Annotated in this window: 103 protein-coding genes, 1 pseudogene and 1 riboswitch (1 of these 105 cut by a window edge); of the genes and pseudogenes, 53 read left to right on the plus strand and 51 right to left on the minus strand. The window is 63.5% G+C overall.

Annotated features, from left to right (window positions below; genetic code table 11):
* Positions 1-732, minus strand: the 5' portion of a protein-coding gene (locus DBV08_RS20955) for an Lrp/AsnC family transcriptional regulator (protein WP_166811673.1). Its footprint begins 273 nt before the window's first position; the window shows 732 of its 1,005 coding nt (coding positions 1-732); its start codon is at positions 730-732; its stop codon lies beyond the left edge, outside the window.
* A gap of 70 nt (positions 733-802) precedes the next feature.
* On the opposite strand from DBV08_RS20955, the gene DBV08_RS20960 reads away from it, so the two are divergent.
* The 3 genes from DBV08_RS20960 to DBV08_RS20970 all read left to right on the plus strand — a co-directional run bounded on the left by DBV08_RS20960 (position 803) and on the right by DBV08_RS20970 (position 4,167).
* On the plus strand, positions 803-1,960 hold the full coding sequence (locus tag DBV08_RS20960; protein WP_124568722.1) for an amidohydrolase: 1,158 nt from the start codon (positions 803-805) through the stop codon (positions 1,958-1,960).
* Positions 1,961-2,103: 143 nt separating this feature from the next.
* A complete protein-coding gene (locus DBV08_RS20965; RefSeq protein WP_124568723.1) occupies positions 2,104-2,877 on the plus strand; it encodes a VOC family protein in 774 nt (257 codons plus the stop codon).
* A gap of 135 nt (positions 2,878-3,012) precedes the next feature.
* On the plus strand, positions 3,013-4,167 hold the full coding sequence (locus DBV08_RS20970) for an alkaline phosphatase family protein (protein ID WP_124568724.1): 1,155 nt from the start codon (positions 3,013-3,015) through the stop codon (positions 4,165-4,167).
* Here DBV08_RS20970 and murJ read toward each other — a convergent pair.
* The 4 genes from murJ to DBV08_RS20990 form a co-directional block, all read right to left on the minus strand.
* Positions 4,153-5,769 carry a murein biosynthesis integral membrane protein MurJ gene (gene murJ, locus DBV08_RS20975; protein WP_260395679.1) on the minus strand — a complete coding sequence of 539 codons (1,617 nt, stop codon included), beginning with the start codon at positions 5,767-5,769 and terminating at the stop codon, positions 4,153-4,155. The genes DBV08_RS20970 and murJ overlap by 15 nt on opposite strands.
* Positions 5,770-5,884: 115 nt before the next feature.
* Positions 5,885-6,913, minus strand: a complete 1,029-nt coding sequence (locus DBV08_RS20980; protein ID WP_124568726.1) for a beta-ketoacyl-ACP synthase III — start codon at positions 6,911-6,913, stop codon at positions 5,885-5,887.
* Positions 6,914-7,074: 161 nt separating this feature from the next.
* Complete coding sequence (locus DBV08_RS20985) at positions 7,075-7,716, minus strand: response regulator transcription factor (RefSeq protein WP_050655523.1); 642 nt, start codon at positions 7,714-7,716, stop codon at positions 7,075-7,077.
* Positions 7,704-8,942, minus strand: a complete 1,239-nt coding sequence (locus DBV08_RS20990) for a sensor histidine kinase (protein WP_260395680.1) — start codon at positions 8,940-8,942, stop codon at positions 7,704-7,706. Before DBV08_RS20990 ends, DBV08_RS20985 begins: the two co-directional genes overlap by 13 nt.
* Positions 8,943-9,051: 109 nt before the next feature.
* Between DBV08_RS20990 and DBV08_RS20995 the strand changes: the two genes are divergently transcribed.
* From DBV08_RS20995 to DBV08_RS21010, 4 genes are all read left to right on the plus strand, one after another.
* Positions 9,052-9,834, plus strand: coding sequence for an ABC transporter ATP-binding protein (locus DBV08_RS20995; protein WP_124568727.1), 783 nt, complete (start codon positions 9,052-9,054; stop codon positions 9,832-9,834).
* Complete coding sequence (locus DBV08_RS21000) at positions 9,834-12,317, plus strand: FtsX-like permease family protein (protein WP_124568728.1); 2,484 nt, start codon at positions 9,834-9,836, stop codon at positions 12,315-12,317. Before DBV08_RS20995 ends, DBV08_RS21000 begins: the two co-directional genes overlap by 1 nt.
* A 21-nt stretch (positions 12,318-12,338) precedes the next feature.
* Positions 12,339-12,971: a bifunctional 2-polyprenyl-6-hydroxyphenol methylase/3-demethylubiquinol 3-O-methyltransferase UbiG gene (locus DBV08_RS21005; protein ID WP_124568729.1), complete on the plus strand. Its 633-nt coding sequence runs from the start codon at positions 12,339-12,341 to the stop codon at positions 12,969-12,971.
* Positions 12,972-13,060: 89 nt separating this feature from the next.
* Positions 13,061-14,896, plus strand: a complete 1,836-nt coding sequence (locus DBV08_RS21010; protein ID WP_007734578.1) for an acyl-CoA dehydrogenase — start codon at positions 13,061-13,063, stop codon at positions 14,894-14,896.
* 86 nt (positions 14,897-14,982) lie between these two features.
* Here the strand turns inward: DBV08_RS21010 and DBV08_RS21015 are convergent, their stop codons facing one another.
* A complete protein-coding gene (locus DBV08_RS21015; protein WP_260395681.1) occupies positions 14,983-15,615 on the minus strand; it encodes a hypothetical protein in 633 nt (210 codons plus the stop codon).
* 179 nt (positions 15,616-15,794) lie between these two features.
* Here DBV08_RS21015 and DBV08_RS21020 point away from each other — a divergent pair, with 179 nt between their 5' ends.
* Together DBV08_RS21020 and DBV08_RS21025 are read left to right on the plus strand one after the other, a co-directional pair.
* On the plus strand, positions 15,795-16,517 hold the full coding sequence (locus DBV08_RS21020; RefSeq protein ID WP_054826521.1) for an ATP-binding cassette domain-containing protein: 723 nt from the start codon (positions 15,795-15,797) through the stop codon (positions 16,515-16,517).
* A 5-nt stretch (positions 16,518-16,522) separates the two neighbouring features.
* Positions 16,523-18,535, plus strand: a complete 2,013-nt coding sequence (locus DBV08_RS21025) for a YhgE/Pip domain-containing protein (RefSeq protein ID WP_058039138.1) — start codon at positions 16,523-16,525, stop codon at positions 18,533-18,535.
* Positions 18,536-18,543: 8 nt separating this feature from the next.
* Here the strand turns inward: DBV08_RS21025 and DBV08_RS21030 are convergent, their stop codons facing one another.
* A complete protein-coding gene (locus tag DBV08_RS21030) occupies positions 18,544-19,116 on the minus strand; it encodes a nucleotidyltransferase family protein (RefSeq protein WP_124568731.1) in 573 nt (190 codons plus the stop codon).
* Between the two features lie 65 nt (positions 19,117-19,181).
* On the opposite strand from DBV08_RS21030, the gene DBV08_RS21035 reads away from it, so the two are divergent.
* The 3 genes from DBV08_RS21035 (at position 19,182) to DBV08_RS21045 (ending at position 20,981) form a co-directional block, all read left to right on the plus strand.
* Positions 19,182-19,427 (plus strand): helix-turn-helix transcriptional regulator, encoded by a 246-nt coding sequence (locus DBV08_RS21035; protein WP_007734566.1) that lies wholly within the window; start codon positions 19,182-19,184, stop codon positions 19,425-19,427.
* Positions 19,424-19,912 (plus strand): hypothetical protein, encoded by a 489-nt coding sequence (locus DBV08_RS21040; RefSeq protein WP_050655513.1) that lies wholly within the window; start codon positions 19,424-19,426, stop codon positions 19,910-19,912. Before DBV08_RS21035 ends, DBV08_RS21040 begins: the two co-directional genes overlap by 4 nt.
* An 85-nt stretch (positions 19,913-19,997) precedes the next feature.
* Positions 19,998-20,981, plus strand: coding sequence for an LLM class F420-dependent oxidoreductase (locus tag DBV08_RS21045; protein ID WP_185564792.1), 984 nt, complete (start codon positions 19,998-20,000; stop codon positions 20,979-20,981).
* 4 nt (positions 20,982-20,985) lie between these two features.
* On the opposite strand, the gene DBV08_RS21050 is transcribed toward DBV08_RS21045, so the two are convergent.
* Together DBV08_RS21050 and DBV08_RS21055 are read right to left on the minus strand one after the other, a co-directional pair.
* The gene (locus DBV08_RS21050) at positions 20,986-23,220 is read right to left on the minus strand and encodes a VanW family protein (RefSeq protein ID WP_124568732.1); all 2,235 of its coding nucleotides are present in this window, start codon (positions 23,218-23,220) and stop codon (positions 20,986-20,988) included.
* A 294-nt stretch (positions 23,221-23,514) separates the two neighbouring features.
* Complete coding sequence (locus tag DBV08_RS21055) at positions 23,515-24,870, minus strand: acetyl-CoA C-acetyltransferase (protein WP_124568733.1); 1,356 nt, start codon at positions 24,868-24,870, stop codon at positions 23,515-23,517.
* Positions 24,871-25,000: 130 nt separating this feature from the next.
* Between DBV08_RS21055 and DBV08_RS21060 the strand changes: the two genes are divergently transcribed.
* Together DBV08_RS21060 and DBV08_RS21065 are read left to right on the plus strand one after the other, a co-directional pair.
* Complete coding sequence (locus DBV08_RS21060; RefSeq protein ID WP_124568734.1) at positions 25,001-26,347, plus strand: 3-oxoacyl-ACP reductase; 1,347 nt, start codon at positions 25,001-25,003, stop codon at positions 26,345-26,347.
* Complete coding sequence (locus DBV08_RS21065; protein ID WP_124569037.1) at positions 26,347-27,210, plus strand: MaoC/PaaZ C-terminal domain-containing protein; 864 nt, start codon at positions 26,347-26,349, stop codon at positions 27,208-27,210. The genes DBV08_RS21060 and DBV08_RS21065 overlap by 1 nt, the downstream gene beginning before the upstream one ends.
* A gap of 101 nt (positions 27,211-27,311) precedes the next feature.
* Here DBV08_RS21065 and DBV08_RS21070 read toward each other — a convergent pair whose 3' ends face one another.
* Both DBV08_RS21070 and DBV08_RS21075 read right to left on the minus strand, forming a co-directional pair.
* Positions 27,312-27,911: a TetR/AcrR family transcriptional regulator gene (locus DBV08_RS21070; protein ID WP_003945885.1), complete on the minus strand. Its 600-nt coding sequence runs from the start codon at positions 27,909-27,911 to the stop codon at positions 27,312-27,314.
* 72 nt (positions 27,912-27,983) lie between these two features.
* Positions 27,984-29,162 carry a glycoside hydrolase family 3 N-terminal domain-containing protein gene (locus DBV08_RS21075; RefSeq protein ID WP_124568735.1) on the minus strand — a complete coding sequence of 393 codons (1,179 nt, stop codon included), beginning with the start codon at positions 29,160-29,162 and terminating at the stop codon, positions 27,984-27,986.
* A gap of 101 nt (positions 29,163-29,263) precedes the next feature.
* On the opposite strand from DBV08_RS21075, the gene DBV08_RS21080 reads away from it, so the two are divergent.
* The 4 genes from DBV08_RS21080 (at position 29,264) to DBV08_RS33165 (ending at position 35,546) form a co-directional block, all read left to right on the plus strand.
* Positions 29,264-29,731 carry a universal stress protein gene (locus DBV08_RS21080; RefSeq protein ID WP_003945900.1) on the plus strand — a complete coding sequence of 156 codons (468 nt, stop codon included), beginning with the start codon at positions 29,264-29,266 and terminating at the stop codon, positions 29,729-29,731.
* Between the two features lie 45 nt (positions 29,732-29,776).
* A complete protein-coding gene (locus DBV08_RS21085; protein WP_124568736.1) occupies positions 29,777-30,865 on the plus strand; it encodes an isochorismate synthase MenF in 1,089 nt (362 codons plus the stop codon).
* Positions 30,866-30,994: 129 nt separating this feature from the next.
* Positions 30,995-31,168, plus strand: coding sequence for a DUF2613 domain-containing protein (locus DBV08_RS21090; protein ID WP_003945488.1), 174 nt, complete (start codon positions 30,995-30,997; stop codon positions 31,166-31,168).
* 43 nt (positions 31,169-31,211) lie between these two features.
* Complete coding sequence (locus tag DBV08_RS33165; RefSeq protein WP_124569038.1) at positions 31,212-35,546, plus strand: alpha-(1->3)-arabinofuranosyltransferase; 4,335 nt, start codon at positions 31,212-31,214, stop codon at positions 35,544-35,546.
* A gap of 23 nt (positions 35,547-35,569) precedes the next feature.
* Here the strand turns inward: DBV08_RS33165 and DBV08_RS21100 are convergent.
* A pseudogene (locus tag DBV08_RS21100) lies at positions 35,570-36,619 on the minus strand (acyltransferase family protein); the annotation flags it as partial.
* Positions 36,620-36,835: 216 nt separating this feature from the next.
* Between DBV08_RS21100 and DBV08_RS21105 the strand changes: the two are divergent.
* Together DBV08_RS21105 and DBV08_RS21110 are read left to right on the plus strand one after the other, a co-directional pair.
* Positions 36,836-37,969, plus strand: coding sequence for a DUF3068 domain-containing protein (locus DBV08_RS21105; RefSeq protein WP_095971372.1), 1,134 nt, complete (start codon positions 36,836-36,838; stop codon positions 37,967-37,969).
* A gap of 170 nt (positions 37,970-38,139) precedes the next feature.
* Complete coding sequence (locus DBV08_RS21110) at positions 38,140-39,096, plus strand: ABC transporter substrate-binding protein (RefSeq protein WP_054827952.1); 957 nt, start codon at positions 38,140-38,142, stop codon at positions 39,094-39,096.
* On the opposite strand, the gene DBV08_RS21115 is transcribed toward DBV08_RS21110, so the two are convergent.
* Entirely contained in the window at positions 39,077-40,303 is a 1,227-nt protein-coding gene (locus DBV08_RS21115) for a lipopolysaccharide biosynthesis protein (protein WP_124568737.1), read from the minus strand. The two genes, DBV08_RS21110 and DBV08_RS21115, sit on opposite strands and share 20 nt — an antisense overlap.
* A 33-nt stretch (positions 40,304-40,336) precedes the next feature.
* On the opposite strand from DBV08_RS21115, the gene DBV08_RS21120 reads away from it, so the two are divergent.
* A complete protein-coding gene (locus DBV08_RS21120) occupies positions 40,337-42,076 on the plus strand; it encodes a hypothetical protein (RefSeq protein WP_124568738.1) in 1,740 nt (579 codons plus the stop codon).
* Here DBV08_RS21120 and DBV08_RS21125 read toward each other — a convergent pair.
* Entirely contained in the window at positions 42,023-43,237 is a 1,215-nt protein-coding gene (locus DBV08_RS21125; protein WP_019747129.1) for a glycosyltransferase family 4 protein, read from the minus strand. The genes DBV08_RS21120 and DBV08_RS21125 overlap by 54 nt on opposite strands.
* 173 nt (positions 43,238-43,410) lie before the next feature.
* Between DBV08_RS21125 and DBV08_RS21130 the strand changes: the two genes are divergently transcribed.
* From DBV08_RS21130 to DBV08_RS21150, 5 genes are all read left to right on the plus strand, one after another.
* Positions 43,411-44,181, plus strand: coding sequence for a bifunctional 2-polyprenyl-6-hydroxyphenol methylase/3-demethylubiquinol 3-O-methyltransferase UbiG (locus DBV08_RS21130; RefSeq protein ID WP_003945692.1), 771 nt, complete (start codon positions 43,411-43,413; stop codon positions 44,179-44,181).
* Positions 44,182-44,185: 4 nt separating this feature from the next.
* On the plus strand, positions 44,186-45,073 hold the full coding sequence (locus tag DBV08_RS21135) for an ROK family protein (RefSeq protein WP_124568739.1): 888 nt from the start codon (positions 44,186-44,188) through the stop codon (positions 45,071-45,073).
* A gap of 139 nt (positions 45,074-45,212) precedes the next feature.
* Positions 45,213-46,400 (plus strand): phosphotransferase family protein, encoded by a 1,188-nt coding sequence (locus DBV08_RS21140; protein WP_124568740.1) that lies wholly within the window; start codon positions 45,213-45,215, stop codon positions 46,398-46,400.
* 1 nt (position 46,401) lies between these two features.
* The gene (locus DBV08_RS21145) at positions 46,402-47,571 is read left to right on the plus strand and encodes a hypothetical protein (protein ID WP_124568741.1); all 1,170 of its coding nucleotides are present in this window, start codon (positions 46,402-46,404) and stop codon (positions 47,569-47,571) included.
* Between the two features lie 4 nt (positions 47,572-47,575).
* The gene (locus DBV08_RS21150) at positions 47,576-49,021 is read left to right on the plus strand and encodes an aldehyde dehydrogenase (protein WP_003945530.1); all 1,446 of its coding nucleotides are present in this window, start codon (positions 47,576-47,578) and stop codon (positions 49,019-49,021) included.
* A 331-nt stretch (positions 49,022-49,352) separates the two neighbouring features.
* On the opposite strand, the gene DBV08_RS21155 is transcribed toward DBV08_RS21150, so the two are convergent.
* The 5 genes from DBV08_RS21155 to DBV08_RS21175 form a co-directional block, all read right to left on the minus strand.
* Complete coding sequence (locus tag DBV08_RS21155; protein ID WP_124568742.1) at positions 49,353-50,054, minus strand: (2Fe-2S) ferredoxin domain-containing protein; 702 nt, start codon at positions 50,052-50,054, stop codon at positions 49,353-49,355.
* Positions 50,051-51,112 carry an ABC transporter substrate-binding protein gene (locus DBV08_RS21160; protein ID WP_124568743.1) on the minus strand — a complete coding sequence of 354 codons (1,062 nt, stop codon included), beginning with the start codon at positions 51,110-51,112 and terminating at the stop codon, positions 50,051-50,053. Before DBV08_RS21160 ends, DBV08_RS21155 begins: the two co-directional genes overlap by 4 nt.
* Positions 51,109-51,927: an ABC transporter ATP-binding protein gene (locus DBV08_RS21165; RefSeq protein WP_081557424.1), complete on the minus strand. Its 819-nt coding sequence runs from the start codon at positions 51,925-51,927 to the stop codon at positions 51,109-51,111. Before DBV08_RS21165 ends, DBV08_RS21160 begins: the two co-directional genes overlap by 4 nt.
* Positions 51,924-52,931, minus strand: a complete 1,008-nt coding sequence (locus tag DBV08_RS21170; protein WP_124569039.1) for an iron ABC transporter permease — start codon at positions 52,929-52,931, stop codon at positions 51,924-51,926. The genes DBV08_RS21165 and DBV08_RS21170 overlap by 4 nt, the downstream gene beginning before the upstream one ends.
* 115 nt (positions 52,932-53,046) lie before the next feature.
* Positions 53,047-53,184, minus strand: a riboswitch (cobalamin riboswitch).
* Between the two features lie 16 nt (positions 53,185-53,200).
* Positions 53,201-53,809 (minus strand): TetR/AcrR family transcriptional regulator, encoded by a 609-nt coding sequence (locus DBV08_RS21175; protein ID WP_124568744.1) that lies wholly within the window; start codon positions 53,807-53,809, stop codon positions 53,201-53,203.
* 52 nt (positions 53,810-53,861) lie between these two features.
* Here DBV08_RS21175 and DBV08_RS21180 point away from each other — a divergent pair, with 52 nt between their 5' ends.
* The 3 genes from DBV08_RS21180 to DBV08_RS21190 are packed head-to-tail and all read left to right on the plus strand — an operon-like array spanning position 53,862 to position 56,105.
* Positions 53,862-54,800, plus strand: coding sequence for an alpha/beta hydrolase (locus DBV08_RS21180; protein WP_124568745.1), 939 nt, complete (start codon positions 53,862-53,864; stop codon positions 54,798-54,800).
* Positions 54,801-54,810: 10 nt separating this feature from the next.
* Entirely contained in the window at positions 54,811-55,770 is a 960-nt protein-coding gene (locus DBV08_RS21185; protein WP_124568746.1) for a cation diffusion facilitator family transporter, read from the plus strand.
* Between the two features lie 29 nt (positions 55,771-55,799).
* Complete coding sequence (locus DBV08_RS21190) at positions 55,800-56,105, plus strand: hypothetical protein (protein WP_124568747.1); 306 nt, start codon at positions 55,800-55,802, stop codon at positions 56,103-56,105.
* Between the two features lie 58 nt (positions 56,106-56,163).
* On the opposite strand, the gene epsC is transcribed toward DBV08_RS21190, so the two are convergent.
* The 6 genes from epsC to DBV08_RS21220 all read right to left on the minus strand — a co-directional run bounded on the left by epsC (position 56,164) and on the right by DBV08_RS21220 (position 62,715).
* Complete coding sequence (epsC, locus tag DBV08_RS21195) at positions 56,164-56,742, minus strand: serine O-acetyltransferase EpsC (protein WP_003945907.1); 579 nt, start codon at positions 56,740-56,742, stop codon at positions 56,164-56,166.
* A gap of 5 nt (positions 56,743-56,747) precedes the next feature.
* The gene (cysK, locus tag DBV08_RS21200) at positions 56,748-57,683 is read right to left on the minus strand and encodes a cysteine synthase A (protein ID WP_003945916.1); all 936 of its coding nucleotides are present in this window, start codon (positions 57,681-57,683) and stop codon (positions 56,748-56,750) included.
* Between the two features lie 181 nt (positions 57,684-57,864).
* Positions 57,865-59,694 carry a phosphoenolpyruvate carboxykinase (GTP) gene (locus DBV08_RS21205; RefSeq protein ID WP_003945806.1) on the minus strand — a complete coding sequence of 610 codons (1,830 nt, stop codon included), beginning with the start codon at positions 59,692-59,694 and terminating at the stop codon, positions 57,865-57,867.
* 277 nt (positions 59,695-59,971) lie between these two features.
* Positions 59,972-60,316: a DUF6802 family protein gene (locus tag DBV08_RS21210; protein WP_124568748.1), complete on the minus strand. Its 345-nt coding sequence runs from the start codon at positions 60,314-60,316 to the stop codon at positions 59,972-59,974.
* A gap of 133 nt (positions 60,317-60,449) precedes the next feature.
* The gene (locus DBV08_RS21215; RefSeq protein WP_260395683.1) at positions 60,450-61,790 is read right to left on the minus strand and encodes a hypothetical protein; all 1,341 of its coding nucleotides are present in this window, start codon (positions 61,788-61,790) and stop codon (positions 60,450-60,452) included.
* On the minus strand, positions 61,783-62,715 hold the full coding sequence (locus tag DBV08_RS21220; protein ID WP_260395684.1) for a GTPase domain-containing protein: 933 nt from the start codon (positions 62,713-62,715) through the stop codon (positions 61,783-61,785). Before DBV08_RS21220 ends, DBV08_RS21215 begins: the two co-directional genes overlap by 8 nt.
* 163 nt (positions 62,716-62,878) lie before the next feature.
* Between DBV08_RS21220 and trmB the strand changes: the two genes are divergently transcribed.
* From trmB to DBV08_RS21235, 3 genes are read left to right on the plus strand one after another with little or no spacing between them, the layout of a single operon-like run.
* Positions 62,879-63,637 carry a tRNA (guanosine(46)-N7)-methyltransferase TrmB gene (gene trmB, locus DBV08_RS21225; RefSeq protein WP_037132323.1) on the plus strand — a complete coding sequence of 253 codons (759 nt, stop codon included), beginning with the start codon at positions 62,879-62,881 and terminating at the stop codon, positions 63,635-63,637.
* A complete protein-coding gene (locus DBV08_RS21230; RefSeq protein WP_003945733.1) occupies positions 63,634-64,341 on the plus strand; it encodes an NYN domain-containing protein in 708 nt (235 codons plus the stop codon). The genes trmB and DBV08_RS21230 overlap by 4 nt, the downstream gene beginning before the upstream one ends.
* A 10-nt stretch (positions 64,342-64,351) precedes the next feature.
* Positions 64,352-67,276, plus strand: a complete 2,925-nt coding sequence (locus DBV08_RS21235; RefSeq protein WP_124568749.1) for an MMPL family transporter — start codon at positions 64,352-64,354, stop codon at positions 67,274-67,276.
* Here the strand turns inward: DBV08_RS21235 and DBV08_RS21240 are convergent.
* A complete protein-coding gene (locus DBV08_RS21240) occupies positions 67,251-69,107 on the minus strand; it encodes a DUF2339 domain-containing protein (RefSeq protein ID WP_124568750.1) in 1,857 nt (618 codons plus the stop codon). The two genes, DBV08_RS21235 and DBV08_RS21240, sit on opposite strands and share 26 nt — an antisense overlap.
* 82 nt (positions 69,108-69,189) lie before the next feature.
* Complete coding sequence (locus tag DBV08_RS21245; RefSeq protein ID WP_124568751.1) at positions 69,190-69,762, minus strand: TetR/AcrR family transcriptional regulator; 573 nt, start codon at positions 69,760-69,762, stop codon at positions 69,190-69,192.
* A gap of 152 nt (positions 69,763-69,914) precedes the next feature.
* Here DBV08_RS21245 and DBV08_RS21250 point away from each other — a divergent pair, with 152 nt between their 5' ends.
* Complete coding sequence (locus tag DBV08_RS21250) at positions 69,915-70,442, plus strand: cupin domain-containing protein (RefSeq protein WP_095971392.1); 528 nt, start codon at positions 69,915-69,917, stop codon at positions 70,440-70,442.
* A 34-nt stretch (positions 70,443-70,476) separates the two neighbouring features.
* Entirely contained in the window at positions 70,477-70,929 is a 453-nt protein-coding gene (locus DBV08_RS21255) for a MaoC family dehydratase (protein ID WP_124568752.1), read from the plus strand.
* Positions 70,930-70,933: 4 nt separating this feature from the next.
* Here the strand turns inward: DBV08_RS21255 and DBV08_RS21260 are convergent, their stop codons facing one another.
* Genes DBV08_RS21260 through DBV08_RS21275 form a run of 4 tightly spaced genes read right to left on the minus strand, consistent with a single transcriptional unit; the run spans position 70,934 to position 74,726 of the window.
* On the minus strand, positions 70,934-71,653 hold the full coding sequence (locus DBV08_RS21260; RefSeq protein ID WP_124568753.1) for a DUF1707 domain-containing protein: 720 nt from the start codon (positions 71,651-71,653) through the stop codon (positions 70,934-70,936).
* Positions 71,654-71,670: 17 nt separating this feature from the next.
* Complete coding sequence (locus DBV08_RS21265; RefSeq protein WP_047269712.1) at positions 71,671-72,303, minus strand: response regulator transcription factor; 633 nt, start codon at positions 72,301-72,303, stop codon at positions 71,671-71,673.
* A gap of 28 nt (positions 72,304-72,331) precedes the next feature.
* The gene (gene macS, locus DBV08_RS21270) at positions 72,332-73,555 is read right to left on the minus strand and encodes a MacS family sensor histidine kinase (RefSeq protein ID WP_124568755.1); all 1,224 of its coding nucleotides are present in this window, start codon (positions 73,553-73,555) and stop codon (positions 72,332-72,334) included.
* Positions 73,548-74,726 (minus strand): AI-2E family transporter, encoded by a 1,179-nt coding sequence (locus DBV08_RS21275; protein ID WP_124569042.1) that lies wholly within the window; start codon positions 74,724-74,726, stop codon positions 73,548-73,550. The genes macS and DBV08_RS21275 overlap by 8 nt, the downstream gene beginning before the upstream one ends.
* Before the next feature lie 192 nt (positions 74,727-74,918).
* Here DBV08_RS21275 and DBV08_RS21280 point away from each other — a divergent pair, with 192 nt between their 5' ends.
* Both DBV08_RS21280 and DBV08_RS21285 read left to right on the plus strand, forming a co-directional pair.
* A complete protein-coding gene (locus tag DBV08_RS21280; protein ID WP_003945952.1) occupies positions 74,919-76,397 on the plus strand; it encodes an adenylate/guanylate cyclase domain-containing protein in 1,479 nt (492 codons plus the stop codon).
* A gap of 9 nt (positions 76,398-76,406) precedes the next feature.
* Positions 76,407-77,513 (plus strand): YbhN family protein, encoded by a 1,107-nt coding sequence (locus tag DBV08_RS21285; RefSeq protein WP_124568756.1) that lies wholly within the window; start codon positions 76,407-76,409, stop codon positions 77,511-77,513.
* On the opposite strand, the gene DBV08_RS21290 is transcribed toward DBV08_RS21285, so the two are convergent.
* Entirely contained in the window at positions 77,510-78,190 is a 681-nt protein-coding gene (locus DBV08_RS21290; RefSeq protein ID WP_007734477.1) for a FadR/GntR family transcriptional regulator, read from the minus strand. The two genes, DBV08_RS21285 and DBV08_RS21290, sit on opposite strands and share 4 nt — an antisense overlap.
* A gap of 163 nt (positions 78,191-78,353) precedes the next feature.
* Between DBV08_RS21290 and DBV08_RS21295 the strand changes: the two genes are divergently transcribed.
* The 4 genes from DBV08_RS21295 to DBV08_RS21310 all read left to right on the plus strand — a co-directional run bounded on the left by DBV08_RS21295 (position 78,354) and on the right by DBV08_RS21310 (position 82,689).
* A complete protein-coding gene (locus tag DBV08_RS21295) occupies positions 78,354-80,090 on the plus strand; it encodes a 2-isopropylmalate synthase (protein ID WP_124568757.1) in 1,737 nt (578 codons plus the stop codon).
* A gap of 78 nt (positions 80,091-80,168) precedes the next feature.
* Positions 80,169-80,717, plus strand: a complete 549-nt coding sequence (locus DBV08_RS21300; protein ID WP_124568758.1) for a YceI family protein — start codon at positions 80,169-80,171, stop codon at positions 80,715-80,717.
* Between the two features lie 64 nt (positions 80,718-80,781).
* Positions 80,782-81,159: a DUF3054 domain-containing protein gene (locus DBV08_RS21305; RefSeq protein WP_047889123.1), complete on the plus strand. Its 378-nt coding sequence runs from the start codon at positions 80,782-80,784 to the stop codon at positions 81,157-81,159.
* Positions 81,160-81,216: 57 nt separating this feature from the next.
* The gene (locus tag DBV08_RS21310) at positions 81,217-82,689 is read left to right on the plus strand and encodes a peptide MFS transporter (RefSeq protein ID WP_047889122.1); all 1,473 of its coding nucleotides are present in this window, start codon (positions 81,217-81,219) and stop codon (positions 82,687-82,689) included.
* Between the two features lie 6 nt (positions 82,690-82,695).
* Here the strand turns inward: DBV08_RS21310 and DBV08_RS21315 are convergent, their stop codons facing one another.
* From DBV08_RS21315 to DBV08_RS21325, 3 genes are all read right to left on the minus strand, one after another.
* Positions 82,696-83,433 (minus strand): sulfite exporter TauE/SafE family protein, encoded by a 738-nt coding sequence (locus DBV08_RS21315; RefSeq protein ID WP_047889121.1) that lies wholly within the window; start codon positions 83,431-83,433, stop codon positions 82,696-82,698.
* Positions 83,434-83,463: 30 nt separating this feature from the next.
* The gene (locus tag DBV08_RS21320) at positions 83,464-85,143 is read right to left on the minus strand and encodes an NTF2-like N-terminal transpeptidase domain-containing protein (RefSeq protein WP_124568759.1); all 1,680 of its coding nucleotides are present in this window, start codon (positions 85,141-85,143) and stop codon (positions 83,464-83,466) included.
* A gap of 107 nt (positions 85,144-85,250) precedes the next feature.
* The gene (locus tag DBV08_RS21325; protein ID WP_185564850.1) at positions 85,251-87,008 is read right to left on the minus strand and encodes a penicillin-binding transpeptidase domain-containing protein; all 1,758 of its coding nucleotides are present in this window, start codon (positions 87,006-87,008) and stop codon (positions 85,251-85,253) included.
* Positions 87,009-87,165: 157 nt separating this feature from the next.
* Between DBV08_RS21325 and DBV08_RS21330 the strand changes: the two genes are divergently transcribed.
* Entirely contained in the window at positions 87,166-87,720 is a 555-nt protein-coding gene (locus tag DBV08_RS21330) for a hypothetical protein (protein WP_095971400.1), read from the plus strand.
* 14 nt (positions 87,721-87,734) lie between these two features.
* On the opposite strand, the gene DBV08_RS21335 is transcribed toward DBV08_RS21330, so the two are convergent.
* Positions 87,735-88,535 carry an HpcH/HpaI aldolase/citrate lyase family protein gene (locus DBV08_RS21335; protein WP_185564798.1) on the minus strand — a complete coding sequence of 267 codons (801 nt, stop codon included), beginning with the start codon at positions 88,533-88,535 and terminating at the stop codon, positions 87,735-87,737.
* Positions 88,532-89,353, minus strand: coding sequence for a 2-oxo-hept-4-ene-1,7-dioate hydratase (gene hpaH / locus DBV08_RS21340; RefSeq protein ID WP_124568761.1), 822 nt, complete (start codon positions 89,351-89,353; stop codon positions 88,532-88,534). The genes DBV08_RS21335 and hpaH overlap by 4 nt, the downstream gene beginning before the upstream one ends.
* A gap of 107 nt (positions 89,354-89,460) precedes the next feature.
* On the opposite strand from hpaH, the gene DBV08_RS21345 reads away from it, so the two are divergent.
* Entirely contained in the window at positions 89,461-90,057 is a 597-nt protein-coding gene (locus tag DBV08_RS21345) for a MarR family winged helix-turn-helix transcriptional regulator (protein ID WP_124568762.1), read from the plus strand.
* Here the strand turns inward: DBV08_RS21345 and DBV08_RS21350 are convergent.
* On the minus strand, positions 90,024-90,638 hold the full coding sequence (locus DBV08_RS21350) for a flavin reductase family protein (protein WP_081341441.1): 615 nt from the start codon (positions 90,636-90,638) through the stop codon (positions 90,024-90,026). The genes DBV08_RS21345 and DBV08_RS21350 overlap by 34 nt on opposite strands.
* 17 nt (positions 90,639-90,655) lie before the next feature.
* On the minus strand, positions 90,656-91,111 hold the full coding sequence (locus DBV08_RS21355; RefSeq protein ID WP_124568763.1) for a VOC family protein: 456 nt from the start codon (positions 91,109-91,111) through the stop codon (positions 90,656-90,658).
* Between the two features lie 281 nt (positions 91,112-91,392).
* Between DBV08_RS21355 and DBV08_RS21360 the strand changes: the two genes are divergently transcribed.
* From DBV08_RS21360 to DBV08_RS21370, 3 genes are all read left to right on the plus strand, one after another.
* A complete protein-coding gene (locus DBV08_RS21360) occupies positions 91,393-92,994 on the plus strand; it encodes an ABC-F family ATP-binding cassette domain-containing protein (protein ID WP_124568764.1) in 1,602 nt (533 codons plus the stop codon).
* 51 nt (positions 92,995-93,045) lie between these two features.
* Positions 93,046-93,585: a hypothetical protein gene (locus DBV08_RS21365; protein ID WP_124568765.1), complete on the plus strand. Its 540-nt coding sequence runs from the start codon at positions 93,046-93,048 to the stop codon at positions 93,583-93,585.
* A gap of 143 nt (positions 93,586-93,728) precedes the next feature.
* Complete coding sequence (locus tag DBV08_RS21370) at positions 93,729-94,499, plus strand: alpha/beta fold hydrolase (protein WP_095971403.1); 771 nt, start codon at positions 93,729-93,731, stop codon at positions 94,497-94,499.
* Between the two features lie 18 nt (positions 94,500-94,517).
* Here the strand turns inward: DBV08_RS21370 and DBV08_RS21375 are convergent, their stop codons facing one another.
* Positions 94,518-96,566, minus strand: coding sequence for a heavy metal translocating P-type ATPase (locus DBV08_RS21375; protein WP_260395687.1), 2,049 nt, complete (start codon positions 96,564-96,566; stop codon positions 94,518-94,520).
* 142 nt (positions 96,567-96,708) lie between these two features.
* Positions 96,709-97,359, minus strand: a complete 651-nt coding sequence (locus tag DBV08_RS21380; RefSeq protein WP_124568767.1) for a DUF305 domain-containing protein — start codon at positions 97,357-97,359, stop codon at positions 96,709-96,711.
* Between the two features lie 216 nt (positions 97,360-97,575).
* Here DBV08_RS21380 and DBV08_RS21385 point away from each other — a divergent pair, with 216 nt between their 5' ends.
* A complete protein-coding gene (locus DBV08_RS21385) occupies positions 97,576-98,289 on the plus strand; it encodes a response regulator transcription factor (RefSeq protein WP_095971406.1) in 714 nt (237 codons plus the stop codon).
* The gene (locus tag DBV08_RS21390) at positions 98,286-99,392 is read left to right on the plus strand and encodes a cell wall metabolism sensor histidine kinase WalK (protein ID WP_124568768.1); all 1,107 of its coding nucleotides are present in this window, start codon (positions 98,286-98,288) and stop codon (positions 99,390-99,392) included. Before DBV08_RS21385 ends, DBV08_RS21390 begins: the two co-directional genes overlap by 4 nt.
* On the opposite strand, the gene DBV08_RS21395 is transcribed toward DBV08_RS21390, so the two are convergent.
* Positions 99,376-99,666 carry a YiaA/YiaB family inner membrane protein gene (locus tag DBV08_RS21395; RefSeq protein ID WP_003945505.1) on the minus strand — a complete coding sequence of 97 codons (291 nt, stop codon included), beginning with the start codon at positions 99,664-99,666 and terminating at the stop codon, positions 99,376-99,378. The two genes, DBV08_RS21390 and DBV08_RS21395, sit on opposite strands and share 17 nt — an antisense overlap.
* A 181-nt stretch (positions 99,667-99,847) precedes the next feature.
* Between DBV08_RS21395 and DBV08_RS21400 the strand changes: the two genes are divergently transcribed.
* Complete coding sequence (locus DBV08_RS21400) at positions 99,848-101,056, plus strand: macrolide family glycosyltransferase (protein WP_124568769.1); 1,209 nt, start codon at positions 99,848-99,850, stop codon at positions 101,054-101,056.
* A 6-nt stretch (positions 101,057-101,062) separates the two neighbouring features.
* Here the strand turns inward: DBV08_RS21400 and DBV08_RS21405 are convergent, their stop codons facing one another.
* Both DBV08_RS21405 and DBV08_RS21410 read right to left on the minus strand, forming a co-directional pair.
* Positions 101,063-101,509 carry a MarR family winged helix-turn-helix transcriptional regulator gene (locus tag DBV08_RS21405; RefSeq protein ID WP_124568770.1) on the minus strand — a complete coding sequence of 149 codons (447 nt, stop codon included), beginning with the start codon at positions 101,507-101,509 and terminating at the stop codon, positions 101,063-101,065.
* Between the two features lie 57 nt (positions 101,510-101,566).
* Complete coding sequence (locus tag DBV08_RS21410) at positions 101,567-102,973, minus strand: PLP-dependent aminotransferase family protein (protein ID WP_124568771.1); 1,407 nt, start codon at positions 102,971-102,973, stop codon at positions 101,567-101,569.
* Positions 102,974-103,113: 140 nt separating this feature from the next.
* Here DBV08_RS21410 and DBV08_RS21415 point away from each other — a divergent pair, with 140 nt between their 5' ends.
* Positions 103,114-104,334 (plus strand): pyridoxal phosphate-dependent aminotransferase, encoded by a 1,221-nt coding sequence (locus DBV08_RS21415; protein ID WP_095971411.1) that lies wholly within the window; start codon positions 103,114-103,116, stop codon positions 104,332-104,334.
* Between the two features lie 79 nt (positions 104,335-104,413).
* Here DBV08_RS21415 and purQ read toward each other — a convergent pair whose 3' ends face one another.
* Both purQ and purS read right to left on the minus strand, forming a co-directional pair.
* Positions 104,414-105,091, minus strand: a complete 678-nt coding sequence (gene purQ / locus DBV08_RS21420) for a phosphoribosylformylglycinamidine synthase subunit PurQ (RefSeq protein WP_003945887.1) — start codon at positions 105,089-105,091, stop codon at positions 104,414-104,416.
* Positions 105,088-105,327 carry a phosphoribosylformylglycinamidine synthase subunit PurS gene (purS, locus tag DBV08_RS21425; protein WP_003945817.1) on the minus strand — a complete coding sequence of 80 codons (240 nt, stop codon included), beginning with the start codon at positions 105,325-105,327 and terminating at the stop codon, positions 105,088-105,090. Before purS ends, purQ begins: the two co-directional genes overlap by 4 nt.
* Before the next feature lie 165 nt (positions 105,328-105,492).
* On the opposite strand from purS, the gene DBV08_RS21430 reads away from it, so the two are divergent.
* Positions 105,493-106,140: an MBL fold metallo-hydrolase gene (locus tag DBV08_RS21430; protein ID WP_095971412.1), complete on the plus strand. Its 648-nt coding sequence runs from the start codon at positions 105,493-105,495 to the stop codon at positions 106,138-106,140.
* A gap of 8 nt (positions 106,141-106,148) precedes the next feature.
* Here DBV08_RS21430 and DBV08_RS21435 read toward each other — a convergent pair whose 3' ends face one another.
* The 4 genes from DBV08_RS21435 to DBV08_RS21450 all read right to left on the minus strand — a co-directional run bounded on the left by DBV08_RS21435 (position 106,149) and on the right by DBV08_RS21450 (position 110,054).
* Positions 106,149-107,510, minus strand: a complete 1,362-nt coding sequence (locus tag DBV08_RS21435) for an Ig-like domain-containing protein (protein WP_124568772.1) — start codon at positions 107,508-107,510, stop codon at positions 106,149-106,151.
* A 226-nt stretch (positions 107,511-107,736) separates the two neighbouring features.
* A complete protein-coding gene (locus tag DBV08_RS21440; protein ID WP_124568773.1) occupies positions 107,737-108,441 on the minus strand; it encodes a DUF2334 domain-containing protein in 705 nt (234 codons plus the stop codon).
* A 146-nt stretch (positions 108,442-108,587) separates the two neighbouring features.
* A complete protein-coding gene (locus tag DBV08_RS21445) occupies positions 108,588-109,085 on the minus strand; it encodes a glutathione peroxidase (RefSeq protein WP_124568774.1) in 498 nt (165 codons plus the stop codon).
* 30 nt (positions 109,086-109,115) lie between these two features.
* Entirely contained in the window at positions 109,116-110,054 is a 939-nt protein-coding gene (locus DBV08_RS21450) for an iron-siderophore ABC transporter substrate-binding protein (RefSeq protein WP_124568775.1), read from the minus strand.
* 260 nt (positions 110,055-110,314) lie between these two features.
* Here DBV08_RS21450 and DBV08_RS21455 point away from each other — a divergent pair, with 260 nt between their 5' ends.
* The 3 genes from DBV08_RS21455 (at position 110,315) to DBV08_RS21465 (ending at position 113,780) form a co-directional block, all read left to right on the plus strand.
* Entirely contained in the window at positions 110,315-111,157 is an 843-nt protein-coding gene (locus tag DBV08_RS21455; RefSeq protein ID WP_260395691.1) for a sucrase ferredoxin, read from the plus strand.
* Between the two features lie 125 nt (positions 111,158-111,282).
* On the plus strand, positions 111,283-112,560 hold the full coding sequence (locus DBV08_RS21460; protein WP_095971417.1) for an acyl-CoA dehydrogenase family protein: 1,278 nt from the start codon (positions 111,283-111,285) through the stop codon (positions 112,558-112,560).
* A complete protein-coding gene (locus DBV08_RS21465) occupies positions 112,557-113,780 on the plus strand; it encodes an acyl-CoA dehydrogenase family protein (protein WP_124568776.1) in 1,224 nt (407 codons plus the stop codon). The genes DBV08_RS21460 and DBV08_RS21465 overlap by 4 nt, the downstream gene beginning before the upstream one ends.
* Before the next feature lie 131 nt (positions 113,781-113,911).
* Here the strand turns inward: DBV08_RS21465 and DBV08_RS21470 are convergent, their stop codons facing one another.
* On the minus strand, positions 113,912-115,324 hold the full coding sequence (locus DBV08_RS21470) for a C4-dicarboxylate transporter DctA (RefSeq protein WP_007734438.1): 1,413 nt from the start codon (positions 115,322-115,324) through the stop codon (positions 113,912-113,914).
* Between the last annotated feature and the right edge of the window lie 19 nt (positions 115,325-115,343).

Raw genomic sequence — 115,343 nt, forward strand, 5'->3', positions numbered from 1 at the left:
ACGCGCGAAGTAGAGGGCATGAACCGGCCGACCACTCGCGAATCGTGCGACCTCGCAACGCAGAAGAGTGTGCTGCGACAGCGCGGTATTCAGGCGTCGACGAGCGGATGTCGCGCTGATTCCCAAGGCAGCGGCCAACTCGGTGATGGAAATACGAGGCTGCGCACTCAAGACGTCGACGACTTCGGCGGTGCTCGCTTCGAGTGTGTACCGGCGTCCCAATTGCGGTGGCGTGATCCCGGATTCACGCAAACGTCGTACTCCGTCGGGTTCGAGAGCGCCGAGACGCCACCGACTCCCCTCGGTGAAAACGCGTGTCACAGGTAGGACGATGACGTCTGTGACGCCGGCCAGAGAGTGGAGGTCGTCGAGCACGTAGTGGGCCAGCGAATCGTGATCGGCGAAGAGAGCTTCCAGCATCACGTTGCATCTGCCCGAATGCACGTTGACGCTCAGGACGTGTGCGTGGGTGATCACCTCCGAGACGATCGCGGAGAGCCGGCCCGGTTCACACCGAAGTTCGACGAACGCAAGTACCGAGCTGGGATCGGCCGCCGGATAAGCCGCTATCCACGCTGTGCCCGATTCGGTCAGTGCAGTCCATCGCCTCGCTGCCGTCACAGGGTCTATGCCGACCACCGACCCGATCAACGCCCACGGTGCCCGAGGTTGAACCTGCATGGCATGAATGATTCGCAGATCAATTTCGTCCAAGAGCGTCGAATCGTGCATGAGATAGCACGATAGTTGACTGATCCTGCAAACAGGACTGCAATTCCCAGTGCCGCCGCAGTCTCGAAAAATGACGACGAGCACACCTTTCAAAGAGCGCGCAGCCAAGCACCTCGACACCATCACAGACGCGGCGCTGGGCCTCAGCCACGTGATTCACGACCATCCCGAGCTTGCCTTCGCCGAGTACAACGCGTCGGCGGCCGTGGCAACGATCCTCGAGGATGCCGGCTTCACCGTCGAACGCGGTCCGGCCGGACTGCCGACGGCAGTGTCCTCCACCTACGGAAGCGGCGAGCTGGTGATCGGACTCTTCGCCGAGTACGACGCCTTGCCGGGAATCGGGCATGCCTGTGGGCACAACATCATCGCATCGTCCGCGGTGACCGCGGGATTGTTGCTCGCGCCTCTGGCTGATGAACTGGGCATCACCGTGGCAGTATTCGGAACCCCGGCCGAAGAGGGCGGCGGCGGAAAAGTAGTGATGCTCGAGCATGGAACTTTCGATTTCCTGCACTGCGCGATGATGGTTCACCCCGGTGCCGCAGATCTGCGAGCACCGAACATGCTTGCCATCTCCCACCTGGACGTCACCTACACCGGGATCTCCGCTCACGCGTCGTTCGCAGTGGGCGCCGTCAACGCCGCCGACGCGTTCACGGTCGCCCAGGTCGGGATCGGCCTACTGCGGCAACATCTTCCGAAGGACGTGCAGGTACACGGATATGTCAGCGACGCGGGCGTAGCACCCAACGTCATCCCGGGCAGTTCACACGGGGCCTACGCGGTTCGAGCCGACACACTCGACGGCGTAGTAGCCGTCAAGCCCAAGGTGGAACGCTGCTTCACCGCCGGAGCGACCGCAACCGGCTGCGAAGTGACCATCACGGAACCTTCACCGGCGTACGGCGAATCCCGGTGGGACGCGGACATGAGCGCGCTCTACCAGAGGAACAGCGAAGCACTCGGGCGCGTTTTCTTCGAGTACGACGGTCCCGCAGCGGGATCCACCGACATGGGCAACGTCTCGCATCGTATTCCGACGATCCACCCGATCATCGGGATCGAATGCAACGGCGCAAGCAACCATCAGGCAGAGTTCACCCCCTACTGCCGCGCGGAAACCGGCGACAAGGCAGTGCTGGACGGCGCCCTCGCGCTCGCGTGGACTGCAATCGACTGCGCGAGCGATCCCGCGCTCCGCGCACGGTTGCTGAACCACAGGTGAACGCGAAACGGTCACATACTGCAAAGTTCTCGGACCCTGGGAATGTGTCGGAGTACACGCGTAGCGTGAGATTCGTGCCTTCCTCGGCCAAGCATTTCCGCGTCCCTTGCTTGTGTATCCGTTTCGGTTAAGGAGAGTTTCAGATGCCCGCACGCACAGCGCTCGACGGAACACCCTGTTGGATCGACCTCACCAGTTCCGACACCGAGATTGCCAAATCCTTCTACACCAACGTGTTCGGTTGGCAGGCCGACTCCAACGACGACCCGCAGTACGGCGGTTACGCGATCTTCAGCAAAGACGGGCAGCCCATCGCCGGGCTCGGGCCCCAGCAGGAGGGAAACCCGTACGGCAACGTCTGGACCACCTACATCTCCTCTACTGATGCGGCGGCGTCGGCGTCCAAAGCCGAAGCTGCCGGCGGAATGATCATGATGCCGTCGATGCAGGTCGGCCCCCAGGGCAGCATGGCGATCGTGGGCGATCCGGCCGGTGCCGTCGTCGGTATCTGGCAGGCAGATCAGCACAATGGCTTCGGTCTGGTGGGCGAGGCCGGAGCGCCGGTCTGGCACGAGACTTTGTCCAAGAACTACGCCGCGGTCCTGCCGTTCTACACCGACGTGTTCGGCTGGACTTACGAGTCCATCGGCGACAGCGACGAATTCCGATATTCACAAGCCAAGCAGGGCGACACCGTCGTCGCCGGTCTGATGGATGCCAGCTCGTTCCTCCCGGCAGAGGTCCCGTCGTTCTGGCAGGTGTACTTCGGGGCGGACGACACCGATGCTGCCGTCGCCAAGGTCGTCGAATTCGGCGGCAGCGTATTGCGTGATCCCGAGGACACGCCCTTCGGCCGTCTCGCGTCGGTTGCCGATCCACTCGGTGCCAACTTCCAGATCTCCACGATCATGGAATGAATCTCCGCGCAGAGGCCGCCCCGGTCCGCGGTCTCTGCGCGCCGATCATCTGGAATGTCCGGATCTGACCGCACAGATTTGAACACTCGCCCAGAAGGTATGCAGTTTTCTCTGTCCAACGCCTAATCTCATGGGATGCCCGCCCCCGCACCTCTCCTCGATGTGTACTCCCAGCCGACTCTGTCGACGCTTGCGCCGTCGGTACTCGCTTCTCTCGGAGTAGGCGGCGAAGCAAACCGTCTCGATCTGAATCCCAGCAAGAAGACCGTAATTCTGCTGGTAGACGGGATGGGCGCGAACTTGCTCGCTCGCAACGCCGAACACGCACCATTCCTGAACTCACTCGTCGGAACGCCGATACGGGCAGGTTTCCCCACGACGACGGCCACCAGCATCGTCTCGCTGGGGACCGGGCTGCCCTCGGGAGCACACGGAATCACCGGCTACCAGTCCTACGTCGAAGAAGCCGATTCGGTGTTCAACTGGCTGGGTTGGCACAGCGCCGGCAAGAAGGAATCTCAGACCGACTCCATCGTTCCGGAGACCCTGCAGCCGCAGGCCACGACCTTCGATCGCGCCGCGGCCGCCGGAATCACCGTCACCACCGTCGTTCCGTCCAAGTTCGACGGCAGCGGCCTCACTCGGGCGGGGATGCGCGGTGCCCAGTTTGCCGGAATCCATGCATACGGAGACCTCCTCGCTCGCACCGTGGCGGCGTCGAAATCTGCCGAACGGACGTTCACGTACTGCTACATCAGCGAGATCGACGCACTCGGCCACGTCTACGGACCCGAGTCCGAGCCGTGGATCTTCCAACTGATGCTTGTCGATCGACTGGTCGAACAACTCGCAGCCGCTCTCGGTCCGGACGTGAGATTGCTGGTGACGGCAGACCACGGAATGGTCGACGTGCTGGACGAGAACAAGATCGACTTCGACAACACCCCGATGCTGTCCAAAGACGTACTCGCCCTTGCCGGCGAGCCCCGGTGCCGGCACATCCACACCCGAGAAGGCGCTGCACAAGATGTTGCGGACCGCTGGCGCGCCGAACTGGGTGACCGCATGTGGATCGGGACCAGATCCGAGGGCATCGTCGCGGGATTGTTCGGGCCCGCAGTACATTCCGAGTATCACGGCCGGATCGGCGATGTCATCGCCATTGCTTCCGGAGACGTGGCGGTCGTTCGTCGATCGGTCGAATCGGGACTGTCCGGTCTCCGTGGACAGCACGGCGCCCTGACCCCGGACGAACTGCTGGTACCGCTCCTGTCCTCAGGACAGCAGTAGGGCTCGCGCCCGGCGAATCTCGGGAACGCCGACGACCTTGCATGCGCCCAACAGGACGACGACACCTACGGCCGCACCCGCCGACAATGAAATAGCAGCAGCAAGCCTGGGCTCGGGGATTCGGTTCTGAACCGCCACCACCAAAGTGAGCGCACAACCTCCTGCCAGAACTGCCGCTGTCGAAATTCTCCCGACGGTCGCCTGCACCTGACGGAATCCCAACAGCCCGTATCGCTTTCGAAGCAGGACGTGACCGAGCACCGCTCCGCACACGTAGGAGAACGAGCCGGCCGCACAGACGGCCAGGATCAGCGTTTCGTCACTCGCCGACAATGACGCAAGAAGAACGAGCGCCGTCTTTCCAACTACCATCACCACGGCTATCACCGCGGGAGTGCGGGTATTGTTGTCGGCGTAGAACACTCGTAGCTGAAGCATGACCATCGCAAAGGGCACCAACCCGAATGCACTGACTGCCACGGCCGTCCCGATCAACCGGGCGCTACTGCCGTCGACCCGGCCGAAAAAGATCAGGGTGGTCAACGAGGGGCCGAACACCATGAGAGCCACCGTGACCGGAATCAACGCCACCACCGAATACCTGGCTCCCCGGCCGAGATCGGATACGACACCGACGTCGTCACCCGCAGCGACCGACCTGGCGATTCGCGGCATCAGCACCGTCAACAGCGACACTCCGAGGATGCCGTACGCCACTTGAAACAGCAGATCCGCATGCGTGTACATCGAGTACACGTGACGGGAGAGAGTGACCTTCATCGTCACCCACACACCGACCTGACCGGCTACGACGTACACCAGTACCCAACCGAGCAACGGCGCCCCGACGCGCACCGGGCGCCACGTGTGCGGCACGACCCGCACGCGAAGGCGCCACCGAAAACCGTTGCGGTGCAGCGCCCGAGCAACGACAGCGGTTTGCGCCACTATCCCGAGCAAAGTGCCGATACCGATCACCAGAACCTGCGCGGTGGTCATCGACTCGGGAGTCAGAGCCACCGGCCCCGGAATGCACAGGAAGACCGCGACCGTCACCAGAAGGACGACGTTGTTGATCACCGGCGCCCAGGCCGGCGCGCCGAACACCGATCGAACGCTGAGCACAGCCGTCATCATCGCCGTGACGCCGTAGAAGAAGATCTCCGGCAGAAGCAAGTACGCGAAGAGCGTCGTGAGCTCGCGTTGAGCCGGATCATCGATCACGGCCGAGACCAGAGGCGGCGCGCACACCACCGCCACAACGGTCACGAGCGCAAGAGCAAGCGCTCCCACAGTGAGAACGCGCTGCGTCTGCTCTCGTTCGAGCGTCCGCCCACGGCTTCGCTGCCGTGTCAGATACGGAAGCAGGACACTGGCGAGAATCCCGCCGAGGAGAAGCTGATAGACCATGTTCGGAAAGCTGTTGGCCGCGTTGTACGCATCACTGACCAGGGCGATCCCGAGGACTGCGGCAAGCGCAAGGGTGCGGACGAAACCGGTGATCCGGCTGACCGTGCTGGCGAGCGCCACGTGCCCGCCCATCTTCGCCAAGCTGCCGCCCGTCTCACCCGTACGTTCGGACTCCCCCACACTCTCGACCATCTCGCCAGAGTGCCACATCGCAGAGGTTCGACGAGCCGGACCGGAAACGACTGCCCTCCTGGAAACGACCGAGCGCCCCGAACCGTGGGTTCGAGGCGCTCGGCGCAAGAGAAGATCAGGCTGATTCCGCTCCAGCCAACGGCGGCATGACGACAACCTGACCGGCGAAGGACAGACCTGCACCGAAGGCGAGAAGCAGTGCCTTGTCGCCCGGCTTGCACTGGCCGTCGCGCAGCATCTGCTCCATGGCGAGCGGGATCGAGGCCGCGGACGTGTTGCCCGTCTCGGCGATGTCGTTGGAGACGGGGAAGCCCTCGGGCAGCTTCATGCTGCGAGCGATGACCTCGTTGATGCGCTGGTTTGCCTGGTGCGGCACAAAAGCGTCGATGTCCTCGATACCGAGCCCCGACTTCTCCAGGGTTCGAGTGGCGACCTTGCCCATCTCGAAGGCCGCCCAGCGGAACACCGCGGTACCGGCCATCTTGATCCACGGCCGAGGTCCGGTCGGGTTCTTGGTGTAGTCGAGCCAGCTGGGCTCCTGAACGATGGCGTCGGACTGGCTGCCGTCCGAACCCCACTCGACCGGGCCGATTCCGACGGTATCGCTCGGGCCGACGACAACTGCGCCTGCGCCGTCACCGAAGATGAAGCGAACGCTGCGATCGGTGGGCTCGGTGGCCTCGCTCATCAACTCGACGCCGACGACGAGTACGTGATCAACCGTTCCGCTGCGAACGAGGTCGCTGGCCACCGCAAGGGCGGTACAGAAACCGGCGCAGCCTGCCGCGACGTCGAACGCCGCCGGGCCCTTGATACCGAGTTCGTGGGCGACGATGGATGCGGCCTGGGGAGTCTGCAGGTCCCACGTCGACGTCGCGATGATCACGGCGCCGATCTGCTCGGGTGCAATGCCGCTGACGTCCAGTGCTTTACGGGCCGCGCTGATCGACATCGCGAGGATGCCTTCACCCTCGCCGGAGAACCGGCGCGACTTGATACCCGATCGCGTCTGGATCCACTCGTCGGTGGAATCGATCAGCTCGCAGATCTCGTCGTTGGTCACGACTCGCTCCGGGCGGTGAACGCCGAGCCCGAGAAGGACGGACTGCCGACCTCCGGCCACACTGGCAATCGGCTTACCCATTGATCGATCTCCTCGTTGGTTTCTGGTGATGACGCGCATTCGACATCACACGTTACGTACAGGACATAAGCCCCTGCCTCTCAGGTCACCGTTCGATCACGGCAACAACATGAGGCTGGCTCACATTACGCTTCGGTCAGGTATGTAGTCCAGGTCCACGATCAGGCGCGCAAATGAGCTAGAACTGCCAAAACACGACGATGCCCGCTTTCGGAAGCCGACAGGCCGAGTTTTGCGAAGATATTTCCTATGTGCTTGCTCACAGCAGTGTCGCTGACGACCAGTTTCCTGGCGATTTCCTGATTTCCCAGCCCCTCCGCCATCAATCCGAGAACCTCGGACTCGCGTGGGGTCAGCGATCTGATCGGGTCGTCGGCGCGTCGACGGCTCATCAGTTGGGATACGACCTCGGGATCCATCACGGTTCCGCCGTCGACGACCCGGTTCAAGGCGTCGACGAACTCGGCCACCTTGCCGACGCGTTCCTTGAGCAGGTACCCGACCCCGCCGGCACCTCCTGCCAACAATTCACCGGCGTAGCGATCCTCGACATACGCGGAAAGGACCAGGACGGGAAAGCCCGGGCGAAGCTTGCGCACCTCGATCGCCGCTCGAAGTCCCTCGTTGGTGAAAGTAGGAGGCATCCGGACGTCGAGCACCGCGGCGTCAGGAGCGGTCTCCTCGAACACCGTGAGGAACTGTTCGGCGTCGGAGACGGCAGACACCTCGAAGCCCTCTCCGCGGAGCAACAGTGCCAGCCCCTCTCGCAGGAGAGCGTCGTCCTCGGCAATCAGAATCCGCACGGTAGTTCCACCCTCATCGTTGTCGGTCCACCCTCCGGGCTCTCCAATACTGCGGTTCCTTCGAAAGCCTCGACCCGGCGTCGGATACCCGCCACGCCGCCGCCCGGCCGTTCGTTCGCGCCGCCGTGACCGTCGTCGATCACGTCGATGAGCATCGTCTCACCCAACGAGTCGGTGGACGCCTCCGTCCTTGCCGTGACGGTGACGCTGCGCGCTCCGCTGTGCTTTGCGACGTTGGTCAAAGCCTCGGCGACGACGAAGTACGCAGCAGCCTCGACGGCGGCCGGGGCACGGCGGAGCTCCTCGATCTCGAGTACGCAGGGCACGGTGGAGCGCCCAGCAAGCGCCGAGATCGCACCCTCGAGGCCGAGTTCGTCGAGGATCGGCGGATAGATGTCGTGCACCAACGTCCGGAGTTCGCTCAACGCCTCGGTGGCCGCATCTTGGGCCCGATGCAGTTGTGGCAGAGCCTGGTCCGGGTTGATCTGCAACGATCGCTCGGCCATACCCAGCATCATCACCACGGCGACCAGTCGGTTCTGCGCGCCGTCGTGCAGATCGCGCTCGATCCGCTTGAGTTCGGCCGAATGCGCGTCGAGGGCCGCAGCGCGGCTGGCAGTCAGGGCGGTGACGCGCTTCGAGAGGTCCGAACGTGTGTCCGGTGCAAGCAAAGTCGTGGTCGACCAGCTGATCCACTTCGCCATCGCGGGGATCAACCACCACGCGATCAGGAAGTACAGGATGCCGATCAACGGCATTCCGGCAGCGCCCAGCCACGACGTCACGGGGTACGGATTGTTGACGGGTTCGCCCGCGGGCATCTGCTGCCAGTACAGCGGGACGGCAATCGCATTGAGTGCACCGAGTGGAAGAGCAATGGTCAGCATCGCCGCGACGAAAGCCCCCAGACCGTGAATCGACAACCAGGCCGCGTCGCGCCTCGTCGACTGATCGGTGAGGAATCGGCGCCAGTCCCCGAATGTCGGATTGCTTGGCATCGGTGGGTATCGCTGCAGAACAGGGCGTCCGGTGTACGCAGCAGTTCTCTTGCGGGCCAGACCCGCCCACCACCGGAGTACCCGCACGTACGACGGCAACAGCAACCAGCCGACGATCAGAATCGAGAGCGACAGCAGAATGAGACCGACCATCAGCAAGAACAGGGAGACCACGGCTGCCACACCCTCGACGAGCACGTACACCGCAGCCCTGGTTCTCTTCTTCACTGCCCCAGCATGCCGCACCTGATGCCGCGATCCACTACAGCTGGCTACACCATTGATTCGGGACCCTGCTGGATGTCGACGAATGCCGAATCTCCATAGCGTTCATCCCATGAAGAATCGACACTCGGTCCTCGCCCCGCCGGCCCCTGGTGCCACGGCCGCCCGAACATCCGCCGTGCGACTCGAAGGCGTCAGCAAGGTCTACGGCAACGGCCGCGGCGCCGTGACCGCCCTCGACAACATCAGCCTCACCTTGCCGCGCAGCACCTTCACCGCCGTGATGGGCCCGTCCGGATCGGGCAAGAGCACTTTCCTGCACTGCGCGGCGGGCCTGGACCGGCCGAGCAGCGGATCGGTGTGGCTGGGCGACACCGAGATCTCACAGCTGAAGCCGAAGGACCGCAGCATCTTCCGTCGCGATCACATAGGTTTCGTCTTCCAGGCATACAACCTGCTCGGTGCTCTCGACGTCGAGCAGAACGTCACGCTCCCGCTACTGCTCGCCGGACGACGAGCCGACAAGCAGTACCTGACCTTCGTCCTCGAATCCGTCGGACTCGGATCGCACCGCAAGCGCAAACCCTCCGAACTGTCCGGTGGTCAGCAGCAACGCGTCGCCATCGCGCGCGCCCTCGTCACCCACCCCGACGCACTCTTTGCCGACGAGCCGACGGGCGCCCTCGACTCCCGCAGCGCCAAGCAGGTTCTGGAGTTGTTGCGCCGGACAGCCGCCGAGTTCGATCAGACCATCGTCATGGTCACGCACGACCCGGTGGCCGCGTCGTACGCCGATCGTGTGCTGTTCCTCGCCGACGGGAAACTGGTCGGGCACATCGACCGCCCGACGCCGCAGCAGATTGCCGAGCGCATGACACACCTCGGGGACTGGTGATGATGAAGGCGCACACTTTTGCGCATCTCAAAGCGCATCGCTCCGGATTCATCGCCGTGTTCGTCTCCGTATTCTGCGCGGCTCTCCTCACGTGCGGTTTGGGTGTCCTGCTGGAATCAGGAGTGCGAGGCGGAGTCTCACCACATCTCTACGCCGGTGCAGACGCCGTGGTCAGCGCGCCACAGGCACTCGAGGTCAAGGAGGACGCCGATCAGCCTTTTGCCGAGCGAGTTCTCCTCGACGGCGATACTGTCCGCAAACTCGATGCCCTCGATGTCACGGTGGTTCCCGACATCTCTGTCCCCGTCAGCACCGCCGAGGGCGTCGTACTCGACGCACATCCTTGGAACACAGCACAATTGGCGCCGTATTCGCTGACCGATGGTCGCGCTCCGCAGAGCCGAGACGAGGTGGTCGCGACTACGGGCGCCGCGCTCGGCGAGCGAATCACGCTGGCTCACGGCGCGATAGCGGACGAGTACACCGTCGTCGGCACAGCTGATTCGGCCTCGGTGCCGTCACCCGACCGTCCGGCACTCGTCTTCCTCGACCACGCAGAGGCCGAACGGTTGTGGCCGCACCAGAACTCTGTCACCGCAGTCGGATTGATCGCTCCAGAAGGCGTGAATGCTGCCGCTCTCGCCCGCGACGCACTCGCCGGAACCGGTGCGGAGGTCTCGACCGGCACCGCACGCGGAGGCATCGAGTTCCTCGACGCCGGAGCTGCGCGGACTCAGTTGATCGTGCTCTGTGCCACGTTTGCGGGTCTTGCATTGATGGTCAGCATGTTCGTCGTTTCCAGCACGTTGTCGCTCTCGATCAACGCCAGGCGCCGAGAGTTCGCTCTGTTGCGGGCAATCGGGGCCACCACGCGACAAGTCCACGTCATGATCGGGCGTGAAGTGCTGCTCGTGGCGGCGGCTGCGGCTGCGCTCGGCGCGGTGCCCGGATTCCTACTCGCCCGATTCCTCGGTGCACAGTTTGCCGATGCAGGGGTCATGCCCACCGATTTCGCGCTGGCGTACAGCCCGCTTCCGGCGATCGCGGCTTTCCTGATCTGCGTACTCACTGCCCGCGCGGCAGCGGCGATCGCGGCACGACGACCGGCAAAGCTCGACCCCGTCGAAGCGCTTCGCGAATCCGAAAGCGGCCCGGCGAAACTGAGCCGCGGACGCATCGTCACCGGGCTGATCTTCGGTGCCGCCGGTCTCGGCGCGTGCATCCTCCCCGCATTCCTGCCCGGCAGCGTGGCAGCCGCTGGAGCCGGTTCGAGCGCACTGTTGTTGATCTTCTCGGTCGCGCTGCTCGGCCCGTTGTTGGTGCGCGGCATCATCAAGGTGATCGGCGGTCCACTGCGCCGTAGTGGGTCGGCGTCCAAAGTTCTCGCTGCCGCCAACGCCGAATCCAATTCGAGGCGGCTCTCGTCGGCGGTTGTTCCGTTGGCTCTCGCCATCGCCCTGGGCTCGGTGCAGTTCTTCAGCCAGAGCACCGTCGCCGCCGAGGCGACCAACCAGTCGATCAAGGGCGTCACCGCCGACCTGATCGTCGGCGCGCCGGCCGGTATCGCTCCCGCGCTCCTCGACTCGATCGCATCGGTGCCCGGAGTGAGTGCGGCAAACCCGGTAGTCCGCAGTCAAGTCCTGCCGGTACCCAGCGGTGAGGAAGGCGGCTCAGCCGACAGCGCGATCGCGGCCCAGGGAATCGACGCCACCGGCGCCGACGCAACCCTCGATCTCGCGGTGACCGAGGGCGACCTCAGCGCTCTGACCGGCGATACCGTTGCCGTCAGCGAAGACGGGGCCTTCACACTCGGAGCCAAGGTCGGCCAGCGCGTCGACCTCTATCTGGGAGACGGAACACTGGTACATCCGATGGTCGTCGCGAAATATGGTCGCGGCCTCGGATTCGGGGACGTGACCATGCCGATCGAGACTTTGCGTCGGCACTCCACCGACGCTCTGATCGACACCGTTCTGGTTGCTGCCGAACCCGGACGGTCGGCCGAAGTCCAGCAGTCGTTGCTCTCGTTCCCCTCGATCGCCGCGCTGAACCAGGACCAGTTCGGGGCCGCAGGCGAAGATCAGCGTCGCATGCAGTCGTGGGTCAGCATCCTCGCCGTCCTGGTCCTGCTCGGTTATCTGGCAGTCGCCGTCGTGAATACCTTGGTCGCCGCCACTGCGGAGCGTTCCCGCGAGTTCGCGCTCCTTCAACTGGTGGGCTCGCGGACGAGGCAGGTCCGAGCGATGATGCGTATCGAGTCGTTGATGGTGGTGGGAATCGCCGTCGTGGTCGGATCACTGATCGCCCTGCCGCCTCTGATGGGTATCGCCGTAGCGGTGTCCGGGCAGCCGATCCCGGCGATTTCACCGGCGATCTACGGTGCCATCGTCGCCGTGACCGCTGTTCTGGGATTCGTCTCCATCGCGATCCCGACGCGCGCCGCCCTGCGCAAGAACCCGATGGACGGCGTCCGTAACAACTGAGTGGCACTACCGTCGTCATCTATGGATGTGGCCGCCTGGGACAAGAACTACGAAGAAACCGAGCTCGTCTGGGGCGCTCCACCCAACGAGCTGCTGGTGGAATACGCGACGGCCCTCCCCCACGGCCAGGCACTGGACCTGGCGTGCGGGGAGGGCCGTAACGCGTTGTGGCTCGCGACCCGCGGTTGGGAGGTCACCGGGATCGACTACTCGGCCGTCGCGATCGAGAAAGCCCGCACGATCGCGGCCCGCTCGCCCCGATCGGTTCTCGACCGGCTCGACTACCGGTGCGGCGACGTCACCGTCGCGGAGTACGCCTCCAGGAACGGGCAGGGATACGACTTGGCCCTGCTTCTTTACCTTCATCTGCCCGCACCACAACGCACCCTGGTTGTGAACCGTGCCATAAATTCTCTGAAACCTGATGGAATCCTCATGATTTTGGGTCACGACCGAAGCAACATCGACTACGGCGTCGGCGGCCCGAAAGATCCCGAAATCCTTTACACACCAGAGGAATTGATGCAGGAGTTCCAAGGAAGGCTCGAGTTCGAGATCGCCGGAAATCCGCACAGACACACCGAAACGGGAATCGCGGTCGACGCGCTTGTCATCGGACGCAAATCCGGTGTTGGCAATGCAAAGAACGGCTAGTAACATGTATTAAGTTACCGACGAGTAATAAACTTCGGGCGGTACTAGGAGTGCTGGACCGCACCACCTCACTGGGAGAAGCAGAAGACATGGGCCATTACAAGAGCAACGTTCGGGACCTGGAGTTCAACCTCTTCGAGGTTCTCGGACTGGAGAAGCCACTGAGCGAAGGCGCTTGGGGCGACCTGGATGCCGACACTGTCCGCAACATGCTGGCAGAGGTCGCACGCCTGGCCGAGGGACCGCTTGGCGAATCTTTCGCCGATGCGGACCGCAACCCCCCTGTCTTCGATCCCGAGACGCACACCGTTGCACTTCCGGAATCCTTCAAGAAGTCGTTCAAGGCTCTGTGGGATGCCGAGTGGTACCGCATGGGACTGAGCGAAGAGGTCGGCGGCGTGCCGGTCCCCCGCTCCGTCGTGTGGGCCATCGGTGAGCTGATCCTGGGCGCACAGCCTGCAGCACACATGTACCAGGCCGGACCCGCCTTCGCGGACGTGCTGTTCAACAACGGCACCGAAGAGCAGAAGAAGTGGGCAGCCACCATCGTCGAACGCGGATGGGGCGCCACCATGGTCCTCACCGAGCCCGACGCCGGCTCCGACGTCGGTGCCGGACGCACCAAGGCAATCAAGCAGGACGACGGCTCCTGGCACATCGAGGGCGTCAAGCGCTTCATCACCTCGGCAGACTCGGACGACCTGTTCGAGAACATCTTCCACCTCGTTCTCGCTCGCCCCGAAGGCGCCGGACCCGGCACCAAGGGCCTGAGCCTGTTCTTCGTCCCGAAGACACACTTCAACTTCGAGACCGAAGAGTTCGGCGAGCGTAACGGCGTCTTCGTCACCAACGTCGAACACAAGATGGGCCTGAAGGTCTCCGCCACATGTGAGGTCACCTTCGGCGGCCACGGCATCCCCGCACAGGGCTGGCTGGTCGGCGAGGTCCACAACGGCATCGCCCAGATGTTCGACGTCATCGAGCACGCTCGAATGATGGTCGGCACCAAGGCAATCGCCACCCTCTCGACCGGTTACCTCAACGCTCTCGACTACGCCAAGCAGCGTGTTCAGGGCGCAGACCTGACCCAGATGACCAACAAGGCAGCACCGCGCGTGACCATCACGCACCACCCCGACGTGCGTCGTAGCCTGGCAATGCAGAAGGCATACGCCGAGGGCCTGCGCGCGGTGTACCTCTACACCGCAGCACACCAGGACGAGGTTGTCGCCCAGCTCGTCTCGGGCGCAGACAAGGACACCGCGTTCCGCGTCAACGACCTGCTGCTCCCGATCGTCAAGGGCGTCGGCTCCGAGCGTGCGTACCAGTACCTGACGGACAGCCTGCAGACCCTCGGTGGCTCCGGCTTCCTGCAGGACTACCCGATCGAGCAGTACATCCGCGACTCCAAGATCGACTCGCTGTACGAAGGCACGACGGCCATCCAGGCTCAGGACTTCTTCTTCCGCAAGATCGCTCGTGACCGCGGCGTCGCGCTCGCTCACGTTGCGGGACAGATCAAGACCTTCATCGACAGCGAAGCCGGCAACGGTCGTCTGAAGGCGGAGCGCGCACTGCTCGCCACCGCACTCGAAGACGTCCAGGCCATGGCTGCCACGCTCACCGGCTTCCTCATGGGAGCTCAGGAGCAGCCCACCGAGCTGTACAAGGTCGGCCTCGGCTCCGTCCGCTTCCTGATGTCCGTCGGCGACCTGCTCATCGGCTGGCAGCTGCTCCGCCAGTCCGAGATTGCTCTCGCAGCACTCGACAACGGCGCTTCCGACAAGGACAAGGGCTTCTACGAGGGCAAGGTCGCCATCGCGTCCTTCTTCGCCAAGAACGTCCTGCCCGAGCTCACCGCTTCACGCGAGATCATCGCGAACACCGAGAACGACATCATGGAGATCGACGAAGCAGCATTCTGATTCGTTCCTGATTCATGAAGAGTGCCGGTCCCGAGAACGTTTCGGGGCCGGCATTTTCGGCTGTCGGCACTCGGTGGTGACTGGTGTCATCTGCGCTCGATGGTCGGGCAACTGATCTGCGCGGACAGTACCGACGTCGTCGGTTGCTCGCCCGGTCGTGCCGCCGTACCCGCCAGGGAAAGCGCCACGCGCCTGCGGTCCGGAGAACTGACTATTTCGACGGACTTGTCGTCGCCACCGCCGAAGGACACGAACTGTCCGCTCTGATCCGAGAACTTCATGATCGCGGACCCGTGCTGACCTGGTTCGGGATTCTCGTTCACGTAGACCTGCAACTGGAAATCACGTCCCGGATATTCGCCGCCGCCGTCGTACTCGTAGAAGGAACTGGTGTGCACCTCGTAGGCCCACTGACGGTGACCGGCGGGCAGCGAATCCGCCCAGTTGTGCTCGAAACACGTGACGGATCCGGGCAGCGAGACATTGGCTGCGCCGCTCCACCCACCGGACAGGGTGATGGCTCCGTATGGCGCTGCTTCGGACTCGTGCCGATCGGAGGGCAAGGGCGGAACCGTCAAGGGTCCGACATTGCGACCGGTGAACTCGAAAAGCCTTTCGCTCGACACGAACGGGGGCGACTCGCGCTCACCGGCACAGGAGACAACCGACAGGGTGGCCATGACCAGCACCGCGCACATCCCGCGTCTACGAACCGGCACCTCGACTCCCCCGTTCCGTTTCCAACAGAATACATACCGTTCGGTCTCCAAGTTGCCGGACGTGTCCGACACATCCCATTCATGGGACAGCTCGCCCGCTACCGATGTGATTGGGTGAGCACGAACGTCCACTGAACCAGCACTCGGTTCTTTCGAAGGCCGAGTAGATCAACAGACAGGTGATCATCGTGGTCGCACCAGAGCACGCACAACCCGATTACGCCCCTGACCTGGCATTGACCGCCACGGACTTGGCGCTCGACGGCCCATGGGGGCCGGTGTTCGGACCCGTCAATCTCGAGATTCGTGCGGGCGGTGTGACCATCCTCGAAGGCTCGGCCGGTTCAGGACGTACGTCCTTACTTCTGACACTCAGCGGGCGAATGAAAGCCAGTTCCGGATCACTGTCCGTCTTCGGTCGAACGCGTCCCCGAGAGATCTTCGAGATCGCCGGGATCGCCGGGTTCGAGGACATCGACGAGCTTGCCGAGTCCGTCACCGTCCGCGATCTGATCACCGAACAAATTCGCTGGGATGCTCCCTGGTACAAACTCGTCGGACGCGCCGGAGACCGCGAACTCGAAGCGGTGTGCGCTCCCGTCTTCGGCGATCATCCGTTGCCTGCGCTCGGCCGATACGTCAGCGATCTCGGGGAACTCGAGGCGACCCTGCTGCGTATCGCCGTCGCGAACACGAAGAAGCCGGCCTTGCTGGTCGTCGACGATCTCGAACAGGTGCGGCGTGACTCCGAGCGCGCATATCTCGTCGAGCGACTGGTCGAGATGGGGAGCTACCAGACCATCATCGCGTCGACCGTCAACCCGCTGCCCGACGGATCACCCATCGATGCCGTCACCCTGCTCCAAGAAGTCACCAATCCCGACCAAGAAGGGGCGAGGTAACCGCGATGCTCGCTGGAATGTCTCTCGGAACCGAACTCAAGCGGTTCTCCCGCGGCGCGATGCCCAGGATCGCACTCGTCACCATCATCTTGATGCCACTGCTGTACGGCGCGATGTACCTGTGGGCCTTCTGGAATCCGTTCGGTGAGGTCAACAAGGTCCCCGTCGCGCTGGTCAACACAGACCGCGGTGCGATGGTGCAGGGTCAGGAACTCAACGCGGGCGACGAGGTAAGCCAAGCGCTGCTCGATTCCGGTGAGCTCGATCTCCACCTGGTCTCACAGCAGGAAGCCGCTCAGGGAGTCTCGGACGGCACGTACTACTTCTCTCTCACCTTGCCTGAGAATTTCAGCGAGGCCGTGGCCTCCCCGACGACCAAGGACCCCCACAAAGCTCAGTTGCAGTTCACCTTCAACGACGTCAACAACTACCTCGGCACCATCATCGGCCAAAACGCCGCCCAGCAGGTCCTCAGTCAAGTCAGCGACAAGATCGGCGCGCAGTCCGTCGAGACGGTCCTGGTCGGATTGACCGACGCGGGTGCAGGTTTGAAGCAGGCCGCCGACGGAGCACTCCAGCTCTCGGCCGGAGTGAACACTGCCAACGCCGGAGCCGGCGAATTGGCGTCGGGCTCGAAAACGCTGGCCGACAACATGGTTACCGCACGTGACGGCGCAGCCACTCTTGCCGGCGGTACAGCGCAACTCTCGACCGGTATCAATACCGCCACGGACGGTGTCCTCGCACTGACCGACGGTTTGGGGCAGCTCGATCTCGGGGCCGTCCAACTGGGCGACGGCGCAAGCCAACTCAGTGGTGGCGTCACCCAGGTCGTCGACCAGCTGAGCGTCCTCGGGAACACACAAGCAGACGTCGCACAGCTGGTCGGTCAGGCAGTGGCCAGCCTTCGACTGAACCCGGATCCCGTCAGCCAACAGATCGCCAACGCCCTCGCGCCTGCCCAGGACATGCTGCGCACTCAGGGCTTCGGCGAAGCGACCATGGGTCAACTGGGCGAACTCAAGAGCGGCGCACAACAACTCGCTTACCAACTCGACGATCCCTCGAGCACCTTCCGCGCCGGGCTCAGCGCCGCGGCCAACGGCGGCGGTGAACTCCGCAACGGCCTGGTACAGCTGCGTGACGGCGGTCAGCAAGTCAACGACGGCGCTCAAACCCTCAGCAGTGGACTGGTTCAACTCACCGACGGCAGCGTCCAACTCTCCGACGGTGCAGCCAAACTCGCCGACGGAACCGAGCAACTCCGTGCCGGGTCTGCCGAACTCGCAACCAAACTCACCGAGGGCGCCGGCCAGGTTCCCAGTTGGACCGATCAGCAGCGAACAGCAACCGCTCAAACCCTCTCCAGTCCGGTCGAGCTGCAGGAGACCTACGAGAACCGGGCAAGCACCTTCGGTACCGGTTTTGCTCCGTTCTTCCTGCCCCTCGCACTGTTCGTGGGCGGCATCATCACCTGGATGCTGCTCAAGCCGCTCCAGAACCGGCCTATCGCAAACGGACTCGGCGCGCTGCGAGTGGTCCTCGCCTCGTACTGGCCGGCCTTGCTCATCGGCATCTGCCAGGTGATCGTGATGTACCTGGTCGTGCACTTCGCAGTTGGCCTGCACCCCACGCACGCCCTCGGCACCGTCGGATTCCTGATGCTCATCACTGCCACGTATATGGCGTTGATCCAGGCGTTCAACGCCATCTTCGGAGTCTCCGTCGGACGCGTGATCACCCTGGCGTTCCTGATGCTGCAACTGGTTTCGGCCGGCGGCATCTATCCCGTGGAAACCACCGCGAAACCGTTCCAGATCATCCACCCGTTCGACCCCATGACCTACGCGGTGAACGGGCTTCGACAACTCACCGTCGGCGGCATCGACTCGAGACTGTGGGTCTCGATCGCCGTCCTCGGCGGCCTTCTCGTCGCCTCACTCGGGGCCAGTTCACTTGCTGCACGCCGAAATCGGCAGTGGACCATGGACAGGTTGCATCCGCCGATCGAGGTCTAGGTCTAGGTCTAGCTCTCCGGCCAAGGCTCCACGGTCAGCGCAGGCCATTCCCTGCGCCACCGTGCCGCCTTGGCCTCGTACACCTCTCTCGGCGCCAGCACCGGGTTGGGGCGGACGATCATGTCGAAGAGATCGCCGTAGCCATGCGGGGCATACACGTCCAAGGTCCCATCCGATCCCTTGGTGATCCCGAAACAGCAAGTTGTGGAAGCGAAGTGGTCGATAGCGTCGCGGCAACTGGTGAACGGAACGCCGGGAATCCCGAAATGTTGCTCGTACCACAGGTGCACGCGGGCTTCGTTGCGTACTTCGACATCGGCATCGACATCGGCGAACAGTTCTGCCGCCGAACGAATCACACGGTCCTCCGCGTCGTAGCTCAGATCGCCGGCGTCAAAATAGAAGAGGTCGTAGTCCTTGACCCCGGCGCCGAGGTCACGGCCGTCGATGCGATTCCAGACGGTTTGGAAGAGCCCACCCGCCGTCAGGTACCACTCCGGCAATCCCAGCTTCGGCGCCCGATCCATGATCGTTGCGACCACCGGATTGGCCAGGCCGATCTCGAGAAATCGTTCACGCATGCACTTCAGCCTTTCATATGACAAGCAAACTTGACATCTAGTGACAAGTATTCTTTACTTTTTGCATGACTGGAAAGGCCGGCGACAACAACGTGCGGGAGCACCGACGCCTCGCCGGCCTCACCCAGGCGCAACTGGCCACGGCAGGTCAGGTGAGCAGACAGAGCATCGTCTCCGTCGAACGCGGCGACTATGCACCGAGTGTCTACCTGGCACTACGCCTGGCACTGGCACTGGGGACCACCGTCGAAGCGCTCTTTCCCCTACCCGAATCGGAACTCACCACAGAAATTCCAGAGGAGACGGCATGAGCACCATGATGAAGGCAATGCGGTTCGTCGGCGATCTGGACGACGACTTCTACAAAGACGAGCGTCAGCGCGACGTCTGGAACGAAGCCTCGGCGGTGGGACTCCAGAGTGTCTTCTGGGCAATATTCGTCAGCTCGGCGATTCTGCCCTGGGTCGCCGGCCGAACAGGGGCGTGGATCTCGCTCGCGCTGCTGATCGTTGCGTTGTTCGGCTCGTTGATCACGATCATCTATGCGAAGCGCCGCGACGTCGATGTCTACGTATTGTCCACCTACGGCCGCCCTCGCGTGGTGATCAGCATCGCGCTCTACCTCGTGGCCGCTGTCGGAATCATGGCCCGTCTCGAATTCGATTCGTACGAAGAATCGTCAACCTGGGTCGGCGCGCTGGTAGGCGCCATCATCGGCGGTGGCGTCGCAATCGCAATCGTCAAACTTCACCAGCAGCGCGCCAAGCGACGCGAAGCGGCCGAAGAACTTCTCTGAATTCCGGAAGTCTGCCCAGCACAACGGAATCCATAGAGTTGGTAAAATCGTGCCAGGTCAACCGATCGCGAGTAACGTCGAAACGGTGAGCACTCGCCTCGGATACCAGATGCCCAACTTCAGCTACGGCGGTCCGGTCAAGGACCTCTTTCCCACCGTCATAGCGCAGGCCCGCGAAGCCGAAGCCGCAGGCTTCGACACTGCATTCGTGATGGATCACTTCTACCAACTCCCCGGAATCGGAGCGCCGGACGCCCCGATGCTCGAGGCCTACTCCGCGCTCTCCGCGCTGGCGACGGCCACCGAGACCATCCAGTTGTCTGCACTGGTCACGGGAAACACCTACCGCAATCCGCCCATGCTCGCCAAGACCGTCACCACCCTCGACGTGGTGAGCGGCGGTCGGGCCATCCTGGGTATCGGCGCCGGTTGGTTCGAACTCGAACACAATTCGTTCGGGTACGAGTTCGGCACTTTCACCGAGCGCTTCCAGAAACTCGACGAAGCACTGCGGATCATCGCGCCGATGCTCCGCGGTGATCGCCCCACCTTCGACGGCAAGTGGTATCACGTCGAGGACGCCATCAACGAGCCTCGCGTCCGCGACGACCTGCCGATCCTGCTCGGCGGTGGCGGTGAGAAGAAGACGTTCGGCCTCGCCGCTCGGTTCGCGGATCACCTCAACATCATCTGCGACCCGTCGGAACTGCCACGCAAGATGGAAGCACTTGCGGCGCGATGCGACGAAGCCGGTCGTGATCCCGCAACCCTCGAAACCAGCTTCCTGACGTTCATGATGATCGACGAGGACGGCGACAAGGCTCGCGCGCATCAGCGAACGTTCCTCGCGGAGCGTGGTCTCGACATCACCACGGCGCCGGAAGACGTGGTCGCCAAGGCCACCGAACGTCATTTCGTCGGCAGCCCGGACGACGTAGCCGAGCAGGTCCAGACGCGCATCCTCGACCACGGCATCGACGGCGTCGTGATCAACCTGATCACCAACGGCGAAGAGCCGGGCATCGTCGACCTCGCGGGCCGCACCCTCGGTCCACTCGTCGGGAAGTAGTCCCCTACTCGCACTTCACGATCGGCACCGGGTCGTACTTGACGGTCCGGGTGTTCGAGGAAATCTCGGCGCCACTCGCGTGGTCGGTGATCACGCGAGTGTCGCTGACCGTGAACCCGGGCGCACCGCTCGAAGCAACACAGCCAGGCCCCTCCGGCAACGTCACGGTGTTCGGCGACGTCGGCGACGTACGCGGGCCTGTCGTCGACGTGACATCGACGGTTTTGGTTCCCCAGATCCGAACGGTGATGTTCGACGAGGTCGCAATCGTCTCGATCATCACGCCGGTCTTCGCCGGATTACGGAACTGCAAGTCGATCGCACCGTCGAAGATGGTCGCCTCACGCGCCTCGGGGTACCGCGAGATGTAGTAACTGTGCTCGGTGTGCGCGACGTCGTCCATGCCGGCGAAGTACGTCGCGTTGTAGAGCGTCGTCGCGAGCTGGCTGATTCCACCGCCGACAGCTTTGTCCGGGCGACCGTTGTTGATGATTCCGGACTCGACGTATCCCTGAGCCGCACCGCGCGGGCCCGTGTACTCGTTGAGCGAGAACGTGTCCCCGGGCTTGATCACGGCCCCGTCGATCTCCGACGCGGCCAGGCCGATGTTCACGCCAGACGCGTATTCGAAACCACCGGTGGTGAATTCGCCGATCACCTCGTTGATGCCGAGGGCCTCCGCGGCTTCGGTGGTCAACGCCGGCGGGACCGGACCGTACACGGCGGGTGTTGCCCGAGAAGCCGTGCTGCCCAACAGAACCGGAAGTTCCTTGACCGTGTCCGGCCAGTTGATCAGATCACCGACAACACCCGGCACAACCGACGGCTTGCCACCAGCGAAGGTGAACGACGCGTCCTTGGGTTGCACTTCCGTCGACACCAACTGCGGAGTCAGAATCTTGATCGCCGCATCCGTGTTGTACTGCGGAGTCAGCCCACCCGAGCCGTCGGGTGTGAAGGTCAGAACCTCACCGATCTGATCGACGCCGAGTGTCGCGACCTTGCCGTCACGGCCGTTGACCACGACGTCACCCGAGACAGCCGGAATGGCGACCTCCTGCAGTGCGCGATCGACACCAGCCTGAGTGACCGTCACCGGCACCTCGTCGACCGGAAGATCGACGACGCCACCATCGGACCATTCGGCGGCGAAGGTCGAACCCGCCTTCTGCGTTTCGAGGGCCTGGCCGGCGGCAGGTGAAACACCCGTCGCCTTCCCGTTCTCGAATACAACTGCGCCTTCGACGGGCGCACGATCACTGTTCGCCGCAAGCTGCGCCATGGAGGTGTCCAACGCTTGCTGGTCGACGGTCGACACCACGGGCACCTCGCGGGAGCCGAAGAACGACGTGATGCGGGTGATCGGGTTGATGGGCTGAGCGTTCACTCCGGAAAGCGTCGCCGACCAGTCGACGTCCACACCTGCAGATGCGGGAACGATCTCGGAGTCGACGCCGCCGGCATGTACGGCTACAGGTTCGACGAGCCTCGGGCCGAGTTGGGCGCGGAGCGTGGCCTCCGCGTCGGCGGGCGTGAGATCACCGATGTCCACCCCGGCGACCTGGGTGCCGCGTGGTGTCTTCCCGGACGAGGTGAAGATGTCCACTCCGTAGGCAATCGCTGCGACGGCAAAGATGGCGCCGACTGCTATCGCCGGTTTGACCCACTTGCGGGAAGACGTCGAAGCAGGCGCTTCCGGTTGTTGTTGTTGTGGCACTGGTGGTGCAACTACCGCTGGTTCGCGGACAACAGGCTCGTACTGCTGCTGGATGGGTTCGAACTTCTGGGTGTCGTACTGCTGCACGAACTCGGGGCGCGGCGGCTTCGGGGGAACCACCACCGCCGGAGGCTCGAACTGCTCTGTCTGCTCGTCGATGGCTTCTGTCGCCGGAGCCTCGTCGACTACTTCCGTCGGCGGGGCGTCGTCCGCTGGGACGACGGGGATGACGGTGGTGACTTCGTTTGCCGATTCGTCGTCTGTCAGCTCGTCTTCGTCTTCGTCCGCTACTGCTGCGTCTGCCGCCTCTGCGGAATCGACTACGTCTGCGTCGACAGGCTGGGGAGATTCGACCGATTCGGCCTCGACAACCGCGTCGGTGTCCTCAGGGGTCTGGGGTTCCTCGACCGACTCGGTCTCTTCGACCGCCTGAGGTTCCTCGACCGACTCGAGTTCCTGTTCCGGGAGGGACGAGTCCTCGCTGTTCGTCTTCTCGACGGACGGACCCTCTTCGTCACTCACCTGTTGGCTCCTCGCTGCATCAACCGTCGCTGCGGCGCTCACCGACAACTCAATACAGGATATCCGGACATACGAGAGCCCCGCGCTGCTGCCAGGTCGGGGGTCAGGCAGCAACACGGGGCTGTCATGAATATCGGTAGCTATTCTGCAGCGTTACACGCCTGCGCGAAAAAGTTTGCAAAGAGTTCGGGGATCCGGCCACCCCTCGTGGCCGGATCCCCGATTACGCATCCCCTCGCGACGATCACTGCAGGTGAGCGCAGTTTTCACTCGCGTGGGGAGATTGTGGAGCGGTTACCGCTCGATGATCGCCGTGACACCCTGGCCACCGGCCGCACAGATCGAGATCAGGCCGCGGCCCGAACCCTTTTCGGCGAGCATCTTTGCGAGGGAAGCGACGATACGTCCGCCGGTCGCCGCGAACGGGTGACCTGCAGCCAAGGACGATCCGTTGACATTGAGCTTGCTTCGGTCGATCGATCCCAATGCGCCGTCGAGGCCGAGGCGTTCCTTGCAGTACTCGTCGGACTCGAAGGCCTGCAGGGTTGCCAGAACCACCGAAGCGAAGGCTTCGTGGATTTCGTAGTAATCGAAGTCCTGCAAGGTCAGACCGTTGCGGGCCAGCAAACGCGGGATCGCGTACGTGGGAGCCATGAGCAGCCCGTCCTTGCCGTGGACGTAGTCGACGGCAGCGGTTTCGGAATCGACGAGGTGCGCCAGAACCGGAAGATTGCGCTCGGCTGCCCACTCGTCGGTGGAGAGGAGCACTGCAGAAGCACCGTCGGTGAGCGGCGTCGAGTTGCCTGCCGTCATAGTCGCGTCGCCGAGCTTGGTACCGAAGACCGGCTTGAGTGTCGACAGCTTCTCGACGGTCGAACCGGGACGGAGGTTGTCGTCGCGGGTCAGGCCGAGGAACGGGGTGACGAGGTCGTCGAAGAAACCGCGGTCGTAGGCAGCCGCCATGTTCTTGTGGCTGGCAGCGGCAAGTTCGTCCTGGTCCTCGCGCTTGACGCCGAATTCCTTGGCGGTGATCGCAGCGTGGTCACCCATCGACTTGCCGGTGCGAGGCTCGCCGTTGCGCGGAATTTCGAGGCCGATCATGCCCGCACGGACGTTGCCGAGCAGCTTGATGCGGTCGCCCGTGGACTTCGCGCGGTTGAGGGAAAGCAGGAACTCGCGTGCCTGATCGTTGACGCCGATCGGAGCGTCGGACGTGGTGTCCGTACCGCCACCGATGCCGGAATCGATGCGGCCGGCCGAAATGGCATCGCCGACGGCGATGATCGACTGCAGTCCCGTGCCACACGCCTGCTGAAGGTCGTACGCCGACGTGTAAGGGCTCAGCGCGCTGCCGAGAACGGACTCGCGAATGAGATTGAAATCACGGCTGTGCTTGAGCACCGCACCGCCGACGACCATGCCGAGCTTCTCGCCTTGCAGATTGAATCGGCTCACCAGACCGTCGAGCGTCGCAGTGAACATGTCCTGGTTGGACGCCTGTGCGTACGCCTTGTCCGAGCGTGCGAACGGAATGCGATTTCCGCCGACGATCGCAACCGGACGGCGCTGACCTGCAGAATTTGCAGCGGCTGCGGCCGGTGCAGTGCGAGGTGCGGCGGGCTTTGCATTTGAACGGGCTTTGCTTGTCACTTGCGTCTCCAAGGATGGTGCGATTACCTGTTGAAGACTATTCTTACTCAGTAGTAAGTTACTTGTCTATCGCCGCATTCTTCCGATTGCCCGGTGAGAGACAACCCGAAACACAACAGAAGGTAGGACCGTGGCAGCCAGCAAGGGAGCTCCCGACCTCTATTCACAGTTCCTCTCGTCCGCCCCCGGCGCATTCATCGCGTCGAAGGCCGGCCTGCCCAGGCCCGAGAACCTGCGTCGCTACAAAGCAGGGGAACCCGCACTCGCCGGACCTGTCCTCATCGGCGGCAAGGGTCGGCTCGCAGAACCGCTTCGCGTACTGCTCTCCGACTACCCGGCAGCTCAGGCACACGACAGCAGCTTCGGCGGGCTCGTGTTCGACGCAACCGGAATCACTCAGGTCAGTGAGCTCGAGCAGCTGTTCGAGTTCTTCCAGCCCGTGATCCGCAACCTCGCACCGTCGGCTCGCCTCGTGGTTCTCGGCACGACGCCGGAAGAAACCTCGAGCGTCGACGAGCATGTCGCGCAGCGCGCGCTCGAAGGCTTCACTCGCAGCGTCGGCAAGGAGATCAAGCGCGGTTCCACCGCTCAGCTGGTCTACGTCTCCCCCAAGGCGTCCACCGGACTCTCCGGCGTGGAATCGACTCTGCGCTTTCTCCTTTCGGCGAAGTCCGCCTTCGTCGACGGCCAGGTCATCGTCGTCGGTGCTGAAGATTCCGTCGCGCCCGCGAGCTGGGACAAGCCGCTCGAAGGCAAGGTTGCCGTCGTCACCGGCGCTGCCCGCGGCATCGGTGCCACCATCGCCGAGGTCCTGGCCCGCGACGGCGCTCACGTCGTCTGCGCTGACATCCCGGCCGCCGGCGAAGCACTGTCCGAGACCGCGAACAAGGTCGGCGGCACGTCCCTCGCCCTCGACGTCACGGCAGCCGACGCAGCCGAGGTCCTCGCAGCTCACCTCCTCGAGCGTCACGGCGGAGCGGACATCATCGTCCACAACGCCGGCATCACCCGCGACAAGACCCTCGCCAACATGGACGAGGGCCGCTGGAACATGGTCATGAACGTCAATCTTCTTGCACCGCAGAAGATCACCGAGCACCTCGTCGAGAAGGGCGCCCTCAAGGAAGGCGGCCGCGTCGTCGACGTCTCCTCCATCGCCGGCATCGCAGGCAACCGCGGCCAGACCAACTACGGCACCTCCAAGGCCGGCGTCATCGGCCTCGTACACGCCGAAGCTCCCGTCCTGGCGAAGAAGAACATCACCATCAACGCCGTCGCACCGGGCTTCATCGAGACCGCCATGACCGCCGCCATCCCCTTCGCCACCCGCGAAGCCGGCCGCCGCATGAGCTCGCTCCTGCAGGGCGGTGAGACCGTCGACGTCGCCGAGACCGTCGCATACTTCGCGAGCCCGGCCTCCAATGCCGTTACGGGACAGGTCGTTCGCGTCTGCGGCCAGAGCCTCCTGGGCGCATGATGGCGACAAAGACCGTCGCGCTCACCGAGCAGCCGAGGACCCTCGACATCTACTCCCGCGCGGTACTGGGATTGCTGCCGTGGAACAAGTCCAACTCTCGCTCGGTGCCACAGCAGACCTTCACCCTCACCGGACTGAAGGTCGACACCGACAATCTGGCGGCGTACTGCCGCGTGACCGGACTGCGGTTCGGCGATACTCTGCCGATCACGTACCCCTTCACCTTGGCCTTCCCGACGGTGATGAAGCTGATGGTGTCGAAGGACTTCCCCTTCGCCGCCGTCGGTTCCGTTCACGCCGAGAACGTCATCGAATCACTACGGCCCATCTCCGTCAGCGAACCGCTGGACCTCTCGGTGCATGCCGAGAACCTGCGTGAGCACCGCAAGGGTCTGCTGATCGACGTGATCACCGAAATTCGGGTGGGACGGGAACTGGTCTGGCGACAGACCTCGAGCTTCCTGAACCAGCAGAAGACCTCCCTGTCCGGCCAGCCCGGTCCGGAGCCCAAGGCAGACGAGGTCCCGCCGATGCCGATGAGCACCCTCCGCGTCGACCAGACCACGATCAGCAAGTACGCCGCCGTCTCCGGCGACCGTAATCCGATTCACGTCTCGTCTCTGGGCGCGAAGGCTTTCGGTTTCCCGAAGACAATTGCTCACGGAATGTGGAGTGCCGCGGCACTTCTGCGGACCGTCGAGGGGTCCGTCGCGGACAAGGTCACCTACAGCGTGCGTTTCGGCAAGCCGATTCTGCTGCCGGCGACGTTGAATGCCTACGCCGACCGCACCGACGACGGCTGGGATCTGTCGCTGCGTCACCCGAAGAAGGGTTACCCGCACGTCACTGCGACGCTGCGCTGACCTAAGTTTTGTCGGGTTTCCCACCCACCCAAATTGAGCGAACGTACCTTTCGGCGCCTTGGATGCGCTGAAAGGTACGTTCGCTCAGATTGGTTTGGGGGCTATTCGGACTTCTTCTTGCCCGAGAGACCGCGCCACGCGAGGGATTCGAGTAGGTCCGCGGCGGCGTCCACTTCGATTTCCCCACCCGCGACCCGGTCAGCTACCGCCTCACCGGCGCCGACGAGTGCGATGGCGATGATCCCGTAATCGTGCGCGGCATCAGGATCCTTGGTGCTGGACTCGAGCAGATGCGCGGTCAACTCGATCAACCGATCGCGGCTGGACTGCACGGTTCCCGCAAAAGCCTGCTGCCCGACGGCCTGACGGTAGAGCACCATCCACGACTTGCGGTTTGCGCCCACGAACCCGAGGAAGCCCTCGAGAGCGGCGCGCAATTGTTCACGCGGAGTCAGGTTCGGCGCGCCCGCGGGGGCGAGAGCTTCGAGGAAGCGGAGCCCTTCACGATGAATGCACGCCGCGAACAGTTCTTCCTTCGAGCCGTAGTACAGGTACAGCATCGGCTTCGAGATCTCGGCTTTGGCCGCGATGGTGTCCATCGAAGTTTCGTGAAATCCCCTGTCGGAGAACACGTCCACAGCCGCGTCGAGCATCTGCTGCTCACGCACTGCGCGTGGCAGTCGCTTGGTACCGCCGGCCATGCTTCCTCCAACCACAGGGTAAATGTCGATCTTACTCTACGGTAAGATTGTGCGTCGAATCCTGACTTCGACTCAGCAGGTCACGGCACCTTTGGCGGTGGCAACTGTGACGACGGCCTGATCGACCCGTGCCTGCGGAAGCTCACCCGACGCGACGGCCTGCTCGAGATGGTCGAGCACCCGCGGAACGTCATCAGTGGTCAGCCACAGTGCCTGATCGACACCTGCCACCAGCGCAGCCTGAACCGCGTCGGCAATATCGTATCGGTCGGTGATCGCCTGCATGCCGCTGAGGTCGTCGGTGAATACCGGGCCGGTGAACGGCGCTGCGCCGTAACCCACTCCGTCGCGAAGCAACGCAACGGCGGCGGGGCTGATGCTGGCAGGGGTACCGGGCTCGGTCAGACCGGGAACCTCGAGGTGCCCCATCATGACGCCTACTCCGGTTCCCGACAGCTCGCGAAAGGGAATCAAGTCCGACGCGATCAGATCCTGCAAGGGCGGCGTTGTCACTTCACCCCGGTGCGAGTCACCCGACGCGCTGCCATGCCCGGGAAAGTGCTTGATCACCGGGAAGATTCCGGCGTCGCGCATACCCTGCGCGTACGCACCGGCGTACGCAACCACGGTCTGGGGGTCGTCGGAGTACGAGCGGTCACCGATCACGGAGTCGTCGGGTTGGCTGCTCACGTCGACGTCGGGGGCGTAGTTGACGGTGATTCCGAGATCCTTCAACCCGCGTCCACGCTCGAGAGCCATCTGGTACGTCTGTTCCACTGTCATGGTCTGCGCTGTTTCCCTGGCCGACGGATCGGGCCCGAGAATGTCCGCGACGCGGGAAACTCGTCCACCTTCTTCGTCGATCGTCACCATCAACGGCAACTTCGACGCCGAAGCAACCTGCGGCACTTCGCGATTGGTGAGCATCGACTGATCGGTCCAACTTCCGACGAAAATGCCGCCGATCTCCTCGTTCTGCACTATCGACATCGCGTCGTCGGTCCCGGTGACGCCGACGTTGAGCAGCTGGGCAAGTTTCTGACGCAGGGACAGTGAAGCCAGAAGGTCACTACCGCACGACGCGGCGACGGGTGCGGAGCTGGATGCCGCAGGCGTCGACGTGATCTCGGAGGTGGTGCTGGTCGGGGCGCTCGAAACCGGATCGGCGGTCCCGTTTTCGCCCGAGCATCCCGCAACCAACCCTCCGCACAATGCAATGGTCGTCGCAGCCTTCAGAAACTTGATCCGCATACCTCGACCGTAACGGACCCGGTACCCATACACTCCCTCACGGGCACATCGGGACGGTAGCCTGGAAGAGAACCGATTCCCCCGCTGACGAGGAGGTCGTGATGCCACAAGGTCTGATGCTCATCGCGTACGACGGTTCCGACAACGCCAAGCGTGCAGTCGACTACGCGGGGCGTTTCCTCTCCGCCAATCGCGCTGTTCTCGTCACTGCCTGGGAGCCGATGGTTCGCCAGGCCGCTCGCATGTCCGGCCTGTCCGGGGTGATGCAACCGGAGTGGGTTCCCGACGACGACGTCGAGGACATCGCGTACACCGACGCCAAAGTCACCCTCGCCGAGGGTGTCGCACTGGCCGAGGCCGCGGGCCTGACCGTCGAAGGTAGAAGCGCCGAGTGCCGCTCCGCGATCTGGTCTGCAATCTGCGAAACCGCAGACGAATTGGACGTCGACATCATCGTGACCGGCACCCGAGGCACTACGGGTTTGCGGTCGCTACTGCAGAGCAGTGTCGCGGATCATGTTCTGCGTCACAGTCATCGGCCGGTGTTGATCGTCCCTCCGGGGAAGTGACCTTCGCGCATTCCTGATCCGGGGCCGACTAGTGTCGAAAGCACCATGGACGGTTTTGTTCTCTCTCGCCCCGATCACAGCGTGGTCACCCGCGGCGTACGACGCAGCTTCGGCAGCTCCGACGCGGCCACCCACGCTTTGTCGGCAGGTACGACAAAGCTGATCGTCGGAGCGCTGCCCTTCGACCCCGCTGCCCCAACGGCGTTGTACGAACCTGCCGAGGCGACGATCGCGTCGCGGCCGTGGCAACCGGTCGATCCCCCGGCGCTGCCCACGACCAAGGTGGGCCGGGAGATCCCGTCGGCGTCGGAGCATCTTCGCCGGGTGGAAAAGTTGATCGGACGCCTCCGCAGTGGAGAGATCGACAAGGTTGTCGCGGCTCGCACTGTGGAGCTTCGGACGCAGACTCCGATCTCCCCGACCGCGCTCGCCGCTCGCATGGCGGCGCTCAATCCCGTCGCCAACACCTTTGCCGTCGACCTATCTGCTGCGGGAGCCGAATTCGAGGGCCACAGCCTGGTCGGCGCAACGCCCGAGGTATTGGTCAGTCGACGCGGGCGCGTCGTGACGTGTCGCCCGTTGGCTGGGACAACCAAGCGATCCACCGACTCCGAACAAGACCGCGAGGCCGGCGAGAGCCTTCTGCGTTCGACGAAGAATCTGGCCGAGCACGCCTTCGTGACGGCGTGGATCCGCGAGGTCCTGCAACCGATGTGCAGTGATCTGTCGGTACCGGCAACGCCCGAACTGACCAACACTCAAGAGGTCTGGCACTTGGCCAGCCCGATCCGCGGCACCCTGCGAAACGACACCACTGCGCTCGACCTCGCCATCGCTCTGCATCCGACGCCCGCGCTGTGCGGAACACCCACCGACGTGGCACTGAAGGTGATCCGCGAGACCGAGGAACCGCGCCGTTTCTACGGCGGCGCCGTGGGATGGTGCGACGACGCCGGCGACGGTGATTGGGTGGTTGCCATCCGCTGCGCCGAGATCAGTGCAGACGGCCTCAGTGCCTGGGCCAGCGCGGGTGGCGGAATTGTCGCCGAATCGGATCCGCAGGACGAACTCGACGAGACGTCCACGAAACTGCGCACTCTGTTGACCGCGCTCGGTGCCGAAACCCTCGACTGACCAGCACGTCACGAGGGTAATCGTCCGGATTCTCGAGTGCGGGTGATACCTTGACCCGAGCAGTTCGTACGGGCCGGTAAGTCCGTCCGACCGCGAACGACCGACTAACGACCAATTGGGAGATCCGCGATGACGAAGTTCCTTGTCCCCGGTGTGGCCAGCGCTGTCATCGGTGCCGTTCTGGGTGCCGGCGTCATCTTCGGTGTCACGGCCGCCGCGTCGGACAACACTCGTCCCGAGATCGACCGCAGCGGAAACGCAGATTCTTCCGTGCTGAACCAGGTTGAGTACGGCAGCCGCTGAGAGCGCAGGCCTCGCGAGTTCCCGTTCTTCCGCCGACGCAGCGGTGTCTTCGGTAGACACCGCCCCGTCGGCAGAGCCCCTGTCGAAGCGGTGGCTGTTCGGCGCCTCCGTCGTAGCGTTTCTTCTCACATTTCTGCAATCGCCGGGTCTGATCACCGCTGACACCAAGTACGACCTGACGCAGAATCCGTTCGGTTTTCTCGAACGCGCGTCGCATCAGTGGAGCAGTCAGGCCCCGCTCGGCCAGGTTCAGAACCAGGCCTATGGATATTTCTTTCCGCACGGGCCGTTCTTCGCGCTCGGCGAGTTGGCGAACGTTCCGCCGTGGATCACTCAGCGCGTCTGGTGGGCGCTGCTTCTGATCGCAGGTTTCTGGGGCATCATCCGAGTTGCCGAGGCTCTCGGTATCGGCAGCCGTATTTCGCGCGTCATCGCAGCGCTTGCCTTTGTTCTTTCTCCCCGCGTGCTGACCACTCTCGGTTCGATTTCCTCGGAAACCCTGCCGATGATGTTGGCGCCGTGGGTGTTGTTGCCGGTGGTTCTGGCCTTCGGCCCTGTGCGTGGAAAAGGAGTCCCTGGACTCCCTAACCGCTCACGGGGGTTGAGGCGGTTGGCCGCACAATCCGCGCTTGCCGTCGCCCTCATGGGTTCGATCAATGCCGTCGCCACCGCCGCAGCCTGCCTGGTCGCGATCATCTGGTGGCTCTCGCACAAACCCAACCGAACGTGGCTGACGTTCACCGCATGGTGGGCGCTGTTCGTTGCACTCGGCACTCTCTGGTGGATCGTGCCGCTACTGCTGCTCGGCAAGATCAGCCCACCGTTCCTGGACTACATCGAGTCCGCCGGTGTCACCACTCAATGGGCGTCGCTCGCCGAGATACTGCGCGGCACGGACAGTTGGACCCCGTTCGTCTCCCCCGAACGCATTGCCGGCGCCGTTCTGGTCACCCAGCCCGCAGCAGTTGTCGCCACCGGTCTGGTTGCCGCTGCCGGCCTCGCCGGGCTCTGCATGCGGTCCATGCCCGCTCGCGGCCGGCTGACGCTCATCCTGTTCGTCGGTATCACCGGCCTGGCCGCGGGATACGTAGGTGAACTCAGCTCACCGGTATCGGAGTCGGTACGCCTGTTCCTCGACTCGGCGGGCGCGCCGCTGCGCAACGTCCACAAGCTCGAGCCGGTGGTCCGCCTACCGCTGGTGCTCGGACTCGCACACCTGCTGGCCAAAGTGCCGCTGCCGGGATCGGTTCCACTCGCCCGATGGCGCCGCGCGTTCGCCCATCCCGAGCGCGAACCGATGGTCGCACTGACCAGCCTGATCCTCGTTGCCCTCACCCTCTCGACGGCCTTGGCCTGGACGGGAAAGCTCGCTCCCCGCGGTGCGTATCCGGACGTCCCCTCGTACTGGAACGAAGCAGCACAGTGGCTCGAGGACAACACCTCCCCCGGATCGGAAGCCGAACGTGCCCTGGTCGTCCCGGGAGCGCCCTTCGGCAGCCAGGTCTGGGGTCTGACTCGTGACGAACCGCTCCAGGCGTTGGCGAGTACGCCGTGGGCGGTGCGTGACTCGGTCCCGCTGACCCCTCCCGGCGCCATCCGAGCGCTCGATTCGGTGCAACGTCTGATCGCCGACGGACGTCCGTCGGACGGCCTCGCGCAGACCTTGCTGGGGCAGGGCATCCACTATCTGGTGATGCGCAACGACCTCGACGGCGAAACGTCGCGCTCGGCCAGGCCGATACTCGTGCACCAGGCGGTCGAAGGCTCGCCGGGGATCGAGCGCGTCGCGCATTTCGGTGAAGACGACAGCCCCGAACCGGTCGAAGGGCTGGTCGCGGACAGCGACCTGCGTCCCGGTTACCCGGCCATCGAGATCTTCGAGGTCACCGCGCCTGACGGCTCCCCGGCGGTCAGTGGACCGTACTCCGTCGACCTGAACCAGGTTCCGCGCGTTCAAGGCGGTCCGGAATCTGCTGTGCGCCTTCACGAAAGCGGGCTGATCCCGGGGACCGGCCCGATGATTCTCGCCGCCGACGCCGAAGCTGCCGGACTGCCGGTCGATTCGGTCACCGTCACCGACACCCCACGCGATCGGGAAACCGATTTCGGTCAGGTCGACAACCACAGTTCCGCCCTGCGCACCCCTGACGACGCTCGTCGTACCTACAATCTGGTGCCCGACTACCCGGTAGCGAACACGCCTCTCGTGGAAGGCCGTTGGAGCGGCGCTTCGATCACCGTTTCCAGCGCAGCCTCCGACGCCACCCAGCTGGGCGGCACTTCACCGTCGAGCAGTCCGGCATCGACGGTCGACGGCGATCCGGCCACCGGCTGGTTCAGCAACGGCATCGAGCGTGCACTGGGCCAGTGGTTGCAGATCGACTTCGACACACCGATTTCCAGTGGCCTGCTCCATCTGACCACCAGCGCCGCGGCGATCGGCGCTCCGGTCAAATGGCTCGAGGTCTCGACACCGAACGGCAGCACGGCGGTGAAGGTGGAGCGTCCCGGTGAGCCCATCACCGTCTCGATCCCGGGCGGCAACACTCCGTGGGTACGCGTCACGGCGACTCACACCGAAAACGGATCGCCTGGAACACAGTTCGGCATCAGCGAACTCTCCGTCGAAGACTTCTCCGATCGCAGCGCGCCGAAGTCCGTCCCGATCCGTTTCGACACAGTCCTGCCGAGTACGCCGACGGGCGCATCCGTGAACGCCTGGGATTTGAGCCAGGAGTTCCCCGGCCGCAACGCGTGCGCCGTCTCGACGGACCGCGTGCGGTGCAGCAATGCATTCATGGCGATACCCGAAGAGCCGAGCCGTTTCCAGCGCACGCTCACGGTGCCCGAAAACACAGTCGTTGCACCGACACTGACTGTCCGAGCGCGTCAGGGCAACGCCCTCGAAGATCTGCTTTCCGCCCCAGGCCGAATCACGGCTTCGGGTTCCAGCGACATCGGCGACACACGCGGATCTGCCTTCGCTGCCACCGACGGCGACCCACGCACCACGTGGTCGGCGCCGCAGAGCACCACCGAACCGGGCGGCCCGAAACCGACTCTGACTCTCAACCTTCCCGAGCCCACCCTGGTCACCGGCCTGGACATCACACGGGGACTTGGCACCCTGCCCTCGCTGCCGACCAGCGTCGCGGTGAACCTCGGCAACGGACCGCAGGTTCGAGCGCTGCCCGACCTCGAAGACGAAACGCCTCGAACCAGTCGAGTTACCCTCTCCCCCTACGTCACCGACAAGATCGTCCTCAGCGTCACCGATTGGGAACCGGTCCTCGATCAGACGGCGCTCGGCTTCGCCCAGGCGCAGCCCACCGGCCTCGCCGAGGTCGGCGTCGTCGGCGCAGACGGGACACCGATCGCCGGTTCCGGCGTGCAGGGCACAGACTCATTCGACAACCGCACCGTCACCGTCCCCTGTGGCGACGGCCCGACCATTTCGGTTGCCGGACAGCAGTTCCCTACCTCGATCACAGCGACGGCGGCCCAACTTCGCACCGGCGCACCGGTCGAGGCACGTGTGTGCGACCTGGACGCGTCGGCAACTTTGCCGGCGGGACAGCCTGAAGTAGTCGTCGAACCGGGCCCCGCATTCTCGGTCGACAATCTCAACCTGACGGCTGTCGGTCCTTCAGCCGCGCAACGGAATACACCGCTCGAATCGACCGCGTGGACGGCGAATCACCGAGAACTCACCGTCACGAACTCGTCCACCGATCAGTTGATCGTCAATCCCGAGAGCACCAGCATCGGTTGGATCGCCACGGCGCCGGACGGTTCCGAGCTGACGCCGGTGGTCGTGAACGGTTGGCAGCAGGGCTGGATCGTGCCGGCAGGCACCGCGGGAACCGTCACCATCGACTTCCCCAGCGACCGTTGGTACCGTCTCGGCATCTTCGGCGGGCTCGTGTTGCTGATCCCGCTGCTGTTCGCAGCTCTTGTCCCCACCCGCCGAGAACCCAAGCCGCACATACCGCCCCGCCCGTGGCGCAGCGGTGCGGCAGGATGGGTGGGCGTGCTCGCGGCGGCCACCGTCATCGGTGGCGGAGTGGGAGCGGCGATCGCGGTCGTGTGCTCGATCCTCGGACTTGCCGCGCTGCGAATCTTCGGCCCGGCTCGGACCGCACGCATTCTCGTCGGCACCGCCGGCGTGGCCGCGATGATCGGCATCACGCTGCTCTCGACCGGACCGTGGCGGGCACCGGGCGGCTATGTGGGCGATTCGTTCGCGATTCAGTTCTCGATGTTGGTGGCCTTGGTCGTGACCGGGTTGGCCGCGTTGCCCTTTGCCGGTTCACCGATGTGGCGACGCTTCTCCCACCGCGTCACCGCGACGCGCGCCGGTTCCTCCACCAAGGCGTAACTGGCCGAGGCCACAGCGACGCTCAGGACGACCGTGAGGGCCAGGACGTAGAAGAAGCTGCCCGAGAACGGAACTATGCCGAATACGGGGAACACAGCGTTCAATACGGCCAGGTGCCAGATGAACAGGCCGTAGGACCAGCGTCCGATTGCCAGCGCCAAAGGACTGGCCAGGAACCGATGCTGCGATTGATCGCGCAGAACCAGTGGCGCGATCAACGAGAAACTGATGATCGCACCGAGTGCAATCTTGATCGCGTACTGCCACGGCTCCGGCCGCACCAGACCTTCGGGCCCGGCCAGATCGGTGCACGAGAGAACGAAGGCGATAAAGGCAATGAGGGTCAGGAGTACCCGACGGTGCGCGAGGCGATGCACCCACGTCGACGGGCCAACTGCCAACTCGGCCAGCACCATGCCGGCGCCGAACCACGGCAGGTAGCCGGGCAACCAGTTGTCGTGGTGGATGGCGTCCGGCGTCGGAATCGGAATGAATGCCCACGCCAGGGCCAGCACCGACACTCCGAGCAGAAGCGGTAGCCGGTACCGGGCAGTGCCGCCGCGCAACCGCACCATCAGATACGCGAACAGTGGCAACAGAACGTAGAACGCCACCTCGACCGACAGGCTCCACATCTGCGTGAGCCCCTCGGTGAGCGTCAACGGCACGAAGACCTGTGCCAACCCGAGATTCGCGAGCCACACCTGGTAGCCCCCACCGGCGCCGGGCAGGAACAGCAGGATCAGGACCACCGCCACCCAGTACGCCGGCAGGATGCGCGTCGCGCGGGAGATCCAGTACCGGACCGTCGGCTGCGGCTGCCCGATTCCGCGGGCCTTTGCCGCGTGCGGACGCCACAGCAGAAATCCGGACAAAGCAAAGAACACCGCTACGGCGAGGTCGAGACGGCCGAACGCTCGCCCGATCGCGCCGGACTGCGCTTCACCGGTCTGGAACGCGACATGGGTGACGAGGACGCCGAGCGCCGCCAATCCGCGCATACCGTCCAAAGCCGGAACGAAGCCCCGAGCCTGTGGCGGGACCGTCTGAGAGGAATTCGTGGAACTGATCATCACGGATAAGTGTGCACCCCAGGCCGATTGAGGGAAACCACCAGGGACTCACAACAAAATGCCTGGCCAATTCATGCCCTCATGCGACAAACCGGGCCGGTGGACTGTTAGTGTTCTGCCACACATGGTGTCCATCGGGGGCCCCATGCGATCTGCGCAGCTCATATTGTGCCGGTTGGGGAACCTCGAAAGACTTAACGGGTTAGGAGTCACAGCATGGCGGAACGCTCAGGGCCGAGCCGGATACTTCCTTGCATTCTGGTGGGCCTCGGTGCCTTCCTTTTGGCCATCGCCATCCTCATTCCTACCTACACGGTAGGCAAGCTGGAGAAGACGCCACTCGACCTCGAGGTGACCACCGTCGCCACAGGCACCGGTAGCGTCCTCAACTCGGCGGCCCTCCTCGCCGGTAAGGCACAGGTCGACAACAACGTGCCGATCGTCGCTCAGCGCTACGTCACCACGCAGGACCCGTCCGACGCCGACATCATCACCGTCGAAGCCGGCCAGACGGTCCGTCGTACCGACAAGCAGGGCGATACCGGGCTGCTGACCGCAACCCTGGACCGCGTCACACTCGATCGCGTCAGCTCGATGCCGACCAACGATCCGGTCGGAACCGTCCAGACCTCCAGCGACCAGCCCGCCGAAGAAGTTTCCCGCGACGGTCTGCAGTACAAGTTCCCGTTCAACACGGAACAGAAGAGCTACCCCTACTTCGACCTGAACGCTCGCGCCACGAAGGACATCGACTTCGTCGAAGAGACCGAGATCAACGGTCTGAAGGTGTACCACTTCCAGCAGACGATCGATCCCGTCGACCTGTCGAAGGTCGTCAACTCCCCCACCAACAAGCTGAGCCTGCCCGCCGACACCTGGGGCGTTCCCGGTGGCGCTACTCCGATCACGATGACGCGTTGGTACACCAACGTCCGTGACCTGTGGGTCGAGCCCAAGACCGGCGTTGTCGTCAAGGGCCAGGAACAGTTGCACCAGTACTACGGACGCAACAAGGATGCCGTCGACGTCGAGGTTCTCAAGGTCACGCTGCCCTTCGACGAAGCCACCATCGAGTACCAGGTCCAGCAGGCCCGTGACGGCATGGACAAGCTCTCGCTGTTCGGCCGCACCGTCCCGATCGTGGCAGGTGTCCTCGGTGTCATCGCACTGATCGCCGGTATCTTCCTCGGGATTCGCAGCGGCAAGGGCGGAACCCCGGCCCGCGCTGCACACGGCGGAACGAACCAGAATCCCAGCGGCCAGGGCTCGCCCGAGCCGGCTCCGGGTGAGCACGACTGGACCTCGGACGACACCCAGGTGATCCCGCGTCCGGATCTGCGCAAGGACTGATTCAGGCAGTAAGCAGAGCGCCCCTTCCACACGGAAGGGGCGCTCTGCTGCGTTTCGGGACTTTGTTGCCGGATCGGCGTACGGATTGGCGCAACGGGTCGTTCCCTCCGCGTGGTCGCGGGCTTACCGTTTTCTGGAAGTCCAGACCACCCCCGAACACGAGGAGCCACATGCCCGCATCAACCGTTCTGGGTTCGCACATCTGTGTCAGCGATCTGACGCGACGGAGATTTGTTGTCGGCAGTGCTGCATTCTCCGGGCTGTTCGCCGCCGGTTGCGCACGATCTGCCGGTACCGAGGGCGATGCAGCCGGGATGCGCACGGTCACGACCTCGCTCGGAACCTACGACATTCCGGTGACCCCGAAGCGCGTCGTCGCCATCGACTCCCGACTCGACCTCGAACCGGCCGTCGCGATGGGCCTGCCGGTCATCGCGTACAGCTTCGACGCCGCCGAACCGTGGGTTCCGGCCGATCCCACGGCGCAGGTGTTCGAGGCACCGGTCAACGTCGAGGCAATTCTCGCGCTGGAACCGGACCTGATCATCTGCACCGACATCGGTGAGGCCTCCGACATGTGGCCGCTGCAGCAGTTGAGCCAGACAGCTCCTGTGCTTCCGATGGACTTCACGCGTCCGTGGCGCGAGAACATCGACCAGTTGGCGAGTTGGCTGAATCGCACCGAGAACCCTGAGGTCCGTCAGGTCATCGGAGCGTACGAGGACAAGGCAGCCGGACTGAAGGAACGCCACGCCCAGAGCTTGGCGAGCAAGCAGATCGTGCTGCTGAACTACGTGAATCAGAAGGTCAACGGCGTCAACCGTAAGGGCATCTCCACGCAGGTGGCCGAGGACCTCGGCGTGCGACTCCAGTGGCCGGTCGAGGGACAGAAGGAGATCTCCACCGAAAACCTCGTGACTGCCCTCGACTCTGCCGACGGAATGATCGTCACCACCGCGCCCGGTGTGGATCCCGTCAGCGACGACCGTGCGATGTGGAACCGTATCCGCGCAGTACAAGGCGACAACGTCGTCTACACGGGTGGAAACATCAACTACGGGTCCGTCTACACCGCGATGCGTACGCTCGACTACTTCGACGATTTGTTCACGCGTCTGGAGAACTGACGCCGCTGTGAGGTGCCGGCCCGGCGCGGTCGGCACTTCGCACCGCGGCGACGGACACCGCCAACGCCGTCGTCGACGCAACCACGACGGCGACGCCGATCAACTCTCCCGGCGTCTTCGCCCACACGAGCATGACCGTCGCCTCCACGGCCAGTCCTGCCCACGCCAGAAGGGCCACTCGCGTGCGTTCTGACGCGATTGCGGACAGCAAGGCACCCTGGAGTACCGCCAGCGCTGCACCGTGCAGGGCGAAAGCCCACAGCATCGGAGCGACGGCGGCGTACGCGTCGCCCACGAGCATCGGCACCAGCGGGCCTGCAACCGCCGCCCCCAGAACCAACACGGCGCCGATACCGACGAGCACCGCCAACGCCGAGCGAACCGCTTGCGCCGAGTGCGCCGGATTCGCCATCTTCGGGTACAGCACGACGCCCACTGCCTGTGGAAGCCAGAACGCCACCTTCGTCGCGACGGCGCCGAGTGCGTAGACACCGGCGTCGTATTCGCTGAGGACGACGCGGACGATCAGCAGATCCAGCGAAGACAACGCGATCAGCGCGAGCTGAACCTGCGACGCCGCGAGCACGGAGACAACCCCGATCCGCACCGGACGGTCCTCGCTCACCGAGACGGTTCGGTCGACCACACGAACTATCGCCACCAGCAACGCAGTTCCGGCCGCGCCCGCGACCAAGGCGGCGCCTGCTCCGCCGCCGAATGCCAGAACGATCACTGCCGGAAAACCTTTCATCACCCCGGCCCCGGCCAGTACGGCGCTGAGAGTGCCGAATCGGCCGTGCCCCTGCAACAAACCCTGCTCCGTGGCCAGCAGAACCAACATGGGCGCGGTCACCAAGGCCGAGAACGCCGCCACGATTCCGGTGTCGAGTAGCCATGCCATCGCCGGAGCGAGCGCCACCGCGAGAACGGCGACGATCGCGGTGCATCGATACCCCAACGACCGCAACGCATCTGTGCTCTTGCCACGCACCGCCTCGCGGGCGACCACCGTCTGCAACGCCAAAGCCGGAACCGCAAGTACCAACTGGGCGGCAAGCAGACTCGCGAACTCTCCGTAGCCGACCGGACCCAACCATCGGCTGGCCAACCATGCCAACAGGTACGACGCGACATTGGCCGTCATCGATCCCACCAAAACCATGCCGACCCCGGCCGCGGCGGCGCGATCGAGTGGTTGGCGAGGCATGGCAGTAATGATGCACCACGTATCGTGCGCGTCATGACAGTGCAAGCCGGATACCGCCGTTACCTGCCTGCGGCGTACAGCCTGGCGCTGGCACTGTTGATCCTCGGACCGCTGCTCGGCCCCGGCTACCTCCTGCTGCGCGACGCCGTCAGCACGCCTCGCTCGTACCTGACCGACTCCGCCCTCGGACTCACCGACGCCGCAGCCCGCGCTGTTCCCCAGGACGCGCTGATCGCAGCGTTGAGCACCGTGATCGACGGCGGACTGGTGGTCAAGTTCATCCTGCTCGTGGCGCTCTGGCTCGCCGGTTGGGGTGCGGCGCGCATGGTCGCCGTCCTGCTGCCGACGGCCGGTGTCGGTCCACAACTGGTCGCGTCGACGGTAATGCTCTGGAACCCCTACGTGGCCGAGCGCCTGTTGCAAGGACATTGGAGCCTGCTGACCGGATATGCCGCACTGCCGTGGATCGTGTGTGCCGGGATCGGAGTTCGCCGAGCCACGCCCGGGTCCTGGTGGGCGTTGGCCGCGTCACTTGCATTCGCGGGCCTGACACCTACCGGCGCTCTGCTCGCTCTGACGGCCGCGCTGGTGGTGGTTGCCACCCCAGGAGGCCGAACCTCGGCCATGCGGCGTGTCTGCGGCGCTATCGGGCTGTTCCTCGTCGCCGCCTCGCCGTGGTTGGTCGCCACCTTCGTATCCGGAGCAGCCGGCGACGGTTCCGATCCGGCGGGAGTCGCCGCCTTTGCCGCCCGAGCGGAACCAGGCCTCGCGACACTCGGCAGCCTCGCCGGTCTCGGCGGTATCTGGAATTCGGCAGCGATACCGTCCACGCGCACAACACTCTTCGCGTTGGTCGGAACAGTTCTTCTACTTGTCGTGGTGTTTACCGGTGTGCCCGCTCTATGGCGCCGACGCCGGAACCCCGTTGTCAGTGGACTCGGCGCGCTGGCCCTGTGTGCGGTGCTCGCTCCGACCCTGGGCGCCACTCCGTGGGGGCTCGACGTCGGCCGATGGTCGGTCGAGGTTTTCACCGGCGCCGGGCTGCTGCGTGACGCGCAGAAGTGGGTCGCGCTGGCCGTACCGTTCTACGCACTCGCTGCCGCCGCCGCGGTGATGTGGGCGGGCAATCGGTTCTCCCTTCCCCGCCCGACATTCTCGATCGCCGCCGTCGTGGTGACGATCGTGGCGCTACCGGATCTGGTGTGGGGCGTCGGCGGCGCGTTGAAGCCCGTGCACTATCCCGGGTCCTGGACCGTGGTGGCCGAGCAACTACGAGACGAAACCGGTGACGTTGCAGTGCTTCCCGCCGGGATGTTCCGTGCCTTCCCCTACAGCGGTGATGCGCCGGTACTCGACCCAGCACCACGCTTCCTGCCCCTCGACGTGCTGCAGACCGGCCAACTGGTGGTTGCCGGTGGTGCTGTCGGCGGTGAAGGAACCCGGGCCACCCAGGTCGAGGATCTGCTGCTTGCCGGCGGGAGTCCTACGCAGTTGGCCGATCTCGGAGTCGGATGGGTACTGATCGAGCGTGAGACACCAGGTCAGCTCGGCAAGGCGGCAGCGACACTCGACGGCTTGGAACAGGTCTTCGCCGACAACGATCTCGAGCTCTACCGGGTACCGGGAGATGTTGCCGCGCAGGAAGCCTCGACCGGCGCCCGAACGGCCGTCATAGTTGCGCATCTCGCCTGGATACTGATGGGCGTGATCGCGCTGATCTCAGTCGGACTGAACCAGAACCGAATTCGACTCGCGCGGCGCGGCCAGTCCTGAGACCCACCGACCGTCCTTGTGTGCGGTCAGCACCTCGAGCACTCCGGTGCCGGTCTGCTCCCAGGAGAACTCGCCCGACCACACCCGAGCTTTCTCACCGAGCACCGTGCGGAGTTCGTGGTCACGGAGCAGGGTGCCTGCAGCCTGCGTCAGATCAGCGATATCGCCGTCGCCGGCGTGCTCGCCCCCGACCAGAAGGCCCGTCACTCCGTCGACGATCGAATCGGTCAAGCCCTTGGAACTGCGGTAGCCGATCGTCGGAACACCGTGCTGCGCAGCCTCGATGACCGCCAGGCCCCATCCTTCCTTCCGTGAAGGCATGAGGTGAATCCACGACTGCGCAAGGAGTTCATGTTTACGGGCCTCGTCGACGTGACCGTAGAACGAGACGGCGTCACCGATTCCCAACTCTGCGGCGCGATCCCGCAGATTCTGCTCCCACCAACCGCCACCGATGACGTCGAGATGGATGTCCGGAAGCGTCGGACGCAGAGCTGCGACGGCCTCGAGTGCGTCCTCGATCTGCTTGTGCGGCACCAGTCGTGAGAGAACCGAGATGGTGGGACGCTCGGCCCTGGTGATCGATCCACCCGCATCGACGCCGACGGGGAGCCGATCGGCACCGTTGCGCACCACGGCAATTCGTTCGCGCTCGACACCGAGATCCACCAATTCTTCGGCCGAAGGAAGCGACACCGTCAGATACTGGCTACGTCGATGGGTGCGCGGTGACAATCGCGATTCGACCCACCAGCCGATCCGACCGACGAGCTTGCCTGCCACCGGCCATTGTTCACGATGGCAGTGATGGACCAGAAGCGTGACCGGCGCACCGGCCACGGTCTTCGAGAAGAAAGGGATGCCGTTCTGGGTGTCGATCACCGCGTCGGGGCGGATGCCCTTGAGCGATCCGAAACCCAGACGCCCGGCGGCAATGGCAGCCAGAGCGCGGGGGTACACGCTGAAACGACCACCGGCCCGGCTGATGGTGATGCCGTCTCTAACCTCCGACGCGGGCGCCCCGGGATACGACGCCGTCCGCAGCGTCACCTTGATGCCGCGCTCGGCCAACTGGGATCCGACCTGCTCGAGGTAACGCTCGCTTCCACCGCCCTGGGGATGCCCGGTATCGCGCCAGCAGAGCAACAGAACCTCGCGCACGTGCGTTACTCCCTGAGTTGGTCGGTGGCCACCCCGGTTCGGGCGATCCTGCGGGATGCCCCGCCTGACCGGCCGGTAACCCTGCCGAACACCCTAACTGTTCGAGCGTCCGTATTGCCGCGCTCCTGACGGTGTTCGTGGACCGGGCGGCCCAGTGGCTAAAGTTGCTACCCGTGACCAAGCCCGCAGTGACCCGCATTTTCGGCCGACGGGCAACCCTGAAACGCTCGTTCGGCCTGCTCAGCGACTTCCGCCACGAGCAGTCCGCGCCCGATATCTTCTACGGCGCGCTCGCGCGCGACTCCGTCGAATTGATCTCGGACCTGCACGAAGGTCACACCGGACGATCCCTCGACGGTCTCACCGTCCTCGACGTGGGCGGCGGTCCGGGCTATTTCGCGGAGGTCTTTCAAGCCGCAGGTGCCCGCTACATTCCCGTCGAACCCGATCCTTCGGAGATGCACGCAGCGGGTCTGACGGTGGGCGGCGCGGTGCGTGGATCCGGTTTGGCACTGCCGTTCCTGGACTCGTCCGTCGACATCTGCTTCTCCTCCAACGTGGCCGAACACGTCAGTGAACCCTGGCTGATGGCCGAGGAAATGCTGCGAGTGACCAAGCCCGGCGGCTTGATGGTTCTCTCGTACACCCTGTGGTGGGGTCCGTTCGGTGGCCACGAAACCGGACCGTGGCACGCACTGGGCGGTGAGTACGCGGCCAAGCGGTACCTCCGCAAGACCGGACGCGAACCGAAGAACAGATTCGGGGTGTCGTTGTTCAAAGTCGGCGCCACCGACGGCTTACGCTGGGCCCGTGGAACCAGCCAGGGCACATTGCTCGCCGCGATCCCCCGCTACCACCCGTCGTGGGCGTGGTGGATGGTCCGAGTCCCCGGCCTGCGGGAGTTCCTGGTGAGCAACCTCGTCGTGGTTCTCGAAAAGCGATAGCGACATGCGCCTCGCACTCGACATCGGTGGCACCAAGATGGCTGCCGGCGTCGTGTCCGAGGACGGCCGTGTTCCCGTAGTCGACAGCGTTCCGACGCCGCAGACCGACCCGTGGGGAGCGTGTGCGGCGCTGCTCCAGCGAGTCGCCGACGGCCGAGACGTCGACGGTGTGGGCATCGCGTGCGCCGGGCCGGTGGACACCGATGCCGGCGTCGTAGCTCCCATCAACATCTCCGAGTGGGCACAGGGATTCGAGCTGGTAGCGGGCGTCCGCAGCGTCTTTCCCGACGCCGGAACCGCCCTCGCCATGGACGGAGCCGCAGCGGCTTTGGCGGAGTTCCACCACGGCGCCGGACGCGGGACCCCGAACCTCCTGAGCCTGGTCGTCTCGACGGGAATCGGCGGCGGAATCGTTCTCGGCGGCGAGATTGCTCGGGGTCGCACGGGGAATGCCGGTCACATCGGCCACCTCGTCGTTCCAGGCTCTGCCGAACCGTGCAGCTGCGGGGGCGTCGGCTGCCTCGAGACGGTGGCCAGTGGGCCCGCCGCGGTGCGATGGGCTCGTAGCCAGGGATGGACGGGCACCACCGGCCGTCAGCTCGCCGAGAGCGCACACAGCGGGGACACGATCGCCGTGGACTCACTTCACCGCGCCGGCACGGCACTCGGTGGCGCCATCGCCTCGGCGGCCGCCCTCCTGGATGTGGACCTCGTGGTGATCGGCGGCGGTTTCGCCCAGTCGGGTGCACCGCTGTGGGAACCGATGCTCGACGCGGCTGCCCGACATGCCCGTTTGTCGTTCATTCAAGAGCTCCGGATCGTTCCCGCCGAGCTGGGTGGCGCCGGAACTCTGACCGGCGCGGGCTTGCTCTCGCTCACCGCCGTTATCTGACACGCGTTCTTCCCCGATAAATCCGCAGGGAGTCCCACTAAACGGGTGCCACCTGTTCCCAATTTCTGTAACGTGTTTTAGTGTTCTGACTCACACCGTTACGGGCATTGCACGTGACGCCTACGGGAAGGAGGTGACCGTGAGCCCAGACGCTTCCTCATCTGACGTTGCCTCGACCGCTTCTTCGACAGATGACGCCGAGCATCACGCCCAGGTCGCCCGACCGAGCGATTCCCTCCGCGACACCGAAGACCTCCGTGAGCGACTGGAACGGTGGATGGCCGGGAAGGTGCCGAGCGGATCCACTGTGACCGTCGCCGACGTCACCTTGCCCGCAGCCAACGGCATGTCCAGTGAAACCATTCTTTTCGACGCCACCTGGGACGGCGATCATCATCCCTTGGTCGCCCGGGTGGCGCCGACGGAATCGACCATGCCGGTGTTTCCGACGTACGACCTCGAATCCCAGTTCCGCACCATGGCTCAGGTGCGAGAGCATTCGGCGGTGCCCGTGCCTGCGGTGTACTGGTCAGAGTCCGATCCGGACGCGTTGGGTGCCCCGTTCTTCGTGATGGAACGAATCTCCGGCGACGTGCCGCCCGACGTCATGCCGTACAACTTCGGATCTTGGGTCACCGAAGCGTCCCCCGAGCAGCGAAAAACCCTCCAGCGCAGCTCGGTCGGCGTCCTGGCTCAATTGCACGCCATCGACAAGCCTTGTGAGCGTTTCGACTTCCTCCAACTCCCGAATTCGGGAACGACTGCACGAGAAGCATTCACGGCGCACATCGCCGAGCAGCGCGCGTACTACGAGTGGGTGGTTTCCGACGGCGTCAGATCACCGCTCATCGAACGTGCCCTCGACTGGATCGAGGAGAACAATCCCGCGGACGATTCTCCGGCGGTGCTCTGTTGGGGCGACTCGCGCATCGGCAACGTCATGTACCAGGACTTCGCGCCGGTAGCCGTACTCGACTGGGAAATGGCAACTCTCGGCCCACGAGAGATGGATCTGGGCTGGATGGCATTCCTGCACAGGTTCTTCGAGGACATCGCCGGACTGGCCAACCTACCCGGTCTTCCCGACTTCCTTCGACTGCCGGATCTCGCGCAGACCTACGCCGAGATCACCGGCCACACCCCACACGATCTGGAGTTCTATGTTACCTACGCCGCACTGCGCCAGGCGGTGATCATGTGGCGAATCCAGGCCCGCGCCATAGCTTTCGGGCAGTCGCAGCGCCCCGAAGACCCTGACGACATGATCATGCACCGCGCTTCGCTCGCCGCGATGCTCGACGGTACCTACTGGGAGAGGTTGGCCTGACATGCTCTCACCGATGGACGACTATCCCGTTCACCAGATCGCCGAACCGATCCGTCACGTAGCCACCTCGGATCGAAACTTCTACGACCGCTACTACTTCAACTGCTACCCCACCGAATCCCCCGACGTGTTCCTCATCGTCGGACTCGGCCAGTACCCCAACCTCGGCGTCATGGACGCATTCGCAGTGCTTCGCCGCGGCGACGACCACATCGTTGCTCGCATGTCGAAGGCTCTGGGCACCGACCGTACCGACACCACCGTCGGACCTTTGCGCATCGAAGTGCTGGAAGGGCTGCAGAAGCTCCGTGTCGTCCTCGAGCCGGGCAGCGACTACGATCTCTCCTTCGACATCACCTTCGATGCCACCATCCCGGCAGCGCTCGAGCCCAAGCACTTTCGCCGCCAACTCGAACGAGTCACGTTCGACACCTCACGCTTCCTGCAGACCGGAACCTGGACCGGATCGCTCACCGTCGACGGGGAGGAACTCGCGATCGACCCCACGACATGGCGGGGAAACCGCGACCGCTCGTGGGGCGTGCGACCGGTCGGAGAAGCCGAACCGCAGGGCAGACGCGCCGTCGACGGAATCCAGAACTTCTTCTGGATCTATGCGGTCATGCAGTTCGACGAGTTCACGATTTCGGTGATCATGCAGGAAGACGAACAGGGCAGGCGCATCGTCGAAGAAGCCATGCGGGTGTGGCCGGACGAAGCCAGGGACAACGAATGGCTCGGCCGGCCCGAACACGAGTTGACGTTCTGCCCCGACACCCGCGACGTCACCGGAGCGATCGTCACCTTCCACCGGCCGGGCGGTGAAGTCCTCACCGTCACCTGCGAACTGTTGCTGGCCAACTACATCGGAATCGGCACCGGCTACGGACTCGAACAGGACTGGCGTCACGGAATGTGGCAGGGCGAACTCGTCGTACAGGGACTGCGCCACAAGGTCCACGAGATCGAACCGTTCCAACGCATGTTCTCCCCCGTCGACAATCTCGCGTCCTTCACGCTCACAGAAGGCACGAACACCAACACCGGCACCGGTCTTTTCGAGGTAGCCGCCATCGGACCGCACGAGAAATACGGATTCACCAGTTTCACCGACACCGCACAGGCAGACGACGCGTATGCCCTCGCGGCGACCGACAACACCGAGGAATGAATTGATGACTGACTACGACAAGCTCTACATCGGTGGAGCATGGGTGGCCCCGGCCACCGACCAGGTACTCGAAGTGTTCTCTCCCGCAACGGAGGAGCGCGTCGGCAGCTGTCCCATCGCAGCACCGGCAGACATCGACGCGGCCGTGTCCGCAGCCCGCGCGGCGTTCGAGGGACCGTGGTCACGCACCACCCCCGCCGAGCGCGGCGCAATCCTCGCCAAGGCCGCCAAGCTGATCGAAGAGCGCAGCGCGGAGATCAACCAGCTCATCTCCAACGAGATGGGTCAGCCGCCCGCCATGGTCGGCATGATGCAGCAGACCCCGTCGATGGCGACGCTGGGCTACTACGCCGAACTGGCCGACAAGTTCGCGTGGGAAGAGAAGCGCACCGGCGCATTCGGGCAGACCAAGGTGACCCGTGAGCCCGTCGGCGTCGTCGCCGCCGTGCTGGCCTGGAACGTCCCGCTGTTCCTGGCGATCAACAAGCTGGCACCCGCACTGCTCGCCGGCTGCACCGTACTGCTCAAGCCCGCACCCGAATCCCCTCTCTCCGTCCACGTGATCGCCGAGATCTTCACCGAGGCAGGTGTTCCCGAAGGCGTCATCTCGGTACTCCCCGGCGGAGCCGAGACCGGCGAATACCTGGTCTCTCATGCGGGCATCGACAAGATCACCTTCACCGGATCCAGTGCCGTCGGCCGCAAGATCGGTGCCATCGCCGCGCAGAACCTCAAGCGCTGCTCCCTCGAACTGGGTGGCAAGTCCGCCGCGATCATCCTCGAGGACGCCGACATCGCCGCCGGAATGCCGATGCTCGTCATGTCCGGCCTGATGAACACCGGTCAGGCCTGTGTCGCTCAGACCCGAATCCTCGCTCCCCGTTCGCGTTACGACGAGGTCATCGAGGGAATGAAGACCGCGGCAGGCTTCATGACCGTCGGCGATCCGTCCGATCCCGCAGCACAACTCGGCCCGCTGATCTCCGAGAAGCAGCGCGAGCGCGTCGAGGGATACATCGCCAAGGGCAAGGAAGAAGGCGCACGCGTCGTACTCGGTGGTGGACGTCCCGCCGGCCTGGACAAGGGCTGGTACGTCGAGCCGACGATCTTCGCCGACGTGGACAACTCGATGACCATCGCACGTGAGGAGATCTTCGGACCCGTTCTCTCGGTGATTCCGTACGACTCCGAGGACGAGGCCATCAAGATCGCCAACGATTCCGATTACGGCCTCGCCGGATCGGTGTGGACCACCGACATCGATCACGGACTCGAAGTTGCCGCGCAGATCCGCACGGGTACCTACGCGATCAACTGGTACGCCTTCGATCCCGGATCACCGTTCGGTGGTTACAAGAACTCCGGTATCGGTCGCGAGAACGGACCCGAGGGCCTCGAAGCATTCTGCGAGACCAAGTCCGTACTCATGCCGCCCGGCTACGTGGGCTGACCCACCCGAGGCCAGCACCCTTTGCTGACAGTTGGCACCCGTTCCGACCTGCCGGAACGGGTGCCAACCCCATGAAATGGGTGCCAACTCCCAGCGAATCCACAGATCCACCCGGTACCGTCGAAAACGAATCAGTCATCTCACAAAGGACATTCATATGCTCACCAACGCCATCAACGCTTTCCTCGCACTCTGGGGCAGCGCCTCCGTCGGCAGCAGTGGATACCAGATCCCGCCGGGAACCCTTCCGTTCGGTTCCTGAGACAGGACAACAGAACCCGCTGAGCGCACGTCGCGCTCAGCGGGTTCTTTGCTCTCACCGACTCTGCATCTATCGGTCCAGAACGTGATCCACCAAGTGATCCTCGTGACCGGACACCAACGCGTCGGCGTCTCCGGCGTTCACATGACCGAACCACGTACCACCAGGGTTCGCGATCACCAACGGCCCAAGGTTGCACGGGCTCAGACAACCCGTTCCCGTCACCTTTGCCGACGTTCCTTTGGCCGCGGCGCTCATGGCCCGGTGCAACGGTCCCGCTCCGTACGCCATACAGCGCGGGCCCTTGCACACCAACAGATGAGTCTCGTGCGGTTCGATCACGGACCAGGCCGGACTGCGATACGACGCCGGACTGGCAGTGATCGGCTTTCCCGCCGAGTCGAGTTCGTCGATCACCTGCGCGGCCACTGCACCTTCCAAAGATTCCGATTCGTGTAGCGACACTTCCAGTTCGGCGTCGATCCGGGTTTCACGCCAGTTCGCGACCGCCTTGCTGGTCCACGTGAGCAGGTACCGATCCCTCGGAACCGCAACGGGAATCAACACGACCTTGTCCACGTCATCGGTATGCGCTCGATCGAGTTCCTCGTGAAGGCTCGGCGAGGAGACATCGAGGTACGCAACGCAAACGTCGACGTCTGTGCCCGCCTGAACAGCGTCGAGCATCCGCCGTGCAGCCGACTCGTCCAGGCCACTGACAGTCGGCCGTAATACGACGATCACCCGACGCGAGGACCGATTGTTGCTCATGCCGACGGCGCGGTTGTCCAGTCGATGCTGCTCGACGGAGCCAGCCCGAACTCTTCGATCTTCGCGCGCAACTGTTCCGCGCCGTAGATGTTGGGGAATCCGCTGGTGAACATGGCGAGCGGAAGTACGACGAAGCGGTTCTGCTTGACGGCGTCGAGGTCGCGTAGGCCTTCTCGGCTCTTGATCGCGTCGATCTTCCCCTGTACTTCGTCAGCGCTCTTCTTGTAGTCCATGATCACGATGACGTCGGGTTCGGACTTCGCTACGGTCTCCCAGCTCGCTTTGAACCAGGTGTTGTCGACATCGGCGAACACGTTGGTTCCTCCGGCCGCGTCGATGATTCCGTTGGGGGCTCCGTTGCCTCCGCTGGTGTACAGATCTTCTTCACCGCTGTCGTAGATCAAAACCTTCGGCTTGTCGGCGGCATCTGGCGCGGACTCCAGACGTGCCAAACGTGAATCCAATTCGGTCAATGCCTCGGCGGCGGTGTCCTCGGTTCCGAACAGCTTTCCGTAATTGGTCACGTCCGCACGAAGGGCATCCCACGGACCCATCGTGCCGAGCGCGGAATCCGCTGCGGCACTCTGCCGACAACTATCGGAGATCACATATGCATCGATGTTGTTGCTCTGCAGCGATTCCGGCGTCACGCCGGAGGCTCCCTTGAACAAGCCGCTGTAGGAGCCGACCACCAGGTCCGCCTGCTTACCCAGAATCGTCTCCATCGTGATCGTTCCGTCCAGGTGTGGGACATCCGCAATTCCAGGGCCGAACATCGACTCCATGACCGCGTCGTTGTTCGTGTTCAACACGACGGCCGCGAGACGATCCAAACCGCCGACTCGGAGAATGGTGCCGATATTGGCCGCATTGCTTGTCGCAACTACGTTCTCGATCGGAAGCTGGAAAGTGCTTTCGGTCCCGCAGTTCTCCAATGTCACCGAAGTCTTGTCTGCAGCTTCGTCCACCGGTGCAGTTGCCGAGCAGCCGGCAACTGTCAACAACGCTGTCGCGGCTACAACCGCACCGAACGACGCGCGGGTCTTGACATGTATCAAAGTGCACTCTCCGAAAATGATTGTTGTAGTTGAGAATTTCGTGATTCGAATACGAGGTGTGAACGGCCTGTCGCGGGGTTCACGAGCTCGAAAGTCTCGACGCCGAAGACAGTTGCCACCACCGAGGTGGTGAGTACGTCGGATGGATGTCCGAACGCCCTGGCCACTCCATCCGCGAGCACGAGCACCCGATCGCACACTGCCGCAGCCAAATCGAGGTCGTGCAGTGCCATGATCACCGTCCGGTCCAACGACCGGACCAGATCGAGCAGTTCGAGTTGATGCCGGATGTCGAGATGATTGGTCGGCTCGTCGAGGATGAGCACACCGGCGTCCTGTGCGAGACCTCGGGCGAGAAACACCCGCCGACGCTCACCGCCGGACAGCGTGTCCATCGAAGAGAACCGGTGCTCGATCATTCCGACCTCGCCCAGAGCACGATCGACGACGGCATTCTCGTGCTTTCCACCGACGCTCCAGGGCTTTGCATGTGGTGTGCGGCCCAGACTCACGTACTCGTGAACCAACAAATCGGCGGGACTCTGCTCTTCCTGCGCCACAAAGGAAATGGCTTTGGCCCGCGACCGCGCGGGCATCGCGTGCACGGAGTCGCCGCCGACACGAATGTCACCGCCGGCGATCGGCCCGAGACCGGCGAGAGCACGCAAGAACGTCGACTTGCCCGAGCCGTTCGGACCAACCACGCCGACCACTGCGCCGGCGTCAGCCGCGATGTCGACGCCTTTGACGATGGTTCGACGGTCGATGCGGACAACTACTCCGGACGCGGTCAGCGCCAGGGCTCGGGCGCTCACGAACTGCCACCGAATCGGTAGCGCCGACGGCCGAGAAGCAGGAGAAACAGCGGGGCGCCGATCACCCCGGTCACCACGCTCAGTGGGATCTCCGTCGGTCGCAGCGAGGTCCGCGCCACGACGTCGACCCATACCAGGAACGACGCGCCGATCAGTGCTGCCGCCGGCAATACCACTCGATGTCTGGCTCCGACGATCATGCGTGTGACGTGCGGTATGACCAAGCCTACGAAGGCAATCGCGCCGGACACTGCAACCATCGTGCCGACCAACGCTGCCAGCACTCCGAACAACACGTTTCGCAGGGTGCGGATGGGAATACCGAGCGAAGCGGCGACGTCCGGCCCGGCCGCCAGTGCGTCGAGCCAACCGTGCAGGGCGAACACCGCTGCCGTCAGCAGGACCACAACGATGACCGGCACCCACAACTTGTCCCAGGAGGCCCCGGCCAAACTTCCCAGGAGCCAGAACAATACGGACTGCGCGGCCTGGGAATCATTGGTACGCAGCACCAGAAAACTCGCGATCGCCGACAGGGCGGATGCGGTAACGGTGCCGGTCAGAACCAATCGCAGTGGAGTGATGCCGCCTTGCAGCGTCGCGATGGTGAAGACGAGAATCGCAGCTCCCAGTGCTCCGATCATCGCACCGAAGCTGAGCGCCCACACTCCCGCGCCGGCGAACAGTCCGGTGGTGATGACGGCGGTGGCACCGACACTCGCGCCGGACGACACTCCCAGCAGGTGGGGATCGGCGAGAGCGTTACGGACGAGGGTTTGCACCACCGCACCGGCGACGGCAAGACCAGCGCCGACAGCCAGACCGAGCAGTACCCGCGGTGCTCTGATTCCCCACACGATCGCAAGTTCGGAACGCGTGACGGGTGGGCCTCCGAAGCGCGAGTGCACCACCTCCACCACAGTGGACACGGGGAGCATCTCGGATCCGAATGCCAACGCGCACACAGCAGAGAGCACGGTGACGACCAGCAGAGCGGGCAGCACGATACCCGGACTGAGCCGTCCTCGAGGCGCACCGGCCTTCGGCGAAGGCAGGTGGGTAGGTGGAGACAGAGCTCCGCCAACAGCATTCATGGTGTGACCGATCCATCCTCGTGGCATGACACAACGTCAACGAGGGTGGTATCTGGCTACGGTCGACGCGTGGACGACCTCACAGTGGCGGGACCGCGCCGGAATTGCACCGACTTCCCATTACCTCGATGATGACGTCAGAACCATAACGGACCGCAGTCACCATTCGATACACCGGATCAGGATTCCGACGCGATCATCGATCTCGCCTGCCGCACGACGGCTTCCGTTCGCACGCGAAGTTCTTCGGGTGAATCCGATTCCAGCACAACCCGATGCACCTGGCCGTCCACGGCAGTCACAGTCAACCGCGACGTCAACAACGCATCGTCCGCACTGAAACCACGACTCTGCAAGTATTCCGAAAACCCATACACCAATTGATGATTCATGTGATCGACCTGCTCGATGAGCTCAGGGGTCCGAGGAACCTGATCGTAGAGCAGGTGGAAGAACTGTCGCGGATTACTGTTCACTTCGATCGCGCACTCCACCAACGACCTGACAGCCTCGTCCGGAGTGAGTTCACGCTCGACGATGTCGGCAAGGCAGACCGCAAAACGTTCCCGCGCGGCACTCACGTGACGGTTCGCCAACTCCGAGAGGATCTCGTACTTGTCGCCGAAATACTGGTAGAGCGAGCCCACCGAGACGCCTGCCTCGTCAGCGATCCGGTTGGTGGTCGCCGCCATGCCCTCCGACGCGAAAACGCGAGTAGCTGCCTCCAGGATCACGTCGTAGGTAGCCCTCGAGCGCTGCTGGGAGGGCCTTTTCCGCCGAGTCGACACGGTCCTCCGATGCGAGTTGTCAGCCGCGACGCCGGTACCGAGAATTGTGTAGGTGACCAGCGCCGATTACTCGAAGTTTATGCCCGACCGGTACACCGCCCACATGCCGGAGCCGACCACGACGTGGTGGGAGTGGAACGGCAACACCGTCCACGTCGCACGGGCAGTGGTTCCAGACGCGCCGGTTCGGGTTCTCGGTATCCACGGCGCCGGCGGGTACTCGGGCGCGTTGTGGCCGTTCGCCGGGATCGGCGTGAAACTCGGAGCCGAAGTCCTCTTCCCCGATCTTCCGCTGTACGGCGACACCGTCGTAGGCGATCCCGCCGGCGTCCGGTACGAGCAGTGGGTCGAACTCCTCTGTGACCTCGTCCGGGCCGAGAAAGCAGCCGACGATCGGCCGCTGGTGCTTCTGGGAGCCAGCATCGGCGGTCTGCTGGCCTACGAGGTAGCCGCGCGGACCGGTCTGGCCGACGCCGTCGTCGCTACCTGTCTGCTCGATCCCTCGAATCCGTCGGCCAGAGCTGCCGCGGCGCGGTTCGGCCCGATGGGTGTCTATGGCGCTCCCCTGATGCGCCGCACCGAACGACTGGTGGGCCGTATCCGCGTGCCCATCCGTTGGGTCGCCGACGTCGCGAACATGAGCAGCAACCGTGAACTCGCGACGCTGTGCGCAACCGATCCGCGCGGTGGCGGTGTTCGGGTGCCACTCGGATTCCTCAGCAGCTACTTCTCGTTCGAGCACACCGCGCCCGAATCATTTCGGACCACGCCCGTCCTGCTCACCCACCCGGCCGACGACCGATGGACGCCACCCGAACTGAGCCTGCAGTTCCTCCGCCGCATCAACGCACCCACCGAATTCGTGATGCTGGACGGGTGCGGGCACTTTCCCGTCGAAGAGCCGGGCCTGACGCAGTTCCACGACGCCGTCGACACACTGCTGCGCTCCGTCGCCGAGCGTCACCGCACGAAACCGTCGCCACCCGCCTAGCCTGAAGTTCGTGAGCATCGAACCCAAGGCCGAGCCGACGGGAAACGGCGACGAGAGCACCACGACAGTCGTTCTGGCGTTTGCGGCGAACGCGCTGATCGCCGGTGCCAAAACGGCGGCCGCCATCGTCACCGGATCTGCATCGATGGTCGCCGAGGCCACCCACTCCTGGGCCGATACCGGCAACGAAGTGCTGCTGCTGATCGCGAACCGCCGCTCGAAACGGGTACCGGACCGAGACCAGCCACTCGGGTACGGCCGGGAGGCCTACATCTGGTCGATGTTCGCCGCCCTCGGACTGTTTGCACTCGGCGCGGGTGTGTCAATCACCCACGGCATCCAGGAACTGTTCCATTCCGAACCGGCCACCGACTTCGGTGTCGCCTACGCAGTCCTCGGCGTCTCGTTCGTCCTCGAAGGCATCTCGTTCCGGCAGGCGTACAAGCAACTCCGCACCGAAGCATCTGCCGTGAACCGCGACGTGATGGCCCAGGCGCTCAACACCTCCGACCCGACGACCCGGGCCGTGTTCGCCGAAGACGCTGCGGCACTTATCGGTTTGGTCATCGCGTTCGTCGGTGTTCTGCTGCACCAGATCACCGGTTCACCGATCCCCGACGCCCTCGGTTCCATCTTCGTCGGCATTCTCCTCGGGGTCATCGCGATCATCTTGATCGACCGCAACCGCCGCTTCCTGGTCGGCGAAGAGGCCTCGCCGACGCTGCGAGCAGCAGCCGTCGAAGCTCTCACCCAACTACCCGAAATCAACCGAATTACGTTCCTGCGCATGGAATACCTCGGGCCGCGGCAGGTGTACCTGGTGGCCAGCGTCGATCTGGTCGGTGACTACGCGGAATCCCGAGTGGCCCACACGTTGCGCGAACTCGAACGCTCACTCGAGCAGAGTCCACGCGTCGTGCGGGCGATCCTGACCCTCTCGACGCCCGAAGAACCGTCGATCACAGTCTGAACTCTACGGCCGGGCGATAGGCTTGTTCGATGCGCGCACTGATCGTGATTCTGGCGGTTCTGGGATTTGTCGTCGGGGGAATTCCCCTGGTGGGCAGTCTGATCGACGTGATGACCAGTCCCGACGAGACAATCGTCTATCAGGGTTCCTACGTACCACTGCGCGGCGTCCAGATGGCTCGGGACTACGAGTCGTCGATGAACATCGCTTTCGACGCCCGATCGGACGATCCGCGCTGGCTCGTCCTTGCCTGCTATCCCATGATCGGAGCAGTACTGGGTGCTTTGACGGCCGTCGTACTGGGACGTCTCGGGTGGCGCCTGACGCGACCCTGAGCAGACGCCGATGACCACCCGTCGTCTACACGAGGGTGGCCATCGAAGAAGGACAGCTTCAGATGTACATCGCAGGATCGATGTAACTGTTCGGGTCCACCAGTTTCTCCTTGGTAGTCCGTGGCCGCGCCACCGCCGGGATACCCGTCGCGATGGATTCGGCCGGAACATCTCTGGTGACAACGGCATTGGCGCCGATAGCGCTACCTTCACCGATGACGACAGGTCCGAGGATCTTGGCACCAGCGCCGACGGTGACCCGGTCACCCAGCGTCGGGTGACGCTTGACCTGCTCGAGCGAGCGACCACCGAGAGTGACGCCGTGATAGAGCATCACGTCGTTACCGACTTCGGCCGTCTCCCCGATCACGACGCCCATGCCGTGGTCGATGAAGAACCGTCGACCGATGGTGGCGCCCGGATGGATCTCGATGCCGGTGACGAAGCGCGTCAGCTGCGAGAGCACTCGCGCCGGGCCACGTAAGGCGGGGACGGCCCACATGCGATGCGCAACCCGATGCGCCCAAATGGCATGCAGCCCTGAATAAACGAGCGCGTTCTCCACATTGCTGCGCGCGGCAGGATCCTGACCGCGCGCAGCCTGCAGGTCCTCGCGAATTGTCCCGAGGATACTCACAAGTCTCAGTCCCGGATGTGTTCGAACAGCGGGGTGGAGATGTAACGCTCGCCGAAGTCGCACACGACAGCCACGATCAGCTTGCCGGCATTTTCCGGACGCTTCGCCAACTCGAGTGCGGCCCAGACGATGGCACCGGACGAGATGCCGCCCAGGATGCCTTCCTTGGTGCCGAGCGCGCGAGCGACCTCGATGGAATCGGGGAACGAAACGTCGATGATCTCGTCGTAGATCTCACGATCGAGGACGTCGGGCACGAAGTTCGCGCCGATTCCCTGGATCTTGTGGGGGCCGGGCTGGCCACCGTTGAGGATCGGCGAGTCGATGGGCTCGACGCCGACGATCTTGACCTCGGGCTTGTACTTGCGAAGGGTGCGTCCGACGCCGGTGATGGTGCCGCCGGTGCCGATGCCGGACACGAAGATGTCGACGGCGCCGTCGGTGTCGGCCCAGACCTCTTCGCCCGTCGTGGCCTCGTGGATGGCCGGGTTGGCCGGGTTCGCGAACTGGCTGGCCGAGACTGCGTTCTCGGTCTGCTCGACGATTTCCTTGGCCTTGGCGACTGCACCGGCCATGCCCTCGGAGCCCGGGGTCAGGACGATCTCGGCGCCGTAAGCACGCAGCATCACGCGACGCTCGGTGGACATGGTCTCGGGCATGGTCAGGATGACCTTGTAGCCGCGAGCAGCACCGACCATGGCGAGTGCGATACCGGTGTTACCACTGGTGCCCTCGACGATCGTGCCACCGGGCTTGAGTGCACCGGACTTCTCGGCGGCGTCGATGATCGCCACGCCGATCCGGTCCTTGACGCTGTTGGCCGGGTTGTAGAACTCGAGCTTGACGGCGACCTGTGCGTCCAGGCCCTCGGTCAGACGGTTGAGCCGCACGATCGGGGTGCGCCCGACCAATTCGGTCACGTTGTTGTAGATCCCGCTCATATCTGGTCCTCCTGAGGATCGAGTGTGTCGACCCGCTCGCTGATCACTGCTTTACGGCTGAACTGCATAACGGCTGAACTGCTTAACGGCTACAGGCAAGGGCATACAGACGACCGATGCCGCATCGGTTCATCAAATTGAACCAATGCGGCATCAGGCCACTACATACGGGGGCGGTTTATCAGGCCAACCGCTGCTTCAGAGCTTCGAACTCGTCACGAATGCCGGTCGGCAGCTTCTCGCCGACGAAGTCGAACCACTCTTCGATGAGCGGGATCTCGGCCTTCCACTCGTCGATGTTGACCGCGAGGGCCTCGGTGATGTCGGCGTCCGACACGTCCAGTCCTTCGATGTCGAGTGCCGATCCGGTGGGAACGACGCCGATCGGGGTGTCGATGCCGGCAGCCTTGTGCTCGATGCGCTCGACGATCCACTTCAGGACGCGAGAGTTCTCGCCGAAGCCTGGCCACAGGAAGCGTCCGTCGTCGCCGCGGCGGAACCAGTTGACGTAGAAGACCTTGGGGAGCTTGGACGCGTCCGCGGACTTGCCGAGGTCGATCCAGTGCTGGAAGTAGTCACCGACGTTGTAGCCGAGGAACGGCAGCATCGCCATCGGATCGCGGCGAACCGTACCGACCTGGCCTTCGGCTGCTGCGGTCTGCTCGGAGCCGACCGTTGCACCCATGAAGACGCCGTGCTGCCAGTCGCGAGCCTCGGTGACCAGCGGAACCGTCGTCTTGCGGCGTCCACCGAAGAGGATTGCCGAGATCGGCACGCCCTTCGGGTCGTCCCACTCGGGAGCCATGATCGGGCACTGCGACATCGGGGTGCAGTAACGCGAGTTGGGATGAGCCGCATGGGTGCCCGACTCGGGCGTCCACTCGTTGCCCTTCCAGTCGATCAGGTGCTGCGGGTCGCCTTCGAGGCCTTCCCACCAGACGTCACCGTCGTCGGTCAGAGCGACGTTGGTGAAGACCGTGTTGCCCTGGTCGATGGTGCGCATGGCGTTGGGGTTCGACGACCAGTTGGTGCCGGGAGCCACGCCGAAGAAACCGAATTCCGGGTTGACGGCGTAGAGCTGTCCGTCCTCACCGAAACGCATCCAGGCGATGTCGTCACCGAGGGTCTCGGCGCGCCATCCGGGGATGGTCGGCTGGATCATCGCGAGGTTGGTCTTGCCACAAGCGGAGGGGAATGCCGCCGCGATGTAGTAGGCCTTGTCCTCGGGCGAGATGAGCTTGAGGATGAGCATGTGCTCGGCCAGCCAGCCCTCGTCGTGCGCCATTGCCGAAGCGATACGCAGCGAGTAGCACTTCTTGCCCAGGAGAGCGTTTCCGCCGTAGCCGGAACCGAAGCTCCAGATCTCACGATCCTCGGGGAAGTGGGTGATGTACTTGGTGTCGTTGCACGGCCACGCGACGTCTTCCTGGCCTTCGGCCAGCGGAGCGCCCAGCGAGTGCAGCGCCTTGACGAAGAATCCGTCGGTGCCGAGCTTGTCGAGAACCTTGCTGCCCATGCGGGTCATGACGCGCATGGAGACGACGACGTACTCGGAATCGGTGAGCTCGACGCCCAGCTTCGGATCCTCGGCGTCGAGGGGACCCATGCAGAACGGCACGACGTACATGGTGCGTCCACGCATGCAACCGCGGTACAGGTCACCCATGAGGGTGCGCATCTCCGCGGGGTCCATCCAGTTGTTGGTGGGGCCTGCGTCGATTTCTTCCTTCGAGCAGATGTACGTACGCGATTCGACTCGCGCGACATCGGACGGATCGGAGTTGCCGAGGAAAGAGTTCGGCTTCTTCTCGTCGTTGAGGCGGGTGAAGGTTCCTGCCTCGACCAACTTCGTTGTCAGTCGGTCCCATTCTTCGTCCGAGCCGTCTGCGAAGACGACGCGATCAGGCTGGGTGAGTTCGGCAACCTCTTGCACCCATGCAAGCAGTTCCTTGTGCTGCGTGGGGGGCGTGCCGTCAGTTCCATTGAGACCGGGAATGGTCGCTGAGGTCATCAAACTCTCCTGGGGTGAGCCGGAACCGGGTTCTCGTGACACCGGATGCGAACTGCAGCGCCCCGATACCAGTCGATCCCGGTGTCCCCCTCTCGACGGGGTCCAGCCGCGTCATCCACTCACGTGGATTTCACGGACGCCGGGTGTCCTATGTATTGAGGTTAACGCTGGCTGTTCACCTGCAGGTAATCGGGTGCGGTCAGAAATGTCACAGAAACGATTCAGTTGGTGTGTTCAGGTGCCTACCCGGCGCTCAGAGCACATAAACGGAAGCTTTTCAGAGCGCTCCGGCATCGATTTTCTGCCACACGAGGGCGCCTTCGTCGTCTCGACTGCATTCCCAGGCCGAGTAATCCCCGTCCGACTCGATCATCGTGAGGCGATCGGCGCTACCGTCACGATCGAAATCGGACACGATCACGACGGCGTCGTCGGTGTGGACGACACGGCTGTCGACCGTTCCGTCACCGTCCAAGTCGAAGGCGTCGAAGTTCAGGTCGCCGGCGTCGACCGGTCCCGACGAGGGCCGGAAAGTCTCGGGCTCGATACGCCCCGGATCGAGTGGTTCGGCGTCGAAGCCGTGCCCGTCGATGTGTCCGGGCGTGATCAGAAATGCGTCCATTACTCCCCCTACTGGATGGTGACCTACTGCTTCGGCAACCCCTACCGAAACCGTCCGCTCAGTATTACCAGACCCCGACGATCAGTCGAGGCCGAAATTGCGGCGCTGTGGAGAACTCCGCACTCGCGAAACGTCAGTAGGCGGCGTTCAAAACGGCGAGGTCGCGCTCGCACGACGCCAGTTGACCCGATCTGGCCGCAGCAAGCTCACGAAGTTCACCGTCGATCTCCGCGATTCGGGCCTGCGCCGACGCCAACTGCTCGCGGCTCTCCGCCATGATCGCCGCTCCCAGATCTGCTTCGGCCTCGAGCAGCACGCTCTGCACTCGCTGCTCCCACTGTGCGCGAACGGTCGACATCGATTCGACGATCCACGACCTGGAGTGGGCACGATCCGCCATCAGCGCGCGAGTTCGCGCCAACCACCAGGCCGCGGCGCCACCCAGAACCAACGTCACGGGGATGCTCGCGAACTCCAGGGCCGGAATCATCTCCAGCGGAGTCACCGCGATCCGGCCGAGGCCGAGGCCCGCGGACGCGCCGACAAGAATTGTCACGCGTTCCTCGTTTCCGCGCTGACGGCCCGGCGGGTTCTCCGGAACCCGTGGGGAAGGCATGTACCCGGTCGTGCCCGCCACTTCCACCGCTGCCGCCATCGCGGCATCGAAGACCCGGGTGTGATGGTCGACCTCGTGCTGCAACCGCATCGGCATGCTGCCCAATTCGGCTCGCGAGGCCTCGTCGACCCAGCCACGTGCCCCCGCGACCGTCGCCCGGGTTGCGTCGGCGATCTGTTGCAACAGATCCCCGCGCGCTCGCTGCAGTCTGCTTCGGACCTGCACCAGGCGTTCGCCTCGCCGTCCGTCACGGTCTGCGAGCAGCTGTGATCGCTCGGCCCGCAGTTCGGCACCAGGAACACTGTCACGCAGATTCCGGATCTCCATCTCGACCATCCGGCGCGTCTGTGCGATGACACCGGAATCCGAACCGCCTGCTTCCCTCTCCCGTGCCGCCCGGCTCACGACCTCGACGAGCGACTGCTCTTGACCAGGCGCAATCGGGACCACCGGGGCCTGAGCAAAAGCGGTGCAGTGCGAAGTGAGAATCTCGGCATCACGCCGGCGCACAGCCTGCCAGTCTCGGTAGACGTCGACGCGGGTCAGCGCCACCACCACCGGGGTTCCGCTCGCGGCGGCATCGTCGAGGAGAAGAAGATCCTCGCGCCCGATCACACTGGCGGCGTCGACGACCAAAAGTACGACGTCGGCGTCCACCTCGCGTGTCACTGTCGAACAATTGTCCGAGGCACTGAACATCTGCGCGACGTCTTCCCATCCGCACCTCGACGGGCCGACGACGTAAATGCGAGTGCCACTGGATGTTTCGGCGGCGACCTGGCGACCCGGATCGGATGCCGGATTCCATCGCTGCACCACGCGCAGCACCGAATCCGGAAGTACCGAAACGCTATTCATCGGTCGCTACCGGAGCGGAGCGATCGCCCCCGAGCTGCGCCCACCGACGCACATACCCGCGGCGAATCAGTGAGACCCTTTGTTGCGGAGCCTGTTCCGACTCGTCCACGAGCCGGCCCCACCACCGACTGCACGTGCCCGCGTCGTCAGCGGTCCGAGGATCGGGAGGCTCGCCTTGACGAAGGGCTCGAATTTCGGGGCTCGTCATCGCCGCCGCGGCACTGAACAACACCGCGGAGTCCGACCTCAGATACATCTCGATCTCGTCTCTACCGGCGGCGTTGCGCGAGGCAGATTGCGTCAGCGCCGGGCCGATCTGCTCGACTCGGCGCCACCACTGCGTCTCCAGGACCGGGCCGAGGGCCGCGAACAACTCTTCGACGCCGCGCCCGGTCAATGTCTCCACCGGAACCGTGTGCACGCCGACGGTCTCCGAGATTTCCGCCGCCCGTCCCAGTGCCTCGTCCCAGCGCGGCCCGAACAGGTCGGCCTTGTTCGCAGCCACCACCGCCCGATCCGAGACTCGGGCGATCGCTCGGCGGTCGACGTCGCGGACCGCGTCTACCACTACGTAGACAACGCAACGACGACCCAGATCGGGGTTCGACGTTCCGGGGACGTCGAATGCCCGCGACTCGGTCACCACAACCGGTGCGCCGACGACTCTGCGCGAGAACCGGTCGTCGCGCCCCAGGATCCGCGCCAACGACGACCGCCCCACCCCTGCCCGTCCGGCGACCACCAGCTCGAGCGGCGCAGTCAGTGATCCGAGCACGGAGTGAACCGTCTCCGCGGCTCCCGAATCGATCGACGTCAGCCGATATGCCAGAGCGCGCAACTGGTCGATCGGCTCCGCGCAGGCGTCGTCGATCGATTCTGCGGGCAACATTCGTGACCAATCACGGCATGCAAATCCTGTGTTCATCCCCACCCCACGTCCCCATCGTGTCGGTGAGATTCTGTCAGGTTCTCGGCAAGGACGGCAGGTGACACCACCCTTTCGTCGACTGTCCGAAGTCGGCGGATTCAGGACTTTCCGCGGAAAGTCTCAACTCAAACTTCAGACCCGTCTGCGCTAAACGGGGATCATGCGTGACAATGGGTTCGTGAACGAAGCCGATCAGCATGCACCGCAGACCCCAGACACGGGGCAGACGGACCACACCAAGGGGTCCCGTCTCCATCCGAGAGTGACCAGCTTTCGCTCTCGCCGGGGTGCTCTGACCGACGCACAGCAGCAGGCTTGGGACCGTCAGTGGCCGCTCATCGGCGCCGACGTCTCGGACACACCGCTCGACGCGAACGCCTGGTTCGGACGCGAAGCACCCCTGATCATCGAGATCGGTTCGGGTACCGGCACCGCGACGGCCGCAATGGCCAAGGCGGAGCCGCACGTGAACCTGATCGCGATCGAGGTGTATCGCCCGGGGCTCGCGCAGCTTCTGCAGCAGGTCGAACGTGAAGAGATTCCCAACGTCCGCGTACTGCGTGGTGACGCGATGGACGTACTGGAGAACATGGTCGCCCCCGAGTCGCTGACGGGTGTCCGGGTGTTCTTCCCGGATCCGTGGCCCAAGGCCCGCCATCACAAGCGTCGCCTGCTGCAGGGGCCGACGTTCGCGCTGATCGCCAACCGCCTCAAGCCTGGCGGAGTGCTGCACGTGGCAACCGATCACGCCGAGTACGCCGAATGGATCGAAGAAGCCGGCAATGCCGAGCCGCTGCTGACCGCGCTCGACTGGGAGTCTCCGATGACCCACGAGCGTCCGGTCACCAAGTTCGAGGACAAAGCCCATAAGGTCGGAAGTGCAATCACCGAGCTTATATGGGGGAAGATCAGAGCATGAGCGTCAGCGAACAGCTATCCGACGACGTGACGTCGTCGGAATCTCCTCTCGACTTCGGTCGTGACTCCCGCCACCCCAAGCGGGTGCTTCTGGTCTGGGACGCCCCTAACCTCGACATGGGCCTCGGCGCCATCCTCGGTGGCCGGCCTACCGCCGCCTACCGGCCACGATTCGACGCGTTGGGTCGCTGGCTGCTCTCTCGCACCGCCGAACTGTCCGCACAGAACAGCGGCACGCTCGAGCCTGAAGCGACCGTCTTCACCAACATCGCCTCCGGCAGCGCCGACGTCGTTCGTCCTTGGGTCGAAGCCTTGCGTAACGTGGGTTTCGCGGTGTTCGCCAAGCCGAAGGTCGATGAAGACAGTGATGTCGATTCGGACATGCTCGAGCACATCGCGCTCAGGTACGGCGAGGGCCTCGCCGGAATCATGGTCGCGTCCGCCGACGGCCAAGCGTTCCGCGAACCCCTCGAGGACATCGCAGCAACCGGCATCCCCGTGCAGGTTCTCGGGTTCCGTGAACACGCCAGCTGGGCTGTGTCGTCCGATATCTTGGACTTCGTCGATCTCGAGGACATCCCAGGTGTCTTCCGTGAGCCTCTGCCACGGGTAAGCCTGGACACCCTGCCCGACGAGGGCGCCTGGTTGCAGCCGTTCCGACCGCTTTCTGCCCTGCTCATCGGGCGAAAAAGTGTTGCCGAGTAGGAGTTGATCAGTGTTCGCCAGCTGGGGAAGCATCGTCTATCGAGCCCGCTTCACCGTCATCGCTGTCATGGTGGCGGGGCTCCTCGGGCTCGCTGCGTACGGCCTGAGCCTGCAGGATCATCTCAGCCAGAGCGGCTGGGACGATCCAGGGTCGGAATCGGTAGAGGCTGCAAAACTCGCTGACGGCACGTTCGGACGCAGCACGACGGGTGACGTTCTGGCGCTGTACACGGCGCCGGAGGGCAAAACCGTCGACGACCCCGAGTTCCAAGCGAAGGTCATCGACAATCTGCAGCGGCTCGTCGCCGACAACCCTGACCAGATCATGAAGATCAACGGCTCGTACTTCAAGGTCGACAACGGTCTCTCGGTGGCTGCCCTGGCGGACAAGACCAAGCAACACGCGGTCACCAGCATCGCGATCGCCGGCGACAACGACACCGCGGTGTCCAACAACTTCCGCGACGTCGAGTCGCAGTTCTACATCGACGGCGTCGACGTGCAACTCGCCGGCCTGCAACCTGTCGCGAATTCACTCAACGACACGATGGCCAACGACATCAAGCGCATGGAAATGCTCGCGATTCCCGCTGTCGGTGTCCTGCTGTTCTTCGTCTTCGGTGGCGTCGTCGCCGCTGCCCTCCCGCTGATCGTCGGCGGTCTCACTGTCATCGGCGCCAACGGCATCATTCGACTGATCACCAACTTCACCGAGGTCAACGCGTTTGTTGCGCCGGTGGTGTCTCTGGTCGGCCTGGGTCTGGCGATCGACTACGGACTGTTCATCGTCAGCCGTTTCCGAGAAGAGATAGCCGAGGGGTACGACACCCCGACCGCAGTACGCCGAACGGTCATGACGGCGGGCAGAACGGTCATGTTCTCGGCGACCATGGTTGCCGTCAGCCTCGGCGGTCTGCTGTTGTTCCCGCAGGGCTTCCTCAAATCGGTGGCCTACGGCGCCATTGCTGCCGTCATGCTTGCCGCAATCTCGTCCATCACGATTCTTCCCGCGATTCTCGGCATTCTCGGTAAGCGGATCGACGCGCTGACCTTCAAGAAGCTGCGCCAGACCAAGACCAACGAGGAAATCGAGAACGGTTTCTGGGGCAAGCTCACCCGCTGGGTCATGCAGCATCCGCTCAAGGTCGCGGTCCCGATCGTCGCGGCTCTCCTGCTGATGATCATTCCGCTGACGGGCATCAAGTTCGGCGGGATCAACGAGACGTACCTGCCCCCGGACAGCCCCACGCGTGTCGCGCAGGCGCAGTTCGACGAACTCTTCCCGGGCAATCGCACCGAGCCCGTTCGACTCGTCATCGAGGGAGCCGACAACACCACTCTCGGGCAGATTTCCAAGACCGCAAACGCTGCGCCGGGTCTGGTCGAGAAGTTCACCCCGGAGGTTGCGACCAAGGACGGCGTCAACGTCCTCAAAGCCGGTCTGACGGAGCGCAACGAGGCGCGTCCCACCATCGACTATCTGCGATCCGCGGATTGGCCCGAGGGCACAACTGTTCTCGTCGGCGGTACTCCGGCCATCGAGCAGGACAGCGTCGACGCGTTGCTCGACCGTCTGCCGCTGATGGTCGTGTCGGTCATCCTGCTGACGACGCTGCTGATGTTCTTGACGTTCGGTTCGCTCGTCCTACCCATCAAGGCTGCGTTGATGAGCGCGCTCGGACTGGGTTCGACACTCGGAATCTTGACCTGGATCTTCATCGACGGGCACGGTTCGGGTCTGCTGAACTTCACGCCGGGACCGATCATGTCTCCCGTCCTGGTGTTGATCATCGCTATCGTCTACGGCCTGTCGACCGACTACGAAGTGTTCCTGCTTTCTCGCATGGTCGAAGCGCGAGCGCAGGGCGCGAGTACTACCGAATCGATCCGAATCGGCACGGCACATACCGGCCGGATCATCACCGCTGCCGCACTGATCCTGATCGTGGTCACCGGTGCATTCGGCCTGTCCGATCTGGTGATGATGAAGTACATCTCGTACGGCATGATCTCTGCGCTGATCATCGATGCCACGCTGATCCGAATGTTCCTGGTCCCGGCGACCATGAAACTGCTCGGGGACGACTGCTGGTGGGCTCCGGCCTGGATGAAGCGGATCCAGCAGAAGATCGGGCTCGGTGAGCCGATTCTCGACAACGAGCTGGTACTCGCGAACGTCCCACAGATCGCGCCCGTCGGTGCGATCGCCGGACCGGGTCAGTCGCGCAAGATCGAAGCGGCCTCGCGGGTCATGCCGCCCCCTGCCCCCGCCGCACAGCCGGAAAGTGGACCTCGCGTTCCGGATCCCCTCACCGAGCCCATTCCGCTCAGCGAAATGGCGGTGAAGGCACCCAACACGGAGGCTCCCGCCGCAGAGAAGCCCGCACCGCGGCGCCGTCTCGATATCGGGAGTGCAGCCAGCGCCCCCCAGAACCTGATCGAGGCACCGGTGCCCAATCCCTCGTACCGGCCGCAACCGAACGCCAGCGACAAGCGCAGAAACCCCACGCCTGCGGCGCCGGCCGAGCGTCCCATCGAGAGCTGGTTGTCGGACCTGCGGGCTCGGGAACAGACTCCCCCGGCCTCACGGCCGCTACCGGTGGTCCGGACGCCTTCGCGTACAAACGGTTCGGCGGCAAATGGAGCTGTGACCAACGGTTCAAGTACCAACGGTTCGAGCGCTAACGGTGCGAGCGCTAACGGTGCGGGCCGGAACGGTGCCTCCAACGGCTCGGCTACCAACGGCTCGGCCCCGACCTCGGTGGAGGCGACCCCCCAGTCGCCGCCTCCACCGATCGCTCCGGAGCGTCGTCCCACCGAGCCCCGAGTCTCGGATGCCTCTGACGGCGACGACAACGCCACCGGCAGGCACCGACCTGACGACGCGGGCGCCATCAGTGTCAGCGAGCTCATCGCTCGCCAGAAGCGGAGCTGACCTGCTCCTGCTTGGCGAAGGCTCGTGCATAACGAGTCCCGACCAGCAGGAGCAGCAAGCCGACCACCAGGAAGGCAGCGCTGCGCACCAGCCCACTGAGCGTGGCCAGGTCGAAGAGGAACAGCTTGGCCACTGCCGCGCTGGTGAGAGCAAGACCAGCTCCGAGCAAAACGCGAGCGTGCTGACGGTTGTTCAGGCCGAGCACCAGCGCTGACGTGGCGGCAAGCATCCAAACGATGGTGGCAACGCTGTGTCCGACAACGAATCCGGTTGCGCTGTCGAAAATTTCGACGCCTGATGAGACGAGCGCACACGTCACCGCGTAGAGGACACCGAACCCTGCGGCCGCCCATAGAACCGCCGCATTGGTATCGGCGACCAACTTCAGTCGGTGAATCGCCCACACCAGCATCACCAGTGCGCCTATCGCCGTCAGGCTCGAGAGTGCCGTGATCGCACCGAGTTGCATGGATGCGGCACGGGCGGTCGTCAACGCTTCCGGCGGAACCGTCGTGAGGTATCCGATCGATCCGATGGCCGCAAAGGCGGTTCCGAGAGCGAAGACGAAGCGCGAACACGCGTGGAGCGAGACTCCGAGGAAGATCATGCCGACGGTGAGGACCAGCGGTACGACCAGAGATTCCGACGCCCCGGACAAGCAGCACAGCAACAATGCAAGAGCGCCGGTTGCGCCCAGTCCGAATCGCAGTTGCGTCGGCAAAGGCTTGGCCGCCGCTGCAGCGGAAAGAAGTAGTGCCGCAGCAATTCCGTACAGCACTGCGGATTCGGTGTTTCCGAGCACGGCCCCGACGCTCATCAGCGGAAGGGTCGAGACAACAAGGGTCGCGGTGGACCACGCCCCTGCAACACCGTCACGCGAAGGCGAACCCGTCCACTGCAGGGCCATCGCGCAGCCGACTCCCACACCCGCAACCACGACGGCACTGATCACCAATTGCAGTGAGCTGTTACCGGATTCGTTGAATATGGACTCCGACGCTGTCGCTACGAGCAGTGCGAGAACCACCGGTACGGTGCGCGCCATTCCCAGGTACTTCCAGTCACGACCGAGCTGGGCGGAGAACGTCGCCGACTGGATCGCGAACAGGAAACCGATGAGGGTCAACGATATTCCCGACGTCAGTACTGGAGCCAGCACCGCTGCGCCCAGAACGATCATGAGCGCCAGTGACTCGGAATCCCATTTCACCGCCAGAGCAACGCCGGCCGCAGCAATTCCGAAGGCGATCACCACCGCGAGCGGCGTCGCCACCCAGCCGTAGAGAACAGACGCCGCGACGACGTCGAGGTACATTCCCGCAAAACCGGTGGCAGCCAGAGCAATCGCCCCCACTTTGCCGCCTGGGCGTCCGTGGACCCGCACACCGGCAAACACCAAGGCGCCGGAAAGGAGTGCGCCACCGAGTACCCGCAGCGGCGGTCCGAAGAATCCGGCCTGCGCGGCAAGTACCAGCAGCATCACGACGCCGATCAGGGTGACGGCAACACCGGCCGCGGCCAGGAGTCGACTGATGACGCCATCGCGCTGCCACCAGGGCTGCCGAGGCGCAGCCACCGGATACGCCGGTGGTTGCCAGGCGGGCACGCTCTGCTGAGGACGGACCGGCTGCATCGGGTGCACCGGAACGATGGGAGCTGAAGCTACCGGTGCCGGAGCTACCGGCGCGGGCACGGCGGTCGAGGCCAGCTGAGCCTGCAGTATCGACAGGTTCTGGCCCATGTGACGCAACTGTCGGCCGATGCTGTCGCACTCGGCAGACAGAGCTGTCACCAGTCGCGGATCGACAGCGGAAGAGCTCGGTGTGGTCATGGATACGAGCTTGCTGCCTGGCCGAACCGATCAGATGAGTAGTACTACTCGATCAGCGTGGGGGCTTCTCGTATCCAACGCGCTATCGCCGAGGCGCTGCGTTCCGCAATCGTTCGGAGAGCAGCCGACCCGAGGTGTGAAGCGGAGCGGGATCCTGACGCGCGCGAGCGAGCACAAGCGCGCCCTCGAGTGCGGACAGAGCGAGAATTGCCTCCGACTCTGCGTCTTCGGGGGACCAGCCGTCTGCTTCGAGCCGCTGGGCCAGCAGTGCGAGCCACGAGTTGTATCCGTCCACGCAAGCCCCACGGATGACCTCGGATTCGGTTGCGGCGTCGAGTGTTGCCGTGGCCAATGCGCATCCGCGCTCGTAGTCCGAATCCGACAACCGAGCAGCCAGTGCTGCGGCGAAGGCCGAGATCGCGGTGGCCGCATCGGGTGAGCTCTCCAGCAGATGTCGGATGAAAGCGGCCATTGCCTCGCCGCGTCGCCTCAGAGCCTCGCCTGCGAGTTCTTCCTTGCCGCCGGGAAAGTGAAAGTACAAGGAACCCTTGGTAGTCGCGCTCGCCGAGAGTACTTCCGACACACCCGTTCCCGCGTAGCCCTTCCGCTGCAACAAGTCAGCGGCGGCATCGACCAACAAATCCCTTGTAGACATAAGCCCAATATACCGATCAGTACACATATGGACAACACCTGAAGTGCGGAAATAAACAAAACCTTGCATCACTAGACCGATTGGTACATGATTCGAGAATCGATAAACCGGAGCGCGGCCAACGACGCTCACGACGACAAAGGACCGAATCGATGTCCCCGAATTCCACAAACCACACCACGACGACCGTCCTCGGACCGGACGAAGACCTCGCCGGGACCCTCGCGGCCACCGGCGTCCGGATGATGGTCCGAAGCAAACAAACCGAGGGAGGATTCTCGCTTGTGCAGCACCGCATCGCCGCGCATTCGATGACGTCACCGGTCCATCGCCACAGCCGGGAAGACGAGTACACGGTGGTTCAAAGTGGCCGCGTCGCAGCGATGGTCGGAGACGAGATCGTCTACGCGGAGGCCGGCGCCATGATCTTCAAACCGCGTGGCCAGTGGCATGCCGTGTGGAATCCCGACGACGTTCCAGCCCGGATTCTCGAAATCATCACGCCTGGAGGGATGGAAGGCCTGTTCGAACTGATGCCGAAGTTACTGGCCGAAGCAGGTTCCGCCGCGGAAACGGTTGCAGCGCGGGTAGAAGCCGACTTCGGGATCGAATTCGATCTCGTTGCCACCGCCGAGATCGCACAGACACACGGTGTGGGATTCGGCATCGAAAGTCACTGACCTCTGTCAGCACCTACCGATCAAAGGAAGATTCATGCTTGTACTCACCGGAGCAGAAGACCTCAGCGCCAACCTGAACCAAGAGTTGGGCGTCAGCGCCTGGCACGAGGTCACGCAGGAGTCCATCGACGAGTTCGCCCGCGTCACCGGCGACGATCAGTGGATTCACGTCGACGTGGATCGCGCGAAGGAGTCACCGTTCGGCGGAACGATCGCGCACGGCAACTACACACTGTCGCTGGGACCCAAGTTCTCCTATGCGATGTTCTCGCTCGAAGGTTTTGCGTTTGCTCTCAACTGCGGATTCGACAAAGTCAGGTTGCCTGCCCCGCTACCGGTGGGCTCTCGTGTCCGCATGCGTGCGACGTTGAGCAAAGTCGAACCGATCAATGGCGGTGTCCAGATCACGGTGACGCAGACATTCGAACGAGAACACGGCGACAAACCTGTGTGCGTCGCCGAGATGTTGACCCGCGCCTATCACTGAAAGGTCAGGAGCCGAACATCTTTCGGATCGTGGTACCGAAGGGATGCTTTGCTGTGACACTGCCGAATCGCACCTTGCCGTGCACCACCAGGTGCAGCGGGCCCATCTGCGGGCCGGAACGAACCTTGTTCGACGCGCTTCCTCCGACTGCCTCGACACCGTTCATGTCCACTGTCGCCTCTTCGGGAACGATCAGTGAAATCGAACTGGCATAGTCGTCGATCGAGATGTTCACGACCTGCGTCTGCATCACCGCGCGCGTGAAATCGATAGTCACACTGGACATTCTGGTGTCGACCACGACGGCTGGCGGAACGATCCATGCTCCGTTCCGTGTCACCGTCGCCATTCGCCCACGGATCACGGCAGCGTTGGCGGCTCCGTAAGTACCGACAACCGGAGCCCCGACGGGAGCGCGGTACGGCGGGCTCGGGTGAACCGGCGGCGGCTGGGGTAGGTACGTCGGGGCCGGATACGGCTGGCCTTGGTACATCGGCTGACCCGCATTCGGATACGCGGGTGGGTCGTAGTCGGAGATCAGCGTGATGCCCGGCAGATCGGCGAGAACCGAGTTTAGCTCACCTCGCGTCTTTGCGGCCAAGGCAGTGTCCATGCGCTCGGTGAACTCACCGAGCGAGAGCATTCCTTGACCGACGGCTTTCTGCAGCAGCTCGCCGACGTGCTCTCGTTCGGCATCGGATACGCGTAGATTCCTGGCCTCCATGATTTCCAGGATAAACGTTATTCGAGACCTTGTTCTATTGCGTATCGCGTGAGCTCGACGCGATTGGCCAACTGAAGCTTCCGAAGCGTTGCCTGCACGTGGTTCTCGACGGTCCGGTGGCTGAGCGAGAGCCTCGTGGCGATCTGTTTCGCGCTCAGCCCCTTGGCGACAAGGCGGAGCACTTCGGTCTCACGGTCGGTGAGCCGAGGCAGCTCTGGTGCGCGATCGTCGGCCGGTGCCGTCGACATCCGGCGGTACTCGCCGAGCACCAATCCGGCGAGGCCGGGTGTGAAGACGGCTTGTCCGTCGAAAGTCGCACGCACGGCCTCGAGCAGTTCCGCCACCGAAGCACTCTTGACCAGGTAACCCGACGCTCCGGCTTTGACCGCGTCGAGGACGTCGTCACGCTCGGCGGAGGCCGAAAGCACCAGTACCTTGCTCTTCGGCGAAACCTCGAGCACCGCGGTGGTGGCGTCGGCACCGTTTCCGTCCGGCAAGTTCATGTCCATCAGAACCACGGCCGGTTGCACGGCGGCGGCTCGGCGGCGTGCGCTCTCGACACCCTCCGCCGTGGCGCTCACGGTGAAGCCTGCGGCCTCGAGGTCCCGGGAGACGCCGTCGCGCCACATCGGGTGATCGTCGACGACCATCACCGTCACCGGATTCTCGGCCTGTTCGTCAGTCACGCTCACTCTTCCCCTTCGGAACGTTGATCTCCCATTCGGTGCCCTCCCCCGGCCCGGTTTGCAGGACCGCTGTTCCGCCGAGCGCCTGCACTCGACCGAGAATGGACTTCGATACTCCCATGCGGCCTTCGGCCTCGGCCTGCGCCAAGCGGCCTTCGGGAATTCCGACGCCGTCGTCGCGGACGCTGACGATCACCTCGTCCGGCAGATCTTCGAGCAACACGTATGCCTTCGCCGCGGGCCCCGCGTGGAGCCCGACGTTGGACAGAGCGTTGTCGACGATGGCAGCCAGTTCGATGGCTCGATCGCGCTCGATCACGACCGGGTGCGCTGGCGTCGACACCGACACCGACGTGCTGGCCTGCGTAGTCAGCAGCGGACACAGATCCACTGTCTGTCCGCCGACATCTGCCGCGGCACCCGAAACCTGCTCGGAAATCAGCATTCTCAACGCGACCTCCTGCTCGCCTGCCAGAGCGGCCAGCTCAGCTGCCTCGCCGCCGAGTGCGGCTCCGCGCCGGCGCACCATCGCCAGCACCTGCAGGACGCCGTCGTGTACTTCGCGTGCCAAGCGTTCACGCTCTTCCGTTGCCGCTGCCAGACGTACGGCTTGTTCGAGTTGCCGATGCGAGCGCCGAGCGGTGGTGGTGGCCAAGCCCAACGCCAGACCAACCGATACGAGAACGGGAGCCGTCGCATCGCGCCAGAGATCCAGGTTGACCTGATCGCGGATGATCGCGCTGGCCGCCGAAATGACAACTCCGGACGCCATGCCGAGCCACGGCCCGCCGAGTATTGCCGCGGAGATGACGGCGTTGGTAGCCCACAGCGTGGTGGGGAGCGTCTGGTGATTCTGATACCACTCGTGGTCGGAGACCAGCCTCGTCGACGCCATCAGCAAGATGACGATCACCTGATCGGCGATCACCACCTGGTACCGCGGCAGCGTCTTCCCGAACACGGCACCGGAGGTCCCGAGCAGCAGTGCCGACACCCCGGACCACACGGCCATCAGAGCGACGAAGAACCAGCTGAGCCGAGAGTTGGTGTAGTCGGAGGCCGAAGCGAACTGGTAACTGATCGCGTACACGAGCGTGACGAGGCGAAACGCCTGCGCCGCCCGCCACAGCGGCGCATCCGGGTCCGTGTCGACGCCCGACGCCTCGCGAACGGTCGGCTGGTAGTGCAGCCGGCGACGGCGCGTGGGCTCAGTCATCGGGAGGCGTGGGGTTCACGACGCGAGGCTCGGCGCGCGGCTCGTCGGGTTCGGCGGGGAACAGCGGAGTCTCCGGGTCCTCGACGTGTAGCTCCGCGTATGCGACATCCGGGTCGTCGGCGAGGAGGGAACGAATCGCCGTGTTGAGGACGGCGACGATCGGAACAGCCAAGAGCCCGCCGACGATTCCGGCGAGGACGATGCCCGTGGTAATGGCGAGAACGACTGCCAGCGGATGCAGGCGAACTGCGCGACCCAACAACAGCGGTTGCATCACGTGCGCTTCGAGCTGCATGACGCCGATGATGATCCCGAGAACGATCAAGGCGGTCAGAAAACCCTTCGTGACCAGAGCGACAAGCACTGCGAGAAAACCGGTCAGAAATGCACCGACGATAGGGATGAACGCGCCGATGAACACCAATGACGCCAGCGGCAGGGCGAGCGGCACCCCGAGGATCGCCAGGCCGGCACCGATTCCGATCGCGTCGGCGGCGGCAACCGCGACCGTGGCGCGCACGTAGCCGATCAGCGACCCGAAACCTGCAGAACCGGCGATCCGCACGCGACGTCGAGCGTCGGTGGGAACGATCCGGGTGACGAACTGCCAGATCTGGTCGCCGCCGTAGAGAAAGAAGATAAGGGTGAACAGCGTCAGCAACGCCCCGGTGAAGATCTCGCCGATGACTGTCGCCGTGGTCAAGGCGCCGCTGGTCAGGGACTCACGATTGGATTGGACCGACTTGACGACCGAATCACCCGCCTGGCGGATCTGATCCTCGCTGAAGTGAAGCGGACCGCTGGTGAGCCAGTTCTGAATCTGTGTGACGCTGGCCGTGAACTGGTCGGTGAGCTGCGGCAACCCGTCGATGAACTGCTCGACGACAAACGTCATGATTCCCGCGACCAGTCCGATCGAGGCAAGCAGAACGACGATCACCGCTGCCGAGCGAGGAACACCCCATACTTGTAGCCGATCGACCACCGGAATCAGCAGAGCCGATGCCAGCAGAGCCAGCCCCACCGGGATGAGCACGGTTTCGAGACGTAGAACCACGTATCCGAGAACCAACAGTCCGGCGAAGATCACAATGAGGCGCCACGACCATTCCGCCGCGATGCGCACGCCGGGATGCACCGCCCGAGCGTCGGCGGAGATGGGTTTGTTCATCCTCGAAGCTCGCTCCGCACGCCCCCTGTTTGCGTTCACCTCGCGAGCCTAACCGGACCGGCCGACACAGGTGAGCGGACGAATAATCGGACGCGCGTACCAACACTTCGACCTCTGCCAGCTAAATTGAACCCTGTGCGGGCCTCATACAGAGCAATAGCGGTGACCATCCGCAGCCGGTGGCCCCTCTATATGCTCTCCATGCTCGCAGCCAACCTGATCGGCGCGGTACTGGTTTTTGCCTTCGTCCGGTACGGCGTGCCGATCCAGGAGTCCGACGCGATAGTCGCCGACCGGGTCCGCAACTTCGCGATCTTCGGCGTGTACCTGGCATTCGCCGGTGCCGTCAGCCTCACCGCGGCGGCCATGATGTTGAAGTCGGTCATTCGCTGGCGGCTGCGCGGAGGTCCACCGACGAGGTCCGAACAGATGGCGGCACTTCACGCGCCTCTTCGCCAGGCCATCGTTCACCTGGTGCTGTGGATTCTGGGCGGCATCATCTTCGTGTTCCTGACCATCACCGAGATGCCCGGACTCGCGATCGCCGTGATCGTGACGGTCTGCATGGCCGCGACCACGACCTTCGGGTTCACCTACATGCTCGGGGAGCGCATCTTGCGTCCGGTCGCCGCCCAGGCGTTGAGCGAGGGCGAATTCGATCGGACCATGGCGCCGGGCGTCGGAACCCGGCTGGCGATGACCTGGGGACTCGGCACGCTGATGCCCGTCGCAGGCATCATCTTGCTGTGCTCGACGCAGCTCACGACCGATCTCGAGTTCTCCCCCGACTCGCTCGCGTGGGCGATCCTGCTCATCTCGATCATGGCGATCGTGCAGGCGTTTGCACTGTCGATGCTGACGGCTACCCAGATCTCCGATCCGATCCGCCAACTGCGACGCGCTATCGAGCGAGTGCAGCGCGGCGCCACCGACGTACGCGTCGAGGTGTTCGACGGCAGTGAGATCGGCCGGCTCCAGGTCGGCTTCAACCGCATGATGAAAGAGTCCGACGAGCGTCGTCTGCTGCGTGAGCTGTTCGGTCAGCACGTCGGCGAGGACGTGGCCCGGCGCGCGCTGAAGTTCGGTACCGAACTAGGCGGCGAAACTCGATTCGTGGCAGTTCTCTTCGTCGACATGGTCGGATCCACGGGCGCCGCTGCCGAGCGCCCGCCGGGTGAAGTGGTCGAGCTGCTCAACGAGTTCTTCCGTGTGGTCGTCGACGTCATCGATCGCCACCACGGTTTTGTCAACAAGTTCATGGGTGATGCGGCACTCGCAATTTTCGGTGCACCACTCGATCGACCCGACGCTCCGACGGCAGCTCTCGCGGCGGCTCGCGAGCTGCGGTTCAAGCTCAACGACATCACCGGCCTCGACGTCGGAATCGGCGTGAGCGCGGGGCTCGCGGTCGCCGGCAACATCGGTGCTGCCGAACGTTTCGAGTACACCGTGATCGGCGATCCGGTCAATGAAGCGTCGCGGCTCACCGAGCTCGCGAAGCTTCGGCCCAGCCGGGTGCTGGCGTCGACGAGCGCGCTGTATTTCGCCGACGAAGAGGAACAGGCCGAGTGGGAACTCGGCGAGCAAGTCCAACTGCGTGGACGCCGACGACTGACGCATCTGGCGTGGCCCGAAAAGTATCCAGAGGTCGATCCGGATCAAATTGGTTAGGGTGAGTCGATGGCTCAGCCTGGAAACACCCCACGGCGACTGAGACGACCACGCCCGCCCGTGGCCGAGACCAGTCGGGCCAGAGGGCGCTTCTGGTGGCTGAAGTGGCTGCTCGGGGTGGCGCTGATCGCTCTTCTGATCGTCGAGGGAATCATCCTGTGGCCTCGTCTCAACGAGTACTGGCAAGCTCTCACCGAAATCCATTGGGGTTGGGTGGCTGCCTGTGTAGCCGCCCAGGCGGTGTCCCTAAGTGGTTACGCGTCGGTTCAGCAGCGCCTTCTCAACGCGGCCGGTGTTGTCGCCGGTCACCTCAAGAACCTCTCGGTCATCTACGCCAGCACGGCGATGGCGTTGACGTTGCCTGCCGGCCAGGTCTTCTCGACAGCGTTCACGTACAAGCAGACTCGAAAGTGGGGGGCGACGCCGGTAGTCGCGTCCTGGCAGTTGGCAATGTGCGGTGTCATCGCCGCCGCGACTCTGGCACTACTCGGTGCCACTGGCGCAGTGGCGTTCGGCACCAAGGTCAGCCCGGTGACGCTGACGATTTCGCTCGTCGGCATGGCAGCACTGTTTCTGGCGTTGCGATACGTAGCCCAGAATCCCGGCAGCATCGAACGCATCGGGCACCGAGTTCTGGCGCTGTACAACCGTTCCCGCAAAAACCCGACCGGGCGCGGTATGCACCGTTGGTCCGAAATCCTCAAGCAACTGGACTCGGTTGAACTCAGTCGGACCGACACTGCGGTTGCCTTCGGATGGTCGGCAGTTCACCGAGTTGCCGACGTCCTCTGTCTCGGTTTCGCTTGTTGGGCAGTAGGAGCCGATCCGTCATTCGCCGGCCTGCTGATCGCGTTCACAGCGGCGAAAGCGGTGGGCAGTATTCCCCTCATGCCGGGCGGTCTCGGCTATGTCGAGCCCGTGCTCATCACAGCACTGACCATGGCGGGCTCTACCTGGGCGCAAGCCGCAGCAGCGGTATTCGTTTATCGGATAATCAGTTTCGTACTTGTCGCTCTGGTGGGATGGCTCGTCTTCCTCGTGTCATTCCGTGCAACCCACCACGAGGACCTCGAGATGGACCTCGAATTCGAACGCCGAGAACAACCCGGCGTCTAGCGTCGCAACGCTGCCGCCATGTCGTCGAGGTGTGCCCGGCTGATCCGTACCGCTGCCTCCGCGTCACCGGCTTCGATGGCGTCCACCAACATTCGATGCTCGTCCGCGTCGGGCTGACTGTGGGGATGCAGGTCGAGAACCGCGATCAACTCGATCAACGCGGCCCGCAGACGCGGCACAAATGTCTCGAAGAGTTCCGACAGCACGGGATTGTGGGCCGCATCCACCACTGCCCGGTGGACGGCGATGTCGGCGTCGACGAAGGCCGCGTCACCAGAGTGCGCAGCGGCAGTTCTACCGTCCAACGCTTGCCGCAGAGCCGCGACGTCCACGGCATCGCGGCGCTGCGCTGCGAGGCGAGCCGCTTCGATCTCGACCGCGTTCCGCACCTCGACGACGTGAAGGATCGCCTCGGCTTCGAGCACGCGCGGCCACTGATCCGGAGGCGTCGTACTCCGCAGGAAGACACCGGCGCCCTGTCTCGATTCGAGCATGCCGAGGCCCGCGAGAGTCCGCACCGCTTCCCTGATGGTGGACCGCCCGATTCCCAGCTGCGCCGCCAGCGTGGTTTCACCTGGAAGTTTGGCGCCGACTTCCCATTCACCGCTCACGATCCGCGCTCGCAGCAACTCCGCGGCCTGGTCGGTGAGCAGCCGACGCTCGACGATCGGTGACACGTTAACTCCTCAGGTTGTCTGATAAGTGATTTCGTTCTAGTGTAGCCCGCATGGCTACAGGAGCACTCCTTCTCGACTGCCGCGGCGGGGCCTGACAGACCGGCACCCCTCCGCGGGGTTTCGCCATGCCGGTCTCTCTACTCGACCGCAGGAGAAACCGAAGATGAGCACTACCCGCGCCAACCACTGGAACAACCAGAAGCCGTCACCCATGCCGTCCGAGCGCTATCGCGCCGCGTGGGATCGCGTCGACATTCCGGCTTTCGAACGGACCTGGCCGTCCAATCGCACCACCGCGGCACCGCTGTGGGTACCCGTCGATCTGCGTGACGGCAACCAAGCCCTCGCGGAACCGATGGACCCCGAACGCAAGCGTCGGATGTTCGAACTGATGGTGGCGATCGGCTACAAGGAAATCGAGGTCGGCTACCCCTCCGCGAGCCAGACCGACTTCGATTTCGTGCGAGATCTGGTGCGATTCGATCTCGTTCCCGAGGACGTCACCATCGTCGTATTCACCGCCGCGCGTACGGATTTGATCGAGCGGACATACCAGTCGATCGAAGGACTGCCGAACGCGGTCGTCCACATGTACACGGCGACGGCGCCGACGTGGCGAAACGTCGTTCTCGGCAAGGAGCGAGAAGAGCTGCACGACATGATTTTCCGCGCCGCGCAAGACGTGGCCCGAGGAGGCGAAGGCCACGACGGATGGCGATTCGAGTTCTCGCCCGAGGTCTTCAACCTCACCGAACCCGATTACATCCTGCAGGTGTGCAACAGTCTCACCGAACTCTGGGACGCCAGTCCCGATCGCCCGGTCATCCACAACCTGCCTGCCACAGTCGAAATCGCGACCCCCAACATCTATGCCGATCAAATCGAATACATGCACCAGAATCTGGCTCGACGTGATTCGGTGATCCTCTCGGTCCACCCGCACAACGACCGCGGCACCGGGGTTGCGTGCGCCGAACTGGCAGTCTTGGCCGGTGCCCAACGCGTCGAGGGGTGCTTGTTCGGTAACGGCGAGCGCACGGGCAACGTCGACCTGGTCACACTGGGGCTGAATCTGCATGCACAGGGCGTCGATCCGGAAATCGACTTCTCCGACATCGACAAGATCCGTCGAACAGTGGAGTACTGCAACCGAATCCCCGTCCACGAGCGCCACCCGTACGGCGGCGATCTCGTATACACGGCATTTTCCGGAACCCACCAGGATGCGATCAAGAAGGGCTTCGCCCATCACTACGAGAGTGCGGAGGCTGCCGGCGTCGATCCGGGATCGGCGCCGTGGGCAGTCCCCTATCTGCCGATCGACCCCGCCGACGTCGGCCGTGACTACCAGGCGGTCATTCGCGTGAACAGCCAGTCGGGCAAGGGCGGAATCGCATATCTGCTGCAGACCGAATACGGGGTCGAACTCCCCCGCCGCCTGCAGATCGACTTCGCCTCACGGGTGCAGCTCGAGACCGACGACTCGGGCACCGAAATGACAGCCGACCAGCTGTGGAACCTGCTGCTGCGCGAGTACGGGTACAACGGAGGAGTGCGACGGTACTCGCTGGAGCACACCGCCGACGGTGATCAGTTGTTCGTCGCCATCGAACGCGACGGGCGCGAGGTCACCGCTGCAGCCAGCGCGTCCGGACCGGTCGAGGCATTGGGCAAAATCCTGACCGAACAGGGCTCGGCGGTCGAGGTCGTCTCGCTCACCCAGCATTCACTGCCCCGCAACCCGGAATCTTCCGGCAGTGCAAATTCGGCAGTCACCATCGCAGAGTGCGTGGTGAACGGCGAAGGACGCTGGGGCATTGCGGTGCATCAGTCGGTGACAGCGTCGGCGCTTCACGCGGTCTATGCCGCAAGCACACTGAATGTGATGCAGCTCACATGATCTTGCGGAAGGATTTCTCGGGGTCCATAGTTGAAGCTACAAGAACTTGAACATTCAACTACTTATTCAGGAGCTTCCATGACCACCGCAACCTTGCCCACATTGACCGCCGGAACCTGGGTCATCGACACCGTCCACTCCACTGTCGGATTCTCGGTTCGCCACCTCATGGTTTCCAAGGTTCGTGGAACGTTCGACGAGTTCTCCGGAACGATCACCGTTGCCGAGGACGGCACCCCGGCCGTCGAGGCCGAGATCTCCGTGGACTCCATCAACACCAAGAACGAGCAGCGCGACGGCCACATCAAGTCCGCTGACTTCTTCGACGTCGAGAAGTTCCCGAAGGCCACCTTCAAGTCCACCGCAGTGCGCGCCAAGGGCAGCGACTTCGTCCTCGCCGGCGACTTCACGCTTCACGGCGTCACCCGCGAGGTCGAGCTGAACCTCGAGTTCAACGGCGTCAACCCGGGCATGGGCCAGGGCCCCGTCGCCGGATTCGAAGCCACCACCGTCATCAACCGCAAGGACTTCGACATCTCCATCGAGATGCCCCTCGAAGGCGGCGGAGCAGTTGTCGGCGACAAGATCACGATCACCCTCGAGATCGAAGCCGGCCTCCAGGCCTAACAGCACTGTGCGCCTTTATTAACCGCCCGCGGTTAATAAAGGCGCACAGTCGTATGGTGTGAGCGTGAAGAAGTACGCACCATTCCTGCTGATCGACGCCATTCTTGTCATAATCTTCTGCGCGATAGGGCGCCGTACCCACGAAGAAGCCAACGCGCTCGCCGGTCTGGCGAAGACATCCTGGCCCTTCCTGACCGGCCTGGTGATCGGATGGGCTGCCACGTTCGCGCTGTACCGCGACAAGTTCAACGCCGTTCTCCTTCTTCCCACCGGCATTGTCGTTTGGCTCGGCGCCGTCGTCATCGGCATGATCCTGCGAGTGTTGAGTGGCCAGGGCACCCAGTTCAGCTTCATCGTGGTCGCGACGCTGGTCCTCGGCGCGTTCCTTCTCGGTTGGCGCGCACTCGCTCCGCTGGTATCGAAAATCCGCACCAAGTCGTAACCAAACTCCACGGCTCGGAACTACCCGAAATGCTCGAGCACGTAGGACACTTTTCGGATGAGCAACACTACGGAGCCCGTCGAACGTAGCGAGAAAGAAGACCGGGGGTTCTTCGGCCAACCCTTTGCGCTGGCGAACCTGTTCGGCGTCGAGATGTGGGAGAGATTCTCCTTCTACGGGATGCAAGGCATCCTCATCTACTACCTGTACTACAGCGTCAGCGACGGCGGCCTCGGCATCAGTCAGGCGGCAGCGACCAGCATCGTCGGCGCGTACGGCGGCACCGTCTATCTGTCGACGATTCTCGGCGCGTGGGTGGCCGACCGACTTCTCGGCTCCGAGCGCACGCTCTTCTACAGTGCTTCGCTGGTGATGGCCGGCCACATCGCCTTGTCGGTTCTTCCCGGCATGTGGGGTGTCGGCGTCGGCCTGGTCATGGTCGCCTTCGGCAGTGGCGGCCTGAAGGCCAATGCGACCTCTCTGGTCGGAGATCTCTATTCCGAACAGGATGTTCGCCGCGACGCCGGATTCTCCATCTTCTACATGGGAATCAACATCGGCGGTCTTGTCGGCCCACTGCTCACCGGAGCCGTCCAGGACGCCTGGGGATTCCACGCCGGTTTTGCTCTCGCCGCGGTCGGCATGGCTCTCGGCCTGATCCAGTACACGCTGGGCCGCAAGCATCTTCACGGAATCGGTGCCGAGCCCGGCAACCCGTTGCCCGCAGACAAGCGCGCGCTCTACATCGGGATCGGCATTGCCGCGATCGTCGTCGTCGCGGTCGCCTCGATCACCGGTTTGATCACGGCCGACAACATGTCCGACGTCGTTGTCGGACTCACGATCGTCGCGTCCGTCGGTTACTTCCTCCTCATGCTCACCAGCAAGAAGGTGACCAAGGTCGAACGCAGTCGAGTCTTTGCGTTCATCCCGATGTTCATTGCGAGCGCGGCCTTCTGGTCGCTGTTTCAGCAGCAGTTCACCACCGTGCCGGTGATCTCCGACAAACTCCTGGACCGCAATCTCTTCGGTTGGGACTTCCCGCCGACGTGGGTGCAGTCGATCAACCCGGTGTTCATCATCATCTTTGCCGGCGTGTTTGCAGCGATGTGGACAAAACTCGGTGACCGTCAGCCGTCGTCGCCGATCAAGTTCGCGCTCGGTACCGGCACCATGGGTCTGGCGTTCCTGGCGTTCATCCCGATCACCGGTGGCGGACCGAACAGTGCACCGCTCCTCGGCCTGGCCGGCGTGCTTCTGCTCTTCACCTTCGCGGAACTCTTCCTGTCCCCCGTCGGCCTTTCCCTTGCAACCAAACTCGCGCCCGAGCATTTCCACACTCAGATGGTGGCGTTGTTCTTCTTGTCCGTTGCGTTGGGTTCTTCGATGGCGGGAACCTTGGCCGGTTACTTCGACATCGACGACAGTCGCCCGTTCTTCCTGATCATCGGTTTCTCGTCGATCGGAATCGGAGTGATTCTTGCTCTTGCCTCGCCGTGGATCAAGAAGCTGATGCAGGGCGTGAAGTAGACGGTCTCACTTCACCCACAACCACAGAGCCAACACGAATCCCGCTGTCGCCACTGCCACACGCAGTACCGATGGCGGGATTTTCTTGACGACGGGCGGGCCACACCACCCTCCGGCCAAAGCGCCGAGTGCCATCGCCAACGCGGCCACCCAATGCACCTGTCCGGAGAAGGCGAAGATGAGTGCAGCCACAAGATTGGCAATGCCGAGAAAGAAGCTCTTCAGGATCGTTGCACGCCACACCGTTTCGGAAGTGAGGATGAGCGTCGCGGCCAGGAAGATGACGCCGGCACCGGCACCGAAATAGCCGCCGTAGACCGCGACGGCAAACAGTGCTGCCGAGTAGATTCCGGGACGGTCACCACCGCCCGACAGCTCACGAATCTTCGGTTGCAGTAGCAGCGCGAGCGAGGCGAACACGACCATCGCCGGCACAACGGATTCGAACGAACCTTCCGGTGCCAACCACAGAATCAGGGCACCGACGATGCCACCGGCAGCCGAATAGAGAGACCAGCGAACAAGTTTCGGACCGGTATCGGCAACTTCACGGGACGAGTTCGCCAATGCGCCGACGCCGACGGCCACCAACGCGACGGTATTGGTCATGTTCGCGCTGACCGGCGAGAGCCCGACGCTCAGCAGCGCCGGATACGAGACGATCGACGCAAGACCGGTGACAAAACCGACTAGACCGCTGAAGAATCCCGCTACGACGAGGAATAGGAAATCGAGCAGGTTCACGAACCAGGAATCTACTCGCGGTGCTTGGTACTACTTGTCGGCAGGCTTGCCGAGCTCCTGGAAGAGCTTGTCCGTCATCTGCATTGCTCGATCACCACCGTCGGCGTCTGCGACGAACACTGCAAACGCGAAGTCTCCGCGCGCTCCGTAGAACCAGCGATCGTCACCGCTCGCTGCGCCGGCCGCCATCATGTCCGGGTACCCAGCCAGTCCGCCGGCGCCTCGCATGGCGTCACGCAGACGATTGTTGACGTCGCCGGGCAAAGCCGTCGGCGCGACGTCGGCGGTTGCCGGTTGTCCGAAGACCATCATCGGCAGCGGGGCACTGCCGCGGGCGATCGATGCCGCGAGCATCGCCATTCCGAACGGAGTCACTGTCGGCGCGCTCGCGTCGTTGGACGTCTTGTTGGCCATGACGTTGTTCATCGCCTGGTCCACGCCGGGGCGGTTCGCGGCAAGCACTGCTGTCTGCTGTTCGAGTCCCTGAATGTGGAAGCCGTTGCCGAGTCCGAGCTGCTGCCCGGTGTCGGCCAACTGCTCGGCTGACACGCTGCCGGGGTCGACGCCGTTCTGCATCGACGATGCGAGACGGACCAGATCGAGTGCGCCGCCGGCCGGGCGCAACCCGGTGAAGGCGATCGGGCCCTTTTCGATGGCCTGATTGTTCTGTGCTGCAGCCAGAATGGCACCGTCCGACGGGCGGATAGCCACGATGGCCGCGGGAGTACCTGCACTGACGACAGCTTCGATCGCGGCGAGTTGAGCGTGCGAGTCGAGAGTCGCGGCGACATCGGGGCCGGGAGGTCCCTGGAAGCCGGCTTGCTTGATCGGGAATCCGTTGGGCTCGACCAGGTTGACCGCCCAGCCGGCGGTGGCGTCGCGATTGGCCTGCCACACGCTCCGCAGCGGGTCCAGCAACGGCGAGTTGATACGACGGTCGGAGGCGATCAGTTTGGGTGTCTTGACCACGACGACGCCGGGGATCGCAAAATCGCTTTCCAGGTAGGCGTAGTCGGGATCGCGGAGCAGTACGGCGGTGACGGGCTTGCCGGGGTTGGCGGCGAGGTCGGCCAACATCGACTCCGAAGTGACCAACGGAGCGACAGGTTCGAGCACCGTGGCGAGGCGACGAGTGGTGTCCACGGGGTCCGGCATGGTGGCCGGGTCGAGAGTGATCGCGTTGATGGTCTGCTCGTTCATGAGCAGGGTGCCGGTGCTGTCGACTACCTTCGGCGGCGCTGCGTCCGTGCGGGTGTACGAGACGGTGCGACCGTTGCCGAGGTCGGGAACGAGGACCGACGGGTCCCAGGACACACGCCAGCCGACCGACAGATCGCGAACCTCACCCTGCGACTGGTAGCTCCAGTCCTTGCCCTCACCGAAGTTCCAGGACGCGTCGAGAGTGAAGAGTCCGGAGTCGCTACCCAGGTCCATGACCTGAGCGACGTCGAAGTCGGTGGACTTGGCGGCCAGTCCGTCGAACATCTGCTGGATCGACGGCCGCGCGGCGTTGGGGTACGACGTGAGCGCCGCGGCAGCTTCGGCGTCGTGGTTGTTGAGGGCGGTGACGAAGTCCTCCACCACCGAGGCGGCGTCGGATTTCTTCTCGCCACCGATGACACACGACGCGAGCGCCACTGTCAGAACGACAGCAGTTATCGACGCAACGACATATTTTCCACGACGGTTGTGCTGTCCTCCGGGCCCCATGCATGTAACTCTTTACTTCTGTCACACGAGTAACAAGCACGGGATGCCTACGAACGTGTCACGGTTGAGCTACGACGGTGTGATCCAACTGCAACGGAAAACAGGTTTCAGCGCAGAAAAGTACCCGCTACCTGCACTGCAGGTGAAGAGCTGTCCGCACCCGCGATGAATACCGCAAATGCGAGATCTCCCTTGATTCCGACAAACCACCCGTGTGCTGGACCACCTTCGGTTTCGGCCGTACCGGTCTTGCCCAGAAGCCCCGGAATGTCCTGCAACGACGTTGCCGTGCCTCCTGTGACGGTCTCGCGCATCATCACCCGCAACTGTTCGGTCACCTCCGCGGGAGCAGGGGCCACCGTCTGATCCGCGACACCGGCCTGTCCCTTGACCAACATCGGCGCGGGTGTCGTTCCGTTCGCGATCGAGGCCGCCACCAGAGCCATCCCGAAAGGCGTGGCGGTCACGGTGCCCTGTCCGATCGCACTCTCGACACGTTCGGCGGGCGTGTTCGCGTCAGGGACGTTGCCCGTCAGCGTCGTGAGGCCGGGGGTGACGTAGTCGACGCCGAGCCCGAACTGCAGCGCCGCTTTGTGCAGAGCATCGGCGGGCAGACCGACGGCCATCCTGGCCATGGTGGTGTTGCACGACTTCGCGAACGCGGTGTGCAGCGGAACCGATCCGAGGTCGAACTCGTCGTCGTTGGGGATCTGACGGCCCTCGATGTTCTCGGTACCCGGGCACGCCAGAACGGTGTCCGGTGTAGCGACGCCGGCTTGCAGGGCCGCGGACGTCGTCACGGTCTTGAACGTCGAACCCGGTGGGTACAGGCCGGTCAACGCGATCGGGCCCTGTGCGTCGGCGGGGGCGTTCTGGGCCACCGCCAACACCGCTCCGGTCGACGGCTGCAGCGCAACGATCGCCGCCTGTTGCGTAACCCCGGCGAGCGCGTTCTCGGCCGCGAGTTGCAGCGGTCGGTCGATGGTTGTCGCGATGTTCGGAGCAACCGGCCCGTCTTGGCCGGCGACGGTGGTGACGGTTCCGTTCTGCTTCACCTGCTGCACCGCCCAGCCTGCGGACTTGTCCTGCCCCTCCTGCCACAGATCGGACAACCCACTGAATGTCGGCGACGCCAAAGTCTTGTCCACCGAGAGCAACCGAGCCTGCGGCGCCAAGCTCACTCCAGGAATTGCCGCTAACCGCTCCTCGATCGGTGCAAGATCCTCGGCACGCAAAGTGATTGCGGTGACCGGCTTCCCGCTTGCCGACGCAAGATCGCCGCTCAGTGATGCCGCCGTGATCGTCGGAGCGACAGGCGAGAGCAGGGCCACCACCGCTGCCGTGTCCACCGGTGGAACCGCAGCGGAATCGAGATTGACCAGCGTCACCACCTGCTGCTCCATGATCGGCTGGCCCGCCGCGTCCAGCACCGACGGCGGAGCACCTGTCGTGGGCGTGTAGCGCAGCGTCGTCGAGGAGGTCAGGTCCGGGGCGAGCAGCGCCGGATCCCACTGGATCAGCCAGTTGTCGCCGCTTTTCGACGCGTTTCCCTGCGTCGAGTAGTTCCAGTCCTGCCCCTCACCGAACTTCCACGCCGCGTCGAGCGTGAACGTCCCCGCAGAATCGCCGGACTCGGCGGAGTCGGAAACGGTGAATGTTCCCTCGTCCTTGCCCAGCCCCTCGATCAGAGCCGAAATCGCAGTCGACGCCGCCGCCGGATCGGTGGTCAGGGCTGCCGCCGCTTGCACGTCATCCGACGTGAGCGCGGAGGCGAACTCCTCTGCCACTGATTTCGGCTGGTCAGGGCCAGAACTGCAGGAAACCACCGATCCTGCGGCCAATGCCCCCAGAGCCACGGCAGCCATGGGACGACGGAAAGTTCGGAAGCTCTGACGAGCGTGTGGAAGGCGCACGACTCCGATCATGCCCGAATTTGTGGCGCCGGTTCGACTATCGGTGTAATCATGTAATCAGTGCAATAAACGCACATCAGGGCTCCACCAGCTTTCCGAGGAGAACGCCATGAAGAACTCACAAGGCTCCGGTGACCGCAGGTTCGGCCGACCCGGAGGTTGGCAACAGGCATCGGTTCCCGACGCGAGTGATGCGTCCGACTGGTTTGCCGGTCGACTTCCAGATGACTGGTTCACCGGCAGCGCCGACGTCCAGGTCGACCGCGAAGAAATCGTCGTGATCGGTGAACTCCCCGCAGTCGACGGTGGCGAGGCTGCCGCGGACGGAAGGATCTCACGCTTTCGCGAAACCACGCGCGCCGATCGGATGCGCATAGCGGACGAGGCCGAGGCTCGCTACGGACGCAAGGTCGCCTGGGGTGTACGCCTGGACGAAAAGACCGTCCTGTTCACACATCTCGCAGTTCCGGTGATGACACGACTACGTCAGCCCGAACGCAAGGTTCTCGACACCTTGGTGGACGCGGGAGTTGCTCGCTCGCGAGCGGATGCACTCATGTGGACAGTCCGGTTGGCGGGCAAGCACAGCGAACAGTGGCTCACCGAGCTACGAGAAGCGATGTCGAAGGTCGACGATCTTCGGTCCGAAGGCCCGAAAATCTGAGGACCGTGCGATTTTCAGTAGACCGAGACTTCAACTCCACGAGTAGCTTTCGGAGCACGAAACCTTTCCAACAAGGTCTCACAGCCTCGAACCAGCACCGCGACGTCGGTCCCGATTGCCACGAATCGACAACCGAGACCGATCGCGAGGTCGGCCACGGCGTCCGAACCCGCCAAAGTTCCCACCGGAACTCCGATTCGTGTGCACTCGTCCACCACGAATCGAAATGCCTCCTGCACCTGCGGATGCAGCGGCTGTCCAAGATGACCCGACGTCGCAGCGAGGTCCGACAAGCCCACAAAGACAGCGTCGATACCGGCTGTGCCCGCAATATCGCCGATGTTCGCCACAGCGTCGGGGGTTTCGATCTGCGCGATGAGAGTTATTCCGTCCGCGGATTTTTCGAGGTAGTCGACATCTCTGTTCCATCGCGAGGCGCGAGCGAGGGCGCTACCGACTCCGCGGTTCCCGAACGGCGGATATCGTGTTGCGGCAACGGCATCCCTCGCTGCTGAACCGGATTCGACCATCGGCAGCAGTAGCGTTCTCACACCGATGTCCAGAAGTCTCTTGATATCAACCTCGTCGGTGCTCGGCGGGCGCACGATCGGTTCGACCGCATCAGCTGCAACAGCTCGCAATTGATCCGCCACCGACCGGAGGTCGTTCGGACCGTGCTCGGAGTCGATCAACACCCAGTCGAACCCGGCCCCTGCGCATATCTCGGCAGTGACCGCTTCACCGAGCCCGAGCCACAAACCGAGGGCGGGAGCAGTATCGGACCGAAGCGCGACCTTGAACGGCTTGGTTGTCATTGTTCTTGTCCGGTCTCGGCAAACCGACACGAGACAGTGCCGAGCGAGCCGTAGTCGATGTGAAAGGTGTCCCCCGGCTGCGCCTGGATCGGACGGGTGAACGAGCCGGCAAGAATCACGTGGCCGGCTTTCAGTCCGACACCGAGACGTCCGAGTTTGTTCGCGAGCCACGCAACACCGATTGCCGGATGATTCAGGACCGCGGCAGCTACTCCGCTTTCCTCGACAACTGCGTTTCGATAGCAGAGCGCTGACACCCAGCGCAGATCGGTCTCGTTCGGTACCACCGGACGCCCACCGAGAATGATTCCGGCGTTCGCTGCATTGTCCGAGATGGTGTCGAACACTGTACGTGTTCGACCTGATCCCGGGTCGACCTGCACGATCCGTGCGTCGATGATCTCCACCGCCGGAACGACATACCGCGTCGCGTCGAGTACGTCGTACAGTGTGACGCCGGGGCCACTGAGGTCCCGATCGAGGACAAACGCCAACTCCACCTCCACCCGCGGAACAATGAAGTGCCCATTGGGTATCTCGGAACCGTCGGCAAAGAGCATGTCGTCGAGCAGCACCCCGTGGTCCGGTTCGGTGATCTTCGACGCCCGCTGCATCACCTTCGAAGTCAACCCGATCTTGTGGCCGATGATCGTCCTGCCCCTGGCAAGCTTTCTCGCGACCCATGCGGTCTGAATTGCATAGGCGTCGTCGAGGTCCATCTTCGGATATCCGAGAGAGAGCTGTCCGACCTGCACACCGGACAGCTCTGCTTGGTCGAGTTCTTCGGCGGCGGTCCGTATTTGACGTTCAGTCAGCATGACGCTCCTGCTGTCGAGATTTCTAGAGAGGGTGAGTGCAGCGATCCGCGCGCGAGACGCTTCCGCCGCATTGCCGCGGTCGGCCTGCAGACTTGTAAGCTCGATTCGTGGAAGCGACGGGAACAAATGCCGATCGGCGCGGCTCGGCAGGAACAAATGCCGAGCGCAGCAAACGGACCGCTGATGAAGCAATGGAACCCGTCCTGGCAATGTTCGACCAGTACGGATCTGCCGACGACCCTCCCGCTGCTCGACTGGGGCTGCTCGCGCTGTGGCTGGCCGACGACATCATCGGTTCGGTGAACCGGAGCCTCGAACCGTTCGAGATTTCCGAACGAAAGCTCGACGTTCTGCTCATCTTCGCCGCCCAGGCGATCAGCGACACAGACGAGCCGTACATGCGGCAGACACCGAGCGGCATCTCGGATTACTTCGGGATCTCCCGTGCCAGTGCAACCGGCGTCCTCGACTGGCTCGAGAAGCGCGAATTCGTCGAGCGCACTCGGACCGGGACCGACCGCCGGTCCACTCCCATCCAGATCACGGAAATCGGGAAAGGCACTGTCGCGGAGACGGTTCCTGCCTTCGAAGAGGCTTGCCGTGGCCTCCTCGCCCCTCTGTCCGATCGAGACCGAAAAGACCTCGGCCGAATCCTCGGCAAGTGGTGGACTCATTTCAAAGATCCGGACACGACTGAAGGCTGATCGACCCGAGCGAGCCTGAACGGGTCGGAAGTGGTTGTGTACCAACCGCCACCGTGCATTCGCCCCACGAGATCGAGCGAAGCACCGTCGATGTGGCCTCGGCTCGGATCCAACACGTGCTCGTCGTCGACATGTGCGGTCGTGATCTCGCCGACCACGATCGATCGCCCGTAGCCGATCGACAACGTCTGTTGTTCCACGCATTCCAACGAAACTGGTGCTCTTGCCAACCGAGGGGGCGCAATGCTCTGTGAAGCAACCAGTTCCAGACCCGCGACGGCCGTTTCGTCAACTGCGGCTGGATAGTCTCCGGCGGTGATATTCATACTCTCGACAGACTCGAGGTCGACAAGATTGATCACGAACTCACCTGTGTCGCCGATATTTCGAGCAGTATCCTTCGGAATTCCCTCACGAGCACCGATCCCGATGCACACGAGCGGTGGTGTCCCCGACATCAGATTGAAGAATGAGAACGGGGCGGCGTTCACCAAACCCCTGACGTCCACCGTCGTGATCCAGGCTATCGGTCTCGGGACGATGAGAGAGGCGAGGAGGTTGTAGCGAGACTTCGGTGCCATCTCCCCCACGTCGAAAATCATTCGCTCGAGCCGGCCGCAGGCTGGGCGCGCAGGCTCTTACGGCATCTACACAATCCCACCTGGTGGAGCTCGACGAGGTTGCCAGCCGGGTCGCGCACGAACAACTGCTTGAGGTCGGGCGAAGCGACGTTGTCCAGAGCAAAGTATTCAACACCGAGCTTGTCCAGTTCACGTTCGGCGGCCCCGATGTCAGCGACCGCGAGCGCTATGTGATTTTCCACCGGATCCTTGCCCGGCCCCTTGCTGTAGGGGGAAGGCCCGTCACTACCGAGAAGATGAATCTGCACATCACTCGGAATATCGAGGAAGTAACCATGAATACCGGGAATGTGCCAGCGTCCCGCATCCTGGGTCAGATTGAGAACGTCCCGGTAGTAGTCGCGGGTTCGGTCGGCGATGTCATTCCCCATTCCCAACCCGATGTGATGCAACTCAAGTACCTCTACGGCCATGATTTCCTCCCTGATACCTGCTCGAATATTTAGTATGGCAGCCATATCATCTGGCAGGCGTAACAATGCCGATACGTTTGCCTATTGTCAAGATCACAATGAGCCGGGCTCGAATAACCCATTGCACCGCCAGGTCGACCGCGTTAGCCTGGAACACGAATCATTCCCGACAGAACAGGAAACGGGCCGTTGCTCCTCTAGAGGTTCATTTCGCGAAGGCACTCGCACCCATCAGCAGTTGCTGAGCCGGGCGCACAGTCCAAGCACCCTCTGGAGTACTCATGACCCAATCCCATTCTTCTCTGTCGCTCTCGGATCTCACTTTCACCTGGCCGGACGGCGAATCAGTCTTTTCCCGCACCAACTTTGTATTCCCCAGTGGCCGTGTCGGTCTCGTGGGACTCAATGGATCGGGAAAATCGACTCTGCTGCGATTGATCGCAGGAGAGCTCTCACCGGAATCCGGATCCGTGACCGCTTCCGGCGAGGTCGGCTACCTCCGTCAGGACATCACACTCGATCCGAGTGTTCGGGTGGATGACATCCTCGATATCCACGAACTACGAAACGCATTGCACCGCATCGAAACCGGTGACGGATCCGAGTCCGATTTTGCACTCGTGGACAACAACTGGGATATCGAGGAGAGCGCTCTCTCCACCTTGCATCGACTCGGCCTCGCGAAGGTAGTTCCGGATACGGCGGCACTGAGCCGAACCGTCGGCACCCTCTCCGGCGGAGAGACCGTCCTACTCGGCCTGACCGCAACGCTGCTGAAGAATCCGCAGGTGCTGCTCCTCGACGAGCCGACCAACAACCTGGACCGCGACGCTCGATCACGAGTTCATGCTGCAGTCCAACAGTTTCCGGGAACCGTACTGATCGTCAGTCACGACCGGGAACTGCTCGACACCGCGGAGTACACGGTCGAACTACGTCGGGGGGATCTACGCGTGTTCGGCGGCAACTACTCGCACTACCAGGAGGTCGTGACCGCTGAGCAGGACAACGCACTCGCCACCGTTCGCGACGCCAAGGCCGATCTGGCGAAGCAGAGCCGCGAGCTGATCGACGCTCGAACAAAACTGGACCGACGTAAGCGCTATGGGCAGAAGATGTTCGAGAACAAGCGGGTGCCACTGATTATCGCGCAGGAACGAAAACGCCAAGCCCAAGTTTCGGCCGGAAAGCTGGCCCTCAACCATATCGGGAAGGTGGACGAGGCCAAGTCTGCCCTGTCGGAGGCAGAGGAACTCCTTCGAGACGATCGCGAGATCCGCCTGGACCTTCCTGCTACAGAGGTTCATCCGGGGCAGCAGGTTGCGCGGCTCGACGAGGTGACGTTGCGGAGCGGCCAAGTGGTATCGCTCCAGATCACCGGGCCGGAGCGGATTGCGATAATGGGACGCAACGGAATCGGCAAGACGACGTTGCTCGATGCACTCGCTGCGTCGACTCCGTTCGTAGCCTCTCGTGCGCTCCCCCAACGTCTCGACGTGTTCGACGAGGATCTCTCGGTGGCGGACAACGTCGCATTGGCTGCGCCACACGCAACGGCCGAGGAAATTCGTGGGCAGTTGGCACGGTTCCTTTTCCGGGGAACGGATTCCGACGTCTTGGCATCGGCGCTCTCCGGCGGTGAACGATTGCGCGCCGCGTTGGCGACGATCTTTCTGGCCGAACCCGCGCCTCAGCTGCTTCTTCTCGACGAGCCGACCAACAATCTGGACCTACCGAGTCTCGCCCATCTCACGCAGGCACTTTCCGATTTCCGCGGTGCCATGGTGGTGGTGAGTCACGATCTGCCGTTCCTGCGCGACATCGGCATAACGCGGTGGATCAGCATGGACGAGAATGGTATTCAGGACGTCGATCCCGAGTAGGCCGACGGTTGACGCTAGCGGCGCGAGACGGTCCGGCCTTACTGTGGGGCGATGTGCCTTCACCTCGACGCAACCGCCGCCCTGTCGATTGCAGGTTGGGTTCGCGAAGAACCTACTCGATCGGCCTCTGCCCCAGCTCCGCAACCTCTGGTCGGCGTTTGTGATCAACTCGTCGTGTGGGCGAGCTCGTTCTCCGTACTTGCCAGTTCAGACGACCAGGTGTGGTTTCTCTCGGCGGAGAACTATGCCGGTGGAGTTGGTATCAGCGATGAGGCGTTTCCCTGGAATGCGTTCCGGCACGAGAGCCTGGCGGTCGCTTCCGGGCCGGCTGAGCGCGCGGCGATCAACGCCTTCTGGTCCGCTCACCTCCCGGTTCTGCTGTCGGTACGCAATGGGTACGAGTACTTGGCGCTCGCTCCGGACGGTCAGGTCGTCCGTGGGGGAGAGCCGGAGTTCGAGGAGGTCACCGTCGTTGCCGCTGATTTCGAGGCTCTGCTTCGGGGCATAGCCGCAGGCGTCAGCACGGCAGACCCCGTCACCGATGCACTGCTTGGCACAGTGGGTGCTGACCGGCCGGGCGGTGACCGGTAGCTCTGAGGGAAGCCGAGTTGATTGCTCGACTGTTCGTGAAAGTTCCCGGCATCCGTCGAAATGGCTCCGGTCGGCTACTCGAGTTCACGTGCGTAGTAACTGGCACCCATACTGGACGGGTGTTGCACGATGTGAGAAATCCGGTGGACGGTGCGCGGATCACCTATCAGATCGTGGGCGACGGCCCACCCCTGTTGATGGTGCACGGCACTGCGTTGTCTCGCTCCATCTGGCGTGGCTTCGGGTACGTCAAGGCGCTCCAGGAACAGTATCGTCTGATTCTCGTCGACATGCGGGGTCACGGACGCAGCGACAAACCACACGACTCCGATTCGTATGCAATGGATCTGGTGGTCGGCGATCTCCTGGAGATCCTCGACACGGAGTCTCCGTTCGAACCGGCTCACGTCCTCGGATACTCGTTCGGCGGGCGCTCGGTGATGTCGCTGACTGTCGAGCACTCCGAACGGGTGCGATCGTTGACCGTCGGAGGCGGTAGTAGCCGACCGATGACGGGCGCGTTCGACGCATTGTTCTTCCCAGGCTGCATCGACGCACTCGAAAGCGGCGGTATCGAAGGATTTCTGACCGGTTGGGGCGCGAGACGCGGCAAACCGGTGGATCCTCAGACCGCGACTGCCTTTCGAATCAACGATCCCCTCGCACTCGCGGCTTACATGCGGCGTGCGGAGAAGGAGCAGGGCATCGACGACGCCGTGCTTCGCCGGATCGCCACGCCGACTTTGTTGTTCGTCGGATCGAGAGATCGCGAGCGCCTGCCGGATACCGAGCATCTGGAGTCCATGATTCCGGACAGTGCTTTGGCCGTGATCGAGGGGGCTGATCACGCGAGCGCGGTCGCGGACTCCGAAGCTGTGCTGCGTGCGCTCATTCCGTTCCTGAGCCGACAGTAGTCCGCCTTCATCCGCTCACTACTGCGGTGTGAGCACTCTCGACTCGAGCGCGGTCACCGGTGGTTGCCGCAAGTCCAAGCGTCGCAGCAACTGAGCATTCGCGGCAACGACCACAGTGGATACCGACATCAGGATTGCTCCGACCTCCATCGGCAGCACGAACCCGACGGGCGCCAGTACTCCCGCAGCGAGGGGAACCGAGATCGCGTTGTATCCCGCTGCCCACCAGAGGTTCTGAACCATCTTCCGGTAGGTGGCGCGGGAGAGCTCGATGACCGAGCTCACCGAACGCGGATCATCGCTGGCCAGAACAACTCCCGCCGACGCGATCGCCACGTCGGTTCCGGCACCGATCGCGATGCCCACATCCGCCTGGGCAAGTGCCGGCGCATCGTTGACCCCGTCACCGACCATCGCCACGCGGTGGCCCGCAGCCTGAAGCCGAGATACCTGTGCTCCCTTGTCCTGCGGAAGCACCTCGGCGAAAACTTCGTCGATCCCGAGCCTGCGAGCCACCGAATGGGCCACGGCCTCTGCGTCTCCGGTGACCATGGCCACGCGCACACCGCGAGCGTGGAGGGCGTCGACGGCCAATGCCGATTCCGGGCGAATCTCGTCGGCCAATGCCAATGCACCGATCACCTTCTCGTCACGCACTACATGCAGGACGGTCGACCCGTCACTCAGCCACTCTTCGGTCCCCGGGATCGCTGTGGCCCCGACCGATCTCAACATCCCCGGTCCGCCGACACCGACGCGTGCACCGGCGACGTCCGCAGCAACCCCGATCCCGTTGTGCGCCTGAAAGTCGGAACCCGAAGTGAAGTCGAGCGACAACTCCCGCGCCGCTGCGACGACGGCGCGCCCGAGTGGATGTTCGCTGTCGAACTCGACGGCAGCTGCCGCGCTGAGCACGTCATCATCGGAATACCCGTCGACACCGCGTACACCGACCACTGCGGGCTCCCCCTTGGTGAGAGTGCCGGTCTTGTCGAAGAGAACGGTGTCTACGTTGCGCATCGCCTCGAGGGCCATGCGGTCGGTGATCAAGATCCCAGCCCGAGCGGCCCGTTCCGTCGCGATGGAGACGACCAGCGGAATCGCCAACCCGAGCGCGTGCGGGCAGGCGATCACCAGAACGGTGATCGTCCGGGTGACTGCGCTCTCGGGTGTGCCCCAGATACTCCAGGCGATCGCGGTCAGCACTGCCGCGCCCAGTGCGTACCAGAACAGCAGAGCAGCGGCCTTGTCCGCCAACACCTGAGCACGACTCGACGAGTTCTGGGCCTGTTCGACCAGGCGCCGGATACCGGCGAGCGCGGTGTCTTCTCCCACAGCGGTGACTCGAAGCCGAAGTGCCGAGTCGGTGGCTACGGTGCCGGCCACCACCTGATCTCCGACAGTCCGGCGGACGGTCTTCGACTCGCCCGTGATCATGGATTCGTCCATGTCGGCGCTTCCCTCGACGACCGTTCCGTCCGAGGGAACTCGGGCGCCGGGACGAACTATCACCAGGTCGCCGGTAGCCAGAGCTGCGGTGGGCACGGTTTCCACCGACTCCCCCACCACCCGTTCGGCCTCGTCGGGAAGCAAAGCGGCAAGAGAGTCCAAGGCGCTCGAAGTCTGACTGAGCGAACGCATCTCGATCCAGTGACCCAACAACATGATCACGATCAGGAGCGCGAGCTCCCACCAGAAATCAAGAGTGTGATCCACCCAGTGCAGACTTGCAGCCCAAGACGCGAAGAAGGCAACGGTGATGGCAAGTGCGATCAGAAGCATCATTCCGGGTTGCCGAGAACGTATTTCGGCGACAGCGCCGGTGAGGAACGGCTTGCCGCCCCAGAAGTACATCACCGTGCCGAGTACCGGCGAGATCCATTCCACCAGAGAGTTTTCCGGAAGGGTGTACCCGACCAGATCAGCGAACATCGCATCTGCCGCAACAACCGGAACTGCGATTACCAGCATGACTGCGAACAACGTCCGGAACTGTGCGACGTGATCCCCGTGACCACCGTGGGCCCCATGCTCCATCTGACTGTGGTTCATCTGGCTGTGGTCCATCTCGCTATGGTCCATCTGACTGTGATCCATGTGGCGGTCATCCCCTCGCGTGTGATTCCGGCACTGCAGCGGTCAAGCCATCAGCCTCGAACGTATGCCCGGCTCAGCCACCGAGCAAGGTCACGCGGCCAACGTCAATCGCTCAACTCCCCTTCAACATCGCTTCCATCTGAGTGATTTCCGCCTGCTGACCGGCGATGATAGCTTCTGCCATCTTCTCCGCCGATGGATCGAGCCCGTTGTCGAGCTCGGTCTGGGACATGGTGATGGCACCCTTGTGGTGCTCGATCATCATCGTCAACCACAACTTGTCGAACTCCGCGCCACTGGCGTCGGTGAGGGCGGCCATGTCGTCGGCCGACATCATGCCCGGCATCTCGGCCATCCCGACGCCGTGTCCCGCATGCGCCGAATCATCCATGCCCTCCATCGAACTCGACGAAGGATCGGGGCGTCCCCACTTCGTCAGGAATTCGGTCATCTGAGCCATTTCCGGGCCTTGCGCTGCCTCTATCTGCGCTGCAAGCGAGAGAAGTTCCGGATTGTCGGTTCGACCGTCGACCATTCTGGCCATGTCCAATGCCTGCGCGTGATGCGGGTACATCCCTTCGAGAAACTCGATGTCGGCGGCATTGACACCCGCGGGAATCTCCGACTGTGCTGCGACGCTGGTTGTTTCGGAAGAATGGTTGACACTCTCCCCGGAGTTGTCCGAGCATCCGGCAATCAACAGTGCTGCCGCTGCCACAACCGGAACGAACCGCGTGGCGCTCTTCCTGACCGTCAAAGACATGTTTTCACTCCCGAGAGTTGATTCTGTTCGATATGCACTGCACCACAATTGATTTGACGACAGTGCTGCAAATGCACAGTTGCCACGTTACCGGCGGAAATCCGCCTCGAAGCCCGATAACCGGCCCAAACAGGCTTCCTTCATCGAATCTTCACAGTCGAACGGAAATCACCACGCGACAGAAATGCAGACACGCAGTCGACTAACCTCGGTTCGATGAGCGCCGAACTACGACCTGGTGAGGAACCGGGGCGTGTTCTTGTCGTCGACGACGAGACTGCCCTTGCGAAGGTTGTCGCCAATTATCTGACACGCGAGGGATTCACCGTGCGCCTCGCCCACGACGGGCCGAGCGCAGTACGTTCGGTGCGCGACTTCGAGCCCGCACTGATCGTGCTCGACCTGATGCTTCCGGGCTTCGACGGTCTGGAAGTCTGCCGGCGGATCCGCACGTTTTCCGACGCGTATGTCCTGATGCTCTCCGCCCGCGGTGACGAGTCGGACAAGGTAACCGGGCTGGCAGCCGGCGCAGACGACTACGTGGTCAAACCCTTCGGCCCCCGCGAGTTGGTTGCGCGAGTGAAAGCACTGCTCAGACGGCCACGCGCGTCGAGCTTGCTGCCGAAAGTACTGCCAACGCCTCCCGGACTCGACATCGACGTCCTGTCCCGCACGGTTCGTGTGGACGACGCCCTGGTCGATCTCACTCCCACCGAGTTCACTCTGTTGTCCGCACTCGCATCCCGACCCGACGCTGCCTGGAGTCGGGCCGAGATCATCACCTCGGTGTGGGGGTCGTCCTGGTTCGGGGACCAGCACATCGTCGACGTCCATGTCCGTGCGTTACGCCGCAAACTCGGCGACGACGCGACCGATCCTCGGTTCATCAGGACCGTCAGGGGCGTCGGATACTCCCTGAGGTCGTCATGAACGCGGTCGTCATGAACAAACTCGGGTTACGCGGAAAACTGCTGCTCGCGCAGCTTGTCGTTCTGTTCGTCTCCTGCCTCGCCATCGCCGCAGTCGCCATTGCCGTCGCTGCCCCGCTCTTTCACAACCACCTCATGATGGCCGGCATCGAAGACTCGAACGTCCGTACCCACACCGAAGAAGCTTTCGCTCAGACGATGACCATCGCTCTGTTGTGCGGGATTGCAGTCGCACTGGTGGGCGCCGGCATCGCCGCGGTCTACATCGTCCGACGCATCACCGCCCCGATCTCAACGCTGGCGGAGGCGGCGCAAAGCGTCGCCGACGGGAACTTCGACGTGACTATCGGCCGGTCCGGCGTAGATGCCGATTTCACGCGTCTCGAAACTGCCTTTGCCGACATGGCGGCACGCCTTGATCATTCGGATCGGGTCCGCAAACGCCTGCTTGCCGATCTTGCCCACGAATTACGCACTCCGGTATCGACTTTGGCTGCGTACGTGGACGGCATCGAGGATGGCGTCCTACCCGCGGACTCCTCTTCGTGGTCGGTCATGCGCGATCAACTCGAAAGACTGCGTCGGCTCTCTTGTGATCTGGCGGACGTCTCCGCTGCCGACGAACACGCTCTCGAACTCGATCGCCGGGATGAGAATATCGACGACATCGTTTGCAGCGCAACGGCAGCAGCGGCGCCGCGTTTCGCCGATCGTGGAGTCGAATTGACTACCGCGCTACCTCCGCAACCGATCACGGCCGAGGTCGATCGCCAACGAATCGACCAGATCCTCGCCAACCTGCTCGAAAACGCGTTGCGGCACACTCCGAGCGGAGGTTCGGTGACGGTGACACTCGCGCGGGAAGGTGACCACCTCTCGGTGTCCGTCACCGACACCGGTGACGGAATTCCCACAGACGAACTCGAATCAGTCTTCGACCGTTTCCATCGCGGTGATCGATCCGACGGTTCCGGTTTGGGGCTCACGATTGCGCGTAGCCTCGCGCTCGCACACGGCGGCGATCTGGTGGCGCTCCGAAACGAACAACCTCCCGGCAGCACGCTGATCCTCACCTTGCCGACAGGTTTCAGGCTGCCGCTTTGAACGGATCGTGCTCGGCGATCAACTTCTCGAGTCGAGCTTCGTCCACTCGAACCCTGACTGTCGACGCTTCCTGCTGATCACGAATCACCTTGGCCAACGTGAACGTACTGGTGACCAGGAACAGCAAGGACATTCCGAGAAATCCGCGTTGCCACGCATCGATCGGAAGATACGCAATTCCGAGGAGGGTGCCGACAAAACTGACGGCAAAGGCTATTCCGGCCTGAAGATAGAAGGCTGCAGTGGTCTTCGAAGGTGTTGTCGGTGTGCTCATGCTTCGAAGTCTGCTCGCCCATCCCGGCACTCGGATGCGCAGTCCTACTCGAGAGTGCACGGTACTTCCCCGACAAAAAATCAGATGCCGTTACCTATCCTGGTGGATAGTCTCGGTCCGGTATCCGGAGTTGTTCCAGAACAGTTGTCGTTCGACAACAGTCAGACGGCAGGAGTGATCGATGACCCGCAGACATATCGCCATGGTGAGCATTCCGGCACCTGGCCACGTCAATCCGAGCCTGGCGATCATCGCGCGTCTCGTCGCCGCCGGTCACCGCGTCACCTACGCCAACGACGAGTCGATGCGTGAGGTCATCGAGGCGACCGGGGCCGTATTCGCACCGTACGTCTCCACATTGCCCAGCCTCGTTCCTTCTCCTGACGGCGCCGAACCGGAGAAGAGTTGGGACGGAGATCTGATCGATCAGTTGACGATTTTCCAGGACGACTACGAGTCGATGCTGCCGCAGCTGCGCCGAATCTACGACGACGACCGTCCCGACCTCTTCCTCTACGACATCGCAGGAGTTCCAGGGCGAATACTGGCTCAGCAGTGGAACGTTCCCATCATCCAGCTGTCGCCGACGTACGTCGCCTGGGACGGTTACGAAGCCGACGCCGCACCGATGTACGACGAGATTCGCTCCGACCCGAGAGGCATCGACCTGCTCGATCGGGAGGCCCGGTTCTTCCGCAGCGAAGGCGTCGAGGTCGACCCGCGCGAGTTCACCGGACGCCCACCGCGTGCGATCGTTCTGATCGCAGAATCGATGCAGCCCAACGCCGATCGCGTGAACCGTGACGTGTACACCTTTGTCGGCCCGGCACTCGAACCGAGCAGTCAACCCTGGGTGAACCCGGATCCGGACCGCAAACTTCTGTTGATTTCGTTGGGTTCAGCCTTCACCGATCATCCGGATTTCTACCGTACCTGCGTCGAGGCTTTCGGCGAGCTGGACGGCTGGCACGTCGTCCTCCAGATCGGAAAGCAGGTGCAGATCTCAGATCTCGGACCAGTGCCCGACAACGTCGAAATACACCGATGGGTACCGCAGTTCGCGATTCTGCAGCAGGCCGACGCGTTCGTGACCCACGCGGGTATGGGCGGATCCAGCGAGGGGCTCGTGACCGGCACACCCATGATCGCGGTGCCGCAAGCCGTCGATCAGTTCGGCAACGCCGACTCGCTGGTCGACGCCGGTGTCGCAGTACGCGTCGACAGCGCTACCGTCACGACAGCAGAGCTTCGTGAGGCGTTGGCTCGGGTGAGCTCGGACGAGTTCCGACGACGCAGTACAGAGTTGGCAAAAGAGCTCGCAGCGGCGGGCGGTGTGTCCCGTGCCGTCGAGTTGATCGAAGCCGTCCTACCCGGCAGCGGGCGGCGGTAGTGGCGGCTACCAGTGCCAGGCGTCGCCGCCCACGTTCTTGATGGTTCGCTGCAGAACCGTGATGGTGGTGACGAACTCTTCTTCGCTGATTCCCTGCATCCGCTCTTCCTGCAGCATCTGCTGTATCCGCGCGGCGCGTTCGAACTGCTGGGAGCCCGCATCAGTGGGGAGAAGGACAGCCCCGTCTTCACGCGCCCACCCCAGATCGAGGGCAGAGTCGACGGCCGCGTCGACCACGTCAGTTGATTCGTTCGGACCGATCGTGCGGAGGAGGGCAGCTCGCTCCATCCCTTCAGGGTGCAGCGAAAGTTGGTGCAGGACCCACCATTGCGGCTGGGTGACGCCGATCGCTTCGAGCGCTCCCCTCGTGCGCGCACGAATCGCCTCACCGGCACGCGCGGTCCAGAATCCGATCGGCTGATTGGCCGGTGGCTGCATCGCTTGTTCGTTCATGGATACGACGATAAAACCTCAACGGAAGTTCAGGTCAACCACCAGCGAGGTGAAGTTCTACATATGTTGTGTGATTGCTCGGCCGATGATGCGGGCAGCGTCGGGGAACTCACCCGGGTTCGGTCCGGCGTAGTTGAGCCGCAAGAACTTTCCGGTCGGTTCCGCCGGGAACCAATCGTCGCCGGCCCCGACGATGACGCCGGCCGACCGGCAGTCCTGCACCACGCGTTCGAGATTCGTGGTGTCCGGGAGCCGCAGCCAGAGGTTGAGTCCGCCTTGCGGTACGGCGTCGAGGTGAGCGTCCGGCGCATGTTCGCGCAAACTCGACACGAGGAGATCGCGTCTGGCCTCGAGTTGGTGACGAAGCCTGCGCAAGTGCGTGCGCCAGGCCGGCTGGGTCACGACGTCGAGTGCTACCGCTTGCAGCATCCCACTGACATACATCGAATCTGCCTGTGTATCAGCAAGAATTCGCTCGTAGGCCGGGCCTCGGGCGATCAATCCGGCAACTCGCACCGACGGCGAGACGCTCTTGGTCAGTGCACGAAGGTAGACGACGTGTCCACTGTCGTCGCGAGCAGCGATGGGGCTGGGATCTGCGGTGATTCCGAAGTCGAGCGCCGAACTGTCCTCGATGAGGAACGCGCCGTGCCGACGGACGGTATCGAGAACCTTGTCAGCCAACGACGGCGACCACAGCGCTCCCGTCGGACTCGCGAAGCTCGGTTGTGCATAGAACGCACGGGCACCGGTCTGTTCGAATGCACGCGAAAGCTCTTCAGGATCAGGACCCTTAGCGCCGCTGGAGATCGGAATGACCGTGACTCCAGCCTGCGCGGCAGCCAGGATCGCACCCCAGTAGGTCGGCGATTCCATGAGCAACGGCCGCCCCTCCCCCACCAACGCACGGAAGGACGTCGCAAGCCCACCCTGACTGCCGGGAAGTACAACCACGTCGTTCGGCCCCGGCGGAGTGATCCCGGCAGGAGTGGCGGAACCCAATTCGGAGGCAAACCAGGACTGCAGTTCCGGAAGCCCGGCAGCGAGGGGTCGATTGAACACGGCGTCGGTTCGCGTCGCCCTGGTGAAGGCTGCACGAACCAGACCTTCCGGCAACAGCTCTCGGGCCGGATAGCCGGAATGCAGCGCGATCACGTCGTTGGAGGTGGACTGCAGCGCAATAGGCAGTTGCAGCCGATAATTCGGCGATCCGAGCGCCGCTGTCTGCCACCCGTAATCGTTGGGTCGCACGACGCGCGCCGCGCGTACGAAGGTTCCCACTCCGGGTCGAGCCTCTACGACTCCCTGAGATACCAGCGTTCGCAGCGCCTTCTGCACGGTGACCGGACTGGCACCGTGCAGGCTCACGAGCGACCGAGTGGACGGAAGCTTCGCGCCGGGAGGAGCCGTCGAGATCCATTCACGCAAGGCTGCGACGATCCTCGAACTGCTATCATTGGACATGTCGAAACATAGTAGCGCTACTCTCCCACCGACGCTAGCGCTATCGCGAATCAATGTCCATTTCCAGAGCTGAACACTGAGGCGCCCTTCTCATCTGAAACACAACTCGCCCAACCGAACCGGAAGAGGTACGTAACCGCGTGAACACACCCATCGATCAGGCCCGCAAGCTCGAGAATGTCAGGTACGACATCAGAGGGCGAATTCTCGACAAGACCGAAGAACTCGAGGATCAGGGACACACGATCCTGCGACTCAACGTCGGCAATCCGGCCCCCTTCGGATTCGAAGCTCCGGACGAAATCATGATGGCCATGATCCGCAATCTCCCTACCGCGCAGGGATATTGCGATTCTCGCGGACTGTATTCGGCGCGCACCGCGGTGGTGCAGTACTACCAGACGCGGGGTATCACCGATGTCACCGTCGACGAGATCTATCTCGGAAACGGCGTCTCCGAACTGATCACGCTGACGATGCAGGCGCTCTGCAATCCCGAGGACGAGATCCTGATTCCCGCTCCCGATTACCCCTTGTGGACGGCTTCGGTTTCACTTGCCGGCGGCACGCCGGTCCACTACCTCACCGATGAAAGCCAGGGCTGGGCACCGGACTTCGACGATCTGGAGGCTCGGATCTCTCCCCGTACCCGAGGGATTGTCGTCATCAATCCCAACAATCCGACTGGCGCCGTCTACTCGACGGAGGTGCTGCAACGCTTCGTGGACATCGCGCGCAAACACGATCTGATGCTCTTCGCCGACGAAATCTACGAAAAGATCGTCTACGACGGCCGATCCATGACAAACCTTGCGTCGATGACCGGGCGAGACGTCCTGTGTCTGACGTACTCGGGGCTGTCCAAGGCCTACCGCGTCTGCGGGTTCCGAGCAGGATGGCTGGCAATCACCGGACCACTGGAGCGGGCGTCGAGTTTCATCGAAGGCATCAAACTGCTGGCCAACATGCGAATGTGTGCCAATGTTCCGGCGCAGCACGCGATCCAGACCGCACTCGGCGGGCGCCAGTCCATCGAGGACCTGTTGCTTCCACAAGGCAGGCTGACAGCGCAGCGCGATCTCGCGCACAGCACGCTCAACAGCATCGACGGAATCAGTTGCCAACAGGCCGACGGGGCGCTGTACCTGTTCCCCAAGCTCGACGTCGACAAGTTCGGCATCGTCGACGACGAGAGGTTCGTTCTCGATCTACTGGAGTCGGAGAAGATCCTGGTCAGCCACGGTCGCGCATTCAATTGGATCGAACCCGATCACTTCCGGTTGGTGACTCTCCCCAACACCGACGATCTCTCGACCGCTCTCGAGCGACTCGGCAACTTCCTCAGTTCCTACAGCCAGTAGCCCTGGTTACCGGGCCCACGTACGACTGAACGCCGACCGGATTTCCGGTCGGCGTTCAGTGGTGAAAATCAGCAGGCGATCAGGCAGTGACGATCGCGTCGAGTGCCGAGTAGAACAAGCCCAATCCGTCGTCACTGGGACCGGTGAGAGCCTCGGTGGCGTGCTCGGGGTGCGGCATCAAACCGACGACGCGGCCGTTGGCCGAAGAGATGCCGGCGATGCGACGCTGCGAACCGTTGGGGTTCTCCTCCGAGTAACGGAAGACGACGCGGCCCTCGCCCTCGAGTTCGTCGAGAACCTTCTCGGACGCCTGGAAGCGACCTTCACCCGACTTGAGGGGGATGAGGATCTGGGCGCCGGCCTCGTAGCGTGAGGACCACGCCGTGTTGTTGGCTTCGACCGTCAACCACTCGTCGCGGCAGATGAAGTGCAGACCCTGGTTACGGGTCAGGGCACCGGGGAGCAAACCTGCCTCGCAGAGGATCTGGAAACCGTTGCAGATGCCCAGGACCGGCATGCCGCCCTTGGCTGCTTCGACAACCTTGCCCATCGCGGGAGCAAAACGTGCGATTGCGCCGCAGCGAAGGTAGTCGCCATAGGAGAATCCACCGGGAACGATAACCGCGTCGACACCCTTGAGGTCTGCGTCGCCGTGCCAGAGTTCGACAGCTTCACCGCCGGCCAGGTTCACAGCCCGGGCTGCGTCGATGTCGTCGAGCGTGCCCGGGAACGTGATTACCCCGATACGTGCGCTCATGCCTCGACTCGCCTGACGGTCCAATCCTCGATCACCGTGTTGGCCAGCAGGCCTTCGGCGATCTTCTCGAGTTCGGCGTCTTCGACACTGCCGTCGATCTCCAACTCGAACCGCTTGCCCTGACGGACATCGGATACTCCTGCAAAGCCCAGGCGAGACAGTGCCCCGACAATTGCCTGTCCCTGGGGGTCGAGAATCTCGGCCTTGGGCATGACTTCGACGACGACACGGGCCACGTGCTGCTCCTCGGTACTAGTGCGCGAACCCGGAGTGAAACGCTCGGGTGATGGCCAGTTTACCGGGCGTACCCGAGATGGTTCGCATCGAGTGATCGGGGCGTGACGGCCAACACCCGCGAGAGCCGCCTGCGAGTCCCTTCAGGGCGGCGCATACTCGAAATCATGCGACTGACACATTTTGGCCATTCCTGTGTTCTCGTGGAGTTGAACGGATCGAAGATCCTCTTCGATCCCGGCAACTTCTCGCACGGGTTCGAAGGCATCACCGGCCTCGACGCCATCCTCGTGACACATCAACACCCCGATCATGCCGACCCCGCGCGCCTGCCCGAACTGGCCGAAGCCAACCCCGACGCCGTGCTCTACAGCGATCCGCAGACGGCGGAAAAGCTCGGTGGACGCTGGACCGGAGTCCGCCCGGGCGACCGGTTCAGCATCGGTGACGTCGAGGTGACCGGAGCGGGCGGAGAGCACGCGATCATCCATCCGGACCTACCGATGATCGACAACACCGCGTTCCTCCTCGGCGACGCGAGCAACCCGGCGCAGTTCATGCACCCCGGCGATTCCCTCTTCGTCCCCGAACAGACGGTCGACGTTCTTGCCCTCCCCGCCGCCGCACCGTGGCTCAAGATCTCGGAGGCCATCGACTACCTCCGTGCGGTAGCGCCGCGCGTCGCGGTTCCCATCCATCAAGCGATCATCCGCGACGAAGCCACAGGTATTTTCTACGGTCGCTATTCGGAAATGGCTGCCGACGGCACCGAGTTCCGAGTTCTCGGCGAGGAGTCGAGCGTCGAAGTCGCCTGACTCAGTTCTCACGCACTCACGTCGACGATGATCCAGCCGGTGCTCGTCCCGCCGGCTGCGTCGGTGAGTGTGTAGAGAATCCTGTCGGTGCCTGTCTTCGTTCCGGCCTCGAACACAACTTCACCGTTTTCGAGCTTTACCGTGCCACCGAGAAGTGATGTCGCCTCGACGCCGGTCACCTTGATCGAATCTCCGTTGCTGTCATGATCATTCGCGACGGCGTCGACGGCGATCGCGCCACCTGAGCGGACCCGCGCGGTGTCGAGTGCGGCGTACGGCGGGATCGGACTTGCCGTGTACCGACCGACATCGTCGAGTCGAGCCGAGGCAACATCCGCAGCATCGACGATGGCAGCAAATTCGGTGCCGTCGAAGCGCGAGAGGTCGTTGCCGTTCATGATGGTCGATCCCTCGGCGCCGCCGCCGTGATAGTCGTCGGCATAGAAGTTGTGGCCCAACTCGTGGCGGAGGACGCGACTGAAGGTGCCATCGGGCTCGGCACCGACGTGCGCGTAGCTGTGATCGAGTTCGAACTTCGAGTAATAGGCATTTCCGCCACCGGATTTGCACACGGCAGTCGCCTGATCGACGCTGGTCCCGACTTGATCGGACCACAGTTCTTCCAACTGCTCGAGGTTTTCACAACTGCTCGAATACGGATCGGCGACGGCATCTGCCCGAAGGACGACTCGACCGAGGATCGGCTGGATTCCGACGTCTCTGATCCAGATCGCAGCGGTTCTGGCCATGGATTCCTCGGCCCGGTCCAGGGCGACGGCAGGACTGCCTTCACCGTGCGCGGAGTACCACTCGCCGCTCAGGTCCAACCCCACCACGAACTGCTTCACCGTCTTGCCGACGTTTGCTGCCGAGGCCGTCGCGATGGAGGCGGTCGGCCACTGCGGCTTCGCATCGATCGGCGCGGTGCTGCGACCGACCACGTCCGATCCGACGAACTCGATCGAAGCGCCCCGATCGAAAACCAGCTGTCCTCGCAGTGTTCCAGCGGAGTCGACGATGGCCGAGACGATTGCGTCCGGATGCCCTTCCACGCTGCCGATGTACGAACGGGGCGCCGGGATCACCACGTGGGAAAGCTCGCCGCCGCTTTCTTGCACAGCCATCGAGAAGTCGGGTCCCCGCAGATTCATCTTGTGGAGTCGCAACGTGAGTTGCTCGCCTTCGTCGTCGACGGTCGCGGTGCGCACGCCGTCACTCGATCCGCCGTCGATACTTCCCGTCGGCAGAGTGTGGACCACGCCGGTCGGAGCGGCAGACGCGAGCGTCGGGACGACCGCACCGCAGACGACCACGCCCACAGTCACAGCGACAAGACCTTTGGCCGACTTGGTGAGCACTCGTGCGCGCATGGTGAAACCCCAACCCATCTACTAGCGGCAGATTAACTGCACGCACTCTAGCAGCGAAGAAGTTGGGTGACTCCACACTTGAATTCAACGTCCGTTTTGTACAAATTTGACCCGCTCTGCACTACTGCCAGCAAGAAACGGAAGAAAGGCGAAGAGTCAGCCCGCTCGGACAACCCGGACAGACGACACCATTTCGTAGCTATCGAATAGTTGCCAACTACCGAATTCAGGCAGCGCCGAGCTCCTGAGACGGGGAGTTCCACCGATACACCTGCGAGGTGGCTTCGTGAAAGAGTGCAAGGTCGACGGCGTCGAGAACTGCCTGCCTCGGGCCCTCGTTTCCCAACTGCTTGGCCGTGATCGACAATCTGACCAGTCCCCCACGCTTGGCGGCGCGCCCGGCTCCGAGAACCAATGCGCGACACCACCACGGCTCGGCCTTGAAGCCCTCGCCGATACCGAAAACCCGTCCCCGCTGCAAGGTGCCTCGGGTCAGATCGTGCACTGCCCCGAGGCCTGCCATCGAGCGAAAACCCGTCTCCGGCAACACCGACATGGCACCGGGCGACGCCACCCAGCGCGGCGGCGCGAACACCCGGGTCCGAAGGCCGGCATGCTCGAGAACTCGATCCGCAGCGAGTAGTCGCAGCTTTGCTTCGTGCTTCGACAGAGTGGCGAACTCGGCCCGACGACGCTTGGTCGCGGCCTGGTCGTAGCCGTGCAGAACGATGGCGTCGCCGTGCTCACGACGCTCACGCAGCCAAGCCGTCGTCACCGCGTCGTCGGCCAGTCGATATTTGTCCTTCAGTCGCGGCGCCACCAGGAGCGACAGGCGGACACCTCGAGCGTCCATCTCGTCAGCGAATCCGGCAGCGAGATAACATGTCTCGTCTCTGATTCCGGATACCGACACGATCAGTTCTGCGGACATACTCCGATAGTGGCAGCTGTGGGTGAACAGCACACTGCCGCCGGATGATCATCCGGCGGCAGTTTTCAGCGCAGCTACCAGTTCTCGGGAAGCGCAGCTACCAATTCTTCGGAAGCGCAGCTACTAGTTCTCGGGAAGCGCAGCTACTAGTTCTTCGGAAGCGCAGCTTCGATCGCGGCGACGACCTCGGGTGCGTCAGGCTCGGTCCGCGGACGGAAGCGGTTGACGACGGTGCCGTCCGGTCCGATCAGGAACTTCTCGAAGTTCCACTGAATGTCTCCCGCAGTGCCTTCGGCGTCGGCCGCCTTGGTGAGCTCGGCATACAGCGGATGCTGGTTTTCGCCGTTCACCTCGATCTTCTCGAGAAGCGGGAACGTGACGCCGTAAGTGGTGGAGCAGAACGTCTCGATCTCTTCAGCGGTACCCGGTTCCTGCCCCATGAACTGGTTGCACGGGATGCCGATCACGGTCAGACCGCGATCCGCGTACTCGCCGGCCAGCTTCTCGAGCGCCGAGTACTGCGGGGTCAGCCCACACTTGGATGCCACGTTGACCACGAGGACGGCGCGGCCGTCGTATTCACCCAACGAGGTGGGCACGCCACCGAGGGTGTTGATCGCGATGTTCTGTACTGGAGTTGTCATAGGCTCCAACTTAGCGACTCTTGCCCACTGCTACGTCGACGCTCCGAGAATGCGATCGAGGTCGTCGAGGACAGTGAGGCCGCCGAGCGGTCCGACGCCGGTGATCCAGTAGGACATGTCGACCAGATGCGGGTTCGGGAAGAGTCCGGCGTTGTCCGCCACGGCCTTCGGCATCGTGCTTGCATCGGCCGGTTTCGCGGAGGTCACCAGGATGAGGTCGGCGTTGGCTCCGGAGACGAATTCCGGGGAGAGGTCGACGGAGATCGAGTTCTCCCAGTCGCGTGCCGGAATCGTGAGTCCCGCGCATTCGAGAGTGCTTCCGGCAAACGACGTGGGCCCGTACAGCGTCAGAACGTCGTCGCGTGGGCGGATGAGCTGAGCGGTCTTGCCCTCGGTGCTGTGCTTGCCGGCCACTTCCTCGCAGCGTGCCGTGTAGTCGCCGAGCAGTTCGCCTGCCTGATCGGTCTTGTTCAACGCCTCTGCGACGAACTGGACGTTGTCCTGCCACGGATCGGTCTGGGTTGCCATGTAGACGGTCGGCGCGATGGCAGCGAGCTGCTCGTACAGATCACCGTGCCGTGTTTCCGTTCCGATGATCAGGTCCGGGCTCAGGGCGACGATCTTCTCGAGGTTCGGTGCCGCGACGGTGCCGACCATCTCGATCTCCGCGGCCTCCTCACCGAGGTACGCGGGAACACCGGTCGTCTCGCTCAGTACCGCGGTGCCCACGGGGATCACGCCCAGCGCTACCGACGTGTCGAGCTGAACCGGCTCGAGCACGACAACTCGCTGCGGATCCATCGGGACGTCGGTGGTTCCGCGGGCGTGGGTGACCGCGTGCACGGTGTCGGCAGACTGACTGCCGGTATCCGTCGTGTCGTCACTTCCACACGCCGTTGTCGTTGCCACGACGGCGGCGAGAACAAAACCACCCAGCACGTACTTCGTCCGCGAGTTACTGCGTTTCATTCCCAACACTCCTGTTACCGACTGCTTCCGACCGTCACAGCCACGCGCATTCACCACGGCTGAGCAAAGGATTCACCATCCAATAGTCTGGTGAGCCTAACCTACGAGACTGGAGCCTCATCATGTCTTCCCTTCCCTGCCACGGCGACGGTGTCCTGGGGAAGGCATCAATGCAGTGCCTTTCGGAATTTGTCGCCAATCCACAAACCAGTCGACGCCCTCACGCCTGTACACGGCAGTCGTCAACTGCTGGCGAACCGATGGTCGGTCGCGCCGGAACGACACATCTGTGGGTGTTGATCGAGCACCCCGGCCCCTGGCCGGCGTCCGCCCCCGACGACGTTCTCCCCGTCGCGCTCACCGAAAAGATCTACGCAGCGCAGGGCCGTATCCGCCTCGTGGTGATCCGGCGGCCCCGCAACCGCCGGGTTCTCACGCCGACGTGTGTACTCGCGTGGACGGACGGCACCCGCCAGTGGATGCGCGAAGGGTCGGTGGACCGATACGAGGATCTGTCGGTACTGCCGTTCGAATCGATGGCCGCGGGAGTGGAACCCGACTTCGGCCGCTCCCGCACGGAACCACTCTTCGCAGTGCGCACACATGGAAAAAAGGATGCGTGCTGCGCGGAACTCGGCCGTCCGGTGGTGTCGGCACTGGACGTTGCCGGGATCGCGGACGTGTGGGAATGCAGTCACATCGGCGGAGACCGTTTCGCGGCCAACATGATTGCGTGGCCCGCCGCAGTCTATTTCAGTCGGCTGGACGGCGACTCCGCCACGGACGCAGTCGAGAAGTACCTGAACGGAGAACTGGCGGTGACTCACCTGCGCGGCCGGGCGGCACTGTCGCAGGCCGCTCAGGCCGCCGAGCACGCCGTCCGACGCGCCACCGACATCGTCGCAACGGATGCACTCGAGAGCATCACCGAGAGCGTCGACGGAGTATGCACGACCGTCGATCTTCGGTTGGAGGAGAGAGACTTTCGCGTGGTCGTCCGGCCCGGTCCTCCCGGGCAGCCGTTCCGACATGATTGTGGTTCCGGGGGAACGGTCGAATGGAGTGGATGGATCGTCGAGCACCTTCGCGAGCAACCGCACTGACCACTCGATTCCGCTGCGACTGCCCGGCAGGCCATCGAACCGAGGTTTGCGCGGACTGACAACACTTCGAATCAGGTCGCGATGAAGGATCGACGCCCCTGGTGATTACAGCTTGCATTCTTCCCATGACCACCGCACTGACGCCGAATGCCGTTTCCCGGTCTGCAGATCCGATCAAGAGTGAGGTCGACTACGAAACGCTGGCAGAGAAATTCCGTCCGATCTTCGCGGACATCGCACAAAGCGTCGTGGAACGCGAACGCGATCATGTCCTTCCCTTTCAACAAATCGATGCACTCAAGAAAGCAGGCTTCGGCGCCGTTCGGGTGCCGACGACACACGGTGGGTCCGGCGCGAGCATCCCTCAGCTGATCCGCTTGTTGGTCGAACTGTCGAGTGCCGATTCCAACATCACGCAGGCACTACGCGGACACTTCGCGTTTGTCGAAGACCGACTGGTCGCCGATCCCGGACCGGAACGTGACACCTGGCTCCGACGCTTTGCAGAGGGACAGTTGGTCGGAAACGCGTGGACCGAGATCGGCGACGTTGCACTGGGCGAAGCCAACACCAAGGTCTCGCCGGCGCCCGACGCCGATCACTTCCTGGCGAACGGGGCAAAGTTCTACAGCACGGGTTCCATTTTCGCCGATTGGATCGACCTGTACTCACAGCGCACCGACACCGGTGCATTCGTGATCGCCGCAGTGGAAGCGAGACAACCCGGAGTCACGCACAGCGACGACTGGAACGGGTTCGGCCAGCAGACGACGGGCTCCGGTTCGTCGATCTACGAGGACGCGATTGTCCAGCCGGAGAACATCTTCGACTTCTCGACGCGTTTCAAATATCAGACCGCGTTCTACCAACTGTTCCATCTCGCCACCCTCGCCGGCATTGCCAAGGCCGCGACGACCGAGATCTCTCGCCGAGTTGCCGCTCGTACTCGAACCTTCAGTCACGGCAACGCACCGAGATACGCGCAGGATTCGCAGATTCAGCAAGTGGTCGGCGAGGTCTCCTCAGCTGCCTATGCCGCCGAGGCCGTTGCAGTGCACGCAGCGCAGACGTCCCAATGGGCTTACGAAGCCGCATTCTCGGGGTCGCCCGAGGAAGAGAAGGCGGCCAACATTGCGGCCGAAATCGATTCGGGGCGAGGACAAGTCGCCTCGATCGGACTCGTCGTGCCGGCCACCGCCAAGATCTTCGACGCGCTCGGCGCTTCCGGAGTGAGCCGCGACCTCGATCTCGATCGATTCTGGCGCAATGCCCGCACCGTCGCCAGCCACAACCCGGTCGTCTTCAAATCCAAAGTTGTCGGCGACTACGAAATCAACGGAACCGAACCGATTTACGTGTGGGCCATCGGGACTGCACCGACCGAAAAGGATGAACAGGCATGACCGTGACCAGTGAAACCGAAGTCTTCGTCGGCGTCCCCGACACATCCGCGGGTTGGATCGAGCGCGCACGCGAGGTGAGCAACATCCTTGCCGCCGACGCACTCGCCCGCGACCGAGCCGGCGAACCACCGTTCCGAGAAGTCCAGCTGCTCAAGGACAGTGGTCTGGTGACGCTCCTGGGCCCGGTCGAGTTCGGCGGCGGTGGGCAGCGATGGGAGACCGCCTACAAGGTGATTCGGGAGATCGCGCGCGCCGACGGCTCCATCGGACAACTGCTCGGGTATCACTACCTGTGGGCGTGGGCAGCCAGATTGGTCGGTACCGATCCGCAGATCTCCGCTGTCGAGGAGCTGTACACGAGCAACCGATTCTTCTTCGGTGGCGCGGTGAATCCTCGAGACACCGACCTCACCGTCGTGGACCGCGGAGACACCCTGGTGTTCAACGGTGTGAAGTCGTTTTCCACCGGAGGACGAGTCACCGACCTCACGGTGCTCGAGGGAATCATCGACGGAACTGCGACGCATGTGTTCGCGATCGTGCCGACCGCTCAGAACGGCATAGTCTTCCGCGGAGACTGGGACAACCTCGGGCAGCGCCTCACCGATTCCGGCAGTGTCGAGATCAATGACGTCGAGGTCGACTGGGCAAGCGCGGCAGGCTTTGTCGACAAGGAATTCCAACCGCTGGTCTACAACACCCTGAACTTCCCGGCCATCGAGATCGTGTTCGCGAACTTCTACCTCGGGATCGCCCGTGGCGCACTGGACACTGCGGCCGAGTACACCCGAACCCGTACGCGTCCATGGCCGTACGGCGGTGACAACCGCGAAATCGCAACGGACGAGTGGTACCTCCGTGAGGGCTACGGTGACTTGCAATCCAAGCTGTGGGCAGCGGAGGCCTTCGTGGATCAGGTCAGCCGTGAGGCCGACACCGTGCTCCACGACGCTCGCGAAAACCTCACCGAGCAGGCTCGCGGCGATCTTGCCGTACGGATCGCGGCCGCAAAACTTCGCGCCGCCGACGTGTCCTTGGAGATCAGCAACAAGATCTTCGAACTGACGGGTGCCAGAGCCACGTCCAACGACGTGGGCCTGGACATCTACTGGCGCAACATCCGGACGCATACCCTTCACGATCCGCTCGCGTACAAGCGCCGTGAAGTCGGTAGCCGCTATCTGACCGGCGAGATTCCCGAACCGACCTGGTACACATAGCACCCACGAACAGAAAGAGACCGTCGCACGGTTGGTGCGGCGGTCTCTTTCATCGTTACGACCAGGATCACTGATCGTAGATCGGGTTCCGCGCCTGCTGTGCGGTCAAACGTTCAGCAGAGCGGACGGATCTAGTGATGGCTCACAAACGACTGCTTGGTGCCGGTCGGAGCCGTTTCGAGTTTGTGCTGCTCTTCTTCGTCCTCGTCGTCGAGCATCGTGGCCTCGTTGAACGGGATCTTGCCGTCGAGCACCTCGACGACGCGTTCCTTGTCGATCGTCTTGGTCCACGCGCCGACCAGGAGAGTCGCGACAGCGTTGCCCGAGAAGTTGGTGATTGCTCGCGCTTCCGACATGAAGCGGTCGATTCCGACGATGAGCCCGACGCCGTCGAGAAGCTCGGGGCGGTGGCTCTGCAGACCACCGGCCAGCGTGGCCAGGCCGGCGCCGCTGACTCCGGCAGCGCCCTTGGAGGCGATGATCATGAACACCAGCAGCGAGAGCTGCTCACCGAAACCGAGCGGCTGTCCCATGGCGTCGGCAATGAAGATCGACGCCATCGTCAGGTAGATCGCGGTGCCGTCGAGGTTGAACGAGTAGCCGGTGGGAACGACGATGCCTACCGTGGTGCGCTCGACGCCCACGTGCTCCATCTTGGCGATCAGACGCGGCAGTGCCGATTCGGAGGACGAGGTGGCGAAGATGAGCAGGTACTCACGGGCCAAGTACTTGACCAGCTTGAAGATGTTGAACCCGGTGACGGCGCGCAGCAGGGTTCCGAGAACACCGAACACGAAGATCAGGCAGGTCAGGTAGAAGCCGATCATCAGGGTTCCGAGCTGAACGACGGCGTTCAAACCGGTCTGGCCGACGACGCTGGCGATGGCACCGAAAGCACCGATCGGGGCAAGCCAGAGGATCATCGTCAGGATCTTGAACACGAGCTTCTGAATGTATCCGACGGCCTTGAGAATCGGTTCACCCGACTTGCCGAGCGACTGGATCGCGAAGCCGACCAGAAGGGCGACGAACAGAGTCTGCAGCACGCTGCCGGCTGTCAGGGAGGACAGCATCGACGTCGGAATGATGGACGCGATGAAGTCCCAGGTACCGCCCGCGCTGTGGGCCTGATCTGCAAGCTTGGCCACGGAGGCCGCGTTGGGCGTGATGTTCAGACCACTGCCCGGGTTGAGCAGGTTGCCGACGCCCAGGCCGATCGCGAGTGCGATGGTGGACATCCCGATGAAGTAGGCGAGTGCGAGGCCGCCGACCTTGCCGACCTTGGCCGCAGCTCGAACCGAGCCGATGCCGAGCACGATGGTGCAGAAGATGACCGGGCTGATCATCATCTTGATCAGGCTGACGAACAACGTGCCGAGTACACCGACGGACTTACCGAACTCGGGTGCGAGCCAACCGACGAGGATGCCGCCGATGACCGCGACGATGACGCTCATGTAGAGCCAATGCGTCTTGTCGCGCTTTGCCTTGGTGCCCTCGGGCTGTGGGGAACCGTCTACTGTCCCTGTTGCCGTGCTGCTCATGGGGTGTCCTTTGGATCGG

This window comes from Rhodococcus sp. KBW08 (genome assembly GCF_003852455.1).
Classification (GTDB): domain Bacteria; phylum Actinomycetota; class Actinomycetes; order Mycobacteriales; family Mycobacteriaceae; genus Rhodococcus_F; species Rhodococcus_F baikonurensis.

Excerpts from the sequence above, each read along its gene's own strand:
- DBV08_RS21215 (WP_260395683.1), bottom strand. The coding sequence starts at position 61,790 with ATGAATAGCGTTTCGGTACTTCCGGATTCGGTGCTGCGCGTGGTGCAG.
- DBV08_RS21030 (WP_124568731.1), bottom strand. The coding sequence starts at position 19,116 with ATGCGTGAACGATTTCTCGAGATCGGCCTGGCCAATCCGGTGGTCGCA.
- DBV08_RS21455 (WP_260395691.1), top strand. The coding sequence starts at position 110,315 with ATGGTCGGTCGCGCCGGAACGACACATCTGTGGGTGTTGATCGAGCAC.
- DBV08_RS21400 (WP_124568769.1), top strand. The coding sequence starts at position 99,848 with ATGACCCGCAGACATATCGCCATGGTGAGCATTCCGGCACCTGGCCAC.
- DBV08_RS21325 (WP_185564850.1), bottom strand. The coding sequence starts at position 87,008 with ATGGCTGCCGTGGCTCTGGGGGCATTGGCCGCAGGATCGGTGGTTTCC.
- DBV08_RS21155 (WP_124568742.1), bottom strand. The coding sequence starts at position 50,054 with ATGAGCAACAATCGGTCCTCGCGTCGGGTGATCGTCGTATTACGGCCG.
- DBV08_RS21410 (WP_124568771.1), bottom strand. The coding sequence starts at position 102,973 with ATGTCCAATGATAGCAGTTCGAGGATCGTCGCAGCCTTGCGTGAATGG.
- DBV08_RS20960 (WP_124568722.1), top strand. The coding sequence starts at position 803 with ATGACGACGAGCACACCTTTCAAAGAGCGCGCAGCCAAGCACCTCGAC.
- DBV08_RS21255 (WP_124568752.1), top strand. The coding sequence starts at position 70,477 with ATGCTTGTACTCACCGGAGCAGAAGACCTCAGCGCCAACCTGAACCAA.
- DBV08_RS21205 (WP_003945806.1), bottom strand. The coding sequence starts at position 59,694 with ATGACCTCAGCGACCATTCCCGGTCTCAATGGAACTGACGGCACGCCC.
- DBV08_RS21065 (WP_124569037.1), top strand. The coding sequence starts at position 26,347 with ATGGCGACAAAGACCGTCGCGCTCACCGAGCAGCCGAGGACCCTCGAC.
- DBV08_RS21230 (WP_003945733.1), top strand. The coding sequence starts at position 63,634 with ATGAGCGTCAGCGAACAGCTATCCGACGACGTGACGTCGTCGGAATCT.
- DBV08_RS21150 (WP_003945530.1), top strand. The coding sequence starts at position 47,576 with ATGACTGACTACGACAAGCTCTACATCGGTGGAGCATGGGTGGCCCCG.
- DBV08_RS21335 (WP_185564798.1), bottom strand. The coding sequence starts at position 88,535 with ATGACAACCAAGCCGTTCAAGGTCGCGCTTCGGTCCGATACTGCTCCC.
- DBV08_RS21350 (WP_081341441.1), bottom strand. The coding sequence starts at position 90,638 with ATGGCACCGAAGTCTCGCTACAACCTCCTCGCCTCTCTCATCGTCCCG.
- DBV08_RS21000 (WP_124568728.1), top strand. The coding sequence starts at position 9,834 with ATGATGAAGGCGCACACTTTTGCGCATCTCAAAGCGCATCGCTCCGGA.
- DBV08_RS21295 (WP_124568757.1), top strand. The coding sequence starts at position 78,354 with ATGAGCACTACCCGCGCCAACCACTGGAACAACCAGAAGCCGTCACCC.
- cysK (WP_003945916.1), bottom strand. The coding sequence starts at position 57,683 with ATGAGCGGGATCTACAACAACGTGACCGAATTGGTCGGGCGCACCCCG.
- DBV08_RS21210 (WP_124568748.1), bottom strand. The coding sequence starts at position 60,316 with ATGGACGCATTTCTGATCACGCCCGGACACATCGACGGGCACGGCTTC.
- DBV08_RS21220 (WP_260395684.1), bottom strand. The coding sequence starts at position 62,715 with ATGAACACAGGATTTGCATGCCGTGATTGGTCACGAATGTTGCCCGCA.
- murJ (WP_260395679.1), bottom strand. The coding sequence starts at position 5,769 with ATGGTCGAGAGTGTGGGGGAGTCCGAACGTACGGGTGAGACGGGCGGC.
- DBV08_RS21405 (WP_124568770.1), bottom strand. The coding sequence starts at position 101,509 with ATGAACGAACAAGCGATGCAGCCACCGGCCAATCAGCCGATCGGATTC.
- DBV08_RS21320 (WP_124568759.1), bottom strand. The coding sequence starts at position 85,143 with ATGGGGCCCGGAGGACAGCACAACCGTCGTGGAAAATATGTCGTTGCG.
- DBV08_RS21440 (WP_124568773.1), bottom strand. The coding sequence starts at position 108,441 with ATGTCCGCAGAACTGATCGTGTCGGTATCCGGAATCAGAGACGAGACA.
- DBV08_RS21135 (WP_124568739.1), top strand. The coding sequence starts at position 44,186 with ATGCGCCTCGCACTCGACATCGGTGGCACCAAGATGGCTGCCGGCGTC.
- trmB (WP_037132323.1), top strand. The coding sequence starts at position 62,879 with ATGCGTGACAATGGGTTCGTGAACGAAGCCGATCAGCATGCACCGCAG.
- macS (WP_124568755.1), bottom strand. The coding sequence starts at position 73,555 with ATGACTGAGCCCACGCGCCGTCGCCGGCTGCACTACCAGCCGACCGTT.
- DBV08_RS21260 (WP_124568753.1), bottom strand. The coding sequence starts at position 71,653 with ATGGAGGCCAGGAATCTACGCGTATCCGATGCCGAACGAGAGCACGTC.
- DBV08_RS21145 (WP_124568741.1), top strand. The coding sequence starts at position 46,402 with ATGCTCTCACCGATGGACGACTATCCCGTTCACCAGATCGCCGAACCG.
- DBV08_RS21365 (WP_124568765.1), top strand. The coding sequence starts at position 93,046 with ATGTGCCTTCACCTCGACGCAACCGCCGCCCTGTCGATTGCAGGTTGG.
- DBV08_RS21280 (WP_003945952.1), top strand. The coding sequence starts at position 74,919 with ATGCTCTCCATGCTCGCAGCCAACCTGATCGGCGCGGTACTGGTTTTT.
- DBV08_RS21115 (WP_124568737.1), bottom strand. The coding sequence starts at position 40,303 with ATGCCTCGCCAACCACTCGATCGCGCCGCCGCGGCCGGGGTCGGCATG.
- DBV08_RS21355 (WP_124568763.1), bottom strand. The coding sequence starts at position 91,111 with ATGGCCGTAGAGGTACTTGAGTTGCATCACATCGGGTTGGGAATGGGG.
- hpaH (WP_124568761.1), bottom strand. The coding sequence starts at position 89,353 with ATGCTGACTGAACGTCAAATACGGACCGCCGCCGAAGAACTCGACCAA.
- DBV08_RS21470 (WP_007734438.1), bottom strand. The coding sequence starts at position 115,324 with ATGAGCAGCACGGCAACAGGGACAGTAGACGGTTCCCCACAGCCCGAG.
- DBV08_RS20970 (WP_124568724.1), top strand. The coding sequence starts at position 3,013 with ATGCCCGCCCCCGCACCTCTCCTCGATGTGTACTCCCAGCCGACTCTG.
- DBV08_RS21080 (WP_003945900.1), top strand. The coding sequence starts at position 29,264 with ATGCCACAAGGTCTGATGCTCATCGCGTACGACGGTTCCGACAACGCC.
- DBV08_RS21390 (WP_124568768.1), top strand. The coding sequence starts at position 98,286 with ATGAACGCGGTCGTCATGAACAAACTCGGGTTACGCGGAAAACTGCTG.
- DBV08_RS21105 (WP_095971372.1), top strand. The coding sequence starts at position 36,836 with ATGGCGGAACGCTCAGGGCCGAGCCGGATACTTCCTTGCATTCTGGTG.
- DBV08_RS21070 (WP_003945885.1), bottom strand. The coding sequence starts at position 27,911 with ATGGCCGGCGGTACCAAGCGACTGCCACGCGCAGTGCGTGAGCAGCAG.
- DBV08_RS21445 (WP_124568774.1), bottom strand. The coding sequence starts at position 109,085 with ATGACAACTCCAGTACAGAACATCGCGATCAACACCCTCGGTGGCGTG.
- DBV08_RS21085 (WP_124568736.1), top strand. The coding sequence starts at position 29,777 with ATGGACGGTTTTGTTCTCTCTCGCCCCGATCACAGCGTGGTCACCCGC.
- DBV08_RS21240 (WP_124568750.1), bottom strand. The coding sequence starts at position 69,107 with ATGACCACACCGAGCTCTTCCGCTGTCGATCCGCGACTGGTGACAGCT.
- DBV08_RS21300 (WP_124568758.1), top strand. The coding sequence starts at position 80,169 with ATGACCACCGCAACCTTGCCCACATTGACCGCCGGAACCTGGGTCATC.
- DBV08_RS21395 (WP_003945505.1), bottom strand. The coding sequence starts at position 99,666 with ATGAGCACACCGACAACACCTTCGAAGACCACTGCAGCCTTCTATCTT.
- DBV08_RS21435 (WP_124568772.1), bottom strand. The coding sequence starts at position 107,510 with ATGCGCGCACGAGTGCTCACCAAGTCGGCCAAAGGTCTTGTCGCTGTG.
- DBV08_RS21250 (WP_095971392.1), top strand. The coding sequence starts at position 69,915 with ATGTCCCCGAATTCCACAAACCACACCACGACGACCGTCCTCGGACCG.
- DBV08_RS21460 (WP_095971417.1), top strand. The coding sequence starts at position 111,283 with ATGACCACCGCACTGACGCCGAATGCCGTTTCCCGGTCTGCAGATCCG.
- DBV08_RS21265 (WP_047269712.1), bottom strand. The coding sequence starts at position 72,303 with ATGGTCGTCGACGATCACCCGATGTGGCGCGACGGCGTCTCCCGGGAC.
- DBV08_RS21360 (WP_124568764.1), top strand. The coding sequence starts at position 91,393 with ATGACCCAATCCCATTCTTCTCTGTCGCTCTCGGATCTCACTTTCACC.
- DBV08_RS21465 (WP_124568776.1), top strand. The coding sequence starts at position 112,557 with ATGACCGTGACCAGTGAAACCGAAGTCTTCGTCGGCGTCCCCGACACA.
- DBV08_RS20965 (WP_124568723.1), top strand. The coding sequence starts at position 2,104 with ATGCCCGCACGCACAGCGCTCGACGGAACACCCTGTTGGATCGACCTC.
- DBV08_RS21190 (WP_124568747.1), top strand. The coding sequence starts at position 55,800 with ATGCGCGCACTGATCGTGATTCTGGCGGTTCTGGGATTTGTCGTCGGG.
- DBV08_RS21330 (WP_095971400.1), top strand. The coding sequence starts at position 87,166 with ATGAAGAACTCACAAGGCTCCGGTGACCGCAGGTTCGGCCGACCCGGA.
- DBV08_RS21005 (WP_124568729.1), top strand. The coding sequence starts at position 12,339 with ATGGATGTGGCCGCCTGGGACAAGAACTACGAAGAAACCGAGCTCGTC.
- DBV08_RS21285 (WP_124568756.1), top strand. The coding sequence starts at position 76,407 with ATGGCTCAGCCTGGAAACACCCCACGGCGACTGAGACGACCACGCCCG.
- DBV08_RS21075 (WP_124568735.1), bottom strand. The coding sequence starts at position 29,162 with ATGCGGATCAAGTTTCTGAAGGCTGCGACGACCATTGCATTGTGCGGA.
- DBV08_RS20995 (WP_124568727.1), top strand. The coding sequence starts at position 9,052 with ATGAAGAATCGACACTCGGTCCTCGCCCCGCCGGCCCCTGGTGCCACG.
- DBV08_RS21035 (WP_007734566.1), top strand. The coding sequence starts at position 19,182 with ATGACTGGAAAGGCCGGCGACAACAACGTGCGGGAGCACCGACGCCTC.
- DBV08_RS21040 (WP_050655513.1), top strand. The coding sequence starts at position 19,424 with ATGAGCACCATGATGAAGGCAATGCGGTTCGTCGGCGATCTGGACGAC.
- DBV08_RS21450 (WP_124568775.1), bottom strand. The coding sequence starts at position 110,054 with ATGAAACGCAGTAACTCGCGGACGAAGTACGTGCTGGGTGGTTTTGTT.
- DBV08_RS21010 (WP_007734578.1), top strand. The coding sequence starts at position 13,061 with ATGGGCCATTACAAGAGCAACGTTCGGGACCTGGAGTTCAACCTCTTC.
- DBV08_RS21310 (WP_047889122.1), top strand. The coding sequence starts at position 81,217 with ATGAGCAACACTACGGAGCCCGTCGAACGTAGCGAGAAAGAAGACCGG.
- DBV08_RS21275 (WP_124569042.1), bottom strand. The coding sequence starts at position 74,726 with ATGAACAAACCCATCTCCGCCGACGCTCGGGCGGTGCATCCCGGCGTG.
- DBV08_RS21430 (WP_095971412.1), top strand. The coding sequence starts at position 105,493 with ATGCGACTGACACATTTTGGCCATTCCTGTGTTCTCGTGGAGTTGAAC.
- DBV08_RS21090 (WP_003945488.1), top strand. The coding sequence starts at position 30,995 with ATGACGAAGTTCCTTGTCCCCGGTGTGGCCAGCGCTGTCATCGGTGCC.
- DBV08_RS21245 (WP_124568751.1), bottom strand. The coding sequence starts at position 69,762 with ATGTCTACAAGGGATTTGTTGGTCGATGCCGCCGCTGACTTGTTGCAG.
- DBV08_RS21110 (WP_054827952.1), top strand. The coding sequence starts at position 38,140 with ATGCCCGCATCAACCGTTCTGGGTTCGCACATCTGTGTCAGCGATCTG.
- DBV08_RS21375 (WP_260395687.1), bottom strand. The coding sequence starts at position 96,566 with ATGGACCACAGCCAGATGAACCACAGTCAGATGGAGCATGGGGCCCAC.
- DBV08_RS21380 (WP_124568767.1), bottom strand. The coding sequence starts at position 97,359 with ATGTCTTTGACGGTCAGGAAGAGCGCCACGCGGTTCGTTCCGGTTGTG.
- DBV08_RS21025 (WP_058039138.1), top strand. The coding sequence starts at position 16,523 with ATGCTCGCTGGAATGTCTCTCGGAACCGAACTCAAGCGGTTCTCCCGC.
- DBV08_RS21120 (WP_124568738.1), top strand. The coding sequence starts at position 40,337 with ATGACAGTGCAAGCCGGATACCGCCGTTACCTGCCTGCGGCGTACAGC.
- DBV08_RS20980 (WP_124568726.1), bottom strand. The coding sequence starts at position 6,913 with ATGGGTAAGCCGATTGCCAGTGTGGCCGGAGGTCGGCAGTCCGTCCTT.
- DBV08_RS21385 (WP_095971406.1), top strand. The coding sequence starts at position 97,576 with ATGAGCGCCGAACTACGACCTGGTGAGGAACCGGGGCGTGTTCTTGTC.
- purQ (WP_003945887.1), bottom strand. The coding sequence starts at position 105,091 with ATGAGCGCACGTATCGGGGTAATCACGTTCCCGGGCACGCTCGACGAC.